Origin of the sequence: Iodobacter sp. BJB302, assembly GCF_002735645.1 — a bacterium.
In the GTDB taxonomy this organism is placed as follows: domain Bacteria; phylum Pseudomonadota; class Gammaproteobacteria; order Burkholderiales; family Chitinibacteraceae; genus Iodobacter.
On the sequence record NZ_PDZG01000001.1, the window covers coordinates 1 to 115343 of the forward strand.

Annotated in this window: 111 protein-coding genes (1 of these 111 running past the window's edge); 43 read left to right on the forward strand and 68 right to left on the reverse strand. The window is 49.6% G+C overall.

Going from position 1 to position 115343, the window contains the following annotated elements:
- Positions 1 to 26: 26 nt before the first annotated feature.
- On the reverse strand, positions 27 to 326 hold the full coding sequence (locus CSQ88_RS00005) for a hypothetical protein (protein WP_099396074.1): 300 nt from the start codon (positions 324 to 326) through the stop codon (positions 27 to 29).
- Positions 327 to 910: 584 nt separating this feature from the next.
- On the opposite strand from CSQ88_RS00005, the gene CSQ88_RS23125 reads away from it, so the two are divergent.
- Together CSQ88_RS23125 and CSQ88_RS00015 are read left to right on the forward strand one after the other, a co-directional pair.
- Positions 911 to 1069: a hypothetical protein gene (locus tag CSQ88_RS23125; protein WP_218962960.1), complete on the forward strand. Its 159-nt coding sequence runs from the start codon at positions 911 to 913 to the stop codon at positions 1067 to 1069.
- Positions 1070 to 1175: 106 nt separating this feature from the next.
- On the forward strand, positions 1176 to 1892 hold the full coding sequence (locus CSQ88_RS00015; RefSeq protein ID WP_099396075.1) for an MgtC/SapB family protein: 717 nt from the start codon (positions 1176 to 1178) through the stop codon (positions 1890 to 1892).
- Between the two features lie 47 nt (positions 1893 to 1939).
- Here the strand turns inward: CSQ88_RS00015 and adhE are convergent, their stop codons facing one another.
- Positions 1940 to 4567: a bifunctional acetaldehyde-CoA/alcohol dehydrogenase gene (gene adhE, locus CSQ88_RS00020; protein ID WP_099396076.1), complete on the reverse strand. Its 2628-nt coding sequence runs from the start codon at positions 4565 to 4567 to the stop codon at positions 1940 to 1942.
- 650 nt (positions 4568 to 5217) lie between these two features.
- On the opposite strand from adhE, the gene CSQ88_RS00025 reads away from it, so the two are divergent.
- A complete protein-coding gene (locus CSQ88_RS00025; protein WP_046350134.1) occupies positions 5218 to 5502 on the forward strand; it encodes a hypothetical protein in 285 nt (94 codons plus the stop codon).
- Between the two features lie 62 nt (positions 5503 to 5564).
- Here the strand turns inward: CSQ88_RS00025 and CSQ88_RS00030 are convergent, their stop codons facing one another.
- Entirely contained in the window at positions 5565 to 6131 is a 567-nt protein-coding gene (locus CSQ88_RS00030) for a phasin family protein (protein WP_099396077.1), read from the reverse strand.
- 119 nt (positions 6132 to 6250) lie between these two features.
- Positions 6251 to 6424 carry a putative motility protein gene (locus CSQ88_RS23610; protein WP_099396078.1) on the reverse strand — a complete coding sequence of 58 codons (174 nt, stop codon included), beginning with the start codon at positions 6422 to 6424 and terminating at the stop codon, positions 6251 to 6253.
- Positions 6425 to 6547: 123 nt separating this feature from the next.
- Between CSQ88_RS23610 and dnaE the strand changes: the two genes are divergently transcribed.
- The 4 genes from dnaE (at position 6548) to CSQ88_RS00055 (ending at position 13849) form a co-directional block, all read left to right on the forward strand.
- On the forward strand, positions 6548 to 9985 hold the full coding sequence (dnaE, locus tag CSQ88_RS00040) for a DNA polymerase III subunit alpha (protein WP_099396079.1): 3438 nt from the start codon (positions 6548 to 6550) through the stop codon (positions 9983 to 9985).
- Positions 9986 to 10083: 98 nt separating this feature from the next.
- Positions 10084 to 12354, forward strand: coding sequence for an NADP-dependent malic enzyme (locus CSQ88_RS00045; protein WP_099396080.1), 2271 nt, complete (start codon positions 10084 to 10086; stop codon positions 12352 to 12354).
- Positions 12355 to 12443: 89 nt separating this feature from the next.
- Entirely contained in the window at positions 12444 to 12689 is a 246-nt protein-coding gene (locus CSQ88_RS00050) for a PhaM family polyhydroxyalkanoate granule multifunctional regulatory protein (protein ID WP_099396081.1), read from the forward strand.
- Positions 12686 to 13849, forward strand: coding sequence for a murein transglycosylase A (locus CSQ88_RS00055; protein ID WP_099396082.1), 1164 nt, complete (start codon positions 12686 to 12688; stop codon positions 13847 to 13849). The genes CSQ88_RS00050 and CSQ88_RS00055 overlap by 4 nt, the downstream gene beginning before the upstream one ends.
- A 123-nt stretch (positions 13850 to 13972) precedes the next feature.
- Here the strand turns inward: CSQ88_RS00055 and CSQ88_RS00060 are convergent, their stop codons facing one another.
- The 3 genes from CSQ88_RS00060 to acnB form a co-directional block, all read right to left on the reverse strand.
- Complete coding sequence (locus CSQ88_RS00060) at positions 13973 to 14572, reverse strand: porin family protein (RefSeq protein WP_180273468.1); 600 nt, start codon at positions 14570 to 14572, stop codon at positions 13973 to 13975.
- Positions 14573 to 14625: 53 nt separating this feature from the next.
- On the reverse strand, positions 14626 to 15735 hold the full coding sequence (locus CSQ88_RS00065; RefSeq protein WP_099396084.1) for an aromatic ring-hydroxylating dioxygenase subunit alpha: 1110 nt from the start codon (positions 15733 to 15735) through the stop codon (positions 14626 to 14628).
- Positions 15736 to 15968: 233 nt separating this feature from the next.
- Entirely contained in the window at positions 15969 to 18542 is a 2574-nt protein-coding gene (acnB, locus tag CSQ88_RS00070) for a bifunctional aconitate hydratase 2/2-methylisocitrate dehydratase (protein ID WP_099396085.1), read from the reverse strand.
- Between the two features lie 389 nt (positions 18543 to 18931).
- Between acnB and CSQ88_RS00075 the strand changes: the two genes are divergently transcribed.
- The 4 genes from CSQ88_RS00075 (at position 18932) to CSQ88_RS00090 (ending at position 24234) form a co-directional block, all read left to right on the forward strand.
- A complete protein-coding gene (locus tag CSQ88_RS00075) occupies positions 18932 to 20461 on the forward strand; it encodes a DEAD/DEAH box helicase (RefSeq protein ID WP_099396086.1) in 1530 nt (509 codons plus the stop codon).
- A gap of 114 nt (positions 20462 to 20575) precedes the next feature.
- Positions 20576 to 21091, forward strand: coding sequence for a GNAT family N-acetyltransferase (locus CSQ88_RS00080; protein WP_143449366.1), 516 nt, complete (start codon positions 20576 to 20578; stop codon positions 21089 to 21091).
- 53 nt (positions 21092 to 21144) lie between these two features.
- Positions 21145 to 22320 (forward strand): DUF2863 family protein, encoded by a 1176-nt coding sequence (locus tag CSQ88_RS00085; protein WP_099396088.1) that lies wholly within the window; start codon positions 21145 to 21147, stop codon positions 22318 to 22320.
- A 102-nt stretch (positions 22321 to 22422) separates the two neighbouring features.
- Positions 22423 to 24234, forward strand: a complete 1812-nt coding sequence (locus CSQ88_RS00090; protein ID WP_099396089.1) for a GGDEF domain-containing protein — start codon at positions 22423 to 22425, stop codon at positions 24232 to 24234.
- 50 nt (positions 24235 to 24284) lie between these two features.
- On the opposite strand, the gene rfaE1 is transcribed toward CSQ88_RS00090, so the two are convergent.
- From rfaE1 to CSQ88_RS00180, 19 genes are all read right to left on the reverse strand, one after another.
- A complete protein-coding gene (rfaE1, locus tag CSQ88_RS00095; protein ID WP_180273469.1) occupies positions 24285 to 25232 on the reverse strand; it encodes a D-glycero-beta-D-manno-heptose-7-phosphate kinase in 948 nt (315 codons plus the stop codon).
- 2 nt (positions 25233 to 25234) lie between these two features.
- Positions 25235 to 25930 (reverse strand): orotidine-5'-phosphate decarboxylase, encoded by a 696-nt coding sequence (pyrF, locus tag CSQ88_RS00100; protein WP_099396090.1) that lies wholly within the window; start codon positions 25928 to 25930, stop codon positions 25235 to 25237.
- 67 nt (positions 25931 to 25997) lie between these two features.
- Complete coding sequence (gene lapB / locus CSQ88_RS00105; protein WP_099396091.1) at positions 25998 to 27167, reverse strand: lipopolysaccharide assembly protein LapB; 1170 nt, start codon at positions 27165 to 27167, stop codon at positions 25998 to 26000.
- Between the two features lie 8 nt (positions 27168 to 27175).
- Positions 27176 to 27418 (reverse strand): LapA family protein, encoded by a 243-nt coding sequence (locus CSQ88_RS00110; RefSeq protein ID WP_257212342.1) that lies wholly within the window; start codon positions 27416 to 27418, stop codon positions 27176 to 27178.
- A gap of 212 nt (positions 27419 to 27630) precedes the next feature.
- The gene (locus tag CSQ88_RS00115; protein WP_099396217.1) at positions 27631 to 27915 is read right to left on the reverse strand and encodes an integration host factor subunit beta; all 285 of its coding nucleotides are present in this window, start codon (positions 27913 to 27915) and stop codon (positions 27631 to 27633) included.
- A gap of 16 nt (positions 27916 to 27931) precedes the next feature.
- On the reverse strand, positions 27932 to 29608 hold the full coding sequence (rpsA, locus tag CSQ88_RS00120; RefSeq protein WP_082752899.1) for a 30S ribosomal protein S1: 1677 nt from the start codon (positions 29606 to 29608) through the stop codon (positions 27932 to 27934).
- A gap of 248 nt (positions 29609 to 29856) precedes the next feature.
- Entirely contained in the window at positions 29857 to 30522 is a 666-nt protein-coding gene (gene cmk, locus CSQ88_RS00125) for a (d)CMP kinase (protein WP_099396218.1), read from the reverse strand.
- Between the two features lie 30 nt (positions 30523 to 30552).
- On the reverse strand, positions 30553 to 31539 hold the full coding sequence (locus CSQ88_RS00130; RefSeq protein ID WP_099396093.1) for an aldo/keto reductase: 987 nt from the start codon (positions 31537 to 31539) through the stop codon (positions 30553 to 30555).
- 68 nt (positions 31540 to 31607) lie between these two features.
- Entirely contained in the window at positions 31608 to 32483 is an 876-nt protein-coding gene (locus CSQ88_RS00135; protein ID WP_099396094.1) for a prephenate dehydrogenase/arogenate dehydrogenase family protein, read from the reverse strand.
- A complete protein-coding gene (locus CSQ88_RS00140) occupies positions 32483 to 33133 on the reverse strand; it encodes an META and DUF4377 domain-containing protein (RefSeq protein ID WP_180273470.1) in 651 nt (216 codons plus the stop codon). Before CSQ88_RS00140 ends, CSQ88_RS00135 begins: the two co-directional genes overlap by 1 nt.
- 24 nt (positions 33134 to 33157) lie before the next feature.
- Positions 33158 to 34168, reverse strand: coding sequence for a 3-deoxy-7-phosphoheptulonate synthase (aroF, locus tag CSQ88_RS00145; RefSeq protein WP_099396219.1), 1011 nt, complete (start codon positions 34166 to 34168; stop codon positions 33158 to 33160).
- An 89-nt stretch (positions 34169 to 34257) separates the two neighbouring features.
- On the reverse strand, positions 34258 to 34827 hold the full coding sequence (gene pgsA / locus CSQ88_RS00150; protein ID WP_099396096.1) for a CDP-diacylglycerol--glycerol-3-phosphate 3-phosphatidyltransferase: 570 nt from the start codon (positions 34825 to 34827) through the stop codon (positions 34258 to 34260).
- A 151-nt stretch (positions 34828 to 34978) separates the two neighbouring features.
- Positions 34979 to 36841, reverse strand: a complete 1863-nt coding sequence (gene uvrC, locus CSQ88_RS00155) for an excinuclease ABC subunit UvrC (RefSeq protein ID WP_099396097.1) — start codon at positions 36839 to 36841, stop codon at positions 34979 to 34981.
- Between the two features lie 246 nt (positions 36842 to 37087).
- Entirely contained in the window at positions 37088 to 37249 is a 162-nt protein-coding gene (locus CSQ88_RS22870; protein WP_180273471.1) for a hypothetical protein, read from the reverse strand.
- A 185-nt stretch (positions 37250 to 37434) separates the two neighbouring features.
- Positions 37435 to 38430, reverse strand: coding sequence for an ADP-glyceromanno-heptose 6-epimerase (gene rfaD / locus CSQ88_RS00160; protein ID WP_099396098.1), 996 nt, complete (start codon positions 38428 to 38430; stop codon positions 37435 to 37437).
- Positions 38431 to 38490: 60 nt separating this feature from the next.
- Positions 38491 to 40185, reverse strand: coding sequence for a glycoside hydrolase family 9 protein (locus CSQ88_RS00165; protein ID WP_099396099.1), 1695 nt, complete (start codon positions 40183 to 40185; stop codon positions 38491 to 38493).
- Positions 40186 to 41070, reverse strand: coding sequence for an ROK family protein (locus CSQ88_RS00170; RefSeq protein ID WP_099396100.1), 885 nt, complete (start codon positions 41068 to 41070; stop codon positions 40186 to 40188). It abuts the gene before it with no gap.
- A 78-nt stretch (positions 41071 to 41148) separates the two neighbouring features.
- Positions 41149 to 41823, reverse strand: a complete 675-nt coding sequence (locus CSQ88_RS00175) for a uracil-DNA glycosylase (protein WP_099396101.1) — start codon at positions 41821 to 41823, stop codon at positions 41149 to 41151.
- A complete protein-coding gene (locus tag CSQ88_RS00180) occupies positions 41820 to 42326 on the reverse strand; it encodes a PilZ domain-containing protein (protein WP_099396102.1) in 507 nt (168 codons plus the stop codon). Before CSQ88_RS00180 ends, CSQ88_RS00175 begins: the two co-directional genes overlap by 4 nt.
- A 113-nt stretch (positions 42327 to 42439) precedes the next feature.
- Here CSQ88_RS00180 and CSQ88_RS00185 point away from each other — a divergent pair, with 113 nt between their 5' ends.
- A complete protein-coding gene (locus tag CSQ88_RS00185; protein ID WP_099396103.1) occupies positions 42440 to 43441 on the forward strand; it encodes a carbonic anhydrase in 1002 nt (333 codons plus the stop codon).
- 14 nt (positions 43442 to 43455) lie between these two features.
- On the opposite strand, the gene CSQ88_RS00190 is transcribed toward CSQ88_RS00185, so the two are convergent.
- From CSQ88_RS00190 to rpsB, 20 genes are all read right to left on the reverse strand, one after another.
- On the reverse strand, positions 43456 to 44235 hold the full coding sequence (locus CSQ88_RS00190) for an RNA methyltransferase (protein ID WP_099396104.1): 780 nt from the start codon (positions 44233 to 44235) through the stop codon (positions 43456 to 43458).
- 16 nt (positions 44236 to 44251) lie between these two features.
- Complete coding sequence (locus CSQ88_RS00195) at positions 44252 to 45664, reverse strand: HDOD domain-containing protein (RefSeq protein WP_099396105.1); 1413 nt, start codon at positions 45662 to 45664, stop codon at positions 44252 to 44254.
- Positions 45652 to 46371 carry a bifunctional 2-polyprenyl-6-hydroxyphenol methylase/3-demethylubiquinol 3-O-methyltransferase UbiG gene (locus CSQ88_RS00200; RefSeq protein WP_099396106.1) on the reverse strand — a complete coding sequence of 240 codons (720 nt, stop codon included), beginning with the start codon at positions 46369 to 46371 and terminating at the stop codon, positions 45652 to 45654. Before CSQ88_RS00200 ends, CSQ88_RS00195 begins: the two co-directional genes overlap by 13 nt.
- Positions 46368 to 47267: a flagellar motor protein MotB gene (gene motB, locus CSQ88_RS00205; RefSeq protein ID WP_099396107.1), complete on the reverse strand. Its 900-nt coding sequence runs from the start codon at positions 47265 to 47267 to the stop codon at positions 46368 to 46370. The genes CSQ88_RS00200 and motB overlap by 4 nt, the downstream gene beginning before the upstream one ends.
- Before the next feature lie 28 nt (positions 47268 to 47295).
- Positions 47296 to 48156 carry a flagellar motor stator protein MotA gene (motA, locus tag CSQ88_RS00210; protein ID WP_099396108.1) on the reverse strand — a complete coding sequence of 287 codons (861 nt, stop codon included), beginning with the start codon at positions 48154 to 48156 and terminating at the stop codon, positions 47296 to 47298.
- Between the two features lie 123 nt (positions 48157 to 48279).
- Positions 48280 to 48861, reverse strand: coding sequence for a ribonuclease HII (rnhB, locus tag CSQ88_RS00215; protein WP_099396109.1), 582 nt, complete (start codon positions 48859 to 48861; stop codon positions 48280 to 48282).
- On the reverse strand, positions 48858 to 50030 hold the full coding sequence (gene lpxB / locus CSQ88_RS00220; protein WP_099396110.1) for a lipid-A-disaccharide synthase: 1173 nt from the start codon (positions 50028 to 50030) through the stop codon (positions 48858 to 48860). Before lpxB ends, rnhB begins: the two co-directional genes overlap by 4 nt.
- Position 50031: 1 nt before the next feature.
- On the reverse strand, positions 50032 to 50808 hold the full coding sequence (lpxA, locus tag CSQ88_RS00225; protein WP_099396111.1) for an acyl-ACP--UDP-N-acetylglucosamine O-acyltransferase: 777 nt from the start codon (positions 50806 to 50808) through the stop codon (positions 50032 to 50034).
- Between the two features lie 17 nt (positions 50809 to 50825).
- Positions 50826 to 51278, reverse strand: a complete 453-nt coding sequence (gene fabZ, locus CSQ88_RS00230; protein ID WP_205836288.1) for a 3-hydroxyacyl-ACP dehydratase FabZ — start codon at positions 51276 to 51278, stop codon at positions 50826 to 50828.
- Positions 51279 to 51368: 90 nt separating this feature from the next.
- Complete coding sequence (lpxD, locus tag CSQ88_RS00235; RefSeq protein ID WP_099396113.1) at positions 51369 to 52406, reverse strand: UDP-3-O-(3-hydroxymyristoyl)glucosamine N-acyltransferase; 1038 nt, start codon at positions 52404 to 52406, stop codon at positions 51369 to 51371.
- Between the two features lie 4 nt (positions 52407 to 52410).
- Positions 52411 to 52905, reverse strand: a complete 495-nt coding sequence (locus CSQ88_RS00240; RefSeq protein WP_099396114.1) for an OmpH family outer membrane protein — start codon at positions 52903 to 52905, stop codon at positions 52411 to 52413.
- A 19-nt stretch (positions 52906 to 52924) separates the two neighbouring features.
- A complete protein-coding gene (gene bamA, locus CSQ88_RS00245; RefSeq protein ID WP_257212343.1) occupies positions 52925 to 55189 on the reverse strand; it encodes an outer membrane protein assembly factor BamA in 2265 nt (754 codons plus the stop codon).
- A gap of 152 nt (positions 55190 to 55341) precedes the next feature.
- On the reverse strand, positions 55342 to 56691 hold the full coding sequence (gene rseP, locus CSQ88_RS00250; RefSeq protein ID WP_099396115.1) for an RIP metalloprotease RseP: 1350 nt from the start codon (positions 56689 to 56691) through the stop codon (positions 55342 to 55344).
- The gene (ispC, locus tag CSQ88_RS00255; RefSeq protein ID WP_099396221.1) at positions 56685 to 57899 is read right to left on the reverse strand and encodes a 1-deoxy-D-xylulose-5-phosphate reductoisomerase; all 1215 of its coding nucleotides are present in this window, start codon (positions 57897 to 57899) and stop codon (positions 56685 to 56687) included. Before ispC ends, rseP begins: the two co-directional genes overlap by 7 nt.
- 178 nt (positions 57900 to 58077) lie before the next feature.
- Positions 58078 to 58905, reverse strand: a complete 828-nt coding sequence (locus CSQ88_RS00260) for a phosphatidate cytidylyltransferase (RefSeq protein ID WP_099396116.1) — start codon at positions 58903 to 58905, stop codon at positions 58078 to 58080.
- Positions 58899 to 59627, reverse strand: coding sequence for a polyprenyl diphosphate synthase (uppS, locus tag CSQ88_RS00265; protein WP_218962969.1), 729 nt, complete (start codon positions 59625 to 59627; stop codon positions 58899 to 58901). Before uppS ends, CSQ88_RS00260 begins: the two co-directional genes overlap by 7 nt.
- 82 nt (positions 59628 to 59709) lie before the next feature.
- Positions 59710 to 60267 (reverse strand): ribosome recycling factor, encoded by a 558-nt coding sequence (gene frr / locus CSQ88_RS00270; protein WP_099396118.1) that lies wholly within the window; start codon positions 60265 to 60267, stop codon positions 59710 to 59712.
- A gap of 104 nt (positions 60268 to 60371) precedes the next feature.
- Complete coding sequence (pyrH, locus tag CSQ88_RS00275; RefSeq protein WP_099396119.1) at positions 60372 to 61091, reverse strand: UMP kinase; 720 nt, start codon at positions 61089 to 61091, stop codon at positions 60372 to 60374.
- A gap of 133 nt (positions 61092 to 61224) precedes the next feature.
- Entirely contained in the window at positions 61225 to 62100 is an 876-nt protein-coding gene (tsf, locus tag CSQ88_RS00280; RefSeq protein WP_099396120.1) for a translation elongation factor Ts, read from the reverse strand.
- A 147-nt stretch (positions 62101 to 62247) separates the two neighbouring features.
- On the reverse strand, positions 62248 to 62970 hold the full coding sequence (gene rpsB, locus CSQ88_RS00285; RefSeq protein WP_099396121.1) for a 30S ribosomal protein S2: 723 nt from the start codon (positions 62968 to 62970) through the stop codon (positions 62248 to 62250).
- Positions 62971 to 63912: 942 nt separating this feature from the next.
- Between rpsB and trxB the strand changes: the two genes are divergently transcribed.
- From trxB to CSQ88_RS00365, 16 genes are all read left to right on the forward strand, one after another.
- A complete protein-coding gene (gene trxB / locus CSQ88_RS00290; RefSeq protein WP_099396122.1) occupies positions 63913 to 64866 on the forward strand; it encodes a thioredoxin-disulfide reductase in 954 nt (317 codons plus the stop codon).
- Between the two features lie 56 nt (positions 64867 to 64922).
- Entirely contained in the window at positions 64923 to 65258 is a 336-nt protein-coding gene (locus CSQ88_RS00295; protein WP_099396123.1) for a hypothetical protein, read from the forward strand.
- Between the two features lie 21 nt (positions 65259 to 65279).
- Positions 65280 to 65534, forward strand: a complete 255-nt coding sequence (locus CSQ88_RS00300) for a Smr/MutS family protein (RefSeq protein WP_180273474.1) — start codon at positions 65280 to 65282, stop codon at positions 65532 to 65534.
- Between the two features lie 90 nt (positions 65535 to 65624).
- Complete coding sequence (locus CSQ88_RS00305) at positions 65625 to 67262, forward strand: phospholipid carrier-dependent glycosyltransferase (RefSeq protein WP_099396125.1); 1638 nt, start codon at positions 65625 to 65627, stop codon at positions 67260 to 67262.
- Positions 67259 to 67630 carry an SMR family transporter gene (locus CSQ88_RS00310; protein ID WP_099396126.1) on the forward strand — a complete coding sequence of 124 codons (372 nt, stop codon included), beginning with the start codon at positions 67259 to 67261 and terminating at the stop codon, positions 67628 to 67630. Before CSQ88_RS00305 ends, CSQ88_RS00310 begins: the two co-directional genes overlap by 4 nt.
- The gene (locus tag CSQ88_RS00315; protein ID WP_099396127.1) at positions 67630 to 67992 is read left to right on the forward strand and encodes a VanZ family protein; all 363 of its coding nucleotides are present in this window, start codon (positions 67630 to 67632) and stop codon (positions 67990 to 67992) included. Before CSQ88_RS00310 ends, CSQ88_RS00315 begins: the two co-directional genes overlap by 1 nt.
- Positions 67989 to 69116 (forward strand): DegT/DnrJ/EryC1/StrS aminotransferase family protein, encoded by a 1128-nt coding sequence (locus tag CSQ88_RS00320; protein WP_099396128.1) that lies wholly within the window; start codon positions 67989 to 67991, stop codon positions 69114 to 69116. The genes CSQ88_RS00315 and CSQ88_RS00320 overlap by 4 nt, the downstream gene beginning before the upstream one ends.
- 61 nt (positions 69117 to 69177) lie before the next feature.
- A complete protein-coding gene (locus CSQ88_RS00325; RefSeq protein ID WP_099396129.1) occupies positions 69178 to 70137 on the forward strand; it encodes a glycosyltransferase in 960 nt (319 codons plus the stop codon).
- A complete protein-coding gene (locus CSQ88_RS00330; protein WP_099396130.1) occupies positions 70134 to 71066 on the forward strand; it encodes a formyltransferase in 933 nt (310 codons plus the stop codon). Before CSQ88_RS00325 ends, CSQ88_RS00330 begins: the two co-directional genes overlap by 4 nt.
- Before the next feature lie 22 nt (positions 71067 to 71088).
- Entirely contained in the window at positions 71089 to 72132 is a 1044-nt protein-coding gene (locus CSQ88_RS00335; RefSeq protein WP_099396131.1) for a bifunctional UDP-4-keto-pentose/UDP-xylose synthase, read from the forward strand.
- 195 nt (positions 72133 to 72327) lie between these two features.
- A complete protein-coding gene (locus CSQ88_RS00340) occupies positions 72328 to 73068 on the forward strand; it encodes an MFS transporter (RefSeq protein ID WP_099396132.1) in 741 nt (246 codons plus the stop codon).
- A complete protein-coding gene (locus tag CSQ88_RS00345; RefSeq protein ID WP_099396133.1) occupies positions 73053 to 73601 on the forward strand; it encodes a hypothetical protein in 549 nt (182 codons plus the stop codon). The genes CSQ88_RS00340 and CSQ88_RS00345 overlap by 16 nt, the downstream gene beginning before the upstream one ends.
- 77 nt (positions 73602 to 73678) lie before the next feature.
- Complete coding sequence (locus CSQ88_RS00350; protein ID WP_099396134.1) at positions 73679 to 74974, forward strand: MFS transporter; 1296 nt, start codon at positions 73679 to 73681, stop codon at positions 74972 to 74974.
- A 181-nt stretch (positions 74975 to 75155) separates the two neighbouring features.
- Positions 75156 to 78020 carry a DNA translocase FtsK gene (locus CSQ88_RS00355; protein ID WP_218962961.1) on the forward strand — a complete coding sequence of 955 codons (2865 nt, stop codon included), beginning with the start codon at positions 75156 to 75158 and terminating at the stop codon, positions 78018 to 78020.
- Positions 78021 to 78045: 25 nt separating this feature from the next.
- The gene (gene arfB / locus CSQ88_RS00360) at positions 78046 to 78453 is read left to right on the forward strand and encodes an alternative ribosome rescue aminoacyl-tRNA hydrolase ArfB (protein ID WP_099396136.1); all 408 of its coding nucleotides are present in this window, start codon (positions 78046 to 78048) and stop codon (positions 78451 to 78453) included.
- 32 nt (positions 78454 to 78485) lie between these two features.
- Positions 78486 to 78932 (forward strand): GNAT family N-acetyltransferase, encoded by a 447-nt coding sequence (locus tag CSQ88_RS00365; RefSeq protein WP_180273475.1) that lies wholly within the window; start codon positions 78486 to 78488, stop codon positions 78930 to 78932.
- Here the strand turns inward: CSQ88_RS00365 and CSQ88_RS00370 are convergent.
- The 3 genes from CSQ88_RS00370 to phaR form a co-directional block, all read right to left on the reverse strand.
- Positions 78924 to 79775, reverse strand: a complete 852-nt coding sequence (locus tag CSQ88_RS00370; protein WP_099396137.1) for a carcinine hydrolase/isopenicillin-N N-acyltransferase family protein — start codon at positions 79773 to 79775, stop codon at positions 78924 to 78926. The genes CSQ88_RS00365 and CSQ88_RS00370 overlap by 9 nt on opposite strands.
- A 34-nt stretch (positions 79776 to 79809) precedes the next feature.
- Positions 79810 to 80622, reverse strand: coding sequence for a tRNA cyclic N6-threonylcarbamoyladenosine(37) synthase TcdA (gene tcdA, locus CSQ88_RS00375; protein WP_257212363.1), 813 nt, complete (start codon positions 80620 to 80622; stop codon positions 79810 to 79812).
- Between the two features lie 112 nt (positions 80623 to 80734).
- Positions 80735 to 81415, reverse strand: a complete 681-nt coding sequence (gene phaR, locus CSQ88_RS00380) for a polyhydroxyalkanoate synthesis repressor PhaR (RefSeq protein WP_099396139.1) — start codon at positions 81413 to 81415, stop codon at positions 80735 to 80737.
- A gap of 212 nt (positions 81416 to 81627) precedes the next feature.
- Between phaR and CSQ88_RS00385 the strand changes: the two genes are divergently transcribed.
- Entirely contained in the window at positions 81628 to 82197 is a 570-nt protein-coding gene (locus CSQ88_RS00385; RefSeq protein ID WP_099396140.1) for a phasin family protein, read from the forward strand.
- A 717-nt stretch (positions 82198 to 82914) separates the two neighbouring features.
- Complete coding sequence (locus tag CSQ88_RS00390; RefSeq protein ID WP_132038637.1) at positions 82915 to 83199, forward strand: hypothetical protein; 285 nt, start codon at positions 82915 to 82917, stop codon at positions 83197 to 83199.
- 16 nt (positions 83200 to 83215) lie between these two features.
- On the opposite strand, the gene CSQ88_RS00395 is transcribed toward CSQ88_RS00390, so the two are convergent.
- Both CSQ88_RS00395 and apaG read right to left on the reverse strand, forming a co-directional pair.
- The gene (locus CSQ88_RS00395) at positions 83216 to 84979 is read right to left on the reverse strand and encodes an ABC transporter ATP-binding protein/permease (protein WP_099396223.1); all 1764 of its coding nucleotides are present in this window, start codon (positions 84977 to 84979) and stop codon (positions 83216 to 83218) included.
- A gap of 76 nt (positions 84980 to 85055) precedes the next feature.
- The gene (gene apaG / locus CSQ88_RS00400) at positions 85056 to 85439 is read right to left on the reverse strand and encodes a Co2+/Mg2+ efflux protein ApaG (RefSeq protein ID WP_099396142.1); all 384 of its coding nucleotides are present in this window, start codon (positions 85437 to 85439) and stop codon (positions 85056 to 85058) included.
- 108 nt (positions 85440 to 85547) lie between these two features.
- Between apaG and rpe the strand changes: the two genes are divergently transcribed.
- The 3 genes from rpe to CSQ88_RS00415 are packed head-to-tail and all read left to right on the forward strand — an operon-like array spanning position 85548 to position 87243.
- The gene (rpe, locus tag CSQ88_RS00405; RefSeq protein WP_099396143.1) at positions 85548 to 86231 is read left to right on the forward strand and encodes a ribulose-phosphate 3-epimerase; all 684 of its coding nucleotides are present in this window, start codon (positions 85548 to 85550) and stop codon (positions 86229 to 86231) included.
- The gene (gene arsC / locus CSQ88_RS00410) at positions 86228 to 86578 is read left to right on the forward strand and encodes an arsenate reductase (glutaredoxin) (RefSeq protein ID WP_099396144.1); all 351 of its coding nucleotides are present in this window, start codon (positions 86228 to 86230) and stop codon (positions 86576 to 86578) included. The genes rpe and arsC overlap by 4 nt, the downstream gene beginning before the upstream one ends.
- The gene (locus tag CSQ88_RS00415) at positions 86575 to 87243 is read left to right on the forward strand and encodes a phosphoglycolate phosphatase (protein WP_099396145.1); all 669 of its coding nucleotides are present in this window, start codon (positions 86575 to 86577) and stop codon (positions 87241 to 87243) included. Before arsC ends, CSQ88_RS00415 begins: the two co-directional genes overlap by 4 nt.
- Positions 87244 to 87308: 65 nt before the next feature.
- Here the strand turns inward: CSQ88_RS00415 and CSQ88_RS00420 are convergent, their stop codons facing one another.
- The 8 genes from CSQ88_RS00420 to CSQ88_RS00455 form a co-directional block, all read right to left on the reverse strand.
- A complete protein-coding gene (locus tag CSQ88_RS00420; protein WP_099396146.1) occupies positions 87309 to 87794 on the reverse strand; it encodes a dihydrofolate reductase in 486 nt (161 codons plus the stop codon).
- Positions 87795 to 87805: 11 nt separating this feature from the next.
- Complete coding sequence (locus tag CSQ88_RS00425) at positions 87806 to 88627, reverse strand: thymidylate synthase (RefSeq protein WP_099396147.1); 822 nt, start codon at positions 88625 to 88627, stop codon at positions 87806 to 87808.
- 45 nt (positions 88628 to 88672) lie between these two features.
- The gene (locus CSQ88_RS00430; RefSeq protein WP_099396148.1) at positions 88673 to 90727 is read right to left on the reverse strand and encodes an ATP-binding protein; all 2055 of its coding nucleotides are present in this window, start codon (positions 90725 to 90727) and stop codon (positions 88673 to 88675) included.
- Positions 90728 to 90783: 56 nt separating this feature from the next.
- Positions 90784 to 91356 (reverse strand): transcription elongation factor GreB, encoded by a 573-nt coding sequence (gene greB / locus CSQ88_RS00435; RefSeq protein ID WP_099396149.1) that lies wholly within the window; start codon positions 91354 to 91356, stop codon positions 90784 to 90786.
- Between the two features lie 10 nt (positions 91357 to 91366).
- Entirely contained in the window at positions 91367 to 92719 is a 1353-nt protein-coding gene (rluB, locus tag CSQ88_RS00440; RefSeq protein WP_099396150.1) for a 23S rRNA pseudouridine(2605) synthase RluB, read from the reverse strand.
- A gap of 215 nt (positions 92720 to 92934) precedes the next feature.
- Positions 92935 to 93354 carry a hypothetical protein gene (locus CSQ88_RS00445; RefSeq protein WP_143449367.1) on the reverse strand — a complete coding sequence of 140 codons (420 nt, stop codon included), beginning with the start codon at positions 93352 to 93354 and terminating at the stop codon, positions 92935 to 92937.
- A gap of 310 nt (positions 93355 to 93664) precedes the next feature.
- Positions 93665 to 96229 carry a DNA mismatch repair protein MutS gene (gene mutS / locus CSQ88_RS00450; protein WP_099396224.1) on the reverse strand — a complete coding sequence of 855 codons (2565 nt, stop codon included), beginning with the start codon at positions 96227 to 96229 and terminating at the stop codon, positions 93665 to 93667.
- A 177-nt stretch (positions 96230 to 96406) separates the two neighbouring features.
- Complete coding sequence (locus CSQ88_RS00455) at positions 96407 to 97189, reverse strand: inositol monophosphatase family protein (protein WP_046350063.1); 783 nt, start codon at positions 97187 to 97189, stop codon at positions 96407 to 96409.
- 189 nt (positions 97190 to 97378) lie between these two features.
- Here CSQ88_RS00455 and CSQ88_RS00460 point away from each other — a divergent pair, with 189 nt between their 5' ends.
- Positions 97379 to 98149: an RNA methyltransferase gene (locus tag CSQ88_RS00460; RefSeq protein ID WP_099396152.1), complete on the forward strand. Its 771-nt coding sequence runs from the start codon at positions 97379 to 97381 to the stop codon at positions 98147 to 98149.
- Positions 98150 to 98213: 64 nt separating this feature from the next.
- Here CSQ88_RS00460 and CSQ88_RS00465 read toward each other — a convergent pair whose 3' ends face one another.
- The 3 genes from CSQ88_RS00465 to dcd form a co-directional block, all read right to left on the reverse strand.
- Positions 98214 to 98567: a carboxymuconolactone decarboxylase family protein gene (locus CSQ88_RS00465; RefSeq protein WP_099396225.1), complete on the reverse strand. Its 354-nt coding sequence runs from the start codon at positions 98565 to 98567 to the stop codon at positions 98214 to 98216.
- A gap of 113 nt (positions 98568 to 98680) precedes the next feature.
- On the reverse strand, positions 98681 to 99517 hold the full coding sequence (locus CSQ88_RS00470) for a sulfurtransferase (RefSeq protein WP_099396153.1): 837 nt from the start codon (positions 99515 to 99517) through the stop codon (positions 98681 to 98683).
- A gap of 73 nt (positions 99518 to 99590) precedes the next feature.
- Positions 99591 to 100166, reverse strand: coding sequence for a dCTP deaminase (dcd, locus tag CSQ88_RS00475; protein WP_099396154.1), 576 nt, complete (start codon positions 100164 to 100166; stop codon positions 99591 to 99593).
- Positions 100167 to 100259: 93 nt separating this feature from the next.
- On the opposite strand from dcd, the gene CSQ88_RS00480 reads away from it, so the two are divergent.
- Together CSQ88_RS00480 and CSQ88_RS00485 are read left to right on the forward strand one after the other, a co-directional pair.
- The gene (locus CSQ88_RS00480) at positions 100260 to 100715 is read left to right on the forward strand and encodes a peroxiredoxin (protein ID WP_180273476.1); all 456 of its coding nucleotides are present in this window, start codon (positions 100260 to 100262) and stop codon (positions 100713 to 100715) included.
- A gap of 83 nt (positions 100716 to 100798) precedes the next feature.
- Complete coding sequence (locus CSQ88_RS00485; protein ID WP_099396156.1) at positions 100799 to 102208, forward strand: PhoH family protein; 1410 nt, start codon at positions 100799 to 100801, stop codon at positions 102206 to 102208.
- A 553-nt stretch (positions 102209 to 102761) separates the two neighbouring features.
- Here the strand turns inward: CSQ88_RS00485 and CSQ88_RS00495 are convergent.
- Both CSQ88_RS00495 and pta read right to left on the reverse strand, forming a co-directional pair.
- Entirely contained in the window at positions 102762 to 104267 is a 1506-nt protein-coding gene (locus tag CSQ88_RS00495) for an AMP nucleosidase (protein ID WP_257212354.1), read from the reverse strand.
- A gap of 326 nt (positions 104268 to 104593) precedes the next feature.
- Complete coding sequence (pta, locus tag CSQ88_RS00500) at positions 104594 to 106639, reverse strand: phosphate acetyltransferase (protein ID WP_099396159.1); 2046 nt, start codon at positions 106637 to 106639, stop codon at positions 104594 to 104596.
- 439 nt (positions 106640 to 107078) lie between these two features.
- On the opposite strand from pta, the gene CSQ88_RS00505 reads away from it, so the two are divergent.
- The gene (locus CSQ88_RS00505) at positions 107079 to 107864 is read left to right on the forward strand and encodes a ParA family protein (RefSeq protein WP_099396160.1); all 786 of its coding nucleotides are present in this window, start codon (positions 107079 to 107081) and stop codon (positions 107862 to 107864) included.
- A 191-nt stretch (positions 107865 to 108055) separates the two neighbouring features.
- Here the strand turns inward: CSQ88_RS00505 and CSQ88_RS00510 are convergent, their stop codons facing one another.
- A complete protein-coding gene (locus CSQ88_RS00510) occupies positions 108056 to 108688 on the reverse strand; it encodes a DNA-3-methyladenine glycosylase (RefSeq protein WP_099396226.1) in 633 nt (210 codons plus the stop codon).
- Positions 108689 to 108800: 112 nt separating this feature from the next.
- Positions 108801 to 110132: a metalloprotease PmbA gene (gene pmbA, locus CSQ88_RS00515; RefSeq protein ID WP_099396161.1), complete on the reverse strand. Its 1332-nt coding sequence runs from the start codon at positions 110130 to 110132 to the stop codon at positions 108801 to 108803.
- Between the two features lie 198 nt (positions 110133 to 110330).
- Here pmbA and yjgA point away from each other — a divergent pair, with 198 nt between their 5' ends.
- The 6 genes from yjgA (at position 110331) to CSQ88_RS00545 (ending at position 114546) form a co-directional block, all read left to right on the forward strand.
- Positions 110331 to 110891 (forward strand): ribosome biogenesis factor YjgA, encoded by a 561-nt coding sequence (gene yjgA, locus CSQ88_RS00520; protein WP_099396162.1) that lies wholly within the window; start codon positions 110331 to 110333, stop codon positions 110889 to 110891.
- Positions 110892 to 111548, forward strand: coding sequence for an HAD-IA family hydrolase (locus CSQ88_RS00525; RefSeq protein WP_099396163.1), 657 nt, complete (start codon positions 110892 to 110894; stop codon positions 111546 to 111548). It begins immediately after the preceding gene.
- Entirely contained in the window at positions 111545 to 112126 is a 582-nt protein-coding gene (mog, locus tag CSQ88_RS00530; protein ID WP_099396164.1) for a molybdopterin adenylyltransferase, read from the forward strand. Before CSQ88_RS00525 ends, mog begins: the two co-directional genes overlap by 4 nt.
- A gap of 79 nt (positions 112127 to 112205) precedes the next feature.
- Positions 112206 to 112877, forward strand: coding sequence for an alpha/beta hydrolase (locus tag CSQ88_RS00535; protein WP_099396165.1), 672 nt, complete (start codon positions 112206 to 112208; stop codon positions 112875 to 112877).
- Between the two features lie 184 nt (positions 112878 to 113061).
- The gene (locus tag CSQ88_RS00540; protein ID WP_099396166.1) at positions 113062 to 113814 is read left to right on the forward strand and encodes a 5'-methylthioadenosine/adenosylhomocysteine nucleosidase; all 753 of its coding nucleotides are present in this window, start codon (positions 113062 to 113064) and stop codon (positions 113812 to 113814) included.
- Between the two features lie 387 nt (positions 113815 to 114201).
- The gene (locus CSQ88_RS00545; protein ID WP_099396167.1) at positions 114202 to 114546 is read left to right on the forward strand and encodes a hypothetical protein; all 345 of its coding nucleotides are present in this window, start codon (positions 114202 to 114204) and stop codon (positions 114544 to 114546) included.
- 51 nt (positions 114547 to 114597) lie between these two features.
- On the opposite strand, the gene CSQ88_RS00550 is transcribed toward CSQ88_RS00545, so the two are convergent.
- Together CSQ88_RS00550 and thiL are read right to left on the reverse strand one after the other, a co-directional pair.
- Entirely contained in the window at positions 114598 to 115107 is a 510-nt protein-coding gene (locus tag CSQ88_RS00550; RefSeq protein ID WP_099396168.1) for a phosphatidylglycerophosphatase A, read from the reverse strand.
- Positions 115097 to 115343, reverse strand: partial view of a thiamine-phosphate kinase gene (gene thiL / locus CSQ88_RS00555; RefSeq protein ID WP_099396227.1) — the end only. It continues 713 nt past the right edge of the window; the window shows 247 of its 960 coding nt (coding positions 714–960); the start codon falls outside the window, past its right edge — the gene reads right to left on this strand; its stop codon occupies positions 115097 to 115099. The genes CSQ88_RS00550 and thiL overlap by 11 nt, the downstream gene beginning before the upstream one ends.

Genomic DNA, 115343 nt, shown 5'->3' on the forward strand with positions numbered 1-115343 from the left:
CAAGAGCAAAGAGGCAGGAAGCTGCATTAGGCCAGCCCTCTGATCAGCTGTGCCAGCCATTCTGGGGCGATATTGGCGGGTAGCTCTAGTCGACAATGAGAGTGGGTAAGCACCATCACGGGGCTTTTAGGCCATTGTGCGGCGACCAGCGTCAGCGGTTGTTCTTGAGCCGTGCTGGTAGATTTATTGCTGCGCGCAATCCAATAGCTAAGCGTCGCCAGTTTGAGGTGGTGCAATCGACAAAAAGCACTTTGCGACAAGCCGCTCTCCCGCCACTGAGCCACGCGCAGTAGCCACTCCCCGCGCCGCGTCTGCAAATCCCCCATAAATCCTCCTGCTTGATAAAAACCTCAGCATGACGAAAAAAGGAAAGGGCGTTTAGATGGGAGGGCTAGGCGCTTACACCATATGCGCCTGGCAGGTTTTTCGTTGTATTGCTTACTGAGATGATTTGTAAAATTTGCACATTACCTCCCCGTGCGGACGTTTTTTCTCTGAAGGCGTATGGTTCACCCGTCAATATTATATGGAGGCCCCTCGTGGACAGTTAAGTCGTCGATCTTCTATCGATCGCTAGCGGCAAGGTTGCATTCTGCCGTTATCTTGCCGCATTGACGGTAACGATGACTGTTAAGCATCCGGATCAGGATTGCTTGCCTACGCCATCCCCATTTTTTGGCACTTAGCGCGGAGTGATTTTTGATGGCGTGAAACCATCATCAATAGCGTGTCTCAACGTCGCCATTTTGCCGTGACGAAGGTATGCATATGCGCCTGATTAACAATCGTTTATTGAATTTCTAATTTGCACAGTCATTATTTTAATCGGGCTGGTTTATTGAATGCATATTGTCTCAAACACTGGCGGTGAACTTATTACGCACACGTAAATTGCCATTTATTCAAAGCCGTGCCGCATGGCCTTGCTGGCCGTGACTGCACTAATTATGGCGATTGGTATTTTGTTGCCTATGCCCCTTGGGCGCATTACTTCAAGCTGCAGGCATTGCCTTTGGCCTATTTTCCTTGCCTGATTGCTATTTTGCTGGGCTATATCACGCTCACGTAAATCATGAAGGGTATTTACGCAAGGCGTTATGGCTGGCAGTAATTCTTAAATGAACCAGGGGCAAGATTCATTCTTGCCCTTATTGATTCGCTAAAAGGAGCTGCGCATGCATTTTTCGCAGAGTTTTGATCTAAACCTGTTGTTTAATTCTTTTTTAAATTTGAGTACCGCTTTTATTCTGGGCTCAATCATCGGTTATGAGCGGCAGTACCGGCAGCGCACTGCCGGTTTGCGCACCAATACTCTGGTATCGCTGGCTGCTGCCGTGTTTGTGGGGCTGGCTTACCGTTTAAACGGGCCAAGCAGTGCCGCACATGTTGCCGCCTACGTGGTTTCTGGCGTAGGGTTTTTGGGTGCAGGTACCATTATGAAAGAGGGGCTGAATGTGCGCGGGCTGAATACCGCCGCCACATTGTGGGGCTCTGCGGCTGTTGGCGCCTGCGCAGGGGCTGGCATGATTGCAGACGCGCTGATGGCTGCGGTATTTGTGCTGGCGGCCAATACTTTATTACGCCCCGTAGTGAACGCCATTAACCGCACGCCGGTTAACGATCAGACAGGCGAGGTGAGTTACCAGATCTGTATGATTGTGGATGGCGACAGGCAAAAACATGCTTTAAGTGCGCTGGAGTCCCTGCTGGAACAAGCTCAGTACCCCCTTGGGGATCTGGATGTGGAGCCTTTTGGCGATGATGACGTCGAAATCACGGCCACGTTGCTTTCTACTTCGGTGGATTCGGGCAAGCTGGATGCCCTGATCGCACAAATGACCAAGCGCCCGTATATCAAGCAAGTCTTCTGGAATTTGTCTGCGGCAGAATAAAGCGCAAAAAAAACCCGCATTGGCGGGGTTTTCTATCAGCTCGGTGCTTATTTAGCAGCTTGCTCTTCACGCAGATGGTTTTCTACAAAAGCGTTACCGTAGTAGCTGTCCAGCAAGAGTTGTTTCAGCTCTGAAATCAATGGGTAACGCGGGTTAGCACCGGTACATTGATCGTCAAACGCTTCTTCAGCCAGTTGATCCACTTTAGAGAGGAACAGCGCTTCAGGTACACCCGCTTCTTTAATCGAAGCAGGTATTTGAATCGTTGTTTTCAGCTCTTCAACCCAGGCAATCAGGTTTGCTACTTTTTGCTCATCATTCTTGCCGCCAAGGCCAAGGTGTTCAGCAATATCAGCATAACGGCAACGCGCTTGCGGGCGATCGTACTGGCTGAATGCAGTTTGCTTGGTTGGAATGTCTGCCGAATTGAAACGAATTACGTTAGAAATCAGCAGGGCATTGGCCAGACCGTGTGCCAGATGGAACTCTGCACCCAGCTTATGCGCCATGGAGTGACAAACCCCCAGGAATGCATTGGCAAACGCAATACCGGCGATGGTTGAAGCATTGTGTACCAGCTCGCGTGCTTTTGGATCTTTTGCACCATTAATATAAGACGATGGTAAGTTTTCTTTCAGCAGTTTCAGTGACTGCAGTGCCTGCGGATCAGAGTACTCATTTGCCAATACGGATACATAAGCTTCTAAAGCGTGTGTTACCGCATCAATCCCACCAAAGGCAGTCAGGCTTTTTGGCATATTCATCACTAAATCGGCATCAATAATCGCCATGTTTGGTGTGAGCTCGTAATCGGCAATCGGGTATTTCATGCCGGTTTTTTCATCTGTAACCACCGCAAACGGGGTCACTTCTGAGCCAGTACCTGATGTGGTTGGAATCGCAACCAGTTCAGCTTTGATGCCCATTTTAGGGAACTTGTAAATACGCTTAGTGATATCCATAAAGCGCAGGGCAAGGTCTTCAAAGTGAACTTCAGGATGCTCGTACATCACCCACATAATTTTTGCCGCATCCATTGGCGAGCCGCCACCTAGCGCAATAATTACGTCAGGTTTAAACATGTTCAACGAATGCACGCCTTTACGAACCACTTCTAATGTCGGATCGGCTTCAACTTCGTGGAATACTTCGACTTCCATGCCCATTTGCTTCAGCACTTTGATGGTTTCATCGCAGTAGCCATTGGCAAACAGGTAAGGTCCGGTCACAACAGTTGCACGTTTTTTGCCAGTCAGATCAGCAAGGGCAAATGGCAGACAACCACGACGGAAGTAGATGTTTTTAGGAAGTTTGTGCCACAACATGTTTTCGGCCCGTTTAGCGACAGTTTTGGTGTTGATCAGGTGTTTTGGACCCACGTTCTCAGAGATCGAATTACCCCCCCATGAACCACAACCCAGCGTTAACGACGGAGCCAGCTTAAAGTTGTACAAGTCGCCAATCCCGCCTTGCGAAGCAGGGGAGTTAATCAGAATACGGGCAGTTTTCATTTTGTCGCCAAAATAAGCAATGCGTTCGTGCTGCTGATCCTGATCGGTATAAAGCGCGGAGGTATGGCCAATCCCACCCAGAGCAACCAATGCTTCAGCCTTGGATACGGCCTCGTAAAAGTCTTTAGCGCGGTACATGGCTAAAGTCGGGGATAGTTTTTCGTGAGCAAAAGCTTCTTCTTCGCCGGTTGATGTGACTTCAGCAATCAGAATCTTTGTGTAACTAGGCACTTTAATACCGGCCATTTCTGCAATCTTAACTGCAGCCTGACCCACAACACCTGCATTCAGATTGCCCTCAATCAGAATAACTTTACGCACAGCTTCAGCTTCTTTCTTGCTTAAGATATGGCCACCACTTTGCGCAAAACGGGCTTTCATTGCTTCATAAACACTGTCAACCACGATGACAGATTGCTCAGAGGCACACACAACGCCGTTATCGAAGGTTTTGGACATTAGAATAGAAGCAACAGCGCGTTTGATGTCAGCGGTTTCATCGATCACAACCGGTGTATTGCCAGCCCCCACACCAATGGCTGGCTTGCCGGATGAGTAGGCTGCACGAACCATGCCCGGGCCGCCTGTGGCCAAAATAAGGTTGATGTCTTTGTGTTTCATCAGCTGGTTAGACAGCTCAACAGTTGGCTGATCAATCCAGCCGATAATATCGCGTGGCGCGCCAGCCGCTACAGCTGCATCCAGCACAATACGTGCTGCTTCACAGGTTGAGCCTTTTGCACGCGGGTGTGGGCTGAAAACAATACCATTACGGGTTTTAAGTGCAATCAGCGCTTTAAAAATGGCGGTAGAAGTAGGGTTGGTTGTTGGCACGATCCCGCAAATGATCCCGATAGGCTCTGCGATAGTGATAATGCCGTACGCGTCATCCTGAGACAAAATGCCGCAGGTTTTTTCATCTTTGTACGCGTTATAAATATATTCAGAAGCAAAGTGATTTTTAATTACTTTATCTTCAAGTACGCCCATGCCAGTTTCTGCAACGGCAAGCTTGGCCAGTGGCAAGCGCGCATCTGCGGCAGCCAGTGCAGCGGCACGGAAAATCTTGTCAACTTGTTCTTGTGAGTATGTAGCAAAAAGCTGCTGCGCTTTTTTAACCCGCGCCATCAGTGCATCGAGTTCTTGAATGTTAGAAACAGTCATTTTTCATCTCCAGAGAAACTGTATAAACGGCTTTAAAATCACTAATCAATTGGGACCTGCGAACTTGCTGCTGGTTCACATGGGTAAAGCGAACATCTACAGAATATACCGGGCAGCCTAAGGCCACTTGATAAATATCAAACTGCATTTGATCATTTTATATTTGTTCGCATAATGTATATTATGTAAAGTTAAATACATCGGATCTTAGCGGCAATGTTATTCTTATCAACCCTTCATCAACGCTATGCTGCCGTACTGAAATAATAAGATCCTTCGTTGATTTAAAGGATGATTTTGAAGGCCAGTAAAAAACCCTAGCGCTTCAGGTGCTAAAAAGCCATGAGTGTTAAGCTGTCTATAACGCTCTGCAGTATGAATGTTGAAATTTTAATTCCTTGAATCAGGATTTGTATGCTGATTTTTTCTATGCTTAAGTGAAGTTCAGTATTTATTCCTAATGTTTTATTGAGACCTTTCCAGGGGCAAAGTAAATATTCATCAGGCCTGAAATGCTTGCCATGCCTTTGTTCTATTGGTGTTTGTAGTTGTCAATCCATTGGCTGGGGTAAAAGCTACACATTCAAAACGTGACAACTGACACATTCAGTCACTAAAATGGCGTCCGCCTTAAATGATCACAAAGTAATATGCGTCAGATCGAAGATACTAAAACTGCTGAATTACCCGGCATGCCGACGGCTAAGAGACGTGGGCGCCCTCCTCTTGGGGAGCGCGCCATGACGGCTGCTGAGCGCCAGAGAGCCAGCAGAAAAGCCCGTTTTCAGGCGGGTTTAAAAAATATGAGTTTAACAACACCCGTGCAATTTAATGCAATGGTGGATATTGCTACGCGTGAAAAACTAAAGCGCGTTGCTGCAGAACAGGGTTTAACGATGGGGCAATTGCTTGATCGTCTGATTGAACAACTATGATCAATCTTTTAGCCATAAAAAAAGACACCTTGCGGTGTCTTTTTTTATTTAAAACGAATGGCTTATGCCGATGCTTTTGTAGCAACGACTTTTGCGCCCGCTTCAGCTGCATTTACAGTTGCGCTGACTAATTCGGATGCGATTTTTTGACCTGTTTTAGAAACAGCGTCATAGGTATTGCTGGCCGTTTCAACAACGTTACGCAGTGCATTAACTGCCACACCTGAACCCGCTGGAGCGTTTTCAGTGGCTTTATCTAAAGTAGCCAGCAAGTTTTTGTTGAATTCTAAAACTTGCTCTTCGATCAGGCTGTTTAATTCTTGTTGTGTTGCGCTTGCAGCGTCAAATACATTGCGTGCCACTGCTAGGCTTTTTTCAACTGAAGGCTGCGCAAGCTGGCGCTGGAAAGCCACCAAACCTTGAACATCTTTTACGGCAGACAATGTTTTGGTTGTTTCTGCATTTTCAGCGATTAAATCGCGGGTAATGCCAATTTGCAGGTTAACTAAACGTTCTACACTGCTCAGTGCGATATTTGTAAGGCGCAGGGATTTTTCCAAATTAGCCTGGCCAAAATCAGCAAATTGCTTAGGATTGAATTGTGGGGTTTTAAACAGGTCTTTAAACATGGTGGTTTCTCCGGTTGTGCAGTGCAACAATGCAATTCATTATGGAGGCATTACCCACCCGGAGTCAAACCATTTTGTGCAGTGCAACAAAATATTCAGGCCGCCCTGAAAAAAACACACTAAGCCCTTGTATCTACAAGACTTCCAAGCCCGGAAGGATTGTTGCATTTTGGCGCTTCAGGTACAGCGCTGAGTAAACTTAAGGCAGATTGTGCCTGTATATCCATCGATTTTTTAGCCATCATCAGTGCCGCTGTATTTTGCACTGTGGCGCTGCTTGCAGAAACTTCCATAAAACACCTCACAGCAAGGATTTAGTGGCCTTATTCTAGCACTCAGAGGGGCGATATGCTGTGTGAAATGATCTGTGCGATGTTTCCTGTGGCTCAAAGCGCGATGAGTGATAAAATGCCGCGATGAATTCGCCCTCCTTTATCCATTTACGCCTCCATTCCGAGTTTTCAGTCACCGACGGCATCGTGCGCCTGGATGATGCGGTTAAAGCCGCAAAATCTGGCGGCATGCCCGCGCTTGGTGTTTCTGATTTAATGAATCTCTTTGGAATGGTGAAGCATTACAAAGCCTGCCGTGAAGCGGGGATTAAACCCATTGTTGGTATTGATGCATGGGTTGAAAACCCGGAAGACCGGGACGTCCCCTTCCGTATTCTGCTTATTTGCAAAAGCCGCGCAGGATACGGGCGGCTTTGCGACTTATTATCGAATGCATTTCGGAACAACCAGTATCGTGGCCGGGCCGAGCTGAAAAAAGAATGGCTCACTGAAGGGGATAACAGCGAGCTGATTTGCCTCTCTGGCGCAAGCCTGGGGGAAATTGGCCAGCTTCTGATCGGCGGGCAGTACGATGCAGCCCTCGCGGCCACCCGCTGGTGGGCAGACACTTTTCCTGATCGTTTTTATCTGGAGTTGCAACGCAGGGGGTTTCCTACCTGCGAGCCCAGTGTGCAAGGCCATCTGGATTTAGCCTCTGATCTCGATCTGCCCGTTGTCGCCACTCATCCCGTGCAATTTATGGACAGGGATGACTTTAAAGCGCACGAAGCACGTGTCTGTATTGCAGAAGGCAATATGGTGTCGGATAAACGCCGCCCCCGCCTGTTTACTGAAGAGCAATATTTCAAATCGGCCAGCGAAATGGCCGAATTATTTGCAGACGTGCCTGAAGCACTTGCCAATAGTGTTGCCATTGCCGAGCGCTGTAATTTATCAGTGACGCTTGGCAAAAACTATTTGCCAGATTTCCCTACACCTGATGGCATGACGCTGGATGATTTTCTGGTATTTGAAGCAAAGCGGGGTCTTGAAACCCGTCTGCAGCTGCTATATCCGGATGAAGCCAAACGGGATGCCGAGCGCCCGCGTTATTTAGACCGGCTGAAATTTGAAACAGATACCATTGTGCAAATGGGCTTCCCCGGCTACTTCCTGATCGTTGCCGACTTTATTATCTGGGCCAAACACAATGGCTGCCCTGTGGGGCCGGGCCGTGGTTCGGGTGCGGGATCTTTGGTGGCGTACAGCCTTGGCATTACCGACATTGACCCTACTGCTTACGCCCTGCTCTTCGAGCGCTTTCTGAACCCGGAACGCGTCTCCATGCCCGACTTCGATATCGACTTTTGTCAGGAAAACCGCTGGCGCGTGATCGAGTATGTGCGTGAAAAATATGGCGTAGAAGCGGTCAGCCAGATTGCTACCTTCGGTACCATGGCCGCCAAAGCCGTAGTACGGGATGTGGGCCGCGTGCTTGATTTGCCTTATATGTTTTGTGATGGCTTATCCAAGCTGATTCCTGCTGCGCCGGGCAAGCAGTACAGTCTTGATGATGCGCTGGAAATGGAGCCCATTTTAAAGCAGCGGGTTGAAACAGAAGACGAAGTTAAAGAGCTTTGGGTGCTGGCCAAAAAGCTGGAAGGTCTGACGCGTAATATTGGTATGCATGCCGGGGGCGTTTTGATTGCGCCGGGCAAAATTACTGACTTCTGCCCTATTTATCTGGCCTCTGGCGCGGATTCTTCGCCTGTTTCCATGCTGGATAAAGACGACGTTGAAAAAATCGGTCTGGTGAAGTTCGACTTTTTGGGTTTACGCAACTTAACCATTATCGAGCTGGCACTCAGCTATATCCGTGATATGGAAGGCAGTGCGCCTGATTTAATGCTGCTGGGCTTTGAAGACCAGGCCGCTTATAAGATTTTCCGCGACGCCAATACCACGGCCGTGTTTCAGGTGGAATCGGACGGGATGAAGCGCTTGCTGGCCAAGCTGAAGCCAGACCGCTTTGAAGATATTATTGCGGTATTGGCGCTTTACCGCCCTGGCCCATTGGGCTCCGGGATGGTAGACACCTTTATTAATCGTAAAAATAAACTGGAAGAAGTGGATTACTTCCACCCAGACCTGACGGCTTGTCTCGACCCGACCTATGGCGTGATCGTGTATCAAGAGCAGGTGATGCAGATCTCCCAGATTATCGGTGGCTATACTCTGGGTGGCGCGGATATGCTACGCCGGGCTATGGGTAAGAAAAAACCGGAAGAAATGGCCGAGCACCGGGAAAAAATAGCCCAGGGCGCTGCGCTCAAAGGGTACGACCCGAAGCTTGCCGAGCAGCTGTTTGACTTGATGGCGAAGTTTGCCGAATACGGTTTTAATAAATCGCATACGGCCGCCTATGCCGTGGTTTCCTATCATACGGCATGGCTGAAAGCGCACCACTGTGCCGCTTTTATGGCCGCCACGATGAGCTCGGAGCTGGATAACACCGATCAGCTAAAAGTGTTCTACGACGACAGTGTTGAAACGAACAAACTCATTTTATTGCCGCCCGATGTCAATCAAAGTTTTCACAAGTTTGTGCCGGTTTCCCGCAAGGAAATCCGCTATGCATTGGGGGCCATTAAAGGTGTGGGCGAATCTGCCGTACAAATGATTGTTCGTGAACGGGAAGCCAACGGCCCCTTTACTGATTTATACGATTTTTGCCGCCGCACCGAAAAGCGCGAGGTGAATAAGCGCACCCTCGAAGCTTTAATTCGTGCGGGGGCATTTGATCAGCTGGACCCGCACCGTGCGCGGCTTCTGGCCAATGTAGAGCAGGCGATGGCGCTGGCGGAGAGCGAAGCGGCCAATAAAAATCAATCCAGCCTGTTTGATATGCTTGAGGCTGTTGATGTACCCCAGGTTGCCTTAATTGAAGTGCCGGAGTGGGATGAGCGCATTAAGCTGGCCGAAGAGAAAAATGCCGTCGGGTTTTATATTTCTGGCCACCCCTTTGATGCCCATGCCAAAGGGATTCGTCAGTTTATTAAATCATCACTTGAGCGGCTGGAGCCAAGCCGTACACCGCAAATGATTACCGGCATTGTGAGTGGCTTACGCATTAAAAACGGTGACCGGGGCCGGATGGCTTTTGTCACGCTGGATGATGGCAAATCTCGCCGGGATGTCACCGTTTATTCAGAAGTATTTGAAGCCAACCGGAACAAAATCAAGGAAGACACGCTCTTAGTGATAGAGGGTAAGGTTTCTGAGGATAGGTTTTCAGGGGGCTTACGTATTATTGCTGATACTATTTATGATATTGCAGAGGCGCGCAGTCGTTTTGCGCGCAGTATGACTTTGGGCATGCGCCAGGGGATGGATGCTCAAAGGCTAAAAAGCTTGCTTTCACTTCATCGCGGCGGCGAGTGCCCTGTTGAGGTGGATTATCAAAATGCCGAAGCCGCATGCACTCTTTCTCTTGGTGAAAGCTGGAGAGTTACATTGCATGATGAACTACTGGCAGAATTAAAAAGTTGGTTAGGAAATGAAAGTGTTTCAGTGAAGTATTAGTAAAATATTTAACAACTACTGAAACACCTGATTACAAGCGCTTTAAAGAAAGCACAGCATCTATATAAGCTCATCAGCTTTTGACAAGGGATACAAATATGGACGAAGAAATTCGCAAGAAAGCCCTCGAATATCACCGCTTTCCAAAGCCGGGTAAGATTCAGGTCTCGCCTACCAAGGCTTTATCCAGCCAGCGCGATTTAGCACTGGCCTACTCTCCTGGCGTTGCGGCTGCATGCGATGCCATCGTTGAAGATCCTAACGAAGCGCGAAATCTTACAGCGCGTGGCAATTTAGTCGCGGTCATCACCAATGGCACTGCAGTACTCGGTTTGGGCGATATTGGCCCGTTGGCGAGCAAGCCAGTCATGGAAGGCAAAGGCGTACTCTTTAAAAAGTTTGCCGGTATTGATGTATTCGATATCGAAATCGAAGAAAAAGACCCGGAAAAACTCGTTGAAATTATTGCTTCGCTGGAGCCTACTTTCGGCGGTATTAACTTAGAAGACATCAAAGCGCCAGAATGCTTCTACGTTGAAAAAATGCTGCGTGAGCGGATGAAAATCCCGGTTTTCCATGATGACCAGCACGGCACGGCGATTATTGTTGGTGCGGCGGTAATCAATGGCTTACGCCTGATCGGTAAAAAAATTAATGAAGTAAAACTGGTTGCATCAGGAGCAGGTGCGGCTGCTATTGCATGCCTTGATTTGCTTGTTTCTTTGGGCGTAAAGCGTGAAAACGTAACCGTTTGCGATTCCAAAGGCGTTATTTATACGGGCCGTGGCCCGCTGGATGAAACCAAGCAACGCTATGCGCAAAATACTGAATCCCGTACGCTGAAAGATGCGCTTGTGGGTGCAGATATTTTCTTGGGCTTATCTGGCGCAGGATTGGTAACAGGCGACATGATTCAGCTGATGTCGGCTACCCCGCTGATTCTGGCGCTGGCTAATCCGGATCCGGAAATCACGCCACCGGATGCGCGTGCTGCACGCAGCGATGCCATTGTTTGCACTGGCCGTTCAGATTATCCAAACCAAGTAAACAACGTTCTTTGCTTCCCCTTTATTTTCCGCGGAGCGCTGGATGTTGGCGCAACCACGATTAATGAAGCCATGAAGCATGCGGCAGTTAACGCCATTGCAGAGCTGGCGCATGCCGAGCAATCTGATGTGGTGGCTGATGCCTACAGCGGCCAGAACTTAAGCTTTGGCCCTGATTACCTGATTCCAAAACCATTTGATCCGCGTCTGATCATTAAAATTGCGCCTGCAGTTGCACGCGCAGCAATGGAATCTGGCGTAGCAACCCGCCCGATTGAAGATTGGGGCGTGTATATCGAAGAGCTGACGCAATTCGTTTACAAATCCAATTTATTCATGCGCCCGGTATTTACAGCAGCGAAAAAAGCCAATAAACGGGTTATTTTCTGCGAAGGTGAAGATGAGCGCGTCCTGCATGCAGTGCAGGAAGTCGTGGATATGGGTGTTTGCCAGCCTATTATCATTGGCCGCCCTGCTATTATCGAAAAGCGCATCGAAAAGCTGGGCTTACGCATCAAAGCGGGCGTTGATTTTCAGTTATGCAACCAGGAAGACGATCCGCGCTATCGCGAATACTGGATGGAATACCACGACATTATGAAGCGTCGTGGTGTGGCAGAAGAGCTGGCTAAAGCAGAAGTTCGCCGCAAAACCACTCTGATCGGTGCTTTGATGCTGAAGCGTGGCGAAGCCGATGCCATGATTTGTGGCACTTATGGTCAGTACCAGCGCCATCACTGGTATGTAAGCAATGTATTGGGCTTACGTAAAGACGCCAAAGTAACGGCGGCGATGAATGCACTGCTCTTGCCTACAGGTAATGTATTTATCACTGATACTTACGTTAACCAGGATCCAAACCCGGAAGAGCTGGCTGAAATCACCATAATGGCGGCAGACACCGTACGCAAGTTTGGTATTCAGCCTAAAGTGGCTCTGCTCAGCCATTCTAATTTTGGCAGTATGGATACGCCTTCTGCACGTAAAATGCGCGCTACTCTGGCCATTTTGCGTGAGCGGGCACCTGATCTTGAAGTCGATGGTGAAATGCATGGCGACGCGGCTTTATCTGCAGCCGTGCGTCAGCAGGTATTCCCAACATCCACGCTGAAAGGTGAAGCCAATCTGTTGATTATGCCGAACCTAGATTCCGCAAATATTTCTTTCAATTTATTGAAAATGACTTGCGGTGACGGGGTAACCATTGGCCCGATGTTAATGGGCTTAGCAGCACCTGTACATATTCTGACGCCTACAGCATCGGTACGCCGTATTGTGAATATGGCGGCATTAGCCGCTGTTGAAGCAGCAGCACGCGACTAAGCAGCGATATAAGCCCTGCCCCCTGATTCATGATTATTTGACTAAATCAGGGGCTTGGGCTTTTTTTATTTTTCAGCAAGGGGAACAATATGAGTGAATATAATCCTAATGATCCATTCGGCTTATTTTCCCAATTTTTCAAGCCAGCAGCGGGCAATCCCTTTACACCGCCCATGACGATTGAAGAAATAGACCGAAAAATTGCAGAATGCCGCACTGTTGAACAGTGGCTTTCTATGCAGGTTGGTATGCTGCAAATGACCATTAAAACCCTTGAAATGCAAAAAGCAGGGATTACTGCCTTTAAGCAAGGACTTGATCCAAAGGAACCATGATTTATATTCGCTCAGCCCGTTCCCTCAGCCTCGCCGCCATCGCAGCGGGGCTTTTTACTGCCTGTGCTACTGCACCAGTCCCCTTGCCTGCCAAGCCATCCACACCATCGGTCACAGAACCCCAAACGGCTTTACCTTATCAGCAGAGCACCTGGCAAAACCTGCCCAACTGGCCCGGGGACGATCTGGCCTCAAGCTTTGCTACATGGAAAAAATCCTGCGCCAAGCTGCGCCAGGAGCCCTGGCTGGCGCTATGTAAAAAAGCCAGCAACATTAGTGCGCAAGATGCACGTCAGTTTATTGAATCTAACTTTACCCCCTATCATCTGACCAATCCTGATGGCAGCCAGACAGGACTCATTACCGGTTACTACGAACCTGTGTATCCGGGAAGCACTCAAAAAACCAATCGCGCAATTTATCCTGTCTATGCGCCGCCTAAAGATATGATTACCGTAGAGCTGGCAGAGCTTTATCCTGAGCTAAAAGGAAAGCGCGTGCGCGGACGTCTGGCCGGCAATAAATTACTACCCTACTTCAGCCGCAGCGATATTGTTAAGAAAAACATTGATGCGCCTGTGCTGGCATGGCTGGAAAGCCCGATGGATGTACAGTTTTTGCAAATTCAAGGATCCGGGCGTGTTCGTCTGAATGAGGGTAACGAGCTTCGTCTGGGATACGCCGACCAAAATGGTCACCCCTATAAACCAGTAGGACGCTGGCTGGTGGAGCAAGGCGAGCTGAAAGCGGCAGATGTTTCGATGCAGTCTATCAGAAGCTGGGCAGATGCACACCCCGATCGCATTGAAAACCTGCTGGACAGCAACCCAAGCTATGTCTTTTTTCGTACCCTGCCCCCTTCTAATGAGGGGCCGGTTGGCGCACAAAATATCCCCCTGACTGCTGGCTTCAGCATTGCCGTGGATAAAAACGTGATCCCACTGGGTAGTATGAGTTTTATTGCCACGGATCGGCCGGACAATGGCGGAGGCATTCACAGGCTGGTAGCAGCGCAAGATACCGGCGGGGCTATACGCGGCACAATAAGGGCTGATTTCTTTTGGGGAACGGGCGATGCGGCAGGTGAGCTGGCTGGGAAAATGAAGCAAAGCGGCCAGCTGTGGCTGATTTGGCCTAAAAATCTGGCCTTGCCTGATTAACAATTAAATTGGCTACTGCGTTACAGTAGCCAATAAAAATAATTTCTTCTGTTTAGAACAATTCAATATCAATTCAATATAAAAACAAGCGCTATAAAAAACATCCAATGAATCAGACTGACTTTAAAAGTGATAACCAACGCCTAAAAGCCATGTTGTTACTTTCGCTTTATTATAATACTGACCTTCAAACTTCATAGACCAACTTTGCCCCAGCCTCATTCGGGTACCAGCGCCAAAATTAGTATCTGTCTCCGAGTAATCGGCATATTTTTTTTGGCTGCTGGAAAACAGGGTCCGCCCCACGCCCAACTTTGCATATAAATCAAAGCGCTCATTCAAAGGCAAATTGCCGACAAGAGAAATACCGTAATAACTCTCAGGGGTATATTTCACTTTTTCCTCAAACCAACCAGCGAATATTGGCGTTACCAAACCTAAACCGACAAACTGTCCTTCAATCGCTAAATTAGCATTAATCTGATAAGCCAGTTGAGCAGAAAACGCAACGTCAAGATCAGATTCAGCAGAATATTGAGACCTTCCGGCAGAGAGATCAGCCATAAAACCCGGCCGAATTTCTGCATTGGCAGAAGAGACCATTAATATATAACCAAGCGCAACAAGTAAACGCATAAACACCCCTGTTAACTTTATTTCTATTGTTTTTGAAGGAGGGGTGATTATGCCATTTAAATATCGCAAATACAGCAATGCTTTCAATAAAATTTCAAACCCCAACAAAAACAGTAATTGACTTTATTGGGGGATTAATTTCAGCGTAAAGCAGATCCTAATTCCCGTCTTAAAAAAGCATGGAAATGGCGCATTCCATCTTCCATCGGGCTTTGGTACGGGCCAACTTCATTGCGCCCTGCGGCATACAGCGCACTTCGCCCCGCTTCCATTCTGCGAATAATATCCTGATCTTCTACTGCCGTTTCAGCATATGCCGCTTGCTCAGCCGCTAATAATTCAGGCTCAAACCACGCAATATCTTCAGGGTAATAAAATTCCACTACATTTTTATAGCTGCGGGTCCCTGTTGGGATAATGGTTGAAATGACTAAAGTATGGGGATACCACTCCACCATAATATTGGGATAATAAGTCAGCCAAATTGCCCCGTGTTTTGGGGCTTTCCCCTGGCCATAGCGCATGAGTTCGGCATGCCAGTCTGCATAGACTTTAGAGCCGGGTTTAGCTAATGCATTATGAACGCCAACCGTCTGCACCGAATACCAATCGCCAAATTCCCATGCCAGATCAGCGCACTCAACAAAGCGGCCTAAACCCGGATGGTATGGATCTACATGATAATCTTCTAAATAAACTTCAATAAAGGTTTTCCAATTGCCTTCATATTCATCCACCACTACGCTATGAAAAACGTATTTAGAAAAATCTAAATCTTTTGCAACGCCTAAATTTTTTAAATCGCCTTCAATATCGCGGCCGGATTCAAACAATAAGCCATTCCATGCTTGCAATGGTGTATTGGGCAAATGCAGGCAAGGATTTTTTTTAAAATGAGGCGCGCCAAGCAGCTCGCCTTTAGCGTCGTATGTCCAGCGATGGATCGGGCAGACGGTGTGCGTCTGATTGCCACGCCCTTCCAGCATCAGCGCCTGGCGGTGGCGGCAAATATTAGAAAGAAGGCTTACACCATCCTGATTACGCTTTAAATATCGTGCGGCGTTATCTGCTTCTAAAACATGATAATCGCCCACTTCGGGCACCATCAGCTCATGGCCGATATAGCGCGGGCCTTTCGCAAATAAAAGGGCTTGTTCTACTTGATAAAGCTGCTCATCAAAATAAGCGCTTACTGGTAATTGTGAATCGATTGTGTCTTGCACAACGGCAATGTTTGCCAGATTAGACATATCCCACACCCCCGAAAAGAGAAGGTTGGTCTTGCCACTGCCGCTGTATCCACAGCGAACATCAGATGGGTGGGCAAGCCATCAATAAAAAAGCCGGGCATGGCGCCCGACTCGCAAAGGATCGTGATTTTCGCCGAAACAAGCTACTTTAGGCAAGTTATCTTGCGAAATCATCTAAAAAGCCACCACTTCATATGGCAAGTGGCGGCTTCGTTTTTATTACATCACTACGATTACTTCACTTCTGCTGCAATATCGCTATAGCTTTTGATTTGATCAAAATTTAAGTAGCGGTACACTTCAGACGATTTTTGCTCAAGAATGCCAATGTTTGCTAGGTATTCTGCATGCGTTGGAATCTTGCCCAGCATCGCGCAAACCGAAGCCAGCTCGGCAGACCCCAGATAAACACGGGTATCAATCCCCAGGCGGTTCGGGAAGTTACGTGTTGAGGTGGAAAACGCAGTCGAGCCCTTACGCACTTGTGCTTGGTTACCCATGCACAATGAGCAGCCCGGCATTTCCATACGCGCGCCGGTGCGGCCTAATACGCCGTAATGACCTTCTTCGGTCAGCTGCTGTGCATCCATTTTGGTCGGTGGAGCAATCCATAAACGAACCGGGATATCGCTCTTGCCTTCAAGTAACTTGGAAGCAGCACGGAAGTGACCGATATTGGTCATGCAAGAGCCGATAAACACTTCATCAATGGTGTCGCCAGCCACTTCAGACAAGAACTTCACATCATCTGGGTCGTTCGGGCAAGCGACGATAGGCTCTTTGATATCCGCCAGATCAATTTCGATAATCGTCGCGTATTCCGCATCTGCATCGGGTTGCATCAGTACCGGATTGGTCAGCCATTCTTCCATCGCGGCAATACGGCGTGCCAGAGTGCGGGCATCTGCATAGCCTTCAGCAATCATCCACTTCATCAGTGTGATGTTTGATGTGAGGTATTCAGCGATCGGTTCTTTATCCAGCTGTACCGAACAACCCGCGGCCGAGCGCTCAGCGGAAGCATCGGACAATTCAAAGGCTTGCTCAACTTTCAGCTTAGGCAGGCCTTCGATTTCCAGAATGCGGCCAGAGAAAATATTTTTCTTACCTTTTTTCTCTACCGTGAGCATGCCTTGCTTGATGGCGTACAGCGGGATGGCATTGACTAAGTCACGCAGGGTAATGCCTGGCTGCATTTCACCCTTAAAGCGCACCAGCACCGATTCAGGCATATCCAGTGGCATCACACCAGTTGCTGCAGCAAAAGCCACTAAGCCAGAGCCGGCCGGGAAGGAAATACCAATCGGGAAGCGGGTGTGGCTGTCGCCACCTGTGCCGACGGTATCTGGTAACAGCAAGCGGTTTAGCCATGAGTGAATCACGCCATCACCCGGACGCAGCGATACACCGCCACGGGTCGAGATGAATTCTGGCAATTCGTGGTGCATTTTGACATCCACTGGCTTTGGGTAAGCCGCGGTATGGCAGAACGATTGCATCACCAGATCAGCAGAGAAGCCAAGGCAGGCCAAGTCTTTCAGCTCATCACGGGTCATCGGGCCAGTAGTGTCTTGCGAACCCACCGAAGTCATGCGTGGCTCACAATAGGTACCAGGACGAACGCCGGTCACACCACAGGCTTTACCGACCATCTTCTGCGCCAGGCTAAAGCCTTTACCAGAATCAACCGGGGCAACCGGGCGTTTGAATACGGCAGATGGCACTAGGCCCAGGGCTTCGCGTGCTTTATCAGTTAAACCACGACCAATAATCAATGGAATACGGCCACCAGCGCGCACTTCATCCAGCAGCACGTCGGTTTTCAGGCTAAAGGTTGAAACAACCGCGCCGTTTTTCTCGATTTTGCCTTCCAGTGGGTAAACATCGATCACATCACCGGTTTCAAGCGTAGAAACATCCACTTCAATCGGCAAGGCACCTGCGTCTTCCATGGTATTAAAGAAGATAGGGGCAATCTTTGTACCTAAGCAGAAACCACCAAAGCGCTTGTTTGGCACATAAGGAATATCGTCGCCGGTAAACCACAGCACTGAATTGGTTGCCGATTTACGTGAAGAACCTGTCCCAACCACATCGCCAACATAAGCAATTTTGTGGCCTTTGGCTTTTAGCGCATCCAGTTGTTTAATCGGGCCAACGCTGCCTGGCTGATCAGCTTCAATACCCGGGCGTGGGTTTTTGAGCATGGCAAGCGCGTGCAATGGGATATCCGGGCGTGACCAAGCATCCGGGGCTGGCGACAAATCATCGGTATTGGTTTCGCCAGACACTTTAAATACAGTCAGTGTTACTTTTTCTGGCACAGCCGGTCGGCTGGTAAACCATTCCGCATCGGCCCATGATTGTAAAACTTGCTTAGCAAAAGCGTTGCCTGCATCGGCTTTGGTTTTAACATCATGGAATGCATCAAACATCAATAATGTTTTAGATAAAGCAGCTGCGGCAATCGCGGCAACGGCTTCGTCATCCAATAAATCAACCAGCGGAGCAATATTAAAGCCGCCTAACATCGTGCCCAATAGTTCAGTCGCCTGAGCACGGCTGATTAAACTGCAGACTTCCGTGCCGTGCGCAACTGCAGCTAAATAGGATGCCTTCACTTTTGCTGCGTTATCTACACCGGCAGGAACGCGGTAAGTAATCAGGTCGACAAGAAAGGCCTCTTCCCCTTTTGGTGGGTTTTTCAACAACTCGATGAGATCGGTTGTTTGCGACACATTCAGTGGAAGCGCTGGGATACCCTGTGCTGCGCGCTCTGCAACATGCTGACGATAGACTTCTAGCACGGTTGGACCTTTCAAGTGATGATGGGAGAATGTCTGTTAAAACTCAGACTAGTGACATTTTACCTGTCTGGCTTTTAGATGTGAATCAAAGTGTAACTACTTTTACCACACTACAATGTAATAAGGAGCGGCGAAGCGCCGCCATTTAACGGGTCATGCTGCGGGCTGCTTCGATTTAGCTTGCAATTTTGTTTGTCTATCGGTATGATCCGCAACCTTCTTTGTGCTTTAGCACAAATCCCCATCGTACCCTGACCTTCCCCCGCCTGTGCTGTATGAGATGCGGATTGACCGGTTAGCGTCGATGTAACGCTGACGGCCGATTTCCGTATTTAATTCCGGAATGCGCCCGTCTTCCCGCTCGCCGGGATATATTCAAAGGAATATTCATGCCACATCGCGAAACTCATTCTGAAACCGCTGTTAACGCTTTTGCCGAAATGGGCCTTGCCACCGAACTGGTGCAAGAATTAGCTAAACTCGGTATCACTACTCCAACCCCAGTGCAAGCCGCTGCTATTCCACAACTGATGGCTGGCCATGATGTGATGGCTTCTGCACAAACGGGTACAGGTAAGACTGCAGCATTCTTGCTGCCAGCGCTGCATAAATTATTTAAACCAGCCAAGCACAATGCACGCGGCCCACGCGTTCTTGTTCTTACTCCAACTCGTGAACTTGCTGAGCAAGTTGCTAAAGTTGCGACAGACTACTGCAAACTGATCCCACGTTGCAAGGTTGCTTGCGTAGTGGGTGGTGTTCCTTACCCAGTTCAAAACCGTATGCTGGCACAACCTTACGAAGTATTGGTTGCAACACCTGGCCGTTTATCAGACCTGATGCGCGGTGGCCGTATTGATTTCGGCCGTCTGGACATGCTGGTACTGGACGAAGCTGACCGCATGCTGGACATGGGTTTTATTGACGAAGTTGAAGCCATTGTTTCTGCAATGCCTAAAGACCGCCAGACCGCCCTGTTCTCTGCCACCTTATCAGAAACTGTTCAGCGCTTTGCCGGCCCAATGCTGCGTGACCCGCGTCTGGTTGAAATGGAAGTTACCGTTAATGCTCAGCCACAAATCGAGCAAGCCGTTCATTACGCTGATGGTTACGAACACAAACAAAAACTGGTTGCTGCCCTGCTGAAAGATGCGAGCGAAACACAATCGATCGTATTTACCGCAACAAAAGCAGATGCCGATGGCCTTGCCGAATGGCTGAAGCTGGAAGGCTTCCGTGCTGCAGCAATGCACGGAGACTTAGCTCAGCGCGATCGCCGCCGCACGTTAGATCGTTTACGCCGCGCAGAGATCGACATTCTGGTTGCAACTGACGTTGCCGCTCGTGGTATTGACGTTGCCGGTATTGGCCTGGTTCTGAATTTCGACCTGCCACGTTTTGCTGAAGATTATATTCACCGCGTAGGTCGCACTGGTCGTGCCGGTCGTACAGGTAAAGCCATCTCCCTCGTGACCAAAAACGATTTCATGTTGCTGACACGCATTCGTCGTCGTTACAACATCGATTTCGGCACAGTATCTTTACCAGGCCTTGAAGCACGCTTCAAGCCAGGTCAGGGTGGTAATGGTGGCGGTGGTTACGGCGATCGCAAACCATCCGGCGGCTATAAAGGCAAGCGTCCTCATGGTGGCGGCGGTGGTTACGCAGGTGCCAGCACTGGTGGCTACGCGGGCAATGGCGGTGGCTACGGCGACAAGCGTCGTAACGACTCCCGTGGCGCAGATACACGCGGTGCAGGCAGCGAATCCCGTGAATCCCGCGGCAGCTTCGGCGGCGGCGCACACAACCCAAACAGCAATCCGGGCAGCTTCCGCAGCGGCAGCCGTGATGGCGGCGCTCCACGCGCTGAACGTCCGGCCGGCAATGGCGAAACACGTCAACGCCGCGCCAGCTGGTAATTGAGTAATCTGATTATCTTCTGGCCCGTTTACAGAGGCATCTAAGCCAGTGCTTTTAGATTAAATCAACAGCCCATTCCTTACAGATGGGCTGTTTTTACTTTTGAGCCCGCCTTGAAAATTAAGCAAAGCGTACAAATCCGCCCTCTTAGCCCTTCAGATATCCAGGCGATAATGGCCATTCAAAGTGCCTGCTACCCAAGCGCACTTCTGGAAGATGCTGCACATTTAGTCTGCAAACAACAACAATCCCCTTCCAGCTGCTGGGTTGCCACAAAAGAGCGTAAAGTGGTCGCTTATTTATTCAGCCACCCTTGGTGCGGCGATACCCCGCCCGATTTAAATTCCGCACTACCACCCGCAAATACCCACCAACCCATCTATTATCTTCATGATCTTGCTGTACATCCACAAGCACGGGGACTGGGACTGGCTCAGCAGCTGATAGACACCGCTTTCTCTTGGGCAAAACAATACGCCTTTACACAAATCAGGCTGATTGCCATCGCGGGTACTGCGCCATTCTGGCTAAAGCAAGGATTTAAGCCTGTTTTTCCGCTTAACGAGCAAATACTAAATAAGCTTTCCGATTACGGACCAGACACGCACTATCTTGAAGTGATGATCTGACTGATCTGCGCCCTGCATAATAAAATGATCAACTCATAAAATAAGACGAGACAATGATTAAACGCCCCCGCACCGTTCGCCGCAGCCGTGGTGCTGCTGAAGCAGATGAATTAATCCATATCGCAAGCAGCCTTTCGATATCTTGCACCTTGGTGGAAGATCGTTTCTGGCAAGACAAACTGACGCAACTGGTTGAAGAAATTCTGGTCGATGAAGACGAGGACACATTAAACAGCGCCCTTGATACGCTTTCAAAAACAGATCCGCAGGCCTGGAATGAGCTGGCAGATATTGTTGAGGCGTGCACAGAAACACATCATGTGATGATTGATCAGCAAGATGGCCAGAGTGTCATGTTTGCCATCCCCCTTTTGGCGTGGTCTCGTTTCAGCATCCCTTCAGGGCCGCTTGGTGCAGAAAGAATAGAAAGCTTGCGCAAGCATTTAGCAGAGCAGGTGTTTGCCAGGGGCACGCTTTTTTCCCTGGCAGATTTTTTATTCAGCCCGGATCAACTACCCCAGGGTTATTGCAATACTGCAAAACTGAGCAAAATGCTGGCAACGCTCAGTACAGAAAACGGCACACTGGCCTGCGAGCAGGCAAGCAGCGCCGAACCCGCCACTTTTTTAACTGATACCCGCTACCTGCTGGGCGCCGTAACCGCCCCGGTTGGCCATGCTTTATTTCGCTGGCAGGAAGAAGATGGCGTGCGCAAAGACATCCTCAGCCAATGGCAGAAGCAAGGCGTTCAATCCCTGCAATCTTTATTTGCCGGTTGCGCTATGGAATCACTCACACCGCTTTCTTATTTTGCAGCCTGGCGCGAATCAGACCGCGCATCAAGAGGCTATTCATTAAAGGCGACCATTTCATTTTTGCAGCTGCCACTCAATATTGAAGCACGCCAGCTCACCTGCGTAATTGCGGCATGCCACGGACGCCGCCTGGAAGAATACAGAATTGGCTTTATCCGCCGCAATGAAGAACCAATGCTGCACGGCGTAGTCTGGCCACTACTGGATGGCGAAGACGAACACACAGACTGCATTGCTGATATAGAATCCATTCTGCGTGAGGCAGGCATCAATGATATTGTGATTCATGAGCACACCTTTCCAATGGATCAGTGCGATGACTGTGGAAATCCGCTATTCCCTGATTTAGACGGCGATTTGTTGCATATAGAAACACCCGAAAGCAGCGATACGCCATCACCGCACCTGCATTAACCCCACGGCAGTGGCGGACACACTGGCCGCCACTGCAACGCAAGCCACATGACTGATTTCAATCGACTATAATCACCACGCCTCCAACTGAAATGACCTGCCATGCGAAAGCTCAGTAATCCCACCGATATTGCTCGTGAAACACTTAAGCAGCTGACTATGCGCAGGGTTCCCCCGACGCCTGATCATTACGAGTCAATTTATCATGAGATTGCGGGCACGTCAGACAACGACAAACTTCACCCTGTGATTAAAGACTTGATTGTCAGCATGGGAAGCTTCCCAAGGCAAACACCGGAACTACAGCGCAATATTGAGCAGCTTTATAAGCAGGCTGGCCAGTCCAACTGGGCCAATATGCCCGCACTCATTATCCGCAGCATAGAGACCCAGGGCGGGCAAACGGAGCTAAGCCGAAGCTGGGCTGATTTAATTCGTGATTTAATCCGCCAGTGGGAATTACGTAATCCTGTTTACACCCCCAGCCGCAAGCAAGAATCCCTGGAAAAAGTACTGATTAATTTTGGCAGCGACGCCAATTCACTCAATGAAAAACTAGGCGCTTTGATCAAAGCATGGGCCGGGGCCAGTGTAGAAAATGGTGAAAGCCCAGAAGTATTATCAGACCCCGGCGACTTAAACACCCTGGGTAATAGCTCAACGATTAGCACATCAGAACAAGATAATGGCGACTGGCGCGATTGGCGTGACGCTCTGATATCCGCACTGAGCGTAGGGATTGAAGGAAGGCTGTCACATAATACGGATCTGCAGGCGGAAGCGGCCAGCCTCGCCGTTGAAGTGGCCTCAGTAAGCAATAATGCAGGCACGCAAAAGCTGATGCCAAGGCTGAGAAAATTCTGGCTGCGTTTAGAATTGCAAAATGATCAGGAAATTCGGCTCTGTGATGGCTTAATGGGACTGCTGCGCCTGCTCACGGATAATATGGCGGAAGTCGTTATTGAAGATGAATGGGTCAGAGGCCAGGTGGCTGTGGTACAGGCCATCATGGCGCAGCCCTTGGATATGAGGGTGATCTATGACGCGGAAGCAGGGCTCAAGGAAGTCCTGTTTAAGCAAGGACAGATCAAGCACAGCCTTGTAGAAACTCAGACTGTTCTTAAGAATATGATTGCTACCTTTATTGATCGTCTGAGCGTTATGTCGGACAGCACAGATCAATACCACAGTAAAATCAGCGATTACACCGAGCAAATCCAGCAGGCCAATGATTTAAACAGCATTAAAGACGTTTTAGAGTCTTTGCTTGGCGATACCCGCAGCATGCAATTGGATGTACGCCGTTCACGTGATGATTTAATCGAAGCCCGTGCGCAGGCCGATGATGCTCAGCGCCGCATAATCGAACTGGAAAAAGAGCTGACCCATGTCAGCCAGAAAGTCCGCACCGATCAGCTCACCGGTGCACTTAACCGCAGAGGGCTGGAAGAAATCTTTGATGTTGAGCTTGCCAGAGCATTACGCAGCGAAAGCCCTCTGAGTATTGGCCTGCTGGATATTGATAATTTTAAAAAATTAAACGACAGCCAGGGCCATGCCGCAGGTGATGCAGCGCTGGTGCATCTGGTCTCAGTGGTAAAAGATTTATTACGCCCAAGCGATTCTGTTGCACGATATGGCGGTGAAGAGTTTGTTCTCGTTTTGCCTGAAACAGATATCAATGAAGCCGTAAGCGTTGTGCAACGCTTACAACGAGAGCTGACTAAGCGGTTCTTTTTAAACAATAACGAAAAACTGCTGATCACTTTCAGTGCAGGCGTAGCACTTGTCCTGCCCGGCGAAGCCAGGGACCAGGTAATTGAACGGGCAGATCAGGCGATGTATCAGGCAAAAAAACTAGGGAAAAATCGCGTAGAAATAGCCGAAACCCCATCGGGTGTCGCTTTAAGATAATAAAAAACACCGCTGAATTACAGCGGCGTTTTTTTGAAGCCCAAAGATATTCAGGCGAATAACTCATCCGGGTGCACCACGGCAGTCCCTAGTTTTGCAACCACCACGCCTGCGGCACGATTAGACCAATCCATCGCCTCAGGCATTTCCAGCCCAGCTGCTAGCATAAGACCCAAAGTGGCAATAACGGTGTCACCCGCACCAGAAACATCAAAAACCTCATGGGCATGAGTGGGCTTATGAACTACGCCCTGCTTACGAAACAGTGTCATCCCCTCTTCGCTGCGCGTCACCAGAAGCGCATCTAAATCCAGCGAAGCACGCAAAGACTCGGCTTTTTCTGCAAGCTCGCGGTCGTTCGTCCACTTCCCCGCAACCTGCTTAAACTCACTGCGATTTGGAGTAAGTAATGTCGCCCCACGATAGCGCTCATACTCGTCACCCTTAGGATCAACCAGCACCGTTTTACCCGCTTCACGGGCAATTTCAATCATCATCTGCACATGGCGCAAGCCACCCTTACCATAATCAGACAAGATAACTACATCTACATTGGGCAAAAGTGCCCTGAAGTCATCCAGCTTGGCGGCCAGCACCTCATGGCTTGGCTCACTTTCAAAATCAATACGCAGTAGTTGCTGCTGTCTGGCTAAAACACGCAGCTTTACCGTGGTATCAATATTTGAATCACGATGAAAATAAATATTTACCTTATCCGCCAGCAGCAAGCCTTCTAAACTACGCCCTGCCTCGTCGTCACCCACAACCGCCAGCAAATACGCTTGGCCGCCCAAAGCTGCAATATTTCTGGCCACATTGGCCGCGCCACCTGCACGCTCTTCGGTACGGCGAATTCGCGCTACTGGCACAGGCGCTTCGGGAGAAATACGCTCTACATCGCCAAACCAGTAGCGATCCAGCATCACATCACCCACAACCATAACCCGTGCTTTGGCAACGGCGCGTTGCAGCATTTTTTTACCTTCAGGAGACAACATACCTACCCCGCTAAACTGGCGTTAATCTCAGCCAGCGTGGCCGCAGGATCATCGCTTTGGGTAATTGGCCGCCCGATCACTAGGTAATCAGCACCCGCATCAATGGCCGCTACCGGCGTCATAATACGTGACTGATCATTTGCGGCACTATTGGCAGGGCGAATACCTGGTGTAACCAGCTTAAACTCAGGGCTGCTTAAAGCTCGCACCAAACCTGCCTCATGCGCAGAGCAAACCACACCATCAAGACCACTGCCATAGGTTAAACGAGCCAGCATTTCAACCTGCTTGGCAGGCTCCGGCAACATCAGCTCTGCAAGATCTTCCGCATTCATGCTGGTCAGTACCGTAACAGCGATCAGCAAAGGACGCTGCGGCAGTGCCTCTAAAGCATTGCGTGTGGTCTCCATCATGCGGCGCCCCCCGCTTGCATGGACATTGACCATCCAGACACCCAGCTCGGCCGCCGCTTTACAAGCTTGCGCTACTGTATTAGGAATATCGTGAAATTTCAGATCCAGAAAAACATCAAAGCCCCGGGCAGCCAGCTGATCCACTAATTGAGGGCCACAGCGGGTGAATAATTCTTTTCCGACTTTCAGACGGCAAAGCGCCGGATTAACCCGGCTGGCAAACGCCAGAGCCTCGGCCGCATTGGTATAGTCAAGGGCAACGATCACTTTGGATAAAGAAGACATACAAGATCCTGTATCTATATTTTTTAAGTTATTTTTATGTTTAATGAGCAAGGCAAAGGCACACAGATCAAGCGTTTTTTTGCGCCCCACGCACCGGAGGAAAAGTTTCCCATTCAGTACATGCAGGGCAATGCCAGAAATATTGTTTTGCTTTAAAGCCACAATGAGTACAGCGATACATTGTTTGCTCACGCGTTGCGTCGTGGATAAGCTTCACAATGACTTCAAGCTCTACCTTCTGATCATCGGGCGCAACTAAGAGATGCGCTTCAAGCACCTTGCGCAAACTTGGCATGGTTGGATGGGCTTTAAGCCGCTCGCGGACAAACTCGTGCGTAGCAAGCAAACCCTGCTCGGTTAATAAACGCTCATAAGCTAAATCAAGCACATCCAATTCCGGATACTGACGCAATAAGCCAAGCAGTAACTGTGTACCTTCCTCTGTACGCCCCTGAGCGTCATAAGCCGCCAGCAAACCCCTTGCGGCCAGTGCAATATAGAGCGGCTCCTGCGATTCAATTCGAAGCCACGCCTCAATGGCTGCATCAATATTGCCAGTAGTCATTTCCAGCTCGGCCAGAATGATATTTGCGCGTGCACACTTGCGGTGCTCGGCAAGTGCTTTTTGCAAATAAACCCTTGCTGCCGCAGGCTCGGAGCGTAAAGCGCCCTGAGATGCCAGTTCGCAATAAAACTGAGCAATTTCATGCTGATAAGTATGGCGCTCATCCCGCAATTGCTGCGCGGTTTCAATTGCTTTGGCCCATGCTTTTTCCTGCTGATACACACCCAGTAATTCAATTCGGGCCTGGCGCGCATAATCTGTATCGGCCAGCTCTGTTAACAGGCTTTCTGCACGATCAAATAAACCGGCCTGCATAAAATCAAGCGCAAGCTCAAATTGCGCTGTTTGTTTTTGCGTAATCGTTAATTCACGGCGCACCAAAAGCTTTTGATGCATACGAATAGCCCGCTCTAATTCACCTCTGCGGCGAAACAAATGGCCAAGCGTAAATTGCAATTCAATCGTTTCAGCGTGGTGGCGTGCAATATCAACATAAACATCAACTGCACGATTAGTCTCACCGTTTAAGAGGTAATTCAGGCCTTTAAAATACGCCACAGGTAAAGAGCGGGTTTCAGATAAGACATGTTTAATATCTACACGCGCAGCCAGCCAGCCCAGCGCAAAAAAAACCGGCAGGGCAATGAGCCACCAATATTCAATTTCAAGCATAAAGGGATTTACAACGCATCACGAGGTTGTTCAACAAGAAGATCAGGCGGGAAGTCTGCTACGGCTTGCCGGGCACGCAATTCTTTTTTCAGCCCGACCACTTCACGACGCAAACGAATAATCTTAGAAAATGCAGCCAGTAAGCCAAAAACAGCGCCAACTACAAAAAACACTAATAATAATAAGGCCAGAGGAGCGTGCCAGAAATAGCCTAAAAAGAATTTAAGCACCACAGGTTCAGCATTATGCATGGCAAAGCCAAACAAAATGACAAATAGAAAAAATTTGATAAGCCAGAACAAATAGCGCATTGATCTAAACCATAGAAATAAGCTAGCTCACATTGTAACCGATTAAACCCAATCTACACGATTAGGAATCATCTGGTATTAAGTAAGAATTAAGAATAGGCCATTTTTATGCAAAAAGGCGACACCCGAAGGTGTCGCCTGAAAGCAGAACATCAAATCAGGGCATCAACCCTTTCTCTTAGTTCTTTGCCCGCTTTAAAGTGGGGAACAAATTTTTCCGGAACCGATACTTTTGTACCAGATTTCGGATTACGCCCCACTCGCGGCGGACGATAATTCAGATTAAAACTGCCAAATCCACGAATCTCGATACGCTGGCCCTGAGACAAGCTCTTGGCCATTGCATCTAAGATGGTTTTCACAGCCAGCTCTGCATCCTTCGCAACCAGCTGCGGATAACGCTGGGCGAGCTTTGCAATAAGCTCGGACTTGGTCATCCCACCTTGATCCATATTACTCAGCGCCGGACATCTTAGCTTTCAGCAGTGCGCCAAGGCTAGTTGTACCCGCAGTACCTGTGCTTTCGGTAGACAGTTTGCTCATTACTTCTGTTTCATCAGCGGAATCTTTCGCTTTGATCGACAGATTGATCGAACGGTTCTTACGATCAACGTTGATGATCATGGCTTCAACTTCGTCGCCTTCTTTCAGCACAGTACGGATATCTTCAACGCGGTCGCGTGAAACTTCTGTAGAGCGCAGGTAGCCTTCGATTTCTTCAGACAGAGCAATGATCGCGCCCTTAGCGTCCAGAGATTTTACAGTACCCTTAACAAGGGAACCTTTATCGAATGTAGAAACGTAGTTGTTGAAAGGATCGCCTTCCATTTGCTTGATACCAAGGCTGATGCGTTCTTTTTCTGTGTCGATAGACAGAACCATCGCTTCAACTTCGTCGCCTTTCTTGTAGTTGCGAACAGCTTCTTCGCCAGCCACATTCCAAGAAAGATCAGACAAGTGAACCAGACCGTCGATACCGCCAGCCAGACCAACGAACACACCGAAGTCAGTAATAGACTTGATGGCGCCCTTGATCTTGTCACCCTTCTTGAAGTTTTCTGCGAAATCATCCCATGGGTTAGCCATGCACTGTTTCATACCCAGTGAGATACGACGTTTTTCTTCGTCGATATCCAGAATCATTACTTCTACTTCATCGCCAAGCTGAACAACCTTGGATGGATGAACGTTCTTGTTAGTCCAATCCATTTCTGAAACGTGAACCAGACCTTCGATGCCTTGTTCGATTTCAACGAATGCGCCGTAGTCTGTAAGGTTAGTAACCTTACCGAACATACGTGTACCCGATGGGTAACGACGTGACAAACCTACCCAAGGATCTTCGCCCAATTGCTTCAGACCCAGAGATACACGGTTCTTCTCTTGATCGAACTTCAGCACCTTAGCTTCAACTTCATCGCCAACAGCCAGAACTTCGGATGGGTGTTTCACACGACGCCAAGCCAAGTCAGTGATGTGCAACAGACCGTCAATACCACCCAGATCAACGAACGCGCCGTAGTCTGTGATGTTTTTAACGATACCCTTGATGATTGCGCCTTCCTTGAGTGTTTCAAGGAGTTTTTGACGCTCTTCGCCCAAGGACTCTTCAAGCACAGCACGGCGTGAAACAACAACGTTGTTACGCTTACGGTCAAGCTTGATCACCTTGAATTCGATTTGCTTGCCTTCGAATGGAGTGGTGTCTTTAACCGGACGAATATCAACCAAAGAACCTGGCAAGAATGCGCGCAGACCGTTAACCATAACAGTCAGACCACCCTTAACCTTACCGGAAATAACACCGGTCATTACCATGGCTTTTTCGAGGCAGTCTTCAAGCTCAATCCACGCAGCCAAACGTTTAGCTTTTTCGCGGGAGAGTTTAGTTTCGCCGTAGCCGTTTTCAAGGCTGTCAATCGCAACAGGAACGAAATCGCCAACCTTAACATCAAGGTCACCGTTGTCGTTTTTGAATTCTTCGAGCGGGATGAGCGACTCGGACTTCAGGCCGGCGTTCACAGTCACGAAGTTATGGTCGATAGCAACCACTTCAGCAGTGATCACTTCACCAGCGCGCATTTCCTGACGCGTTAGGCTTTCTTCGAACAGAGCGGCAAAGCTTTCCATGGAGCCGGACAGAGTAGCAGTAGTCATATAAATGGAAATTTCCAAGCATTTCTGGCGGAATGCCAAAAATAAGTTAGTTGAACAAATGTGACAGCGCTTTGCGCCCTGCCAACACGACAAACGCCCCATAAGGGCAAAAGCCATGACCAATGGCCACGGCTTAGTGGGGCGATTGTAAAGATTTCTCTGTTATAGTTCAAGCACTTGGAGACAAAAGGTGTGATTTATAACAAGAAAAACCACATTTATTACGTTTCTGTGCGTATTTTCCACCAGGATAAAACACATTCAACCACCTGATCCAGGCTTAATTGAGACGTTTCAAGTAATAAAGCATCATCCCACTGCCGCAGTGGCGCTTCTTTTCTAGCGGCATCACGCTCATCTCTTGACTTTAAATCGCGTGTAATGGCGGCCAGATCAGCAGACTCCCCGCGCGCAATTAATTGCTGATAACGGCGCTCTGCCCGCACTTCTGCCGTTGCAGTCAGGAAAATTTTTAACTGCGCACTAGGAAAAACCACCGACCCCATATCTCGCCCATCTGCAACCAGGCCGGGCGCCACCGCGAAATCTCTCTGCCTTGCCAATAATGCTTGTCTGACGTCAGCAAACGCGGCCACTTGCGAAGCACCCACCCCAATATTTTCACTGCGAATCAAGGCACTCACATCCTGCCCCGCCAATAAAGTGAGGCCTTTTTCAAAACGCACATCCAAAGATTGAGCAATTAGCGCAACGCTTTGCCTGTCACCCCAATCCACACCGGCCTGCTGAGCAGCCAATGCGGTCAGGCGGTATAAGGCGCCTGAATCTAAATAAGCAAAGCCCAGCGCTTCTGCAACCCTCTGCGCCACTGAACCCTTACCCGAAGCAGATGGCCCGTCAATGGCCAAAATAGCAATACCCGACATATTTTCCTTTCTGGCGGCCAACATTCACCGCTATTTTTTCAAAATTAATTCAATCGCCTGCAGCTCGGCCACATCGAAGACCAGGTTTTGCACTGCTAATATATTTTCCTGAATTTGTGCGACCTGGCTGGCACCAATGATCACCGATGTCACTCTGAGCAGCGCCCAGGCCAAAGCCATTTGTGCCAGCGTTTGCCCGCGCGATAATGCAATCAGATTCAAAGCTTTAATCTGAGCAATACGCAAATCCACCTTATCTGCAGTCAGAAAAGGGTTGTCTGCTGCCGCTGCACGCGAACCTGCAGGAATACCATTTAAATAACGCGAGGTCAGCAAGCCTTGTGCCAAAGGGCAAAAAGCAATCGAGCCAATCCCCTCTTCGGCCAATACATCACACAAGCCATTTTCAATCCAGCGATCAAACATCGAAAAGGATGGCTGGTGAATCAGGCAAGGCGTTCCCAGCTCTTTCAGGATACGGCTCGCTTCCTTTGTTTGCTCTGCAGAATAAGATGAAATCCCCACATACAGTACTTTACCCTGACGCACCATCGCATCCAGTGCTGACATAGTTTCTTCAAGCGGGGTATCTGGATCCGGGCGGTGTGAATAGAAAATATCAACATAATCCAAGCCCATGCGCTGCAAGCTTTGATCGAGACTCGCCATTAAATATTTACGACTACCCCATTCACCATAGGGGCCAGGCCACATTTCCCAGCCCGCCTTACTGGAGATAATCATTTCATCCCGATAAGACTTGAGATCTTTAGCCAAAATACGGCCAAAAGTAGATTCAGCCGCGCCCGGTGGCGGGCCATAATTATTGGCTAAATCAAAATGAGTAATACCTGCATCAAAAGCAGAGAGAACCATATCGCGACTGGTTTCATAAGCGCGGTTTTCGCCGAAGTTATGCCACAAGCCCAAGGAAATGGCGGGCAACTTTAAACCACTGCGACCCACACGGCGGTAAGGCATATTCTGATAACGCGTTTCACTGGCTAAATAATTCATTTCTATCCCTTTAGTGCTGAGGCAATAAATATGCGGAAGGAAACTCACTTATAAATCAACTGACCCGATCACGACCGGGACTGACGTCCCCATTGACTGCGTGCCGTACTTGCACGAACAATCCGTTCATTCAAACCCGAAGCATCGTGGTTTTCAATGCAGTCTATCAATGCCAGCAATTGTGCTGCATTGGCTTTTAAATCCAGCAAAATGGCGTCTTTATTGGCCAGCGTAATATCCCGCCACATTTCAGGGTGAGACGCGGCAATACGAGTAAAATCCCGGAATCCTGTTGCCGCAAAATCAAAGCAAAGCGATGCATTATGGCGATCAAGTACCGCATTCATATAGCTGAACGCCAGCAAGTGCGGCACATGGCTCACCGCCGAAAAAACACCATCGTGCTCTGCCGCACTCATTTCAAAGACCTGTGCGCCGCAGGCTTGCCATAAGGCCCGCAAGAATTCGACTGATTCCGCCGCACTTTCGGCCAGCGGTGTCAACACCACCCGCCTCCCCTCATACAAACCATATTGTGCAGCGGCGGCACCCGACAATTCAGAGCCCGCAATGGGGTGACCCGGTACGCAACGGCTTAAATGATGAGGCAGGTATTTTTGATAGAGTGCGCACACATCCTGCTTGGTAGAGCCTGCATCACTCACAATACAATGGGCTGGCAGGTGCGGTGCAATTTGCTGCAAAAGCGCCGCCATCTGACCAACAGGCGCACTCAGCAAGACCAAATCAGCGTCTGTTACCGCGGAAACCGCATCCTGACTGGCTTCATCAATCACCTTCAGCTCAAGCGCGCGCGACAGATTATCCGAATTGCGGCCCACGCCCACCACATACTCAACACACCCGGCCCGTTTGAGCGCCAAAGAAAACGAGCCTCCAATCAGGCCCGTTCCCAGCAAAACCAGCTTTTTAAGCTTGCGCATTAGTCACCCAAAACTTCGAGTAATACATATTTAAACGCGGAAGCATCCGCAGGCGGGTTAGCCACTTTTTCACGACGAACTTTAATCTTGTAGCTTTTGCCCGCCACAAAATCAAAACCCTCAATGTGATTATAAAAAAGCGACCATTCGGCAGAAGGTGTTTCACGCGTTTGCAGGCAATTCATTTGGGCCACGCCTGCAGAGCAGGGCTTTGTTTCCGGCGCAATGTAGAGCACCTGCTCAATAGCATCGGGCTGGCGGACAAAAGTCAACCGCTCGCCCTTCGCGCCGCTGAACTCCAGAAGATCAGGCCGTTTTAATTTAAAGCGCTTTGCGCCCTCGAACACAGCCAGCACAGCAGATTCGTTGCGTTGTGCTTCATCACCCGAGCATGCCATGCGGGTTGTGGCAAGCGGCCCGACTTTAAGTTTAGGCAGCGTATTGATTGAACCGGAGTAACGATTACACCCGGCAAACCCGCTTATACGATCACCCTGAATCGTCAGGGTTGGTGCTTTCTCGCCCGGGCGAAATGACGCCCCTGCGTGTCGCCATTCATTCAGAACATAACCCCCATCCAGCAAAGACTGCGCCCCTGCAAACACAGGCAAAGAAAGCAATGCGGCCAGTAGTGCCATTTTTTTCAGCATATTCATTACCTCTGTACAAGCTCATTACAAAGAACGCCCAAGCGCTGCAGCAAGCGGTTGAAGCCCCGCAATTAATTGCGCCAAATCCAGCGGAGCCAGCGCCTGATCGGCGGCGTAAAGGGCTTCGGCCGGATTGGGGTGCACATCCAGCAACACCCCGTCGGCACCGGCAGCAATCGCAGCTTTTGTTAAAGCGGGCACCATCCATGATTTACCGCAGGCATCACTTGGATCAACCATCACCGGCAAATGGGTTTCTTGCTTTAATACTGCAATTGCACTGACATCCAGCACATTGCGGTAAGCATTTTCAAAAGTACGAATACCGTGTTCGCAAAAAATAATATTATGGTTGCCGCCAGCGGCAATCGATTCTGCCGCCATCAGCCATTCAACTATCGTTGCGGATACGCCGCGCTTTAGAATAATCGGCTTGTTAATCCGCCCCACTTCCCTGAGTAAATCCAGATTTTGCATATTGCGTTCACCAATCTGAATCATTTCAATATCGTATTCCATAAAGGCATCGAGCATACGCACATCGGGCAATTCGGCCATCACAGGTAATTGATGTCGGGCGGCGGCGTCCTTCAGCCAGGCCAGCGCCTCGCGCTCTTTTCGTGGAGCGGTATAGGGCTGAGCATGAAAAGCCCCACAACGCATCAGGCGACAGGATGCTGCGGCCAGCGCGTCGGCCGTTAAATTCATTTGCTCCACGGATTCAGCGGCATAAGGCCCGGCGATGATTTGAATTTGCGCCCCACCAAATTCAATGCCGCGCACTTTAATCGTTGTGCCCTGAGGGTGTGTACTACGGGAAACAATTTTATATTGTTTGGCAACGCGATTTACCCGATCAACCCCTGGTAAAATCGCAAAACGGGAAGGATCCAGCCGCTCTTCATCACCAATAACCCCAATGATTGTGAGCTCTGCGCCGCGGGACAAATGCTCTTTCAGCCCGGACTGATGAATTTTATGCACGACTGCTTCGATCTGCGCCTCATCAGCGCCATATTTCATCACAATAATCATACAGTTGCCTTTTATATACAGGCCCATAAAAAACCTGCAGGTTTTAATTGCTGCAGGTTTTTTATGGAAAGATCACAGCATCAATTCCATCATGCTTCTTTAAATTGCTTTGCAGCCAGTTTCAAATAATAAAACATGGAAATAATCGTTAAGATACCCGCAACATACAACGCCAGCTCACCTACAAACCGAGTAGAAACGCTAGGTATTAAAGGGCCAGACCACAGCAATAATAAAATGGCGACCATTTGCGCGCCGGTTTTTAATTTACCGATATAAGCCACTGCCGTGTTTTTGGATTTACCCAGCTGAGCCATCCATTCGCGCAGTGCAGAAATGGTAATTTCCCGGCCAATAATAATCACCGCCAGCCATGCAGGTGCGCGTGCCAGCTCGACCAATAAAATAAGCGCCGCAGCAACCATCAATTTATCGGCAACAGGATCTAAAAACGCACCAAAGCTGGAAGTCTGATTCCAGCGGCGGGCTAAATAACCATCAAACCAATCGGTAATGGCCGCCAAAAAAAACAAAGAACCCCCTACCATATTTTGCATTGTCACCGGCATTACGGTGGTTGGCAGGTAAAAAACACCCACAAAAATAGGGATCAGCGCCACGCGCAACCAAGTCAGAAAAATCGGCAAATTAAAAGGCATGCGAATACGGAACCCAATGGCAAATATTGCAAGAAAACCGCATTCTACCAGTATGCGCCAGCATATTAGCTGTCAATGGTATTTTATTGCGATCATTCGTAAAGAATCTGCAACAGGCATAAATAACCACAAAAAACAGAAAACTCTAAAATCAGGCATGTAAAACGGCATAGATTTTTTCCGCCAGTGCCGCATTAATCCCTTCTACTTGCTTTAACTCATCCAATGTCGCTGCTTTTACGCCCTGCAAACCACCGAAACTGGCTAATAATTTCTGACGGCGCTTAGGCCCAATACCCTCCACGTCCTCTAATGAAGAAGTCACCCTCGCCTTTGCCCGCCGCGCGCGGTGGCCGGTAATGGCAAAGCGATGCGCCTCATCACGAATTTGCTGGATCAAATGCAAGGCGGGATGATCGCGCTTAAGCAGAATGAGGGCAGGCCTGTCATTTAAAATCAATTGCTCCAAGCCAGCTTTGCGTGTTTCACCTTTGGCAACGCCCAGCAATATAGGGCTACTCATCCCAACTTCTGCCATCGCTTCGGTTGCCATCGAGAGTTGCCCCTTGCCACCGTCAATTAAAACCACATCAGGCACAACGCCCTCGCCTGCAGCAATTTTACCGTAGCGGCGAATCAAAGCCTGGCGCATCGCCGCATAATCGTCACCTGGCGTAATGCCTTCAATATTGTAACGGCGGTACTCTTTGGGCTGCATATCAAAGCGATCGTACACCACACATGAGGCAACGGTTGCCTCACCCATGGTGTGCGAGATATCAAAACACTCGATCCGCGCGACGGTATCGGGCCAATTCATGACTTCTATCAAAGAGCCCAGACGAGCATGTTGCGTGGCGGTTTGGCTGCTGCGTTGCAAAATAGCCAATTCGGCATTTTTAATCGCCATCTCCAGCCAAACCCGCCGTTCGCCATTGGGATTGCTATTCAGTACAACTTTATGTTCAGCCTGCTGGCTGAGTAAATCGGCCAGTACTGCCGCATTCTCCGGCTCTGGCTGGCAAAAAATAACTGATGGCGCATTGCGGTCTAAATAATGCTGAGCCAAAAACGCTTCCAGGGCGGCAGGCGCATCATAGCCATCCGCATGAGATGGAAATAAATTCTTATCCCCCACATGCCGGCCACCACGCACCATGGCCAGATTCACACAAATCATGCCACTGCTAATCACGCAAACCACAATATCGGCATCCACTTCGCTGCTGTTGCTTGATACAAATTGCTTATCCTGAATCCGCGACAACGCACTGATCTGATCGCGAAGTGCGGCAGCCTCTTCAAACAGCCAGGCGTCCGATGCAGTTTGCATACGCGTTTCTAATTCGCCCAATACTTCGCTGGCTTTACCGTTTAAAAAGCGCACTGCGTTATTTACGTCATTGCGATAATCATCAGCAGTAATCAAATCCACACAAGGGGCGGAGCAGCGCTTGATTTGGTGCAATAAGCAGGGGCGGGAGCGATTGGCAAATACGGTGTCTTCACAGGTACGTAATTTGAATACCTTTTGCAGCAGCTGAATACTTTCTTTAACCACATAGCCATTTGGGAAAGGGCCGAAATACTGATGGCGCTTATCTAAAGCACCACGGTAATAAGCCAGCCGGGGGGAGGCATGGCCGGTAATCACCACATAGGGATAGCTTTTATCATCACGAAATAAAATGTTATAGCGCGGGCTTAATGCCTTAATCAGATTATTTTCTAATACCAGCGCCTCGCCTTCAGAGCGGACCACGGTTGTTTCTAAGCTGACCACTTGCGCCAGCATTAGACGAATGCGCGGGCTGTGATCATTTTTCTGAAAATAAGAACCAACACGTTTCTTAAGGCTAATGGCCTTGCCCACATACAGCACCGTGCCATCTGCCGCGATAAAACGATAGACCCCCGGCTGATTTGGCAAGCTCTTAACGTGTGCCAATAAGGCCTCCTGCGGATTCAGGGGGGCTGATGCAACAGGTGTTGCGGGCAAAAATTGTTCAGGCATGGCTCAGATAAAGGTCAGCAAAGAGAATACAATTCTACCCCGAAGCCATGCCGGATTACGGCAAATATAACGCCAATCAACATCAACTGATTTATTTCCTGCTTGCCAGCACAGTTAAACCTGCATTAATGCATGCCAAAGTCATTCAGGCAAAAGCATGGCATTGAGACTGGCTGATAATCACATTCAACAAATATATTTTTTATGGGCGCCATTTGTGATGGTTTATTCACTCCACCCACAGCCTTAAGCTAATCGCCCATTATTTTGGAATGATTCTGCAGGCACGATCTGAGAGACCTGTGCATCTTTGATGCTGTCTTCATGGGCATTCACAATAATGAGATACAGCGTGATATGCACAAAAGCCACAAAGAAAAGAACCAGTAAGTGAGAAGTGGTTTTCATGATGGAGACTCCATTCAGTGCGATTGATAAGTTCACTGTAATGGGTCAAATGACAGGCTGACAGGTGTAAGCGATAGACTGCTAAAAGTGATGCCTGGGCTGCAAAAAATGCCAGCTGACCTGCTATAAAGAAAGGGATGCGTAAAAAAAGCCGGGCTGTGAACTGCACACCCGGCTTTTATTTTTTACTTACTCAGCAATGCCTGAATATAACGGCGAACGCCCTCTTCAACAGTCAGGAAATCTTCGTCATATCCTGATTCACGCAGCAAAGTGGTATCAGCCTCGGTAAAACTTTGATACTTGCCCTTGAGCGAATCAGGGAAATCAATATATTCCAAAACACCCTGAGCAATCATCTCATCCAAAGTCAGTGCAGCTTTGCCTTCATGCTCACGGCAGGTATTCACCACAGCCAGCGCCACATCATTAAATGGCTGTGATTTTCCTGTACCCAGATTATAAATCCCACATACATCAGGATTATCCAGAAACCATAAATTGGCTTTGACTACGTCTTCAACCGAAATAAAATCGCGCGTATGGCCGCCATTACCGTAACCGCCATATTCGCCAAATAATTTTACTTTGCCGTGTTCACGGTATTGATTGAAATGATGGAAAGCCACCGAAGCCATGCGGCCTTTATGCTGCTCACGCGGGCCATAAACATTGAAGTACCGGAAACCCACAACCTGAGCAGTAATTTCATTCATGCGCTGGCGCAGCACCTGATCGAATAAAAGCTTGGAATAGCCATATACATTTAGTGGCGCTTCACAATCCGGGCTTTCAATAAAGCCATTATCGCCATTGCCATAAGTTGCCGCGCTGGATGCATATAAAAACTGCACTTCTTCGGCCTGGCACCAATCAAACAGCGCCAGCGTATATTGATAGTTGTTATCCATCATATATTTGCCGTTATGCTCCATCGTATCGGAACACGCACCTTCGTGGAAAATGGCGGTAATTTCACCGTCATAATGCCCTGCACTTAAATCAGCAATAAAGTCTTCTTTATCTGCGTAATGGCTAATCTGGCAATCGACTAAATTTTTAAACTGATCTGGCAGGGCCAAATCATCCACCGCAATAATATCGGTTTCGCCGCGAGCATTCAGGCCCTTGATAATATTTGAGCCAATAAAGCCGGCTGCTCCGGTCACTACTATTGCCATTTTATATTCCTTTAAAATTCTTGCTATTTACGTGCGGGCAGGCGCTCTGCCCACCCTATATTAATTTTTACCAATTCTGGTGCTCAGCGCCAGGAAGAGCCAAGCACCATGCGGCATCCATTGCTCTGTCCAGCGCCAGCTATTGGCCATTGTGGCTATTTCAGACTTTTTAAAATCGATATCGTTCTCGTCATTTAAGCCGCTGGTAATACCATTGCACACCCCACCCGGTGCATTATAAAAACCAAGCTCATAACGCGGGTTGTTGCGCCCCCAGCCTTGCAGCATGCAGGCATCAAATGGGTTTGCGCCCAGCAACCAATCAAGTGCGGCCTGCTCGTACCTGGTTAATTGTGTGACTAGGGGCAAATCCCCTGAAAATAGCGTCTGAGCGCGTGAGCTGGCTGCGGCAATCGAGCCTAAACGAGCATTTTCGCCCTGCCACCAGTAGCCCGTACCATTGTCGTGAGGAATAAAGAATTGCTCGCGCCCGGCTTCGCCTGCTTGTTTTACAAACTGGCGCGGATAGCCAAAAGGGTTATTTACGCTGGCAAAAGTGATTTTAAATTCGTATTCAAAAGCACTGCGCAGCACTTCACGGATCCGCCCAACCAAAGGCGAGCCGGGCACAACTTCGATAAAGCGCATCAGTGCGATATAAGGCAGGCCTGCGTCGCTTGCATGAAAAAAGCTGCGCTCGCCCGCGGCATCGGCCTTAAACCAGCCATCTGCCGTTTGTCGCCCCAATAAATTTAAAACACGCCGTGCAGCGACATCTGCGTAAATTCCTTCGCCGCTGACTGCCAGTAATTCGCAAGCCGCCAGCAAGGCGCAGTAATCATCGATAATGTTTTCAACGCCATTATCCAGGTATTCCAGATTGTGTTGCTCAAGATGAGCAAAGCCACGCTGCGCTGCCTGCAAATATTGAGCGCGGCTGAATTCGCCATCACGCTGCAATGCCGATGCACGCGCTAAAGCGGCTATTGCTATACCCCCACCCTGGCGGTAGCCTGCCTGGTAAGTGGCAAATTTCTCGCCTTTTTGCGTTTCATAAGCGCAGATATCACGGCGGGTTTCGTCTTTAGACCACTGATCAAATACGGTGATATAGAAGTAGCCTGCCGGATCCTGCATACGCAACAGATAATCTGCTCCGTGCAAGGCTTCGTCGACGATTCTTTCATTAAACCATTTGGATTGCGCTGGCAATTGCGCCAGGCCGTCGAGCAAATTCCACACCACTTGCGGTGTTTGCTGCGGGTTCATAAAGTTGGCAAACGATAAATGACTCAGATACTTAGAGCAATCCCCCGAAGCATCGTACCAACCACCATGCACATCGCGGCGCTCTTCACTGCCCCATTTAGGGCGGCTGCGATCTGCCTGATCGTACAGGCCGGTACAACGCTGGCCTTTAATGTAGTGCACGATATCTGACAGTATTTGCTCAGAAAATAGTTTTTTCGCAATATTGAAAGTATGCGAGGCTAAGGGTGGATTGATACCATCCACGACCAGAAAATACTCACCCTCAGCATCCAGCGCAGAGAAATCAGCCGTCCAGTAATGCCACTGACCTGCGCCCCAATGATCTACGCCGCCGCTTTGTTTGATCTCGCCCGCAAAAGCCAGCTCGCGGCTCTCTGCGTGATACACACTAAAACGACGCGCTGCAAAATCAGCAGGTGCATCGATAATGGCAATTTTTTGCCCTGCCAGTTCAAAACCAAGGTGATTCAGTAATATTTTCATTTATGCGCCCCTGTGTGTGATCAGCCAGTTACGTACAGCCCCCAGCATGCCGGCATGATTGCCTGCGCTTGCGAGGACCAGTTCGGTCATTATTTTAAAATCAGGTAAAAGTTGTTGCCCGACGGCTTGTCGAATGGCATTTAAAAAGACCTCGCCCCGCCCGGCAATACCGCCGCCCAGTACGATTTTTTCGGGATTAAAGGCATAAATTAAATTTGCGATGCCTGTGGCAAGCAATTCCAGCCACTCCGCAACCACTTTTTGCATTTGGGCGTCACCTGCATCAACGCGGGCAAAAATCACTTTGCCATTTAATCCGGCGTCTCCCGTCGCGGCCTCAGCTCTGCGTACCAAGCCCGACATCGAAGCTTGCGACTCCCATATCTGCCCGCCAATATTCATATAGCCCCATTCACCTGCTGCGGCGCGATGGCCACGATGTAAACGCCCGCCCAAAACAATGCCGCCGCCGATGCCTGTTCCGATTGCAATGGCCAGATAATCGGCCACACCCTTGGCGGCACCTGTCCATCCTTCGGCCAACGCCACGCAGTTCACGTCATTTTCTGCAGTGACGGGCAAGCCAAATTCATTTTCAAAGGCAGGGATCAGCGCAATACCGGGGTAATCAGGCACGGCTTCGGCAGCGCCAAGTATTGTGCCGCGAACAGGTTCGATCAGGCCAAGGCTGCTGATCGCAATGCCTGCAGGCTGATATTGGGTAATGAAGGGGTGAGCTAAAACCAGTAATTTATTCAATAAAGCGGGCCCGCCATCTGCCGCACAGGTGTTTTGTACTTCGGCATGCAGCACTTCACCTTCATCACTAACGATGCCGTATTTAATTTGCGTACCACCAATATCAAAAGCTAAGAGCTCACTCACACACGGACTCCACGATTAATAAATGCAAAGAGCGTAATCACACGCAAGCTCCGCAATAAACAATGACTAATAGAGCGCTCACTCGCTGATTTCCCAACGAATGGCCTCTTTACCCTGGCCAAGCAAATAACGGTTTGCCGCAGAAAAATGCCCATTACCAATAAAACCGCGATAAACCGAAAGTGGCGAAGGATGAGCCGAGCACAAAATACAATGCCGGCCGGGATCAATCAAAGCTTGCTTCTTTTGTGCATAAGCGCCCCAAAGCATAAATACGATATGGCTTTGCTGCTCTGCCAGCGATTTAATCAACGCATCGGTCAGCACTTCCCAGCCCTGCCTCGCGTGCGATGCAGCTTTATCGGCTTCAACCGTTAAAACACAATTAAGTAGCAGAACACCCTGCTCAGCCCAGGATTGAAGATTGCCATGCTGTGGCGGTGTATGACCCAGATCCCGAGCAACTTCTTTAAAGATATTCACCAAAGAAGGCGGCGGTTTAACACCAAAAGGCACAGAAAAACTAAGTCCGTGCGCCTGCCCCGCGCCATGATAAGGATCCTGGCCAAGCACCACCACTTTAACCTGCTCTGGTTTCATATATTCGAGCGCAGCAAACCATTGCGATGGCTGGGGAAAGATGGGTTTTCCCGCAGCAAGCTCAGCCTCTAAAAATACATTAAGTTGCTGCCATTTTGCACTTTGTAAAACATCGTTTACTAATGGCTGCCATGCCGCAGGCAGTGTCATCATGCTTGCGCCCCGCGTTCAGCATGCACAAGGCGGCGGTGATTTCTAAAAACGGTGCGTTCAAACCAGTCACGCAAGGCTTCTTCCTGCAATAATAAGCGTGCTGTGAGCACATACCCTTGTTCTGATACGGCGCATGAAATAATTTCAGCAGGCAATTGCAAGGAAAAAGGCAGTATGTGTGAAAGGCTAAGCGCCAGCGCACCATGTGCACCCAAGGGCAATGCTGCGGAATCACGCCAGACAATGGTTTCCAAACCAATGATGACTTCTTTAGCGGCAGGCAAGGTGTGGCTGGCATTTTTTGCTGTCCATAACAGCATTAAATCCAGCTTGGCATGCAAAGCATCCTGCGCATGGCTGCGCTCATCACTAATTGATTCAAACTCTGCCAGCACGGCAAGGTAACGCGTCGCTTCAAAAGCGCTCTGTTGCAGCACACCATGCCATGCAAGTGGCAAATGGGCAGAGAAATGCACGCCATCAGGAACTGGAAGTGTATTCATCGGTTTGAACCTTGGTTGTTTTATAAATTATAACGCGGCAACGTTGTCTTTTTGCTGATCACAGCTAAGCTTTCAAAAAGACAAGCAGAACTTACCTAAACGGAATACATACTATGCGCTACTCCGCACTAATGATGTGCCTGACTGTTGCTTTTACTTTTGCAGCCGAATCCAGCCATAAAGCAGCCACCCCGGAGCCTGCCCATAAGACCGAAAAACCAGCCGCAGAAGCTGCACCGGCCAGCCATGATGCACCGCCTGAAACGATACCCGTGCCTCATTCAGCCCCAATTGGCAAATACGGCATACCAAGCCCCGGGCCAGTCCACCGCAGCAGCAGCTCTCATGCCGCAGCAAAAAAACACAGTGCACCCTCGGCTCGCGCGCCGGCTGCAGCACACGGCGGCGGGCATGGCGCACCCCACGCAGGGGGTCACTGGGGCTACGAAGAAGGAAGTACCGGCCCCAATAGCTGGGGCAGCATGAGCCCGTCATTTGCGCTTTGCGCCGAAGGAAAAGAGCAATCCCCCATCAACATCACCACCAGTTATGCGCAAGAAATGGAGAAAATCAAATTCAGTTACGGCATGACCCGAATTATTGCAGTCAATAACGGGCACACCATTCAGCTTAATATCGACCCTGGCAGCTATATTGAGGCCTTAGGCAGCAAGTATCAGCTTTTGCAGTTTCACTTTCATACACCAAGCGAAGAAGCCATCGGCGGAGTTCGCTACCCGATGGTGGCGCATTTAGTTCATAAAAGTGAAGAAGGTAAACTTGCGGTAGTGGCCGCGCTGATTCAACAAGGCTCACAGGATAATCCGCTGATAGAAGCACTCTGGGACAAAATGCCTGATGAGCATAATGAATCGAGAACCTTTGATAAGCTAACCTACAGTCCCGCAGCCCTGCTTCCGCTTGATCAGTCCTTTTATACCTTTATGGGCTCACTCACCACCCCCCCCTGCTCTGAAGGCGTGCGCTGGTTAGTAATGAAAAACCCACTGAGTATTTCAGCCAGGCAAATTACACGATTTCGTAAGCTATTCCCCATGAATGCCCGGCCTATTCAACCCATTAATGCAAGAAATGTAATGGAAGGGATGTTGTAGCCAGATCACATTGACTAGCTAAGTGCGCTGACTTGCCTTTGCCGCTCATAACAAAGAATTGCGGCAGCAGCGGCCACATTTAAAGACTCTACCTGCCCTTGCATAGGGATAGTCAGCCGAAGGCTGGCTAAATCCTGCATCGCCTGCGAAACACCTGAACCTTCAGAGCCCAGCACTAAAGCCAGATCGTGCGCTAAATTTGCCGCATAGGGTGGCACCGCCTGCTCAAGCACCGTAACAGCAACTGCACCGGAGAACTGGCTGGCAAAAACAGGTAAATCGATATGCTCCAGCATATCCAAGACAAAATGTGCCCCCATACCTGCCCGCAGCACTTTGGGCGACCAGACATCTGCACACTCATCTGCAAGCAATACCTGATCCACACCAAACGCCGCGGCGGAGCGCAAAATCGTGCCCACATTACCCGGATCCTGCACGCCATCCAGCAACAGGCAAAACCCACGCTCACGCGCTGGCGCAGCAGGCGGAATGGCGTAGAGCCCCATAATGCCCGTGGTGCTGGGTAAATCGCTGAGCTCGGCAAATAAAGCTTCATCCAGGATGATTTGAGCCGCAGTGAAACGTTGCAGAAGCGCTTGCACCTCTATGTTTTCAAGCGCTGCCGGTGTTAAAACAATTTTCTCCAGAGCGCCACCGGCATCCGCCAGCGCCAGCAGCAGATGCGTGCCATCGAGCAGGGTTTGCCCGGCTTTGCGCCGCTCGCGGCGGCTGCCTGAAAGTTTTAATAAGGATTTAAAAAACGGATTCTGACGGGAAGAAATAACAAGCATAAAGAACCTAAAACAATCAGCGATGCTGAGCGGGATGATGAGATAAAGCACGGCTGGTCAGTAAGCCTATCTGCTTAAAGTGCTGATAATGCGTATCGGCAAGGTGATCTCCTCCCTGCCGGTCGGCATAAATAATGCCGACCGCCTTGTCACCAACAAAAATAGACATGGCACAAAATTCTTCTTTACCCACCTGATCACGAAACCCCGCTGGCAGCATGGGCTCCAGGCTTTCGGCATTGCCAGAATTTAACCAGATGCTTTGCTGCTTGAGCATCAGCCGTGTCAGCAAATGGGGCTCATCCAGCTTAATATGCAGTTGACGGGCAGGGTCTGACGGCTCTATTCCATGGGCAAAACGCGCTTTAACCGCATTTTCACCCGCAACCAGCAGGGCAAAAAGAATACGCCGCATACCCAGCCCTTCTGCCAGTGCGCGTACCGCCAGAGTCATAATCTGATTAGCTGGCGCGCCCTGCGTGCCAGCCAGATGCAGCGCCTGCATTCTTTCGGCAAGAATATCTTTTGTGATCAAAACAGGAGCAGGCACAGCGGCCTGTGCAGCAGGTGCAGGAGCAGGTGGCACGGGCCATTCACCTGGCAACATAGGCAACCAGCGTGCGGCAGGCCAGCCTTGCTTCTGAGGCTCGTTACGTGCGTATTGCAGCATTAAACGGTTGGTTCGCTGCCAGACATCATCCACAGAGGTATTTAAGATTTCAGCCATGGCGTGCAATGCCTCAGCCACACCGGGTTGCCACCAGCCACGATCCAGCAAATGAGCAAGCTGTAAGGTAGCGTACTGCAAGGACTGCCTTGGCAGCATACTTTCTGTTTCTTGAGACAATAATGCGCTTAATGACTGCGGCAAAGACCAGGCCGCCAGCAAGGCATGAGCCTGATCTCTGCCATGAGGTGCGGTGGGGTCACTGTCATGCGCCAGTAGCTCCAGTATTTCTGGCATCCGGCTGAGCAAGGCAGAAATAAAAATCTCGTCCAGGTGCGCATCATAGCGCTCGCCCGCGAACTCCCTTGCCATCTTGGCGGTAAAGCGCGTGTCGGCAATACACTTATGAATACGGGCAATCGTTCTGGGGTGCCCTTGCAAAACGTCTTCCAAAACAGGCAGGCGGGTAAAATGCTCAATAAAAGGAGCAACCCCCATCAGCATCACAATGCCATTGATGGTTGTAATATCGGCAGCCAAGCTGCTTTTTTGCCGCTGATTAATATAACGCAGCGCCTGTGCCGTCAGCAGCGGGTCTTTTAAAACAATATCGGCCAAATCAGAGGGGCTGACGCGATCAGCACGGCGCAAAGCCAAAAGCAACTGCTCACGACTGGATTGCAAAACAGGCAGGCCGCGCCGTGCCCAGTAGGCAAGCCAAGCAACATTACTCGTGGCGGCGGGGTGAGCTAGATTGTCCATACTAAAAGTCTGCTGCCTTTCCAGTCTCCAATATCACAGATGCGGGCAGGAGGCGCATTGGGAATATCAAAGCTATTGCTAATTAATAAGCTGCCGGGGCGCATTTCTTTTTGCGCTTTTTCCCAGAGCAAGCTCATTGGCTCGGGTGATAAATAAGCGTAAACCACATCATAAGCAGCCAAATCAGCGGCGAATGCATCACCGTGATGCCAGCCTGCATTGCTTCGGGCTAAGCGTAAGCGGCCAAACAACCAGGGAAGCCAGGAAAACTCGATGCCATCGGCCTGCACATCCGGCCGGTGGCGTACAAACCATGCCAGTACCGTGCCCGTGCCTGCACCCAGATCAAGTAAACGCGCCCCTGAAGGCACTTGCTTTGCAAGCTGTTCTAAGGCCTGAGCATTACTTAAATATAAAGGCACTCTATTTCGTAATACGCCGCCAAACACCATCCAGCTGATCAGCAGCGCCGCCAGATACCAGAGGGGATCAACAGGACTCAGGAGCGCCAGCAAAACAGCAAATGGAAAAACCAGGTGGATATAACGCCACCACAGGCCATCATGCCAACGCAAAGCAGCTGAAAAAGAAAGGCCTGCACTAAGCGAGGCCCAGATGATTGCTGGCCATGCCATCAGGCCCACAACGAGCGCCGCAACAGCCATGGCACACAACTGAATCAGCACGAAGCGCAGGGCTTGCGTCATTTATCCGTCTTTTTGACAGCCGCAGCAGCTGCAGGCGTCGCTTCATCCTGGCTTTTTCCTGCCTGCTGGCGAATATTGTCTTCTGCCTCATGATTCAACACCACGATACTGATCCGGCGGTTTACCGGGTTATAAATATTGCCCGTATCCAGGGGGATAACATCACCAAAGCCATTAACTCGTAATATTTTTTTATCGGATAAGCCACCCGCAACCAGCTCGCGGCGGGATGCATTAGCACGGTCAGCCGACAGCTCCCAATTGCTGTAACCCTCATCACCACCCGCAAATCGGGATGAATCGGTATGGCCGGATAATGAAACCGCATTAGGGACTTCATTTAAAAATTCAGCAATTTCACGCAGCATATCCCGGCTGAAAGATTCAAGATCTGAGCTACCCGATTTAAACATGGGGCGATTTTGCTCATCCACAATCTGAATTCTTAAACCTTCCGCCACCATATCTAATTTAAGCTGGTTTTTAAATTGCGCTAATTTAGAGTTTTCTTTGATTTTATTATCCATCAAAGCTTCAAATTTTTGTTTCAGCTCTGAAAGACGTTTTTTATCTTTGGCAGCAACCGAAACAACATCGCCATTTTTAACCTGCCCTGCCTGCTTGGTTAAATCGTTTCCGCCGCCCTTAATTAAAGAGGTCGCATCACCTGCGCCATCCCCACCGGACATAGACACCTTCAGCGGATTAGCAAAATAGCTGGTAATCCCTTTCATGGTTCCTTTTGATACCGACCCCAGCAACCACATCAGCAAGAAGAAAGCCATCATCGCGGTAACGAAGTCGGCATAGGCAATTTTCCATGCCCCGCCGTGATGCCCATGGCCGCCTTTCTTAATTCGTTTTACAACTATGGGGCGTTGTGAATCATCGCTCATTTTGCGCTACCTTAAAAACTATGTGGTTTTACTTACCCTTAGCACTCTTCACATGATCTTCTAACTCTTTAAAGCTTGGGCGATCACTGCCGCTCAATGCTTTGCGGCCAAATTCAACCGCAACTTGCGGTGCGTAGCCATTCAGGCTGGCCAGTAAAGTGACTTTTACAGCCTGGAACGCAATACTGGTTGCCGCGCCCTGCTTCTCCAGCACCGTTGCCAATGGCCCCACAAAACCATATGCCAGCCAAATCCCCATAAAAGTACCTACCAGCGCCGCACCAATCAGCTCACCCAGTGCGGGTGGCGGCAGATGCAAGGAACCCATCACGTGAACCACGCCCATAACTGCCGCCACAATACCAAAAGCGGGCAGACCGTCGGCCAATTTGGTAATCGCATCGACCGCAACGTGGGCATCTGCATGGTGCGCTTCTAATTCCACATCCATCAGATTTTCAATTTCCATTGAATTTAAATTACCCCCCACCATCAGGCGCAGGTAATCACAAAGGAATTCAGTTAAATGATGATCGTGAGCAACGGAGGCATATTTGGAAATAATCGGGCTGGAATGCGGGTCTTCAATATCTGTTTCAATCGACATCAAACCTTCTTTCCGTACTTTGGAAAGAATTTCAAACATCATGGCAAATAAATCCATGAAAAAAGGTTTGTTGTAGGGGGTACTTTTAAACATAAGAGGAAGAGCCGCAACCGTTTGCTTCATCCCTTTCGCGCCTTGGGCTGCGATCATCCCACCAATCGCCCCACCGAAAATAATAACGAGTTCAGATGGCTGCCAGAACACAGCTAAATGCCCGCCGTGTACAGCGTAAGCGCCCAGAATACAAACGCACATAAAAACATAGCCAATAATGACGAACATGCGTCAGCTTCCCTGTAATGACTTAATAAAATAACTTACTTAGGCTGCATATTAGAAGATTGAATACAGCACGACAACCAATCAAGGAGAATTAAAGCGAAATGAATTGCGCTTTGAGATGTATTACCAGAGAGACGCCTGCGCATTTGCTCTTATAACAGGGCCAAAACTTTTTCTGTGGACAGGGCAAGGGCCAAGCCGCTTTAATGCTTCCAAATGCTGCGCCGTTGGGTAGCCCTTATGCTGTGTAAAACCATAGCCAGGATAAAGCGCCTCAAAGCCGTCAACTTCCCGATCACGGCTGACCTTGGCCAGAATGGAGGCTGCAGAAATACAGCTTTCAAGCGCATCGCCACCCACAATCGCCCTGGCCGGAACAATTAAACCTTTTGGAATCCGGTTGCCATCAATTAATGCTTCGGCGGGCTGCACATCAAGGCCCGCAACGGCACGCTGCATGGCCAGCATCGTGGCATGCAGGATATTCAGTTCGTCAATTTCCTCAATAGAAGCCGAAGCAACCGACCATGACACCGCGCAGGATTTTATTAAATCAAATAAAACATCACGGCGGCGGGCTGTTAATTTTTTTGAATCATTTAAACCAGGTAAATCATAGCGTGCAGGCAAAATAACCGCAGCGGCAAACACCGCCCCGGCCAATGGGCCTCTGCCCGCCTCGTCAACACCACAAATTAAACTCACACCTTGACCCCCAGCACCGAGCACACCGCATCTGCTGCGCGCTCGGCCGCACCGCAGCGCAGGCTAAGGTGCAGATCCGCAAAGCGCTGACTCAGCGCTGTAGCAAGGCGCTTGTCATCGTATAAATTACTGATGGCCTGAAGCAAATTATCCGAGGTTGCATCGTCCTGCAAAAGCTCTGGCACCACAAATTTGCCAGCAAGTACATTGGGCAGGCTGACATAAGGCAGTCTGAGCTTTCTTTTAACCATGCGGTAAGTCAGCGAAGACAAACGGTAAGTCACCACCATGGGCTGGCGCGACATCATTGCTTCTAAGGTTGCCGTGCCTGACGCCAGTAAAATCACATCAGCAGCCTGCATCGCTTCGTGTGCATGGCCAAACATCAGACGAAACGGCAGCTCCTGAGCGCCCTGCTTCCAGATTTCCTGCTCAAACAATAAGCGTGTTTCACGCGTTACAAAGGGCACCAGAAACAAGGCACTTGGATATCGGTCCAGTAGTTTTCTGGCGGTTTCAACAAACAAAGCCGCCAACATTTCAACTTCGCTTTGGCGACTGCCAGGCAGCAGGGTAAACACGGCTCTTTGCGGCGGGATTTCCAGCACTTCACGCACAGCAAGCTGATCTGGTACTTCAGGAAAAATCTCAGCTAAAGGGTGACCAACATAACTGGCAGGAATATTTGCATCCCGATATATTTTTTCTTCAAAAGGAAACAGCAGCAGCATATGCGACACGCACTGGCCAATTTTTTTAAGCCGCTCCGAGCGCCACGCCCAAACAGAAGGACCAACATAATGAATGGTTGGCACACCCGCTTGTTTAAGTGCTTTTTCTAAGCCGAAATTAAAATCAGGTGCATCAATGCCAATAAATAAATCTGGCTTATCTGCCAGTAACTGCCGTTTTAACTGACGGCGGATACGCAGTAATTCGGGTAAATGACGAATCACTTCCAGATAACCACGCACAGCCAGTTTTTCCATAGGCACAACAGTCGTGCAGCCTGCGGCCTGCATTTTAGGGCCTGCAATACCAAAAAAATCAGCATGTGGCAGGCGTTTTTTCAGAGCCAGAATAAGCTGGCTTCCCAATAAATCGCCCGAAGATTCACCGGCCACCACAGCAATACGCAGGCGGCCTTGAGTATTTAATATGCGCTGCATATCAGCGGATAATCCCACGAGTGGATTGTGCAAAGAAATCAAGAAAGGCCTGAAGCTCCGGCTGTTCAGTGACCTGGGCTTCTATAGCCGCTTTAGCCTCTGCAAAAGGCAAGCCCTGGCGGTAAAGCATTTTATATGCACGCTTAATATGGGTAATTTGCTCGCTGCTAAAACCCCGACGCTTTAAGCCTTCGCTGTTAATTCCGTTTGGCACAGCCCGATTACCCGCGGCCATAACAAAAGGCGGCACATCCTGAGCTACCGCAGCAGTAAACGCGGTCATGGCATGCGGAGCAATTTTGCAGAACTGGTGTACGGTGGTAAAGCCACCCAAAATCACCCAGTCACCAATATGCACGTGGCCTGCTAGGGTTGTGTTATTGGCAAAAATAGTATGGCTGCCAATTTTGCAATCATGGGCAATATGCACATAGGCCATAATCCAGTTGTCGTCCCCTATCATGGTGACGCCATCGTCCTGCGCCGTGCCGGTAGAAATCGTGACATTCTGGAAAATAGTATTGCCATCGCCAATCACAAGGCGTGTTGGCTCGCCCGCATATTTTTTATCCTGAGGCGCACAGCCTATGCTGGAAAAAGAATAAATACGGTTTTTTTTGCCAATTTGCGTATGCCCGTCTACGACCACATGGGCCTCAAGACGGGTGCCGGAGCCGATACTGACATGCTCACCGATCACACAAAAAGGGCCGATCTCTACGTCAGGGGCAAGCTCGGCTCCGTCATGAATAATGGCTGAAGCGTGAATTTTCGACATATTTTACTCTGACTGAATTAGCGTTGAACTTCGCGTTGCGCACACATTAAATCAGCTTCAGCAGCTAATTCTGTACCGACAAAAGCCTGTGCTTTGTATTTCCAGATACCACGTTTATTGGCTGTAATCTGCACGCATAAAGTCAGCTGATCGCCTGGTACAACCTGGCGTTTAAACCTTGCGTTATCAATACCTGCAAAGAAATATAAAGAATCTTCCGAAGGCGCAACTTCAAGGCTTTTATACGACAATACACCCGCAGCCTGGGCAAGCGCTTCCATAATCAACACACCTGGCATGACCGGATAGGTTGGAAAATGGCCTTGAAAAAAAGGCTCATTAATGGTGACATTTTTAATTGCTTTAATTGAAACGCCAGGTTCAATTTCTAAAACGCGATCAATTAATAAAAAAGGATAGCGATGTGGCAAGCATTTTGTAATTTCTAAAACATCCATGGTCTGACTCATTACTCTTATTCTCCAACCGGCGACTGACAGCCGTGATCTCTTGCTTAAAGTGACTTAAAGCCTGTTAATTAAAATGAATTTCGTTGACTTCTATTCAGCAGGCAACGTCAATACAGCAATTTCTTTTTCAAGCTGCCTGATGCGCTTGGCCAATTCATCCAGATGCCGCAAGTGAGCGGCATTATGCCGCCAGTCATCATAAGTTTGCATCGGATATGAGCCTGAATACACACCGGCTTCACGAATCGTTTTCGCCACCAGTGTGCCGCCCATGACCGTTACACCATCACAGATTTCCAGATGGCCTGAAATCATTACCGCGCCACCAATCTGGCAGCGCGCGCCAATTTTTGTAGAGCCAGCAATTCCCACACAGGCAGCCATGGCCGTATGTTCACCGATTTCCACGTTATGGGCGACCTGAATCAGGTTATCGATCCTTGCACCGTTACCAATAATAGTGTCGTTTAATGCACCCCGGTCTACCGTGGTGCAAGAACCAATTTCAACATCATTGCCAATCAGAACACGCCCAAGCTGAGGGATTTTCTCCCAATGATCTGTGGCCCATGCATTGCCAAAACCATCGCCTGCAATCACCGCATTGCTGTGTAAAATCACCCGGTCACCGATAAATGCACCTCTGTGTACACTGGTATTGGGGTGAATAAGGCAATCATCACCAATTTCGACACGCTCACCAAGATATGCATTGGCTTTCACGATTGTGCGCTCACCCACTACCGCACCCGCCTCAATCACTACACCGGGGCCAATTTGAGCACTGGCTGCAACTTTTGCAAGCGGGTCAACGATAGCGCGGGGGTGAATACCCGCCACCGCCACCGGACGCGGGTGCAGCAGCTGCGCAACTTGAGCAAAATACAGTTGCGGATCACGCGTTACGATATGCGGATGCTTTAAGCTGGCACTTTCAGCGGGGCGGACAATAAAGGCCGCAGCATGGCTGGTTTGCAATTGCGCGCGCAGGCGGGGGTTTGCTAAAAATGCCAGCTCGCCCTCCCCTGCTTTTTCTAAAGAAGAAACCCCGGTAATCAGCACATCATCGCCATGACGCTCACCACCGAGTAATTCAACAAGTCCCGATAATCTGAAGGAAAGCAACATGCGTTTATTTGTCCATTAAAAGCTTTAATACTTTGTCTGTAATATCAATACGAGGGCTGCGCCATGCAACTTCCTGCAAAATTAAATCGTATTTTTCGCTGGTCGCTATTTGCGCAATAGCGGTATTTACCCGCTCCTGCAGACCGGATAATTCCTCATTGCGGCGCACATTCATATCTTCATTGAATTCACGCTGCATACGCTGAAAATCCTGATTCATTTTAACGAGCTCGCGCTCTTTAATTCTGCGATCCGTTTCTGCAAGTGTCCCTCTGTCCAGCAGCTGCTGCAAAGCCTTACCCTGAGCCGAAATCTTTTGCAAATCGGCTTTGCGGGCATCGAATTCACGCTCTATTTTTTTGGCCGCCCTCACTGCCGGGGATGCCTCACGCAAGATTCGCTCGGTATCCACAAAACCAATCCGCATATCTGCCGCAAATGCACTGGAAGTCAATACAACACCCATTGCCAGTAATACAGCACGTGGCCATTTCAACATAGATAGTGGCTCCTTAAAATCAGAATACTTGACCCAACTGGAACTGGAGTCCGCGTTCAACACGGTCATTTGGCTGAGCATTAAATGGCGCAGCCCAGCTTAATTTAATTGGCCCTACTGGTGAAACCCAGGTAAACGCCACACCCGCTGAATAACGCAGTTCGCTAAAGTTTGGCTTATCGCCTGCACCCCAAACCGCGCCGGAATCCGCGAACACGCTTAAACGCGTAGAGCGGTCATTTTTCAAACCTGGAATCGGGAAGAAGAATTCAAAGTTATTGATCAGTCGTTTATCCCCTCCCATACCATCACCACGACTGTCAACAGGCCCAACCGATCCAGATCTGAAACCACGAATTGAACCTACACCACCGGCATAGAAGTTTTTATAGAAAGGATAAATATTATCGCCATAAGCATGGCCATAACCGCCTTCCACATTCCACATCAGGCTCATTTCTTTACCGAATGGAATAAAGTACTGGCTGCGGGTTGATAGCTTGTAGTAATCAATATCTGAGAAGGGTGCTGTCACCTCACCATTCAGGCTGAGTAACCAGCCAGATGTAGGGTAAGAACCACTATTACGTGTATCGCGTCCCCAGTTTACAGAAACGGGGAATGTTTTATTTCTGGAGCCCTGGGTGTTTACAAAATCCAATACATGCTTAGGCGCAGAAGCATCGGCCTGAATAGCAAGGCTTTCATAGCCTAAGCCAAAACCAATCCGGTTTGTTTCAGTTAAAGGCAGACTGAAATTTGAGTTAAACCCATAGGACGAAGTCGTATATTGGCCCAAATCAACGCGTGATGGATCTGTATCGCGGCGATAGATATTCCAACCCACCGAAACACCATCTGGTGTTGCATACGGGTTAGTCACCCCAAGGGAATACACTTTATTGGATGAGCTTGAATTTACTTCAACCGCAAATTGCTTACCACTGCCCAAAAAGTTATTCTGAGAAAGTGACAAGACTAAAACAACGCCTTCACTTTGCCCATAACCAGCACCAATATTAAAGTTGCCTGATTTCTTTTCAGTCACGGTGACATTCATATCCACCTGATCGGCAGTATCTGGCACCAGCGGCGTATCAACGACAATTTCACCGAAGTAATCGAGCTGCTCCAGGCGCTGCTTGGACCGTTTAATTTTAGCGCCATCATAGGCCGCTGATTCTAACTGACGTAATTCACGGCGAATAACCACATCGCGGGTTTGGGAATTACCGTTTACATTAATCCGTCTTACATAGGTTTTTTTGCCCGGATCAACATAAAGAGTAAATGCCACTTTATTATTTTTCTGATCGATTTCCGGCACAGCATTTACATTGGCAAAAGCATAGCCCACTTCACCCAAAGCTTCAGTAATTGCGGCTGTTGATCTGTTCAGGCTTTCTCGCGAAAACACTTCGCCCGTATTTAAAGTAATCAGTTTCTTTAAAATGACAGGGTCAATAATGGTGTCGCCCAGCAATTTGATATCGCTCACTTCAAACTGCTTGCCTTCTGAAATATTCAAGGTAAGGAAAATACCTTCACGATCTTCAGAAATAGCAACCTGAGTGGATTCAACATTAAATTCGATATAACCACGATCCATATACCAAGAGCGCAGTTTTTCCAGATCAGCAGATAGTTTTTGCTTGGAGTATTGGTCGGCTTTGGTGTACCAAGTGAGCCAGCCACCCGTAGTTTGACTCAGCATATCAAGCAAATCATCTTCGGAAAACGCTTTGTTTCCAATAATATTAATCTGCTGAATGCGGGCCACTTCACCCTCAGAAATATCCAATTGAACGCCAACACGGTTGCGCTCTAATTTAGTGACTTCTGACTTCACCACAACGGAATAACGGCCACGTGAATAATATTGCTGTTTGATTTCCTGAACAGCAGCATCCAGCACGCTTTGATCAAAAATACGCCCTTCAGCAAAGCTCTGGCTTTTCAGGGCGCTTTTAATCTGATCCTTTTCCAGCATTTTAGAGCCATTAACATTGATTTGCGCAATGGTAGGACGCTCATCCACCGTAACAATCAGCACCTGCCCGTTGGATTCAACCCGCACATCATTGAAAAACCCAGTTGCAAACAAGGCCTTGATCGCCTCTTGTGCGCGATCATCATCAAAGCGATCACCCACTTTTACCGGCAAATAATTAAAAATCGTTCCGGCGTCAGTTCGTTGCAGCCCCTCAACACGAATATCGCGGATCACAAATGGCTCAACCGCCCAAGTAGGAAAAGCAATACTGCTCAGGGCAGCTGCTAACAACAAGTTTATCGATTTTAATTTCATTATTATGAAGAGTCACTAATGAGTTAGCAGGCATAAAGTGCCCACACTGCGTTAAAAAACGGCCGAAAACCCTTAATTGCTGCTGTAAACCCTGGCCTTGAAATATGCGGCTAAACAAGCAAAGTGGTTTAACCAAGAAAAAGCCGATGGATGTCGTTGTAAAGCGCAAGAGACATCAAGCCTAACAACAACACAATACCAATGCGCTGACCAAATGCTTCAGCCTCAAGCGGCAGACGCCGCCCAGTCAAAAATTCTACCGTATGATACATCAAATGCCCGCCATCCAGCACCGGCAAGGGTAGCAGGTTTAAAACCCCCAAACTAATACTAATTACACAAAGATACTCAAGAAAAGCATTTAAGCCCATGCGGGCACTTTCCCCTGCGAATGTTGCAATCGTAATCGGGCCGCTGACCTGCTTCACGGACACCTGTCCTGTGAGCATTTTCCAAAACATCACCAGAGTCAGCCTGCTGCCCTGCCAAGTTTTATTCAGCGCATATTGCAAGCCCTCAACCGGGCCAAAATCCCGGGTAAACCGCTGCTTCTGCCAGGCAGTCGCATCCACTTCAGGAGCAAGACCAAGCTTGCCTGTTTTCTGCCCGTTTTCTACAACCGTATCAGGAATAACTGTGCGTTCAATGACTTGCCCATTGTGCTTCCAGCTTATAAGCAGTGGCTGAGCAGCAGAGGACGCCACAGCAGCCTGCACATCGCGCCAGCCATGCAATGGGGCACCATTGATCATCACCAGCTGATCGCCCGCTTTGATGCCGGCCTTTGCCGCGGCACTTTGAGGTGCAAGCTGAGCAACACGTAAGCTGAGAGGGACAGGAGACATCCCAAGACGGGAGAGAAGCTGCTGATCGATTTCATCCCGGGTGAGATGACTGAGATCCAGCATCACAGAGCGCTCTGAACCAGTATTTGACCGAAGCTGCAAGGGTACTGTTACCGAGCCGCCACTCTGCTCCAGCAGGCCAAACTGCAGCTCATCCCAGCTGGAAACCGGCATTCCTGACACAGAAAGCACTTCATCCCCCTGACGAAGCCCCGCTTTTTCTGCGGCAGAGCCTGCGCTGATAAATGAAACCACCGGCCTCAGCGCTTCAACACCAGACAATGACAAGCCCCAGTACAGCAAAATTGCGAGCAAAAAATTAGCCAGCGGCCCTGCTGCAACAATGGCCATTTTAGCCAGAGGGGGACGACGATTAAAAGCCCGTGGCAAATCGGCAGCCGCAATTGGCTCGCCTTCACGCTCATCAAGCATGCTGACATAGCCGCCAAGCGGAATCGCACCAATTTGCCAAAGGGTTTCACCCCTACGCCACTGCCAGAGCGGTTTACCAAAACCAATGGAGAAAACCAGCACCTTTACCCCGCAGCGCTTTGCCACGTAGTAATGCCCGTACTCGTGAATGGAAACAAGCAGGCCAATGGCAACAATAAACGCCAGCAGTGACGTCAGCATAAGGGGTGACTCTGCAGCCACTGACGCGCAGCAGCACGCGCCATCTCATCCACACTAAGCAAGGCTTCTAATGATTCAGCCGATGCCCGATGCGTACACTGCCCCAATACCGCCTCGATAAGCCGGGGGATGTCTGTAAAGCGTAAAGCCTTATTTAAAAAGCCTTCAACGGCCACTTCATTGGCCGCATTTAAAATGGCAGGGGCGGCACTGCCAGCAGCAAGGGCATCAAAAGCCAGTTGCAGACAAGGAAAGCGCTGTAAATCTGGCGCTTCAAAATCCAGACGGCCCACGCTAAAGAAATCAAGCGATTTCACGCCCGCGTCAATTCGCTCCGGGTAAGCCATGCCGTAGGCAATGGGGGTGCGCATATCAGGGTTGCCCAGCTGAGCCAGCACCGAGCCATCCATATACTCCACCATGGAATGCACGACGCTTTGCGGATGCACAACAACTGAAATATCGTTTTTTTCCGGCGCATTGAATAACCAGCGCGCCTCAATGACTTCCAGCCCCTTATTCATTAATGAGGCCGAATCCACCGAAATCTTGCGACCCATAGACCAGTTAGGGTGCTTACAGGCTTGCTCTGGCGAAACATGATGCAATGCTTCATGCGCCATGGTGCGAAATGGCCCGCCCGATGCCGTCAGCAAAATGCGCTTAACGCCTGCATCCTGCAAGCAAGCCGCATAAGGATTTTCACGATAAGCGCCAGGCAGCACCTGAAAAATAGCGTTATGTTCGCTGTCAATCGGCAACAGCGCAGCACCGGATTCGCGCACCGCATCCATAAATAAAGAACCGGCCAGCACCAGCGTTTCTTTATTTGCCAGCAAAATGCGTTTGCCCGCACGCGCGGCATCCAGGGTGGGTTGCATCCCTGCGGCCCCTACAATTGCCGCCATCACGGCATCGACGTCTGCGGCCGTTGCCACATCACTCAATGCAGACACGCCCCACAGCACTTCAGTAGCAGAGCCCTGCTCTTTTAATAGTGCGGCTAATGTCTGAGCCGAAACAGCATCCAAAACAACAGCAAAACGAGGCTTAAACTGCACACATTGCTGAGCCAGTTTTTCCAGCTGACTGGCTCCTGTGAGTGCAAACACTTGATATCGCTCTGGATATCGGGCAATCACATCAAGTGTATTAACGCCAATACTGCCAGTTGAACCCAAAATGGTGATTTTTTGCATAGAGGACATGATGATATGGCCTTGCGCTTTAATCTGCCCGAAAAAGACCTGTGCCATATATTAAAACAGCAATAAAACCAATACGTTTTTTCTTTGGAAAAAACATCTGCTGTATTGGTTTTATTGCCAGTGTTTTAATTTCAGCAATAAGATCTTGTGACAAGCACATGATTTACGCAGTTTGAATTTAGAATAATAAGAAGCTGAGGTAAATTGCACAGGCTACCGGCAGGATGGCTAATAAGCTATCAACCCTGTCGAGCACTCCGCCGTGCCCCGGTAATAAATTACTGCTGTCTTTCATTCCGATCTGACGCTTAAAGAGGGATTCTAATAAGTCCCCCATTACACTAACCGCCGTTAAGATCACTGCAATAGCCAGCCATGCCGCAAGCGACAATAGCTCGCCATGAAAAAACAAATGTTTAGGCAAAAAGAAAGTATAAATCAATACGCCCAGTAAACCGCCAGCAGCACCTTCCCAGCTTTTGCCAGGACTAATCAATGGTGCAAGCTTGTGTTTACCAAAAGCTTTACCAAAGAAATAGGCGGCCGAATCGGCAACCCAGGCAATCGCCAATACAGCCAGTAAAGCCCATGGCCCCGCTGTGCGCAGCACAATTAATGCCAGCCCTGCAGGCAGCAGCAAAGCCCAGCCTAATAAAATATTTAAATTTGCGGCATTTGCCAGCTTCCATTTTTTAGAAAGCCAGCATGGCGTGACAAATAACCAAAACACGCTCGCCCCAAGCATCAGCCCCAATAACATTGAAGGCGTATAAATAAGCTGACTGAGTAAAGCAAATACAACTGCGGTTAATAAAGGATAAACTTTAGCAATAAAGCCTTGCATGCCGGATAAGCGCTGCCACTCCCAGGATGCGGCAACCATAATCAATCCACAAAATGAAATCCATGCAAGAGAGCCGGTTGTCCCCATTTGAGGTAAATAAAAGATTGCCGCAAGCAGCAGCGGCAGTAAGAAGAGGGCCGTTAGAACACGAGTTTTTAGCATGGGGTCTGAAGTTGCTCACTAATACGGCCAAAACGTCGTTCACGGCTGTGATACCAGTCAATCGCAGTTTCCAGTGCCTGACGGTCAAAATCAGGCCAAAGCATATCGCTGAAATAAAGCTCGGTATAGGCAAGCTGCCATAGCAGGAAATTGCTGATGCGCTGCTCTCCTCCTGTTCTGATAAACAAATCAGGCTCTGGCGCATAGGCCATCGCAAGGTAGGGAGATAAATCATCTTCTGTAAAAGTGGTGCTTAATTCCGGGTGATCTGCCAGCATTTCATGCGTGGCATTAATGACATCCCAACGGCCGCCGTAATCTGCAGCAATAGACAGCGTTAAACCTGTGTTGTCCGCCGTTTTTTCTTCGGCAGCATCAATCAACGCCACCAGTTCAGGACCAAAATGCTCGCGATTGCCAACAATTTTTAAACGAATATTTTTGTCGTGCATGCGGTTAATTTCACCACTCAGCACTTTCAGAAAGAGGCCCATTAAAAATGAGACTTCATCCTGCGGGCGACGCCAGTTTTCATTACTAAAAGCAAAAACAGTTAAATAACCCACGCCAAGTGCATCACAAGCGCGCACCGTATCACGTAAAGCCTCTACACCACGCTTATGGCCAAATATACGTGGCATCATGCGTTTTTTTGCCCAACGGCCATTGCCATCCATAATCACGGCAATGTGACGGGGAACAGCTGCAATGTCCTGCGGCATTTCTTTAGTTGAGCTACTGAATATGGCCACACCAAACCCCTTACGTTTACTGGCCGGTACAATTGCACCGGCCAGTAAATGATTACATTGTCATTAATTCTTTTTCTTTTTCTGCCAACAACTTATCAATTTCAATTACATATTTATCTGTCAGCTTCTGAACATCATCTGCTGCACGACGCTCATCATCTTCAGAAATATCTTTATCTTTAACTAAGCGTTTTAATTGCTCATTGGCATCGCGGCGAATATTACGCACGGCTACCTTAGCATCATCTGCCTCGTTGCGAACAACCTTTGTTAAATCTTTACGGCGCTCTTCGGTCAGTGCCGGCATAGGCACACGAATCACATCACCATTAGTTGATGGATTCAAGCCCAGATCGCCATCACGAATTGCTTTTTCAATCTTGGAAATCATTGTTTTTTCCCAAGCCTGAACACCAATTGTGCGTGAATCAATCAAAGTTACATTAGCAACCTGATTAATTGCTGTTGGTGCACCGTAATAATCCACATTGATATGATCCAACAAACCAACGTGCGCGCGACCAGTACGTACTTTGGCTAAATTAACGCGCAAAGCTTCAACTGATTTTTGCATTTTTGTAACGGTATTGCTTTTAATTTCTGCAATCATAATGCATTCCCTTATTTACTCGTTTCTAATGAGTAATCGTTCATTTGTACTATGGCCCACTAACAGTGCACGGAGTTAATAATCCGCGCCTCTGTTCAGAAAGTTTAGCAGTGTACCAGCGTCCCTTCATCTTCCCCAAGAACTACGCGCTTTAATGCGCCTGCTTTGAAGATACTAAAGACACTTAAATTCATATTTTGATCACGACAGAGCGCGAATGCAGTGGCATCCATCACTTTCAGATTACGGCCAATGGCCTCATCGAAAGTCAGGGTTTGATAACGTACAGCATCTGGATTGTTCTTTGGATCATCGGTGTAAACACCATCAACTTTGGTGGCTTTAAGAACAATATCGGCGCCCATTTCCATGCCGCGCAAAGCAGCAGCGGTATCTGTTGTAAAGAAAGGGTTACCCGTTCCTGCACCAAAAATCACTACCTTATTTTCTTCAAGGTAACGGATTGCTTTGCCACGCACATAGGGCTCAGCCACTTGCTGAATCGTCAGCGCAGATTGAACACGGCTTACAATACCTGCGCGTTTCATCGCATCCTGCAAGGCCAGCGCATTCATTACCGTTGCCAGCATGCCCATATAATCTGCAGTTGCGCGATCCATCCCCGCAGCGGCAGGTGCTACGCCCCGAAAAATATTACCACCACCGATTACAACACCAACTTGTACGCCAAGATCTAATACAGCCTTGATTTCACCAACAATACGGTCAATTGTGACACGATTGATGCCATAGCTATCCTCACCCATGAGGGCTTCGCCGGAGAGTTTCAGCAAAATGCGTTTATATTTGGGTGCTTGGCTCATTTGAAGCTTCCTTATCCATGGAGGGGCAAATTGTGGAAACGCCGCACGTTACCGTGCGGCGCATAAAGCAAATATCCAGTGCTCAGCCTGCCTAAAGACTACTCTTCCGGCGGGCTAAGTTTAATGCAAACAATTAAATCTTTGCAGCAGCAGCCACTTCAGCAGCGTAATCAACCACTGCTTTTTCAATGCCTTCACCAACAACAAACAGGTTGAATGCATTAACAGTTGCAGAGTTGGTTTTCAGCAATTGCTCAATTGTTACTTTGTCATCCATTACAAATGGCTGGCTCAGCAATACAACATCTTTCAGGTACTTTTGTACTGTACCTTCAACGATTTTTTCCAGCATTGCTTCTGGCTTGCCTGCTTCTTTAGCACGCTCAGTAGCAACACGACGCTCAGTTTCGATCAGGTCAGCAGGTACACCGCTTGCATCAAGAGACTTAGGCTTAGTTGCCGCAATGTGCATTGCAATTTGCTTAGCCAGTTGCTCGTCACCGCCCACGATATCCAGCAGAACGCCCAGCTTGTTGCCGTGCAGGTAAGCTGCAACCTGGCCAGCTGTTTCAAAGCGCGCAAAGCGGCGCAGAGTCACGTTTTCACCCAGTTTGGCAACAGCTTCTTTACGGATTTCTTCAACTGTTTTGCCATCAACAACAACTTGCGCCAGCGCTTCAACATCAGCCGGATTTGCATCAGCAACAGCCTGAGCTGCCAGCTTGGCAAACGCGATAAAGCCTTCGTCTTTTGCTAAGAAGTCTGTTTCACAGTTCACTTCCAGTACAGCGCCGATCTTTTTATCTTCAGAGATAAATGCAGCGATAATCCCTTCAGCAGCAGTACGGCCAGCCAGCTTGGACGCTTTGTTGCCTGATTTGATTCGCATTACTTCTTCAGCTTTTTTGATATCGCCATCGGCTTCAACCAAAGCTTTTTTACATTCCATCATGCCAAGGCCAGTCAGCTCGCGCAGCTGGGCAACCATTTTCGCGGTAATTTCCGCCATGATTATTTCTCCTGAAACTGGGTAAGGAGTAGAGCATCGCTTATCCGGATTATTTAATAATAAAAACCGGAAAGATGCAGAGCTACTTATCTGTTATTTACAAAAAAGGGGCGAAACGCCCCTTTTTCGCATATTAACTTTACGATATTACTGTGCAGCGGCTACAGCAACTGCTTCGACAAGTTCTTGTGCTGATTGGTTTTTACCTTCAAGCACGGCGTCAGCCATACCTTGAGCGTACAAACGAATTGCGCGGCTTGAATCATCGTTACCAGGGATAACGAAATCAATACCTTCAGGGTTGTTGTTGGTATCAACTACGCCGATAACCGGGATACCCAGTTTCTTAGCTTCAACCAAAGTACCCTTTTGGTAACCAGTGTCGATCACGAAAATCGCGTCTGGCAGACCCTTCATATCCTTGATACCGCCCAGGCTACGATTGAGTTTTTCAACTTCACGATTCATGTCCAGCAATTCTTTCTTACCGTAGCCGCTGTTTTCATTAGCAACGATAACTTGTAACTCTTCCAGACGTTTGATCGACTGCTTAACTGTTTTGTAGTTAGTCAGCATACCGCCTAACCAGCGGTGATCAACGAAAGGCATGCCGCAACGCGCTGCTTCTTCAGCAACGATTTCACGAGCTTGGCGCTTAGTACCTACGAACAGAACAGTACCTTTGTTTGCAGCAATACGACGAGCGTATTTAACAGCTTCTTCAAACAATGGCAGAGTTTTTTCGAGGTTGATAATATGAATCTTGTTACGTGCGCCAAAAATATATTGACCCATTTTTGGGTGCCAGTAACGAGTTTGGTGACCGAAGTGGACACCGGCTTCAAGCATATCGCGCATGCTAACGGACATAGTAAAACTCCAAGCTAAGGGTTACATCCAGCACTCACACGACACCCAAAATCACAGACTTTGAGCACCCTTAACGGGGTGAGCACCAAAATTATCTGCAGGCACCATGCCCACAGAGCACAGGATTATAGACCTTTACGCCAAGCCCAGTCCAGCTTAATCAGGCAATCATTGACAGCATCTATTACCATTGAAGGCCAAAACACACATCACCCCGCCCTCACGTGTACCGCCAGTTACTAAGCCTGATGACTCAGCCTTTGATGCACTATTCGATTAATGCGGATTCATACCTCACCCCACTTACTAATTCGCTGAGGCATACCACTGAGCAACATAAAATGACAAGGCATCTTCCGCTACGCACGCACTGGGTTGGGTTGGGTTGGGTTGGCGATTTTTATCTTTTTCAAACCAGCCAGTGCATTAATACCTGAATAGGAAAATCCATTTCTGAGGGGGCATGCGACGGCAACGATTTAATCAGACATGACAGACTGGCTGGCGCTTTATCAACCCAACGATTTTTCGTTAGCCACAGTCAACAACGTATACATGCCCCCCAATGGAATTTAATTCGTGACATACAGCCCAAACCACCGAAAGACCGTAAGGTATTTTCTTAATTAACCCATTGAAAACATGATTAAAAATGAAAAGGGAAAGGCTGTATCAAAGGATACATAAATCTATACCTTAAAATTCAGCATTGAATGCCCAACAAGGATTACTCAGGCAGAGGGGCGTGGTAAAACACCAAGGCTCTGCATACCATCCATTGCCCTTACTCACAAACGCAGAAAAAGAATAATTAATGAGCCCCATAGGCATTTTCGATTAGAAAGCCAGGCTTGAAAGACGTAAACTGTGAGCAAATAATCAATATGCCTTTCAATAAGGCTCCGGCACACTTTCCCCTCTCTTAGAAAAGGAAGCTGATTTATGGCTACGCAACACGCTCGTTTACTTATTTTAGGCTCAGGCCCTGCTGGCTACACTGCTGCCGTTTATGCTGCCCGTGCCAACCTTAATCCGGTAATGGTAACGGGCCTTGCTCAGGGCGGGCAGCTAATGACAACAACGGATGTAGACAACTGGCCAGCCGATGCGGATGGCGTACAAGGCCCGGAGCTGATGGCCCGCTTTCAAAAGCATGCCGAGCGTTTTGGCACAGAAATGATCTTTGATCATATTCACACCACGCATTTAAATGAAAAACCAATCCGTCTGGTGGGCGATTCCGGCGAATACACTTGCGATGCCCTGATTATTGCAACGGGCGCATCGGCCCAGTATATCGGCCTGCCAAGCGAAGAAACTTTTGCCGGCCGCGGCGTATCTGCTTGTGCGACCTGCGATGGTTTTTTCTACCGCAATCAGCAGGTTGCCGTAGTGGGTGGCGGCAATACAGCCGTTGAAGAAGCGCTGTATCTGTCTAATATTGCTGCGCATGTCACTTTAATTCACCGCCGTGATACTTTCCGTTCAGAAAAAATCCTGATCAACCATTTAATGGAGAAAGTAGAAGCAGGCAAAATTACCCTCGCCATCAACAGCACGCTGGATGAAGTGCTGGGCGATGCCACAGGCGTAACGGGTGCCCGTCTTAAATCAACCGTAGATGGCAGCACACGTGATCTTGAGTTAACCGGGGTATTTATTGCCATTGGCCACAAGCCAAACACAGATATCTTTAAAGGCCAACTGGAAATGGATGCGACCGGCTATATCGTAACCAAGGGCGGCCGTGATGGTGGCGCAACCGGCACCAGTATTCCTGGTGTGTTTGCCGCAGGCGATGTGCAGGATCATATCTACCGCCAGGCAGTGACTTCCGCAGCATCGGGTTGCCAGGCCGCGCTGGATGCAGATAAATATTTGGATTCATTACGTTAATTCATAATTTAAGATGACCCAAGGGGCGCTCAGCGCCCCTTTTGCATTGGATTGACATGGATAACCCCAAGCTGCGCCAGCTTAGAAAAGCTTTACGCGCCAAGCCGCAGATTGCTGCAAAACCCAAAAGTAAACCTGTAGAAACACTGGATGATCACACCCTGTTTATGCGCTCGGTGCAGGGCGTTAAGCCGCTTAAAAACACCCAATATCAGCACCCGAAGCCAGAAGTCAGCCCCTGGCCACGCAAACAACACGCCGAGCACCTCAGCCCGCTGGATGATATGACCGATTTCTGGCCATGGGATGAGCTGGCACCGGGCGAAGAGCTGCTCTACAGCAAGCCAGGCCAGAAGCTCGACACGCTGAAGCGCCTGAGGAAAGGCCAGTGACCAACCAGCGGGCATCTGGATTTGCACGGCTTAAGTAGTGATGAAGCCAGAATCAGCGTGACGCGCTTCTTACAAAGCGCCAATGCGGCAGGCCTGCGCTGCGTACGCATTGTGCATGGCAAAGGCATAGGTTCTAAAAACGGCGAGCCAATTTTGAAGCAAAAGCTTAAAAACTGGCTTGCACAAAGAGACGAAGTACTCGCCTTTTGCCAAGCCCCGCAGCATGAAGGTGGCGGTGGCGCCGTTTTGGTTCTAATCCGGACCCGCAGAGAATAAGGTCACTTACAAATTCTATACACCGCAGCGTTTCACGCATTCATGTGGCTTAAGGTACAATGCCGCACCGCTCAATCCCAATGAAAATCCATGAATAGTCTGATTAACCGCCCCGCCGCCAAGTGGCTGGTGCTTTTCCTTTTGGCCGTCCTCTGGTTTGGCACGCTGGGTTATCGCAAGCTGATTACGCCCGATGAAGGCCGCTATGCAGAAATCGCCCGTGAAATGGTCGTCAGTGGCGATTGGAATACCCCGCGCCTGAATGGCATTAAATACTTTGAAAAACCTGCCTTGCAATACTGGGCCACAGCGGCCAGCTTTGAAGTGCTGGGCGAATCAGATTTTGCAGCAAGGCTATGGCCCGCACTGACTGGCTTTTTAGGATTGCTGGCGGTCTTCTTTACCAGCCGCAAACTCTGGGGCGAAGCCACCGCATGGCTTGCGAGCGGCATTTTAGCAAGCAGCGCTTGGTGGATAGGCAATGGCCACTTTCTCACGCTAGATATGGGCGTCAGCGCATTTCTGACATTCAGTCTGTGCGGCTTCTTGCTGGCGCAAAGAGACGGCGCCAGCGCCAAAGAAAACCGCAATGGCATGCTTGTGGCCTGGGGTGCAATTGGTCTGGCCGTTTTATCCAAAGGCCTGATCGGTCTGGTGCTGCCGGGCATTGCGATTGTGGCCTATTCAATTATTTGCCGGGATCTTAAGCTTTGGACTAGGCTGCATTTATTCAAAGGCTTGGCGCTGGCCCTACTGATTACCGTGCCTTGGTTTTTAACCGTATCTAAAGCCAATCCTGAATTCGCACAGTTTTTCTTTATTCACGAGCACTTTGAGCGTTTTCTAAGCACCGAGCATCGCCGTGAAGGCCCGCTCTGGTATTTCTTCCCGATTCTTGCCGTCGGCCTGTTGCCTTGGACCAGCCTGCTGCCGCAAGCTTTAAAGAAAAGCTGGCAAAGCAATGAGCAATTTAAAACCAACCGTTTTCTGTTGATCTGGTCGGTATTTATTTTTGCGTTCTTCTCTAAATCCGGCTCTAAATTACCGTCTTATATTTTGCCGATTTTCCCTGCGCTGGCCATGCTGATGGCGCAAACGCTGATGGATATCAGTGGCAAAGCCCTGCGCTGGCATTTTGCGTGGATTGCCATTCCTGGCCTTGTGCTGGTTGGCGCTTATCCCTATGTCAGCACCATGGCAAGCGAGCACACGCCACAAATTTATAACGCAGCCTACGCAGCCTGGCTGGTGGCAGCAGGCCTGGTATTAGTAGGCGGAGCCATCACCAGCTTTATCCTGGCTGGCAAAGGCAAAAAAGAAGCAGCGATCGCCACGATGGCGCTGGCAGGATTAGTGGGCGGGCAATTGCCCATGATTGGGCACGAGTCTTACGCTTATACGAACTCCAGCTACCATTTGGTTGAAGCCATCAAGCCGCAGCTCACGCCGCAAAGCACACTTTATGCAGTACGTTATTACGATCAGTCTCTGCCATTTTATTTAAAACGAACCCTGCAATTTGTTGAATATATTGATGAATTTGAAATGGGCCAGAAATCAGAACCCGATAAACGCATTTCACTGGATGATTTTATCGCCCGCTGGAATAGCGATGCACAGCCTGTCGCCATTTTGCAAACTGATACTTTTAATGAATTACAAACACGCGGCCTGAAAATGAAAACCATCGCCAAAGATGCACGCAGATTAGTGATTGCCAAACCATGAAAGCACTTGAATTTGGATTGATTTTATTTGGCGTATTGCTCAATGCTGGTGCTCAGCTTTTATTAAAAGCGGGCACCCGCACTATTGGGCAATTCGATTTCTCCATGGCTAACGCATGGCCAATCGGGCTGAAAGTCGCCAGCAATCCGCATATTATTGGCGGGCTTTCCTGCTATGTCATCAGCGTGGTGGTATGGATTCTGGCGTTATCCCGCGTAGAAGTCAGCATTGCCTACCCTATGCTATCCATTGGCTATGTGGTGAATGCGGGCTTAGCCTGGTGGTTATTTGGTGAAGCAGTTACACCGATGCGTCTCGTGGGGATCGCCATCATTATGCTGGGCGTCTTACTGGTAGCAAAGAGCTGATGGCAAGGATTGCCTTTGAAAGGCTGGCATGGGTCTATGTAGCTTTTATATGGGTGATGTCTTTGATTCCGCTCACCATGCCAGCCATGCCAAACAGCGATAAGATTGGTCATTTTCTGGCCTATGGCTTGCTTGCACTTTGGTTTGGCCTTGCCCGCCAGAGAAAGCTGCCCCTTATCTGGCTGTTGGCCAGCTTAATGGGCGTTGCAATTGAGTTTGCACAGGCGCTTACGCCTTACCGCAGTTTTGACACGCACGACATGCTGGCAAATGCTGCTGGTGCACTGATTGGCACCGGCATCGCCGCAATCTTGCTTCAATTCTTGCCACATCCTTTAAAAATACAAACGGATCATTCATGAGCGATTTTCTCCCCTTTACCCGCCCAAGCATTGACGAAGAAACCATTAATGATGTGGCCAATGTATTGCGCTCGGGCTGGATTACCAGTGGCCCAAAAGTAAAAGCCTTTGAAGCCGCACTGTCTGCCTATTTTGGCGGCCGCCCTGTGCGAGTAGTCAATTCAGCAACCGGCGGGCAAGAAATCGCACTGCGACTAATTGATCTGCAGCCCGGCGATGAAGTCATCACCACGCCTATGACCTGGGTATCAACCACCAATGTGATTTTAAATACCGGCGGCAAGCTGGTATTGGTGGATGTTGATCCTGTCACCCGTAATATTGATTTAGATTTAGTCGAAGCCGCAATTACGCCGCGCACCAAAGCGATTATCCCGATTGATCTGGCGGGCCTGCCGGTCGATCGTGATCGCCTCTATGCCATTGCCAATAAACACGGCCTGCGCGTGATTGAAGACGCAGCACAGGCACAGGGCGCAACTTGGAACGGCAAAAAAGTCGGCAGTTTTGGCGATTTGTGCTCGATTTCATTTCACGCCAATAAAAACATGACCACCACCGAAGGCGGCGCCCTGGTGATGAATAATGAAGCCGAAGCGGCCCTGTTTGAAAAATGGCGACTGCAAGGCGTCACCCGCTTCCCCGATGGCAGCATGGATGTGGATTTACCCGGTGGTAAATTCAATATGACCGATGTGGCTGCGGCCATTGGACTTGGACAGCTTAAGCAGCTCGATGGCTTTAACAGCAAGCGAAAAGCGCTTGCCCAGGCTTATTTTGATTTGCTGGATGCCGATTTAGGCTTAGAATTGCCGCCCGCTGATTTTACAAACAGCAACTGGCATATGTTTCAGCCGCTCTTACCACTGGAAAAAATGAAAATCAGCCGCGGCGAGTTTATTGCGCAGATGAAAGAAAAAGGCATTGGGGTTGGTGTTCACTACCCCGCGCTGCATTTATTTAGCTACTACCGCAATCTGGGCTACACCGAAGGCATGTACCCGCACGCAGAGCATATTGGCGCAAGCACCATTACTCTGCCGCTGTTCCCTGCCATGGAAGTGGCAGATGTACAGCGTGTTTGCACCGCTTTAAGTGAAGTGCTGTCCGCCAGCCTTAAATAATGAGAAGGGGCTGGCCCCCTTCTTGCAGCACTTATGTATCAGGTTTTAAAAAGAGATATCAATGAAGCCCATCGTTTCTGTTGTCGTACCGGTTTACAACGAAGAAGACGGCCTGCAGGCCCTGTTTGACCGTCTTTATCCTGCGCTTGACGCTCTGAATACGCCGTATGAAATTTTATTTATCAATGACGGCAGCCGTGATCGCTCGGCAGGCTTGTTAAGCGCCCAGTACGAAAAGCGCCCGGATGTCACGCGGGTGATTTTATTCAACGGCAACTTTGGTCAGCACCGCGCCATTCTGGCGGGATTTGAGCACTCCAAAGGCTCACGCATTGTGACGCTTGATGCCGATCTGCAAAACCCGCCGGAAGACATCGGCACATTGCTGGCCGAAATGGATAAGGGCCACGATTATGTGGGCTCGATCCGTCGTCAGCGCAATGACAGCTGGTGGCGGCATGTGGCCAGCCGCAGCATGAATAATCTGCGCGAAAAGCTCACCAAGATCAAAATGACCGATCAGGGCTGCATGCTGCGCGCCTACAGCCGCCGCATTATCGATACCATTAATCAGTGCCAGGAAATGCACACCTTTATCCCTGCACTGGCTTATTCTTTCTCGCAAAATCCGACTGAAGTGGTGGTTGGCCATGAAGAGCGTTTTGCCGGTGAATCAAAGTATTCGATCTACAGCCTGATTCGCCTTAATTTCGATTTAATGACCGGTTTTTCGATTTTGCCTTTGCAATTATTTTCTATGCTGGGGATTTTTGTTTCCTTAGGATCAGGCGCTCTATTCTTATTACTGGTCCTGCGCCGGATCTTTATGGGGCCGGAAGTTGGCGGGCTGTTTACCTTATTTGCCATCGTCTTCTTCCTGATTGGTATTGCGCTGTTTGGGATTGGCCTCTTAGGCGAATATATCGGCCGTATTTATCATGAAGTACGCCAGCGCCCGCGTTATTTAATTGCCAGTATTTTACAGGCAGACCCGGATCAACATAAAAAGGATGGCGCGTGAAATCAGCCGTTGTTTTTGCCTACCATAATGTAGGCGTGCGCTGTATTAAAGCGCTGATGGCCGCGGGCATTGAGATCAGGCTGATTGTGACGCACGAAGACAATCCAAATGAGAACATCTGGTTTGGCTCGGTTGCCCAATTAGCAGCTGATTACGAAATCCCGTTTATTACGCCAGAAAACCCAAATACACCTGAAATTGAAGCGCAAATTGCTGCGCTGAATGTGGATTTTTTATTCTCGTTTTATTATCGCAATATGCTGAAAGCGCCTTTATTAAGTGCGCCCAGGCAGGGTGCGTTTAATATGCATGGCTCCCTGCTGCCGCAATACCGTGGCCGCGTGCCGATTAACTGGGCCATTATTAATGGCGAAACCGAAACCGGCGCCACCTTGCATGTCATGAATATCAAGCCGGACAATGGCCCGATTGTGGCTCAGCAAGCCGTGCCTGTTTTTCCTGATGACACCGCGCAGGAAGTGTTTGAAAAAGTCACCGTAGCGGCAGAGCTTTGCTTAAGTGCGGCATTACCGCGATTAATTGCAGGAAAAACTGATTTTACGCAGCAAGACTTAAGCCAGGGCGCTTATTATGGCGGCCGTACAGCCAAAGATGGGCAGATAAACTGGCAAAAAAGCGCTAAAAACATCCATAATTTGGTACGCGCTGTAACCGTGCCTTTTCCGGGCGCATTTAGTGACATCAATGGCAAGCGCCTGATTATCTGGCGCACACGGCAAATATTCACAGCAGATACAACAGCCATCGAACCCATTACCCCGCTGATGTATGCTGACGGCAATAGAATTATTTTACTTTGCAGTGATGGTGCAGCACTTTTAGTACTGCATGCAGAATTGGACGGGGAGACACTGAATGGTAGTGATTTTATTCGCCATTTTGGCGCATCCTCAATAGATTTACATTAATTAGTACCTTCGGGAAAACACAATGAAAAAAGTCCTCATCCTTGGCGTTAATGGTTTTATTGGCCATCACCTGTCTAAATACATCCTCGAAAATACCGACTGGGAAATTTTCGGTATGGATATGTATAGCGATAAAGTTTCTGAATTTATGGATAACAAACGCTTTCACTTCTTTGAAGGCGATATCACCATTAACCAGGAATGGATTGAATATCACGTTAAGAAATGCGATGTGGTATTGCCATTAGTTGCTATCGCAACACCAGCCACTTATGTACAAGCACCGTTACGCGTATTCGAGCTTGATTTTGAAGCGAATCTGCCCATTATCAAATGGTGTGTTAAATACAAAAAGCGCGTGATTTTCCCTTCTACATCCGAAGTTTATGGCATGTGTGAAGACGAAGCCTTTGATCCTGAAAACTCCAATATGGTTTACGGCCCGATCAGCAAACCACGCTGGATCTACGCCTGCTCCAAGCAACTGATGGATCGCGTGATTGCCGCTTACGGCCAGCAGGAAGGCCTGGATTACACCCTGTTCCGTCCGTTTAACTGGATTGGTGCGGGCCTGGATAATATCCACACACCTAAAGAAGGCTCCAGCCGTGTGATTACCCAGTTCCTGGGCCATATCGTTCGTGGCGAGCCAATCAAGCTGGTGGATGGCGGCGCGCAAAAACGTGCGTTCACTTACATCACCGACGGTATCGAAGCACTGGTTAAGATTATCGATAATAAAGACGGCAAAGCCACACGCCAGATTTATAACATTGGTAATCCAGTGAACAACTACTCGGTGCGTGAGCTTTCCACCATGATGCTGGATCTGGCTAAAACCTATCCTGAATACGCAGAAATGGCAGCCAAAGTAACCGTTCTGGAAACCACTTCCGGCGAATACTATGGCAAGGGTTACCAGGACGTGCAAAACCGCGTGCCAAAAATCGACAACACCAAGGCCGATCTGAACTGGGCACCAAGCACCACGATGGAAGACTCACTGCGCGGTATCTTTGATGCTTATAAAGATCAGGTTGCTGCAGCGCGCGAACTGGTTGATTAATTAAACCAGGCCGCAAAGCTTCACAAAAAAACCACGCCATGCGTGGTTTTTTTGCATCAGGGCAAGGTCATTATCCGTGGCAAACCCGCATGTGGCTGTCAGTAAAAATAAATAGTTTAAACTGGCCAGGCAATCCCTCAGTCATAAACAGGTAAGCTGATAAAATCGTCCCTCGCCCCCTGATCAGCCACTGCCATGCCCTCTTCTTTTCGCAACAAATGGCAAGGCTTAGGCCACGCTTTTCCTTTTCTGCTTTTATGCGATTTTCTGGCTGTACTCTCACTGACAACCGGCAGTGTGGCGATTAGCTGGTGGATCGTTACCCACGGCGGTGCAGCCGATTTATCTATATTTGGCATCACGGCAGCACTGACTATGCTGATTGCTTTGCCGCTGCTTTCCGCGCAGGGCGATCGTCTTGCTAAATCCAGAGTCATGGCATGGGGGCTGCTTACCGCGGTGATTACCGCGCTGGGGCTGGCCCTGATGGCCAGTTTTGGCTTTTATCATATCGGGCTCATTATTCTGATCTACGCCTTCGATGTGATTGCTTTTTCTATGGTCTTGCCCGCTGTATCCAGCATTGCGGCAGATCTGGTCAGCCCAAATCGCCTTGCCGATGCACTGAGCCTGCAAAAAAGTGCGCAATCTCTTGGAAGGCTTGCCGGGCCGGTTGCAGGCGGGGCAATAATTGCAATAAGCAACATTCCTGCAGCTTTATGGGTGTACACCGTGATTCTGCTGATTGCCGCATTCTCTGCCTTTGCCATCCCCGTTATCCGCCCCGCCCCGGCATTAAATAAAAGCCACTGGCTCGCCGAAGTGCGTGCAGGTTTACATGCAAAGTGGAATATCCCCATCGATCGGAACTGGACCCTGTTCAGCTTTTTTATCATGATTTTTTTACCCCGGCGATCGGCATGTTGCTGCCGCTGAAAATCCATTTTTTAAACCTGGGCGCCCAGTGGCTGGGGGCCACCGAAGCCGCACTGGGCATGGGCATGTTAACCGGTGCTTTATGGGGAGCGGCCAGGGTGATTCACTGGCAGGGGCGATTTAGTGCAACCCGCAGCGCAACGCTCACCCTAGCGCTGGGCATCTGCGCGACGGCCTTTAGCGACAGGGGCTGGATGCTGGTAATCAGCTTTGGCCTGACCGGATTTGCCCTGTCGGTCAGTCAGCTTGTTGGCCAGACCCACCGCCAGCTGGCTGTGCCCGACCATTTTCGTGCCCGGTTTTCTTCGGTAAATTTTATGGCCATGACTTTATCCGGCATTTTAGGCCCCGCCCTGGCAGGCATAGCTCTTGGAATATTGGATATCAATACGGTTTATGCGGCATTTGGCTCTGGCCTTTTTCTGGTGGCGATGACCTTTTCCCGCATTCTGGACATTCGTACTTTTTTAGCCTTAGATCACCATGAAGTAAAAAACTGGTATGCCACACAACGCCCCAAGCTCTTTTTATAAAAAACATAAGCAAAGGCGCACCGGCATAAGCAGGTAAATGCACCTTACAGCCCATACACCGCTTACACGAGATCACGATGTCCGCACCTTTTACTCATAAATGGCAGGGTCTGGGTTCTGCATTTCCTTTCTTACTTTTACACGATGTGCTGGCCGTGCTGTCCCTCAGCGCTGGCAGCGTTGCCATCAGCTGGTGGATTGCCACACACGGGGGCGCGGCCGATTTATCCATTTTTGGGATTTCGTCCGCCGCAACCATGCTGATTGCCCTGCCTTTACTTTCTGCGCTGGGCGATCGCCACCCCAAATCCCGTTTAATGGCATGGGGCCTGCTTGCTGCAGTGGCAACAGCGCTGGGCCTGGCAACCATGGCCAGCCTTGGCATCTACAATATTTGGCTCATCGTGCTTATCTATATTGTTGAAGTCATTGCTTTTGCAATCGTGCGCCCGGCCGCCTCAAGTATTGCCGCTGATTTAGTACCGCCAGAGCGTCTTGCAGATGCGCTGAGCTTACAAAAAAGCGCTCAGTCTGTGGGCCAGTTAGCCGGGCCGGTTGCTGGCGGAGCCATCGTTGCCCTGAGCAGTATCCCCATTGCACTCTGGATTTACACTGCCGTACTGATGATTGCCGCCCTGTCCGCATTTGCCATTCCCCCCGTCAAACCTGCCAGCCGGGCACGGGATGGGTGGCTTACTGAGGTGCGGGCGGGCTTACGCGCAAAGTGGAATATCCCGATAGATCGCAGCTGGACGCTGTACGCCTTTTTTTGCATGATGTTTTTCTCACCCGCTGTAGGGATGTTGCTGCCTTTAAAAATTCATTCGCTCAGGCTGAATGCCAGCTGGCTGGGTGCAACCGAAGCCGCCTTAGGCATGGGGATGCTGATTGGCGCTCTTTGGGGTGCAAAAAAAGTAATTCATGCTTTTGGGCGTTTTAAAGCCTGCACGGGTGCATTGATGGTTTCGGCAGTGACGATTATTGGTGTGGCGCTGAGTGCGCAAGGCTGGCTGCTGGTCCTTGGGTTTGCCATTGCCGGGTTTTCGATGTCAGTCAGCCAGCTGGTCGGCCAGACACACCGCCAGCTGGCGGTTCCCGATCACTTTCGCGGCCGTTTTTCCTCGGTCAATATGATGGTGATGCAGGTTTCCGGCATATTAGGGCCCGCCGTAGCAGGGCTGACCCTTGGATTTCTGGATATCAGTGCCGTGTATGCCTGCTTTGGCCTTTGTCTGCTGCTGATCACCATGCTTTTTCCTCTTGTTCCTGGCATTCGGCATTTTCTGGCGCTGGATCACACTGAAGTAAAAGGCTGGTATGGCAAGCAGCATCCGGAATTATTCAGTCAGCAAAGTAAGCCGCTTTCCGCTTAATAAGTACGAAAAACGCCGCAATAACAGAGGCCAATGCCTGCCTGCACAGTGTAAAGATGCGGTTTGCCACGCATCTCTGTACATATTGAACATGCACTAGCCTTTTTGCTGATTGGCGTTCTCCCTGAGGAAGCGGATAATGCGGGTCTGCCTATTTCTGCTGTCCTGGATTTGTAAAAACATGTCAATTCGATTCATTTCCCGAATCAATCACTTATTGCAAACGGCCCGTTTAGCCTGGCTTTGTCCTGCATTTATTTTGATCGTGCTGTTAGGTTTTAACCGGCATGTGGCTCTGGCTGCCTGGCTTTGTGCTTTTTTTGCATTAGAGCGGGTATGGAAGCAGCAGAAACTTTCCGCTCTTGAATATCTGGGCTTTGTTATTTCGCTTTGCACGCTGGCTGCAGGGCAAAGTTTACTGAGCTATTCGGTCATTTTATCTGCCCTGTTATTCTCTGTTGGGCTGGGTATTGGGGTTCCGCTCTGGCGTAACAAACCATGGAGCCTGATCCTGGAAGAAACAGGCATCGCCATAGAAACAGGTATCGCAGCCATCAGCGACAGCATTAAAGCGCAATTTGATCCCAGCCATACCGACGAGGCTGAGGAGACCGAAGAAGAATATGAAGAAGAAATCATAGAAGAGAGCGAGCCTGCTCCGATAGCGGCAGCAACTGCAGCCCCCACACTACGCCAGCGCATCTATCAGCCCCCTGCGCCGGTATCCGGCACACCGGTGGCTCCCCATTCTGAAGCGGCCCGCCCTGCAGTCAGCCTGGTAAAGGCTGCGGATAAGCCAGAGCCTGCCAAAGCCATTCAGAGAGATGAATTATTCCAGCAGCTGAAACAACGAAGTGCAGCACCAGCGCCTTCGGCCAGCACTTTGCCGCTGATTGATCTTTCTCAGATCAGGCAGCACTTACAAAATGATCACAGGGTAAAGCGCCATGCTGAGCGCCCGCGCCCGGCAGCACCCGCTGAATTGCCACTGATTGCCAGCGAAGAAATTCATCAGCGCTTGTCACGTATTCATGGCAAAGCACCAGAGCCTGCGCCCATTCCAGCCCGCAGCCCTAAGGCACCGGGCACACCCAGCGCGCCGATCAAATCCAGCCCCCGCTTATTTCAGCTGGAGCCCAAACCACATCCTGCGCCGCGTATCGAGCCGACTTTAAGCGCCGCAGATCTCCCCATCATCAGTACGCCCCCGGCAGAAACACCACCTGCTGTAAGTGCAGCAAACATTGTGATTCCTGACTGGGTGCCCTGCGAGACCATTACGCTGGAAGCGGTCAAAGACATTCCTGAGCCTGCAGCAGAGCCCTTGCCGCCCTTGCCCGAGCCCCGCCTTGAGCTTCCTCCGGCCACCATTGCGTCTTATCTGAGCGAGCCGCCACCTGCCGCCATCAGCAGCCCCGCTGTGCCTGTTCAGCCTGAGCCAGTCATCCCGGCAGCGCCAGCGTATCAGGAAGAACCCGCCCCACCTGAAGCACCGGTGCTGACCTGGTCTAAACCACCAGCTCCTGCGCCACTGCCGCCTGCTGAGCCTGCGCACTACAGCGCCGACTTTATGCCATCACTCGGCCTGCTGCACCCGCCAGACCCGGAAATCGAAACAATCAGCCAGGATGATTTATTAGACCGCGGTATTTTGATTGAAGAAAAACTGGCCGAGTTTAGGGTAAAAGCATCCGTACTGGATGCCTACGCCGGCCCCGTGATTACCCGCTATGAAATCGAACCTGCAATCGGCGTGCGCGGCGCGCAAATTGTAAATCTGATGAAAGATTTAGCCCGTGCTCTGGGCCTGGTATCGATTCGTGTTGTAGAAACCATTCCGGGCAAAACCTGCATGGGGCTGGAATTACCTAATCCCACACGCCAGATGATTCGCCTCTCTGAGATTTTGTCCTCAGATGTTTACCAGCAAAACCAGAGCAAGCTGACCATTGCGCTGGGCAAAGATATTACCGGCGCGCCCATCGTAACCGATCTGGCTAAAGCGCCGCATATGCTGGTAGCCGGTACCACCGGCTCGGGTAAATCAGTCGGCGTGAACGCGATGATTTTATCGCTGCTGTATAAAGCCACGCCCGAAGAAGTGCGCTTTATTATGGTGGACCCGAAGATGCTGGAATTGTCTGTCTATGACGGTATCCCGCACCTGCTGGCACCGGTTGTGACCGATATGAAGCTGGCCGCCAATGCCTTGAACTGGTGCGTTGCGGAGATGGAAAAACGCTACCGCCTGATGAGCACCTTTGGCGTGCGTAATTTAGCCGGGTTTAACCAGAAAGTGCGTGAAGCCGAGCAACGCGGCGAGCGGCTGACCAACCCGTTCACGCTGACGCCGGATGATCCGGAAGCGCTGGAACATCTGCCCTTTATTGTGGTGGTGGTCGACGAATTTGCCGACCTGATGATGGTGGCAGGCAAGAAAATTGAAGAGCTGATCGCCCGTCTGGCCCAAAAAGCCCGCGCGGCGGGGATTCACCTGATTCTGGCCACCCAGCGCCCATCGGTGGATGTGATTACCGGCCTGATTAAAGCCAATATCCCAACGCGCCTTGCCTTCCAGGTTTCCAGCAAGATCGACAGCCGTACCATTCTTGACCAGATGGGGGCCGAAGCCCTGCTTGGGCAAGGCGATATGCTGTTCCTGCCGCCAGGCACCGGCTATCCGCAGCGTATTCATGGTGCGTTTGTTGACGATAATGAAGTGCACCGGGTGGTGGAGCACCTCAAGCAATTTGGCGAGCCACGCTATATTGATGGCGTATTAAATGGTGGGTTTGATGCCGAAGCCAGCGCATCCAATATCAATAACAATAATGAAGGCAGCGAGAGCGATCCGCTCTATGACGAAGCCGTGGCCTTGGTCCTAAAAAGCCGCCGCGCATCTATCTCCGCCGTGCAGCGACAACTGAGAATCGGCTATAACCGCGCCGCCCGGTTAATCGATCAAATGGAAAACGCCGGCATCGTCAGCCAAATGGAAAGTAATGGCAACCGCACCGTATTAGCCCCGCCTGCGATGGAATCGTGATGCGCCATCTTTCGAGCAGCCCCATATGCTGACTATCCGTTTTAATATCCCCGAAACCGAAATGGAATTCTCCGCCATTCGTGCCCAGGGCTCGGGCGGACAGAATGTCAACAAGGTATCCAGTGCGGTGCATTTACGCTTTGATATCGCCGCTTCTTCCCTGCCTCTGCCACTCAAAGAGCGGCTATTGGCGCTGGGGGACCAGCGAATTAACAAAGAAGGCGTGGTGGTAATTAAGGCGCAGCAGTATCGCAGCCAGGAGCAAAACCGCGCCGATGGTATTTTACGTTTATTTGAACTGGTAGAAAGCGTCGCCACCGTCGCCGCGCCGCGCAAAGCCACCCGCCCTACCAAGGGCTCACAAACGAGACGACTGGATAGTAAAAATAAGCGGGGAAGTATTAAGGCCTTGCGGGGCAAGGTAAGCGATTAAACTTAATTTAAATAAACAGCCCGAAGAACCCTGTGAAAATTGAAACCATCCACGCCGATGACAGCAAGGCCCTTTTCTTTTTGATGACTTCAACCATCGGGACATTAGGTTTTTCGCCTGAGATGCAGCAAGAGCTCATTGAAAATACGGCAGACAATTTGCACTGGTGGTACACCAACCCGGATCAGGGCTGCCACTTAAAGTGCACCCTTGATGGCCGCATTGTTGGCGTCATTCTGGTCAAAAAATTCTGGAATCTATGCAGCCTGTTTGTCGCCCCCAGGTATCAGGGCCAGGGCTTGGGCCGGGCATTAATGCTGGCGGCTATCGATCAATGCATAGGTAAAAGTGAAAAGCAGGCGATCTGGCTTAATGCGGCCCCGAATGCAATTCCCTTTTATCAGGCGATGGGCTGCATCAGCCGCAGCAGCAAGCAAGCACTACCTAGTGGATTCAGTGCAATGCAATTTTTACTCTGAAGACTCGGGCAACAAAACCCGGGCAGGGCCTTGCCAAAAAGTGTTATCCAGCAGCCATTGCTTCTGCACGATTGCCTGCTCAGGGTTTGCCATGCGAACAGACAATTGTGCCGGGCCAGCCACTGGCGTGGCTATTTGCCAGCTGGACAATGTATGTTCTTTGCCACTGCGCCACAAACTGAGATCCGGCCCGGCCTGTTGATCCTGGCTATATACGGCAAAATCACTCAGGCTGTATGGGCCACCCGCCAGCAGGGTTCGGATTCTGTCCAGCCTTGCCAGGCTACTTTTCCCAACTTTTTGATTGCAAGCGGCTAATTCATCACTCAGATAGTGATTGGTATGCGCCAGCACGCCCTCTTTTTGCTTTTGCAGCGTATAGCGGCCATCCTTGCCAATTTCCACCTCTAAAAGCTGCTGATGATCACTAATCAGCAAAAACATGGGGGAGCTGTGACTAAAGCGTTGCGCGGCTTTGGCCACAACATCGTCAATGCTGTGATCCTCGCGCAGAATCAGCAACATTGGGCCATGCACGTCTGGCGAATCCCAATACTGCCTTGCCAAACTGCTTGCCGATGCGCTCACCACCGATAAGCCATATTCATTCACCCCAGCCTTTAAGCCTGGCGCAGAGCCGTTATCTGCGAAGAGCCCCACATAAGAGGCTCCCCGCTTTGGGTGAATCAGGCGGATTGATTGCACATGATCTGGCCGCCAGTCACGGTTTTTGGCCAGCAACGTGCCTCCGCCAGCAGCCATGCCTGCTGCACCCCATAGTGTGCAGGCTCCGGCAGGCAAGCTCAGCATCAAGGAAAACAAAGCAATCAAGCGTATACGCATCACCCACCTCAAAAATTTAATTGATTTAAACCGATCACTCCGCGCTGGAAGCAGAGGGCGCTGCAGCAGGCTTGGCCAAGTGCTTTAACACCTGCGCCGCCGCCACAAAACCAAAGCAGCCCGTTACCGCCACAGAAGCACCAAAACCCCCTTCACACCCTAGGCCCGGCGCTGCTTCACCGCTATCGGGCTTTTGACCACACACGCTGCCATCAGGCTGGGGATAGACCAGCTGCTCGGTGGAATAAACACACTCCACACCCATTTTTTTTCCCTGCTGAGCAAAGCCATATTCGCGGCGCAAGATGGATCGCACTTTAGACGCCAAGGGATCATTAATGGTTTTAGATAAATCAACCACGGCAATTTGCGTCGGATCAGTCTGCCCGCCTGCGCCACCCGTTGTTACAAGGCGAATTTTACGGCGCTTACACCAGGCAATCATAGCCGCCTTGGTTTTAACCGAATCAATCGCATCGATAATTGCGTCGTAACCCCGCCCCAGTGTTTCTTCAAAATTATCAATACTCACAAAATCTTCAACAACATCAACCACACACTCAGGATTGATCGCCTTAATGCGCTCTGCCAGAGCCACTACTTTCATTTTCCCGTAGTTTCCTTCTAAAGCAGGCAATTGGCGATTTGTATTTGAGACACAAATATCATCCAAATCAATCAGCGTAATATGGCCAACAGCAGAGCGGGCAAGTGCTTCAGCCGCCCATGAGCCCACTCCTCCCACACCAACCACACAAACATGAGCCTGCCGAAAGCGCGCTAATGCAGGCATGCCATATAAACGGGCAATGCCACCAAAACGACGTTCAAAAGATGTTTCCAAAATTCAGCCTTTAACAAATATTCTGCTTTTTACAAATCGACGGCCATTTTACCTTAGCCCAATGCAAAAACGCCCTGAAGGGCGCTTTATACCTAACTTATCCGCTAAAAAAATATCAGCTTTTAGCTGCCCGGCGACGTGGGGCAGGTTTAGCTGGCTCAGCCACAGGTTCTGCAGCTACGGGATCATCTGCTGCTTTGGATGCTGGCGGAGTGGTGGGTTTTAATTCATCCTCTGATAAAATCGCCCCATCTTTTCCGTAGCCTGGCATCCCCATTCCGGTAAATAAATGCCGGGCACGATCTTGCAACTGTTGCTGCATATCCACAAACATTGAGGTACTGCTTTCAAGATAATTATTCATCATGCTTTGCATGCCTGGCCCCTGGAACTTCATAAAATCGCCCCAAAGATTGGCATTAGAAAGCATCGGGTTTTCCCCCGTGATCACAGATTTAGCCTGTGTCTGTAAGCGACCTTGCATTTCCGCAAAGAGTTGCATGTTTTTTTCCAGGTAATTCCCCATCACACCTTGCATGGCATTCCCATAGAACCGAATGATTTGCGTCAGCACATCATAAGAAAACATAGGCATTCCGCCAGCTTCTTCTTCCATGATCACTTGTAGCAGCACGCTGCGGGTGATGTCTTCCCCCCCTTTAGCATCCACAATCTGGATATCAATATTATCCAAGACCAACTGTTTTACATCGACCAGAGTAATATAACAGCTGGTCGCCGTGTCATACAGGCGGCGATTTGGATACTTCTTGATCACGCGTTTTTCCACGCTCATAGCTGCTGCCTCGTGTGTGTATATATTGTTGTGAGATGAGGATAGTCCTGACTATCTTTTCATGCAACATGTTGCGGCGCACAATTTATTTGACAAGTACTTCATCCTCTTCCAGAATAAGTCCTGATTGTGCACTGCATCATGATTAAAGCGGCGTACAACTCGCAAGTCAAAACTCTAATTCACTGACCAAATAGAAAGGATCCTTGAAAATGACTACTGCACAACAACAATTCTCCGCGTTCGCTACCGAGCAAGTTGAAGTGGCATTGCGTTTCGCACGCATTTCCATTGATTCTGCCGAACGGATCATCAAGCTGCAAGTTGAAGTTGCAAAAAACAATTTAGAAACCAGCGCTAAAAATGCAAATGCACTGGTTGCAGTAAAAGATGCACAAGAAGCACTGACATTACGCCAGAAACTAACTGAATCATCCATTGAACAAGCTACTAATTATTCACGCAGCCTGTACGAAATCGCTTCACAAGCACAAGCTGAAGTATCGCAATTGGTTGAAGAACGTACGACTGCTTTCAACAAACACGTTGTATCTGGTTTAGACCAATTCGTTAAATCAGCACCTGCAGGTACTGATGTTGCAGTTGCTGCAGTTAAATCAACATTGCAAGCCACTGCAGCTGCAGTAGACAGCCTGACAAAAGCAGCTAAGCAAGTTGCTGATTTTGCAGACGCTTCAGTTAAAGCAGCTGGCACAGCAACAGCTGATGCAGTAAAAACAGCAACTAAGAAAACAAACGGCGCAAGTGCTGCAGCTGTTTAATTAATGAGAGGTTAAGCATTTAAATGCTGACCTGAAGCCACGACGCTGTCGTGGCTTTTTTGTATTCATCGCCAGCCCATAATGGACGATCAGCACAAGTCATTAAAAGATATTTTGCCCTTTCTATATCTGCCCGGCAAAGCTGGTATTCCCCTACTTCTGATTCTTAGACGATAAATTACAAAAAGCTTTCTAAGTATTTTTTTTGATTACAAAATAATTACCAACAAGAAAGTGGATATTCTGTTTCAGTCAAGCCCTGCAACTGATGTATTTTTGGTTTTTTTACCAGGAATGCCACAGAGTTGATGCAGTAAATGAAAGAGCCTTATACAATCTCGCCTGATTCAGTAATGGCAGCTCAGTTTTAGAATCTGCTGTTCAAACCAGAACAATATGCCCATACTGAGTCAGATCAAAAGCCCCCGATGAAGCTTAAGTTTCACACGCAAAGCTTAATCAGCATTTTGATCAATTCTTGTTAAAAAAAAATTCCAAAATGAGCACTTAGCGCTTATATATAAATGAATCACACGCAGCGCCTCAGAGACTCGCTGAGTAATCAGCCCGCGCATTACGCTATTTGCCAGCTGCAATATTTTTAATTCGCCACTGCAAGAAACCCTAAGATCAAAAAGCTGTTTTAAATACGATCTTTTGCCCGAAGCTTCTAAAGCCGGTCTTCTCGTTATGGCATTATCAAAGGCACTATGTAATTTGAAAGACTTAAATCAAAAGAAAGTTCTTCCTCACCCATCTGTACTTTTTTACAGCCCTGATGAAGTACGCCCTGAACCTGAAGCCTGGCATGTTATGCGCCAGACGGATGAAACCACACTGGCCAAAAAATTGGCCCGACAGCAGCTCAGGCGCGAAGTATGGGAAAAAATCAGAAGCCGGGCCGTACAGCTCTCGCTTGATGCAGATGATTTATATGAGTGGGTAGTAGAACAAGCGGCACTTAAAGCACAAACCAAGCAATTTCCATGGAATGCATTTTAAGCGCCACATTATTTAATTATTTATTTTCTTCATCGCCCTGCTGTAGTTGCCACATATGTGCATAATGCGCGCCCAGATCCAAAAGATCACGGTGCCGCCCCCGCTCGATGATGACGCCTTGCTCCATCACAAGGATTTCATCTGCATCGGCCACAGTAGATAATCGATGCGCCACAATTAAAGTTGTACGATTGGCTGATATTTCTTTTAATTCAGCCTGTATTGCTTTTTCTGTGCGTGAATCCAGCGCTGAAGTCGCTTCATCAAAAATTAAAATGGGTGGATTTTTTAAAATCGTGCGCGCAATAGCAACACGCTGCTTTTCTCCGCCCGATAATTTAAGACCTCGCTCCCCAACCAAGGTATCAAAACCTTCAGGCAGGGATAAAATAAAATCATAAATATGCGCTGACTTTGCCGCCTGAATTACCTCGTCACGGCTGGCACTAGGCTGCCCATAGGCAATATTGTAATAAATACTATCGTTAAACAATACCGTGTCTTGCGGCACAATCCCGATATGTGCACGTAAACTCACTTGATTCAATTGGCGTAAATCGACACCATTAATACTAATGCTTCCCTGGCTCACATCATAAAAACGATACAGCAAGCGGGATAATGTCGATTTACCTGCTCCGGAGCTGCCCACTACGGCAACCATTTTGCCTGCCGGAATATCAAAACTGACGGCATGCAATATCTTTCGGTTTGCTTCGTATGAAAAATCAACCTGATCAAAACGAATAGCCGCGGATGTGGTTGCCAGCAATTGTGCATCTTTAATATCAGTTACTTCCGCATTCTGCCCCATCAAAGTAAACATTTTCTCCATATCAGCTAAAGAATGTTTTATTTCACGATAAACAAAACCCAGAAAATTCAGTGGTGCATAAAGCTGTAATAAGAATGCATTAACTAAAACCAAATCTCCCAATGTCATTGTGCCTTTCACAACGCCATCCGCAGCCAGCCCGACCAATAAAGTAACGCCAAAAGCAATAATAATGGCCTGGCCTGCATTTAAAAATGAAAGGGATACCTGATTTTTAACTGCGGCCGTTTCCCATATTTTAAGGCTGGTATCATAACGCTCTGCTTCCCAGCGCTCATTATTAAAATATTTAACCGTTTCATAATTTAAAAGGCTGTCCACCGCACGGGTATTGGCTTTTGAATCCATATCATTCATGGTGCGACGAAAGCTCATTCGCCATTCTGTAATACCCAGCGTAAAAGCAATATATAAAACAATGGTGCCGAAAGTAATCACCGAAAACCAAATATCGTACTTTTTCAGCAAGATACCAGCTACCAATAAAATCTCGACCAGAGTAGGCAAAATATTAAACAGGGTGAAATTCAGTAAAAATGAAATCCCCTTTGTGCCACGGTCAATATCCCGGCTCATGCCCCCGGTTTGCCGCTCCAGATGAAAACGCAAACTCAGGCGGTGCAAATGCTCAAAGACCTGCATCGCCACTTTACGAATCGCCCCCTGCGTAACCTTGGCAAACACGGCATCGCGCATTTCACCAAAAACCGAGGCACAGAGGCGCAGCGCGCCATAGCCCAGCACAAGGCTCAGCGGCAGCACTAAAGGCCCGTGTCTGGGATCCAGCCCATCAACAATGCTCTTTAACACGAGCGGCACCGATACATTGGCAAACTTAGCCAGAATAAGCAGTGACAGGGCCAGAATCACGCGATTTTTATACTGCCAGAGATAAGGCAGCAAGGTCGATAAAGTCTGCCAGTCATTGCGGCGGGTTTGGCTCATAAAAATCCAGAATAAATTGAACAAAAAAAGGGCGTTAATCAACGCCCTGCTTTACGCTTACAGCAAACTCAGACTATCAGTGCAAGATACGCGGCATTGCTAAAACAAACGAGGGAATTTCTGCATCAAACTGGCTGCCGTCAGCAGCTTGCATCCGGTAATTTCCTTGCATCGAGCCAACGGGCGTTGCAATGCTGGCACTACTCATATATTCAAAATGCTGACCAGGCTCTAACACAGGCTGCTCGCCAACAACACCATCACCTTGTACTTCCTGTACACGATCTTCCATATCCCGGATGACCCAGTGCCGGCTCAAAAGCTGAGCCGCTGCCGTGCCGGTATTGGTGATGGTGATGCGGTAAGCAAACGCATAGCGATCGGCTACTTCATCCGATTGCTCTGGCAGATAAAAAGCTTCAGCGTGAACGAGCACGCTATAAACAGGGGAGTCACTCATTCTTTGCGGTTCTTTTGGTCATTGATGGAGACAATATTACCAAGCCAGAGGCTATAGAGGTAAGGTATCCGTTAAAATGAGTCATAAACCCTGACCCCGGAGGCTGTTGTGTCAAATTTTCGTATTGCACCAAGCATTCTTGCCGCTGACTTTGCCCGTTTGGGCGAAGAAGTTAAAAACGTCATTGCCGCTGGCGCAGACATAATTCACTTTGATGTGATGGATAACCATTACGTCCCTAACCTCACCATGGGCCCGATGTTTTGTGAGGCCATCCGCCCTTACACCACCGCACCAATTGATGTGCATTTAATGGTCAAGCCAGTTGATCGCATCATTCCCGATTTTGCAAAGGCCGGTGCCAACATCATCACCTTTCACCCTGAAGCATCCGAGCATATTGACCGCTCCCTCGGGCTGATTAAAGAACATGGCTGTAAGGCTGGCCTCGTATTTAATCCTGCCACACCTCTACATTATTTAGATTATGTCATGGATAAAATCGACATGATTTTGCTAATGTCGGTAAACCCGGGCTACGGCGGGCAAAGTTTTATTCCCGGCGTATTAGCAAAAGCCAAAGAGGCACGTACCCGTATTGATGCTTATACCGCGCGTACAGGTCGTGAAATCTGGCTGGAAATTGATGGTGGCGTCAACGCGGGCAATATCGCTGAAATTGCTGCGGCCGGTGTAGACACCTTTGTGGCGGGCTCAGCCATTTTTGGCAAACCAGACTACAAAACAGTAATTGATCAGATGCGCCTTGAGCTGGCCAGGGTTAAGGCATGAAGCTGCTGCATAACCCACGCTGCTCCAAAAGCCGCGAAGCCCTTGCTGCACTCACAGCCAGGGGCCTGTCGCCAGAAATCATTGATTACCTTACTCAACCACTTAATGAAGCGGCCATTCGCACCCTGATCGCTCAGCTGGGCATTGCTCCCCTTGCACTCGTGCGCACTAAAGAAGCGCTATGGCAGGAACAATTTGCCCAGGCCGCTTTAGACGACGATGCCATCATTACCGCATTAGCAGCGCATCCTAGACTGATTGAGCGTCCGATTTTAATTCACCAGAATCGCGCTGCCATTGGCAGGCCGCTTGAAAATATTTTCACCTTACTGGACACACCCGCATGAGTATCAAAGCCTTTGCTTTTGATTTAGACGGCACCCTTGCCGATTCGATCCCCGATTTAGCCCATGCAGCCAATGCTGCCCGCCGTGATGCAGGCCTTGCCCAGCTTGAAGAAGCGCTGATTGAAAGCTTTGTTGGCGATGGCACAGAAAGCTTGGTCGCCCGCGCAATGGCCGCTGATATGGCCGCCAGCTTTACTGGCACAGCGGCGCAAACAGAAGCGCTTGGCCGCTTTGATCAGCATTACCTTGAAGGCCTTACGCTTAAAACCAAGCTTTATCATGGCGTCGCCAATACGCTGAATGAATTGCATGATTGCGGCTATCGCCTGGCTATCGTCACCAATAAGCCAGAACGCTTTACCCTGCCGCTATTAAAAGAGCTGGGTATTGGCAATGTATTTGATGTGATTGTCAGTGGCGATACACTGCCTAGCCGCAAACCTAATGCTGAGCCATTGCAATATGTCATGGAAAAGCTGGCAGTAAGCGCAGATGAGTTACTGATGGTGGGCGATTCAAAGAACGATATTCTTGCGGCCCGCGCAGCAGGCTGTAAAGTGGCCCATGTAAGCTATGGCTACGGTGCGGCAGAAAGCATCCCAGAAGCAGATGTCACACTGGCACGTTTTGAAGAGCTGATGAACTGGCTGGAAGCACAGGATTAAGCCTTTTCGCAGCCAATAAAAAACCCGCAACTTTTTAAGCAGCGGGTTTTTTATTGTGCAGAAAATCAGATCCGCCGATATTCAACATAAGCGAATTCAATCCCGCTGGCGCTTAGCTGCGGCGCTCTTGCCACCTCTTGCCATTCAGCACGATCGAATGCGGGGAAGTAGGCATCACCCTCTGGGCTTAAACCTACTTCCGTTAGATACAGCGTATTCACTAAAGGGAGCGAGCGGGTGTAGATTTCGCCACCACCGATAATAAATAACGTCTCAAGGCCCGCCTTAGCCGCAGCATCTAAGGCCGCTTCTACACTTAAAAACGCTGTTGCACCTGCTGCTTGCCAGTCAGCATTGCGCGTAATCACCCAATGCGGGCGGCCCGGCAATAAACCCGGTAAGGATTCAAAAGTTTTGCGCCCCATCAGCATGGGCGAGCCCATGGTGAGGGCTTTAAAATTTTTTAAATCTTCAGGCAAAGACCAAGGCAAGCGGTTTTCTATGCCGATCACGCCGTTTTGCCCGACAGCCGCAATAATTGCAATATCCATTTTGTATCCCGTTAAACCGCAATCGGCGCTTTAATCCCCGGATAAGGGTCGTACGCTTCCAGGGTAAAGTCTTCATACTCAAAATCAAAAATATCTTTTTTAAGCGGATTAAGCTTTAGCACCGGCAGAGCGCGTGGCGTGCGGGATAATTGCTCGTGCACCTGATCGAGGTGATTGCTGTAAATGTGGCAATCACCCCCTGTCCAGACAAAATCGCCCAATTGCAAATCGCAAACCTGAGCCAGCATCATCACCAGCATGGCGTAAGACGCAATATTAAAAGGCACACCCAGGAAGATATCCGCGCTGCGCTGATAAAGCTGGCAGGAAAGCTTGCCACGCTGATCAACATCGCCAGCTGCTGCCGGAGCTACATAAAACTGAAAGAACGCATGGCAAGGCGGCAGTGCCATATTTTCGATCTCGCCCACATTCCATGCTGAAACAATAATGCGCCGGGAATCAGGATTGTTTTTTAACTGCTGAACCACCTGGCTGATCTGATCAATATGGCGGCCATCCTTCGTTGGCCAGCTGCGCCATTGCGAGCCATAGACAGGGCCCAGCTCGCCATCAGCAGCTGCCCACTCGTTCCAGATTTTAACCCCCCGCTCCTGCAGCCACTTCACATTGGTTTCGCCACGCAAAAACCACAGCAGCTCGTAAGCAATCGATTTCAGATGTGTTTTCTTAGTAGTGACCAAAGGAAAACCATCGGCCAGATTAAAACGCATCTGATGCCCGAACACGCTGAGCGTGCCCGTGCCAGTACGGTCTTCTTTCCTGACTCCGTGGTCTAAAACATGCTGAAGAAGATCAAGATATTGACGCATAAGAGGGAACCAGAATGATTTTAAACAGGGGCGAAGTTTATCAGATCAGCGTGCCAAAGGCAGTTCCACAACAAAGGTTGCCCCGCTGCCAAACTGGCTTTGGCAATAAACACGACCATGCATCACTTCCACCAGGCGCTTTACAATCGACAAACCAAGGCCGGTTGTGTGCTCCCCTCCGGTTGGAAGCGCAGAAAGCCGGCTGAATTTCAAAAACAATTTTGGAATTTCATGTGGCGCAACGCCAGGGCCCTGATCGGCCACAAGCACACGAACAAACTGACCATCAAGCTGGCTGCTTAAATGAATGGTACTTCCCTGCGGCGCATATTTAGAGGCATTAGAAAGCAAATTATCCAGCACCTGCCATAAAGCCTGCCGGTCTGCCAGCACAGGATATTCCCCCAAACCCAGAACGCAATTTTGCTGTTTGATTACCAGCCGCTCTTCCCAGCTTGACAATAATTCGGTTAATAACTGGCGTAAACAAAGCGGCTCGATATTTACTTGCACCGAGCCACTTTCCAAAGCTTCATGATCAAGCAGATTACTTAAAATACATTGGGTGCGATCAGCCAGTAAACCAATACCGGATAATCTGTCGAGGATTTTTTCTTTGGGCCATTCATTTAAGCGCAAAGCAATCAGCTGAGCCATACCCTGAATACTGGCCACAGGGTTTTTTAAATCATGGGCGGCAATAGCGAGTAATTCATTTTTTTCTGTATTTAAATGAGTTAATGAATCATTCAGCACTTCTAATTGCTGATTCCGCGTTGCAAGCTCAGCCGTTCTTTCTTCAACCAGTGTTTCCAAATGCTGCCTGTGCAGGCTGACGGTTTGCGACATTTCTGCAAAATTGCGGGCCAGATCACCCAATTCATCATCACGCTCTAAATCCAGACCCTCGCTTGATTTTCCTGCTGCAGCGGCATGAATTGCGTTTTTTAAACGTTTTAAAGGCTGCGCAACATCTTTCTTTAATACCCATGCCATTAAAGCCAGCTCAAGCAAAAGAGCCAGCATACCCAAAAAAAGAACCACACTCGTGGTTTTTGCTGCTTTGTCCTGCAATAGCTTTTTAGGGTAAACAGTCACAAACAGCCAGTTTGCGCCCTCAATCGGCGCCACGCCCAGCCAGTTCAGGCCATCCGGTGTTTCTACAAAACGCTCTCCCTGCCTGGCACTGAGCGTAGCCTCAAAAATGCCTTTTAATACGGGATCCTGCTGAACATTATAACGACCTTTACTGGCATGGATTTTATCCATCATATCGGGATGGGCTATTAATAAACCCTGGCGGGTCATCGTAATATTATATGTACCCGGAATATTTATTTTATTATTACGATCAATTAACTGATCCAATAAAACATCCTGGCCTATTCCGCCAATATATCGCCCCAGATAATCAAGCGGCGTAACCACGGACACCATCCAGCGCAGGGCCTGCCGATCAAAATAAATACCCGTCCAGAAGGTTTTTCTTTCAGGATTGATTGCGGGTGTAGCACCCAGCTCTGTATCAAGATCAATTGAGAAATCAGCGACTGATCCATTACGGGCGTAATTTAAATCCGGCAGATACATTAAACTGCCATTAGAAACATTTAAGTCAATAAAGGTATCGTAATAGCGATTTCTAAATGCGGGCCCATATTGCGATAAAACATCATAAGCCAATAAAACTTGCTGCATAAAAGCAGGGGTTTGCCTGGCATCAGGCAAGATGGCGATCGTGGCTTTGCGCTCAAAATCGTCTTTTTGTACTTTAACCCTCCACATTCCATCCTTATCCTGAGCAATCAGCGAATAAAAAGCCGGGCGGGGATCTTCACTGCCCAGCAACACATAGCGGCGCAAAAACTCATCCCGAACAATTTTCGTGTTCGCTTCGGCCTGAATAAAGAGTTCGCTTTCAAGCTGGCTGCGGGCAGTGATGTACTGGGAAAGATTGGAGAGGGCTTCTTCCTGGAAATTGACGTAACTCCAGTAATAGCTCAATGCAGAAAGCAGCACGCCAGCGATTGCAATACGCATGACCATATTGCGAAAAACGCGGCGAAAAAGGCTATCACGGGATTGACGTAAGGTATCCATAGTAAACAAGATACCGTAAGCAGATGAATGTGCAAAGTACCAATTCAGCGACTTACTTAAAAGCTGGATTGCTCGGTTTCTAAAGCCTGATAAACAACGTCAGTAATTTCAAGCTCTTCTATACCGGCAGGAGTACGCAAGACCACCACATCCCCTTCTCTGGCCTTAATCAGCGCCCGGGCCACAGGCGATGTCCAGCTGATGTAATGGCGTTTCATATCGGTTTCATCGACGCCCACAATAGATACAGTTTCGCTGCGGTTATCTTCACGTAAGTAAGTCACTGTTGCACTAAAGAAAATTTGATCAGTGGCTTCGCGCAATTCCGGATCAATCACTTCAGCTAATTCAAGGCGTTTAGTCAAAAAACGAATGCGCCGGTCGATCTCGCGCAAACGTCTTTTGCCATAAATATAATCACCATTTTCTGAGCGATCCCCATTGGAGGCCGCCCAGTTAATGAGTTGCGTCAGTTCGGGGCGCTCTTTTTGCACCAGTTGGGCAAATTCCGCCTTCATTTTCCGCCAGCCGCCCGGAGTCATATAATTTTTACTTCCTGCCGGAACACGCAGCTCAGCAGGAATTTCATCATCATCGGCTTCAGATTCCCGAACAAACGCTTTACTCATCACTTACAACCTATTCGTCCGCCTGACGGCCATTAATTTTCAGCCCTGCCCAACGCATAATGCCCAGAATTTCCAGCTCGGTCAGCTCGTGGAACTGGCCACGGCGCAAGCGGCCCGGCAGTGTCATCGAACCAAAACGAACGCGGATCAGACGGCTGACAATCAGACCAAAATGCTCAAACATCCGGCGCACTTCACGATTACGGCCTTCTTTCAGCACAACGTGGTACCAGTGGTTAAAGCCCTCGCCGCCGCGTCTTTCAAGACGGGCAAAGTGTGCCGTACCGTCTTCCAGCTCAATGCCTTTAAGCATTTCGTTGATTTGTTCCTGAGTCAGCTCGCCGAATACACGCACCGCATATTCACGCTCAACTTCAAAACTTGGGTGCATCATGCGATTGGCCAGCTCGCCCGATGTAGTGAACAGCAGCAAGCCACTGGTGTTGTAATCCAAGCGTCCTACCGCCACCCATTTACTGGACTTCAGGCGTGGCAAGCGATCAAACACAGTCACGCGGCCTTCCGGGTCATCACGACTAACCAGCTCGCCCTCTTGTTTGTGATACATCACAATACGCGGCAGACGGTCCGGCCATTTCAGCACTACTTTTTTGCCATCAAAACGAACTTCGTCACCCAAGCTGACCTTGCTGCCTAATGCCGCAATTTTGCCGTTAACCGATACCTTACCTGCGGCAATCGCGTCTTCCATTGCACGGCGTGAGCCATACCCTGTAAAGGCAAGGGCTTTTTGCAAGCGCTCGGCAGGGATTTCCGTGGTTGCAACGCGGCGCTCACGCAATTCTTTCTGCATTTGCAATTCGCGTACCGAGCCCTGGCGCAGTTGCATACGACGCGCACGGCTTACGGTTTTATATTTGGTTTTACGTACTTCGCCTTCAGGCGCCATGCCGGCACTTGCAGCAGCAACCGCTTTATACGCCTCAAATGTCGGGCGCTCTGCCTTACCACCCTGAGGATTTGGCCTGGAGCGTGGTGCGCGGGGCATGCGCGATTCCGGTGCTGCCGGGCTTGGTGCGCCCCGGCCACTGCGACCACCACGGCTTTGCTCTGGCATTGCTTCAGCAAAACCACTTGCCGCATTGCGGCCACGGGGTTTTGCACCTGTTACAGCAGACTTGCCATATGCAGGATTGCGCCCTGCTTCACCGGCAGGTTTACCACCGCGAGTATTTGCACCTGCCGCAGCAGGTTTGGCATAAGCAGGATTACGGGTAGAGAATTCTTCACCAGTGGCTTTGCCACCCGTACGTTTGCCTGCACCAGCAGCCTGCGCGCTGCGCTCGCTCGCCTTACGTTCTGCTATAGCGGGCTGGGGGCGACGTGATCGGGTGGTTTTCATGTGCGTTTCTTTCCAAAAAAACAGAGGATTATAACCTGAATACGCGCCTTACACTGCATTCATACCTCACAATAGCAAACCGCCGATAAAATTATCGGCGGCCGCTGACTCAACTTCATCGTTCTGGCACAAAAAATATAAGATTTAACAACAAGCAACCAGCTGATTTTAAAATGCTTTACTCAAAAAAAACTGCCCGGCTTCCTGATTACAACCTACAGCACTGAAAAAAACGCAACGCAACCCAAACTGGTTAAACCTAAATTAAACACCTGCCCTTCCAGTGTTTGCCCGTGGTCTAATTCTGTGCTTCGCAAGATTTCATGCATCACTTCAACTTCTTTATACCACTTCAAAAGACGCGTGTTATTGTTCAGAAAGTTTTCAATTTCCGCTTTTAAAGCATGTTCTCCGATCACATAAACTGCGCCCTTATTATCCCCCTGCAGTTGCAAGGCAGGAGGAACCGTCACCCCAATCAGTGCAAGGTGAGACTGTAAATCATCACCAAAACGCTTAAGCTCGGAAGCTGCTTTCGCGTTTAATTCTGTTAAAGAGAACCCCTCTTCTGGCGAACCATCAGATAATAACGAAGCAATCTCAAGCAAAGTACTGCCTTGTTGATCACTACTCACTGCAGCAGACTCCGACACCGTATTCACAGCTACTCCCTATTGGAAAAGCATTTATGCTTAGCAATTAATATTAGCAAACAGCATCACATTCTAGCCGGTAAAATTTACATTCTTACTATGTTTTTGGATCATGCTTAGTTAAGAAACATAAAACGCTAATAAATTTCCGGAAACTCATTAGCTCACACCCAGAATACAGTCCATATAATAAGGTAAATTAATTATAGGAACCCATAGCAAAAAACAAAGTTTTTTTGCATCTCGTTCTCATTTCAACATCAAATGCTACGAAATGCCTTCTCGAGCAATTCTAAAGCAACGCACACAGGCGATAGAGCAGATCATGCGCCTCGCGTGCGGTCAGCTCATCCGGATCAATTCCAGCAAGGGCATCCTGAAGCGGATGTGGCTCAGGCTCAATTTGCATAATGCTGGCCGTGGCAAATAAATCACCCTGCATGCCGCCTTGAACACTGTTCGATTCCAGCTCAAGCAATTTTTTCCTAGCTTGACGCACAACATCTTTTGGAACCCCTGCCAGCTGAGCCACTGCCACACCATAGCTTTGCGAAGCGGGGCCTTCCTGCACTGCATGCAAAAACACAATACGATCTTTATGCTCTACTGCATCCAGATGCACATTGGCGACAACGGGATAATCCTGCGCTAAACGAGTCAGCTCAAAATAATGAGTTGCAAACAAAGTATAAGCACGGTTTTTTTCAATCAATGCTTTCGCAATCGACCAGGCCAGCGCCAAACCATCAAAAGTAGACGTTCCGCGCCCTACTTCATCCATCAGGACCAAAGAATTTTCTGAAGCATTATTCAAAATATTGGCCGTTTCGGTCATTTCCACCATAAAGGTAGATCGCCCGCCCGCCAGATCATCCGATGCCCCGATACGGGTAAAGATGCGGTCGAGCTTACCGATGGTGGCACTCTGCGCAGGCACAAAACTCCCCACATGCGCCAGCAGCACAATCAGGGCCACCTGCCGCATATAGGTCGATTTACCGCCCATATTGGGCCCTGTAATCAAGAGCAGCTTGCGCGCCACCGAGAAATCCACACTATTGGGGATAAAGTCATCGATCTGCGCCTCGACGACCGGATGACGCCCGGCCTCGATATGCAATAGCTGGCCTTCCACAAATTGTGGCGCAATATAATTACCACGCTCAGCACGATCCGCAAGGCTGGCCAGTACATCGGCCGTTGCTAAAGCTTGCGCCGCCAGACGTAAAGCCCCCAGGTAGGGCTGCAAACGCTGCAGCAAATCATCATAAAGCGCTTTTTCCAAGACCAAGGAACGCTCTTTTGCGCTTAACGCCTTGTCTTCAAACAGTTTTAGCTCGGGCGTTATATAGCGCTCGGCATTTTTCATGGTCTGGCGACGGCGATAGTCGTCCGGCACGGCCCCTGCGTAGGAGTTGGTAATCTCAATAAAATAGCCTGCCACGCGGTTGTACTCGACCCGCAGTGTAGGAATACCCGTGCGCTCACGCTCGCGCGCTTCCAGCTCCAGCAAGAATTCACCACCATGAGTTTGGATGGTACGCAGCTCATCCAGCTCGCTGCTATAGCCATCGGCAATCACACCACCTTCGCGCAGCACCACAGACGGCTCGGTCTGAATAGCGGCACTCAGCAAGCTCAGGATCTGCGCATCAGGGGATAAGGCTTTACCCAGAGATGCAAAGAAATCATCCTGCGGCAATACCGCAATTAAAGCGGGCAACGCCTTGAGGCTATCTCTTAAACTGGATAAATCACGCGGCCTGGCGCTGGATAAAGCAATACGCGCCGTAATCCGCTCCACATCCGCCACACTTTCTAGGGCCGAATGAATGGGCTCAAACGATGCCGTTGCCAGCAGTGCCGCAATCGCATTTTGCCGCTGCATGATTTTGCTGCTGGATCTGAGCGGATGATGCAGCCAATGCCGCAGCAAGCGCGAACCCATGCCCGTGGCGCATTGATCGAGCAAAGAAAACAAAGTCGGCGAGCTTTCACCACGAATCGTTTCGGTAATTTCCAGATTTCGGCGCGTTGCTGCATCCAGCTCGATATACTGGCTTTGCGATTCACAACGCAGCCCGGCCAACACCGGTAACGCGCCGCCTTGCGTGCTGCGAACATACTCCAGCAAAGCCCCTGCCGGGCCAAGTGCCAGCATGCCTTCACTCACACCAAAACCTGCTAAATCGTGCGTTTCAAAATGGCGGGATAAATTGCGCACCGCAGCGGCGGCTTCAAACTGCCAGGGCGGCAATTTACGCACTACGGCGGTGGCCTGCTCAAACAAAGCCAGGCCTGCATCGTCAGCCACCAGGATTTCAGCCGGGCGCAGGCGCTCTAACTCAGAAGCCAGCTTATCTGCCGTCGTGTCCATCAGGGCAAAATCACCCGAGGCAAGCGACAGCCAAGCCATCCCCATCTTGCCGCGCGAGAAACTCAGCGCCAGCAGGCGGTTTTCGGTTTTAACATCGAGCAAAGCCGTATCAGTCAGGGTACCCGGCGTGACCACACGCATCACTTTGCGCTCTACCGGCCCCTTGCCGGTGACTTCGCCAACCTGCTCACAAATCGCCACCGATTCGCCCATTTTGACGAGGCGTGCCAGATATTGCTCGGCGGCATGATAAGGCACACCGGCCATACGAATCGGCTCACCTGCCGTCTGGCCACGGGTGGTCAGTGTGATATCGAGCAATTTGGCTGCACGAACCGCATCGTCAAAAAACAATTCGTAGAAATCCCCCATGCGATAAAACAATAATTTATCGGGATGATCACTTTTTAAACGCAGGTATTGCTGCATAAATGGCGTGTGCGTTGGTTTGGCGCTAGCGCTTGGTTTTTTTTCCGCCATTTTTGTATTCCCTTGCTGAAATATCAATTCAAAAAAAACATTTCTATATATGGCCGCCATTATCCAATCAGGGCAGCGGCAAGTCCACGAACGGTGAACGGCAAAATGCCCGTTAACCATAAAAAAAGCGTCACCTGAGATGACGCTTTTTTAAAAACGCTAAGAAATACGCGTTAATTATTTATTGTGCTGACGAATTACCGACAACATCTGACCGAATACACGCGGTGTACCACACAGAATATCGCCAGATTGCAAGAAGCCTTCTTCGCCATTTAAATCAGTTACCAAACCACCCGCCTCTTGCACCAGCAAGGAGCCCGCAGCGATATCGACTGTTTTAAGATCAAATTCAAAGAAACCATCGTAACGGCCGCAAGCCACATAGGCCAGATCCAGGGCGGCAGCGCCCGGACGACGCAAGCCAGCCGACTTTTGTGTCATATCGCGGAAAATATTGATGTAGTTTTCAAGATTATCAAAGCGGGTGTAGGGAAAACCAGTGGCAATCAAACCATCGGTTAATTCACGCACTTTAGAAACGCGGATACGGCGATCATTCAGGTAAGCACCTACACCACGCGTTGCGGTAAACAAATCATTGCGGCAAGGATCATAAACAACGGCCTGGGTAATCACGCCTTTATGTTCCAGCGCAATCGATACTGCGTACTGAGGAACGCCATGCAAGAAATTGGTGGTGCCATCCAATGGATCAATAATCCATGTGTATTCTGACTGACCGCGGTTGCCCGACTCTTCGGCCATAATAGCGTGCGTTGGATACGCTTCGAGGATGGTATCAATAATCGCTTGTTCGGCGGCACGGTCTACTTCGGAAACAAAGTCGTTATGACCTTTTTTCTCAACGGCTAAATGATCCAGATTACTGGAAGCACGTTGAATGATAGAAGCAGCGCGGCGCGCGGCGCGCACAGCGGTATTGAGCATTGGATGCATGGCTATTCCTGATTAAAAGTAAAAGATCGACCAACGGGGCAGCGCAGCTTAAAAAACGCGACACAGCATGAATCACAGTATATATTCGTGCGGATCAAAATCGCATTCCAACCCATTTCGGGCTACCCGATATAAGATTGGCCGCTATTCTACCTGTGCTCTCAAAATGAATAAACAAGTGTTCTTAAAATGACTCAAGAAACCATCAGTAATTCCTCTGCCGAATGCCTCTCCCGCATCCGGGTTGTGCTCTCCCACACCTCCCACCCCGGCAATATTGGCTCCACCGCCCGTGCCATGAAAACTATGGGAATCAACAAGCTTTACCTGATCAACCCCAAGGAATTTCCATCGGACACGGCCACCGCCCTGGCCAGCAATGCGGATGATGTGCTTAATACCGCTGTCGTTGTCAGCAGCATGGAAGAAGCCCTGGCAGGCACTACTTTGCAAATTGCCCTGACCGCACGCCGCAGAGAACTCGCTCACCCGCTGCAAACGCCAAGACAGCTTGCGCCAGAAATTATTCAAACCATCCAGGCGGGCCAGGATATTGCGCTGGTGTTTGGCACGGAAATGTCTGGCCTGACGATTGATGAAGTGCTGCTTTGCAACCGCATGGCCACCATCCCTACCAATCCGGATTACTCCAGCCTGAATCTGGCGCAAGCTGTGCAAGTATTCGCTTACGAAATCTTTGCAACCCTTGCTGACGATGTATCCTATCTTGCCGAAAGCCGTGACAGCGCCACGCACGATGCAATGGAGCATTTCTTTACCCATCTGGAAGAAACGCTTAGCACGATTGGTTTTCTTAAACCCGACGCCCCAAAGCGCCTGATGCCCAGAATGCGCCGCATGTTTACCCGCGCCAATCTGGAGCGAGAAGAAGTTGATATTTTGCGTGGCTGGCTACGCGCTACCACAACGACTGAAAGATGGCCCAAACCACCCAAATAAACCGGGCATAAAAAACGGCTTTGAGTTCATTCAAAGCCGTTTTTTCTGGATGATACTTCAGCACTTAAGCCGCTTTTTCCCCGCCAAACTCCTCATAAGCCTGCAAAGCCTCCGCCCCCGTCATCACACTGGGGCCACCGCCCATATAGATGGCGACTTGCAGCATTTCCATAAACTCCGCACGGCTCACGCCCATACTGACACACGCTTTAGCATGAAAACCTAAACAACCCTGGCAACGGGCGGCAATACCAATGGCCATTGCGATCAATTCTTTGGTTTTTTTATCCAGCGCACCATCGCTGTGAGTGGCTTTGGCCATTTGACCAAATCCCGCCATGGTTGCCGGAATCGCTTTATTCATTTGGGCAAGCTGAGCACTGATATCACTCACGACTTCTTTATAGCTGTGACTCATTTTTTCTTCCCTTTTAAAATACTTAAATACATAATATAATTTTATATATAAAAAAGCAAGAAAAAACCCGCTGGTTTTTCTACCAAGCGGGCTGTTTACCAACTTACCTTGCGTCAAAGATTACGCAAGGTTCTAACAACAGGCCTTGCCGCATCCGCGCACCATTCACTCCATGAGCCCGCATAAAGCCTTGCGCCACTCAAGCCCGCCACTTCCAGTGCCAGCAGATTATGGCAGGCAGTTACGCCCGAGCCGCATTGTTGCACGGTATGAGCGGCATCCAGACCGGCCAGCAACTGCTGCCACTCGGCCTTCAGCACGTCCGCAGGCTTAAAGCGGCCATCTTGCTGTAAATTATTTTGAAAAAAACGATTAATTGCCCCGGGGATATGCCCGCCCACCGGATCCATTGTTTCGCCCTCACCCATAAAGCGGGAAGGAGAACGAGCGTCCACCACGGTAAAAACGGCACTATGGATATTTTCCAGCACCTCTTTTACATCCACCTTTAATTCAGGGCGCAGTTCCGCAACAAATTTGGCAGCGACTGGCACGGGTAAGTCTTTAACCACCCCGCCCTGCCAGGCCGGCATCCCACCGTCCAAAACCTGCACCTGATCGTGCCCCAGCCAGCGCAGCAGCCACCACAATCTGGCCGCGTACATTCCACCCTGCGCGTCGTAAGCCACCACATGGCAATTGCTGCTTACCCCAAGACTTGCCAGCTTATCCGCCAAAACTTGCGGATCAGGCAAAGGATGGCGGCCATTCGTTCCTGTTTTACGCCCGGAAAGATCATCGTCCAGATGCAGGAAATGCGCGCCCGGCAAATGGCCTTCTGCATAAGCCAATCGCCCCGCCTGCGGATTAGCCAGATCATGACGGCAATCAATCAGCAGTACGTCGGCCAGTTGTTCTTGTAATTGCGAAGCGGAAATCAGCGGGGTCATCGGCAATCCTTGCGGTATTGATCAAAAAACAGGCCCGTACGGATACGGGCCTGCAGGGAAAAAAATGTAAAGCTCAGGTCTTAGGCAGCGTTACGCCACTCTGGCCCTGATACTTACCACCGCGATCGCGGTAAGAGGTTTCACAAACATCGTCCTCATCGGCTTCAAAGAACAAGACTTGCGCTACGCCTTCGTTGGCGTAAATCTTGGCGGGCAGCGGCGTGGTGTTAGAGAACTCCAGCGTTACATAGCCTTCCCACTCTGGCTCAAACGGGGTGACATTCACAATAATGCCGCAACGCGCGTAAGTGGACTTACCCAGGCACACCGTCAAGGCATTACGCGGAATACGGAAATATTCCACAGTGCGTGCCAGCGCGAAAGAATTTGGCGGGATAATGCAATAACCCTTACCAGAAACATTCACAAAGCTGCCTTCGTCAAAGTTTTTTGGATCGACAATGGTCGAGTTAATATTGGTAAAAACTTTAAACTCATCGGCACAGCGAATATCGTAGCCGTAGCTGGAAGTACCATAAGAAACAATACGTTCGCCGTTTACTTCCTTCACCTGGCCTGGCACAAACGGCTCGATCATGCCGTGCTCGCTGGCCATACGACGAATCCACTTATCTGATTTGATACTCATTACTGTCACATCCCCATCACATATTTGCGGCTATTGTAGCTGCGGAGCATCTGCCACGCATCTATAATCATCACAACTAAGGAGATTCTCTTGATGCCCAACAAGCTTTGTCCAGAATTAAAACTCGCCACCACATCCAATCTGCACTTCGATACCACCGCACTGAAAGGCCAGGCCTTTGTGCTCTATTTTTACCCCAAGGACAGCACCCCAGGCTGCACCACCGAAGGCGGTGATTTTCGCGATCATCATGCCGAATTTCTCGCCGCCCAATGCCTTGTTTTTGGCATTTCCAGAGACAGCCTGAAAAGCCACGAAAACTTCAAAGCCAAACAAGAATATCCTTTCGAGCTAGTTTCTGACCCGGATGAGACAGCTTGCCTGGCTTTTGATGTCATGAAGCAAAAGAAGATGTATGGTAAGGATGTAAGGGGAATTGAGCGCAGCACCTTTGTGATCAATAAGGAAGGAGAAATCGCTAAAGAATGGCGTGGCGTGAAAGTGCCGGGTCATGTAACAGAAGTACTGGAGTTTGTAAAAACGCTTTAAGTTGCATTGCAGGGTGAGGCCGCACAAGGCTCAGGTTTTGTCCACTCACCCCAGCCCACCTTTTTCCGTTCCAGGAGTTCATCATGGCAACCCGCAAGCGCAAAGCACCGAGTGTCACCAAGCTCTTCGTTCTGGATACCAATGTTTTAATGCACGACCCCACCTCGCTCTTCCGCTTTGAGGAGCACGATCTCTTTCTGCCGATGATGACTTTAGAAGAGCTCGACAACAACAAAAAAGGCACCTCCGAAGTCGCACGTAATGCCCGGCAAGCCAGCCGTTTTCTGGAAGAGCTGATTTCCGGCAAAGAATCTGACCTGCATAACGGCGTACTGCTTGATACCGCCAGCAAGGGCCAGGCGCTGGGCCGGCTGTTTATGCAAACCGAAGCCATTACCAGCGTACTGCCCGCCCAGCTCCCTATGGGCAAAGCCGACAACCAGATTCTGGGCGTGGTACACCATCTGCAGCAAATGCACACCCAGCGCCAGGTGATTCTGGTTTCCAAAGACATCAATATGCGCATCAAAGCGCGGGCGATGGGTTTGGCGGCAGAAGATTACTTTAACGACAAGGTTTTAGAAGATACTGACCTGCTTTACACCGGTATGCGCGAAATCAACCAAAAGTTTTGGGAGCGCAACGGCAAAGATCTGCAAAGCTGGCAGGAAGGCGGCCGCAGCTACTGGAAAATAAAAGGCCCGGACTGTGCCGAGCTGTACGTTAACCAGCTGCTTTATCAGGCAGGCGACACGCCTTTATCTGCTCGCGTCATCAACGTGGAAGGCAAAACGGCGCTGATTGAAAGCCTGAAAGACTACAGTCATAACAAAAATGCCATATGGGGCATTGTCGCCCGCAATCGCGAGCAAAATTTCGCCCTTAATCTGCTGATGAATCCTGATGTTGATTTTGTCTCGCTACTTGGGCAAGCAGGCACAGGTAAAACCCTGCTCACGCTTGCAGCGAGCCTTGCGCAAACGCTGGAATCCAAGATTTACAGCGAAATCATCATGACCCGCGTCACGGTGCCGGTTGGGGAAGACATCGGCTTTCTACCCGGCACCGAAGAAGAAAAAATGATGCCGTGGATGGGGGCGCTGGAAGACAATCTGGATGTACTCAACCAATCAGATGCAGAAGCAGGCGACTGGGGACGCGCCGCCACGCGCGATTTAATCCGCTCACGCATTAAAGTGAAATCGCTCAACTTTATGCGCGGCCGCACCTTTCTCAAGAAATTTCTGATCATCGACGAGGCGCAAAACTTAACGCCCAAGCAAATGAAAACCCTCATCACCCGCGCCGGCCCCGGCACCAAGGTAGTGTGCCTGGGTAATATCAGCCAGATCGACACCCCCTACCTGACGGAGGGCAGCTCAGGGCTGACTTATGTAGTCGATCGCTTTAAAACATGGGAGCACTCTGGCCACATCACCCTGACACGGGGCGAGAGATCCAGGCTGGCGGATTACGCTGCTGAGGCTCTGTAGTTCTTAGGTTTTTGTAAGGATAAGGGTCTGCGTTGGCAGACCCTTAATTTCTGGCTATAAAACCAAGCGTTCTTTTCAAACCGACTTTACCTATCGGCTGCGCACTACGCTATGCTTTGATGGCGTCCTACAAGTACATTGACATGAAGACAACAACCGATTTGAGACTGGAATACGTGACTCTATCTTGGAACTACAACTTTCCGTCAGAGATAGAAACCGCCATCGAAGATGACTATGTAGTAAATCCACATTTGTACGATGAGGAATCACTAGAGAGGGTAAAGCTCTTGCTGTTATTAGACTCACATACCCCCCCAGAGCTAGCACTCGAGGTGGCAAAATTTAAACACCCCAAAAAGCCATGAGGCAGGAGGCATAGCAAAGTTAAATCTACTTGCAACTGTGCCATAAAAAAACCAGTGATAGCTTCAATCATTCACCATGATATAAAAAGTGATACCAAGCCGGCACGGGATAAACCGTGCACCAGCATGGTATCTCAGCAGCACACTACGCTGCCCTTTGAGCGCGCCCTACGGAGCATTGAAGCTTACTGAAACGCCACCTCAGCAAAACTCCTTAACTTACGGCTATGCAGCTGGCCTTCGCCCTGATCACGCAGCAGCTCCATGGCCCGAATACCAATTCGCAAGTGCTGATCAACCCGCTCGCGGTAGAAGTGATTGGCCATACCGGGGAGTTTGATTTCGCCGTGCAGTGGCTTATCGCTTACGCACAGCAAGGTGCCGTAAGGCACTCGGAATCTGAAACCGTTGGCGGCGATGGTGGCGCTTTCCATATCCAGGGCAATGGCGCGGCTTTGGCTAAAGCGGCGCTGCGGGCGGTTGTCGGGGAGTAATTCCCAGTTGCGGTTATCGGTGCTGGCCACGGTGCCGGTACGCATAATGCTTTTTAGCTCGGCGCCTTTCATTTCGGTGATTTGTGAAACAGCCGCTTCTAAGGCCAGCTGAATTTCAGCCAGGGCAGGCACCGGCACCCAAAGTGGCAAATCTTCATCCAGCACATGATCTTCACGCACATAGCCGTGCGCCAGCACGTAATCGCCCATTTGCTGCGAATTACGAAGGCCCGCGCAATGGCCCAGCATAATCCACGCATGGGGGCGCAATACGGCAATATGGTCGGTGATGGTTTTAGCATTGGCGGGGCCAACGCCGATATTCACCATACTGATACCGGTATTGTCTGCACGAATCAAATGGTAAGCGGGCATTTGCGGCAGGCGCGGTGGTGCTGCGCCCAGCGCATCAATCGCTTCGGCATCAAGGCCAATGCGGCGGGTAATCACATTGCCCGGCTCTACAAAGGCAATGTATTCGCTATCCGGATCTTGCATGCATTCATGCCCAAGCCGCACGAACTCATCAATGTAAAACTGGTAATTGGTAAATAAAACAAAATTCTGAAAATGCTCGGGCACCGTGCCCGTGTAATGGCGCAAGCGGTGCAGGGAGTAATCAACCCGCGCTGCGGTAAACAAAGACAGCGGCTCCGGCTCGCCCGGCTTAGGCTCGTAAGTGCCATTGGCAATGCCATCATCCATGGCGGATAAGTCAGGCAGATCAAACATATCGCGCATCAGCTGGCGGCGCTCTGCTGTGAGCGTGCCTTCAATATGATCGTGCTCGGCAAAAGAGAAATGCACCGGCATGGGCTGGGTGCTTACGCCGACTTCCAGCTCATTCTGATGGCTTTGCAAGAGCAGCGTAAATTGCTCAAGATAATATTTATCGTAAAGATCAGGGCGGGTTAAGGTGGTTTCAAAGCTGCCCGGCCCCGCCACAAAGCCATAGCTTAAATGCGCACTCTCATTGGTGAGCCTTGCAACGGTATCGGTTTGAATTCTTACAAAAGGATAATAAGCCCGAACATGACCTGGCAAAGCTTCGCCAGCCACAAAACGCTGCATGGCATCACGCAAATGCGCCACACTGCTTTCATAAATCAAACGCACCTGCGCAAGGGCATCAAGCGGATCTGTATGGCGGGTTGGTGCAATAAACTCGGGCAAATAAGGCATACGTCGACGGCTCATTGGGGCGTCTCCATTTTTTTCATTGGAATTACACAGAACAAATCTTTCTACCGGACCCATTCTACTTTTAAACAGATTACGATTATCTTATTTTATTGAAATTCCGAATCAGACTTAAGCCAGTGCAAGCGGTTCAAGTGAATCGTGATAAATATGTGTGCAACTTTTTACAATATAAACACGGGCAATAGCTAAAACTATCCAGTCAGACAGCCACTCTAAAAGCAATATTCACCCAGCAAAAAAACAGCAGTACGCCCGGCAACAGCAGGTTCAGGCATAAAAAAACCGGGCACACGGCCCGGTTTTTGTCTCTGGCAAATTGATTACGCCGCCAGGTTTTGCGCCTGAATGGCAGTCAGGGCAATGGTAAACACAATGTCATCGACCAAAGCGCCGCGTGACAAATCATTTACCGGCTTACGCAAGCCTTGCAGCATTGGGCCAACACTCACCACATGGGCGCTGCGTTGTACGGCCTTGTACGTGGTATTACCTGTATTCAGATCAGGGAATACAAACACGGTTGCCTTACCTGCCACAGCGCTGCTCGGCGCTTTTTGTGCCGCCACTTCAGATACCGATGCTGCGTCGTACTGCAGCGGGCCATCCAGCACCAGATCAGGGTAGCTGCTGCGGGCCAGCTCGGTGGCTTCGCGCACTTTATCCACATCGGCACCTGCACCAGATTTACCGGTACTGTAGCTGATCATGGCTACTTTAGGATCCACACCAAATGCGCGGGCACTATCCGCACTTTGCTTCGCGATCTCGGCCAATTGCACTGCATTCGGGTTAGGATTAATCGCGCAATCGCCATAAACCAGCACCTGCTCCGGCATCAGCATAAAGAAGACCGAAGAAACAATCGACGAGCCAGGCGCAGTTTTGATCAGCTGCAACGCAGGGCGCACCGTACTTGCTGTGGTGTGGATCGCGCCAGACACCAGGCCATCTACCTTGTTCACAGCCAGCATCATGGTGCCCAGCACAACGGTGTCTTCAAGCTGTTGCAATGCCTGGCCTGGGGTAAGGCCCTTGCTCTTACGCAGCTCAACCATCGGATCTACATACTCAGCGCGGATCACATCCGGATCCAGAATCTCAAGGCTTTCTGGCAGCATCACACCCTGCGCAGCGGCAATGGCTTCGATGGTGGCGCGTTTACCCAGCAAGACGCAGTGGGCAATGCCTTTTTCTTCACAAATAATGGCGGCACGAATAGTGCGTGGCTCTTCGCCCTCAGGCAAGACCACGGTTTTACGCACTGAGCGCGCTTTCTGGATAAGCTGGTAGCGGAAAGCCGGTGGCGACATCCGTGACGACGGCGGCACTTGCACCGCATTCATCAGCATGGCCATATCGATTTGCTCGGATACGGCATCCAGCACCAGATTCATGCGTTCGCTGTCGTCGGTGGCTACCGCCGGTGGCAATTGGGTAATACGAATCGCGGTATTAAAGCTGTCGCTGTCTGTACGCATCACCGGAATGCCGCTGGTTAAGGCCTGGCGTGATAACTCCAGAATACGGCTGTCCGGCTGGCTGGAATGCGTCAGCAGCAGCCCGGCCAGTTGCACACCCTGGCTGGCGGCCAGAGCAGTTGCCAGCATCACATCATCCCTGTCCCCGGCGCTTACCACTAAAGCACCTGCTTTCAGGCGTTCGATTACTTCAGGAACAGAGCGGGCTGCCACCACGGTTTCCAGCACGCGGCGGTTTGCAATATCCCCTTCAATCAGGATTTCTGCATTCAAATGACGGGCAATATCTAAAGTGCGCGGCGCAAGCAAAGCCGGATCAAACTTAATAAAGCCCCACAATGGAATACCATCCAGCTCGTATTGCACAGAAGCTGCGTCAAACTGCGCGGTGGCTTTATTGAAAATCACACCGGCCACTTTGCAGCCTTCATTTTTCAGCTGGCTGGCCGCAAGGCGGGATTCTGCCACCGCCCCTGTTGCACGCGCATTGGCCACTAAAATCACTTCTGCCTGCAAGCTGCGGGCCACTTCATTATTCAATCTGGCGGTAAATGCATTGCTTGGATCCAAATGCATGCCTTCAACCACTAATACATCCACGCCATGCGCCGCGCCCATACACAGGCTGACAATATCTTCCAACAATTCATCATTCTGCCCTGCAGATACGCGGGCAATAACCTGCGCAATCGATAAAGACTGCGGACATTCAATCTGGCAAATTTGTGAGGCAAAATGCGTAGAGCGCTCAATCCCCTGCGGCTCTTGAGAAACCGGCTTTACAAATCCCACTTTCAGGCCCTGGTGTTGTAAAGCGCGAACCACACCTAAAGAAACCGAAGTAAGGCCGACATTTTGTCGGGTTGGAGCCACAAAAAAGGTTTGCATATATCATCCTCAGCACGTAACAAACTTTGCTACTAAAAAAACACATCAAATAAGGGGTGTAAGGCTGGCGGGCATGCATCTAAAAAAATAGGATGCCCGCGAAGGCCGTCAATGTAGAACAAAGCGCCGCGTTTAGGTCGGCAACTTTCACACCTTGAGCACGATCTTTGTTCCATGTCATAAAAAAATGCTGCAACGCACACTAAATCGGCTAAATTCAAACCCGGCGCGGGTGTTTTAATGAGTTTAGCAGCCTTGCCTGCAAAAAAAGGGCCGTTTGCCCGCCGGCTTCCAAGCGCCAGAAACCTTAGTATTTGCTTAAGTAGTCCTGTCACCCTGCTTTAAAACAGCGTTTCGAGTTAGAATCGCACAGCAACATTAAGCAGGCACTGCACAGATAGGCTTGCCCACCACTCCATTCATCACCGCGGTGAGATTTATGACGGTTATTGTCGTTTTCAATCAAAAAGGTGGCGTAGGTAAAACCACCGTCAGCGCCAACCTGGCCGCCGCCATCGCCAAAAATGGCGTAGAGCCGCTGGTGATTGATTTAGACCCGCAAGCACACCTCACCTCGCTATACGGTATTAAACCTAAAAGCAGCCAAAGCATTTATCGCTTCTTTCAGGGGGCAAGCACACTATCTGATTTAATTATTACAAGAGATGACGGCATTAACTTTGTGCCATCTCATTTAGAGCTGGGAAAAGTAGACGCGCAGCTTACCCGCCACAAAGATCATGTATGGCGGCTGAAGCTGGCACTGACAGCAGAAATGCTTTCGGGCTTTGGCCTGCCCATCATTATTGACTGCACGCCCACACTGGGTGTGTTGTCGTTTTCGGCCATGTTTGCCGCCGACATCATTCTGGCCCCCGTTGCCGCCGAATACCTGGCCCTGAACGGCGCGGTACAGCTGGCGCAAACACTGAAAGGACTTGAGAAGTTTCAGGCCAGAAAACCAAGGCGTTTTTTGATCAACCGCTACACGCCGGGGCAAATCACATCAGAAACCGTGGCAGGCCAACTGATCAAACACTTCCCCGGAGAAGTGCTTAAAACCCGCATCAGAGAGCAAGAAGCGCTATCAGCGGCGGTAGGCAGCGGTGCAAACATCTTCGACTTCGCCCCTACTTCTGGCGCAGCAGCAGATTTCACTTTCTTACTGGATGAGCTGATCGAATCAAACCTCATCTCGCTATCGCTGGATTTGCCGTTTGAGTGAGGCTTTTTGATAAAGGCAGAAAGATCTGTAGACACAGAGAACCATCAAAAACCCAAATCTTGAACCACAGAGAACACGGAGGACACAGAGTCCCACAGAGAAAATCAATCACTGGGTTTCTCTGTGGGCTCTGTGTTCTCACCACTCTCTGTGCCTACAGACTCTTTTGACCTTACTCCCCACGATCGCCACTAATACTCCACCGGCACCGGATCAAGGCTGCGCCAAAGATACCAGGTAGCGACGGTGCGCCAGGGTTGCCATTTTTGCGCCAAGTCACAAATATCGCCTCGCGGGAGTCGCTCATTGTTGTGGTAAAGCAGCGCAATCGCCTTGAGCAGGCCGATATCGTCCAGTGGCAGCACATTGGGGCGCAGCAGGTAAAAGATTAAAAACATTTCGGCGGTCCAGCGGCCTATGCCGCGGATATCGACCAGCTTGCCAATCACAGCCTCATCGTCCAGATCATGCCAAAGCGCCACATTCAGGAGCCCCGCCTGCTGATGCCTGGCTAAATCATATAGATATTCCACTTTGCGGGCGGATAAGCCGCAGGCGCGCAATTCCTCCACACTACTTTCCAGTACGCGCGCAGCTTCAATTTTTTGCACATGAGCCGCAAACCGCGCCCAGACCGAATCCGCCGCCTTAACAGAAATTTGCTGGCCGACAATGGCACGGGCCAGGGTATGAAACACTTCGCCGCGCCCTTCCAGACTGATATCGGGATAGCGGGCAATCAGCTCCGCCATCACAGGGTCAACTGCAGCCAGTGCCGCAGTGGCCTCGTCCCAATAGGCAGGCTTGCCGTAAATTGCGCTCATTTGATCCCCCTGCAGCCGTGGCGTTGCAAAGCTAAAACCCGTCTGACGGGCAAAAAAATGGCGGAACAAGGGGTGAAGCTTGCCCCCCCCTTTTCCGCCTTATTCCAGCAAATTACTCGCCCGCAACCGTCATTTTACTTACTAAAATCGAACCGACCTTACGACTAGACCAAGGCTGGCTATCGTCACCAATACCAACGATATTTTTAAAGATGTCACGCAAATTACCGGCGATGGTGATTTCCTCTACCGCGTATTGAATCACGCCGTTTTCCACCCAAAAGCCTGCAGCACCACGGGAATAATCACCCGTCACCATATTAGTGCCGTGGCCAAGCAATTCAGTGACAAATAAGCCGGTACCCAACTCTGCCAGCAATTGCGCAAAGGTATGCGTTGGCGCAACGATCAAATTGTGCGAGCCGCCCGCATTACCGGTGGTGCTCATGCCTAATTTGCGTGCGGAATAGCTGGATAAGAAATAGCCATTTAACACACCTTGGCTCACCACATCGCGCGCGACGGTAGCCACGCCTTCGGCATCAAATGCGCCGCTGCTCATGCCTTTTTTCAGGAAGGGGTCTTCTTTAATGCTGACACAAGGCGCAAAAATGGTTTGCCCTAAGCTATCAGGCAGAAAGCTTGATTTACGGTAAAGGCTGCTGCCGCTTACAGCCTGCACAAAGGTGCCAATCAAGCCGGAAGCCACCGGCGCTTCAAACAGCACCGGATATTCGCCCGTTTTTACGCGGCGGGCACCAAGGCGGCGTAAAGAGCGCTCGCCTGCCCGCTTTCCCACAGCAACAGCCGAATCCAGGTCTTCAGGTGATCTGGCCGAGCTGTACCAGTAATCGCGCTGCATCCCCGATTCATCTTCGGCAATCACCGCGGCAGAAAGGCTGTAGCGCGAGCTGCGCTCCGTCCCCATAAAACCTAAGGAATTGGCATATACAAAACGGCTTGCCCCGGTGGAAACCGACGCACCTTCCGAATTACTGATGCGCGCATCCACACCACGAGCCGCGTCTTCACACTCGGTTGCCAGCGCAATGGCGCCTTCTACCGATAAATCCCATGGATGGTATAAATCAAAATCCGGAAAAGACGTTGCCAGCCGGTCTGCATCCGGCAGGCCGGCAAATGAATCAGCGGCGGTAAAGCGGGCAATGGCCAGCGCCGCCCGGACTGTTTCTTTAATGGCATCAGCTGAGAAATCACTGCTGCTGGCATGGCCTTTTTGCTGACCCAGATAAACGGTAACGCCTACCCCTTTATCGCGGTTGTATTCGATGGTTTCTACTTCACCCAGGCGCACCGATACATTTTGCCCATAGCCCTCAGACACATCCACATCGCAGGCTGTTGCGCCTTGATTTTTCGCCTGCTCGAGCACCATGGAGGCTAAATCACATAATTCTTGCTGATCAAAACTAAATTCGGACACAGTTCATTTCCTGTTTAGCGGTTCGTTGTTATTAAACACTTTTGCGATATATAAGGCGCTTTGCCTGCCGGAACAAACGGTCAAAGCGCTCATTTTTGATCAAAACCCTGAGCCTCTGTTCTTTTTTCTATGCACTCTATGGCAGAGAAAGAGGCAGTCTTTGGTATCATACCGGTTTTGCAAGCAAGTAACCCTATCATGGCAACACCAAAACACGACCTTCCTGACGACGATATCGAGTACGTCAGCAAAACAGAAATGAAGCGCGAGATGACTGCGCTGCAACAACTCGGCGAAAAACTGATCCCGCTGGATAAAAAACAACTGGCTACGCTAAAGCTGCCGGAACGGCTGTTTGACGCCATTTTAGCGGCAAAAAAAATCACCGCTAACGGCGCAACAGCAAGGCAAAAGCAGTTTATTGGCAAACTGATGCGCGATGTGGATCCGGAGCCGATTAATGAGCTGCTGAATAAGCTGGCCGGTTTGTCCGATCGCCACAGTGCATGGCTACACCGCCTGGAACGCCTGCGTGAAGGCATGCTGGCCGACCCGAAAGTGGTTGAAAATTTCGTCAGTGAGCACCCGACTGTAGAAATTCAGCAGCTGCGCCAGCTGGTTCGTAATGCTTTAAAAGAGCGCGAGCTGCAAAAACCGGCCAAAGCGTTCCGCGAATTATTTAAATTAATCAAACAGTACATTCCGGAGCCAGCTTTACCCGGCCTTGAAGTATCTGCCCCTGAAGAAGACGAAGAATAAATGACCTGGCAAATCGAATGTGCTGCACTGCTGTTCGATATGGACGGCACCTTAGTCGATTCAACTCCTTGTATTGAAGGATTGTGGCGGCGATGGGCTGTTCGCCAGCGTTTAGATCCGGATTTTGTCATGCAGCATGTGCACGGACGGCGCGGCATCGAAACCATTGCCCTTGTTGCACCGCATCTTGATGCCGCAGCCGAAGTGGCTGTTTTATTGCAAGAAGAAGCGCGTACCTTAGATGGCACCGTGGCCATTGACGGTGCGGCGGATTTCCTGGCACAGCTTCGCCCGGATCAATGGGCTGTTGTGACCTCCGCCCCGCGCAACATTGCCTTAGCTAAATTAGCGCATGCGGGCCTGCCTGCACCAGCAAGGCTGATTTCGGCAGACGATGTTACACATGGCAAACCGCATCCCGAAGCCTTTTTAAAAGGCGCTGCACTATTTGGCTTAGATCCGCAGCAATGCGTGGCCTTTGAAGACGCGCTGAGCGGCGTGCAATCGGCACAAGCGGCGGGCATCCCGGTGATTGCACTCACCTCATCGCACACTACCCGGGAACTCAGCCACGCCGAACACATCATTACTAATTACCACTCGCTAACCCTTACTACTGGGGATCGAATGGTAATTTCAGGACTTAGCCCGCAATGAACACGCTAAAAATTGGCCTTGTTTCTATTTCTGATCGCGCCTCAAGCGGCGTGTACCAGGATCTTGGCATCCCCGCCTTAGAAGAATGGCTGGGGTGTGCGCTCAGCAGCCCGCATCACACCATTAGCCGTTTAATTGCCGACGAACAAGACCTGATCGAAGCCACGCTAAAAGACTTGGTGGATGCAGAAGGCTGCCACCTTGTATTAACCACCGGCGGAACCGGCCCTGCGCTGCGCGATGTGACGCCTGACGCTACGCTGGCGATTGCAGATCGCGTCATGCCCGGCTTTGGCGAGCAAATGCGCCAAATCAGCCTGCATTATGTGCCCACGGCCATCCTTAGCCGTCAAGTGGGCGTGATTCGCAAACAGTGTTTGATTTTAAATCTGCCCGGCCAGCCTAAATCAATCAAAGAAACGCTGGAAGGCGTGAAAGATGAAAACGGCAAAGTCTTAGTCAACGGCATCTTTGCCGCCGTGCCCTACTGCATTCAGCTGTTAGATGGCCCCTATATCGAAACCCACGCAGCCATCGTTGCCAGTTTCAGACCCAAATCCGCCATTAAAGCCCAATAAACAGCTGTTCAAATTTTAAAGCGCAGCCGGATAGCCATCGCGCGCTGATCATCTGCGGGATAACAAAAAGGAATCAAGCATGAGTACTGCTGAATTACTGCAATGTGTAGAAATTGAAACCGCCAGCCAGCCCACCGCCAGCGTGATCTGGCTGCATGGCCTTGGCGCGGACGGCAATGATTTTGCGGGCATTGTGCCTGATTTACAGCTGCCGGCTGATTTAGCCGTACGATTTGTGTTTCCGCACGCCCCCTATATGCCGATCAGCTGCAACAACGGCTATGTGATGCGGGCCTGGTACGATATTTTGCATTTTGATCAAATCAGCCGTCAGGCCGATGTGACAGGCGTTAATGCCTCAGTAGAAATGATCCGCGCCCTGATTGCGCGTGAAAACCAGCGCGGCGTGCCGAGCAATCGCATTATTCTGGCGGGTTTTTCACAAGGCGGCGCGATTGCCTATACGGCAGGCACACTACACCCGGAAAAGCTGGCCGGTATTGTGGCGCTATCCACATACCTGCCTGCGCCTGAGCTGATCCAGGCCGGGCTGAGCAACCAGGACACCCCTATCTTTGCCGCACACGGCAGCGCCGACCCTGTGGTTGGCCTCGCTCTTGGCGTGGCCGCTAAAGACACGCTCAGCGGGCTGGGCTTTACCATCAGCTGGCAAACATGGCCGATGCAGCATTCAGTCTGCATGCCGGAAATCCAGGCAATCGGGCAGTTTATTCGTCAGCGCTTAGCCTGATCCATAAGAGCAGAAAACAGTTTTAAAATTGTTTTCTGCTTTGTCATTCCCCGGCACACCGCCACGCCATCGGCAGCAAACTTTACTTTTAGCTGAAAAGTGATTATTTCATTTGGCATAAGCCTTGGTCTGAGGCATTATCCGCCACCTTGCCGCGCGCGTTTTTTGTAAGTCAGAAAATAAAATGAAGATTGGAATTATTGGTGCAATGGAGCCCGAAGTGGCCCATCTTATTGCTTCGCTGGAAAACAGCAGCAAAGAAACTGTAGCCGGGATCGATTTTTACAGCGGCACGCTGGCAGATCATCAAGTGATCGTCACCCGCTCTGGCATTGGCAAAGTCGCCGCCAGCATCGCCACCACGCTGTTGATCGCCAAATATCAGCCTGAGGCCATTATTAACACCGGCTCTGCGGGTGGCTTTGTGGATCATTTATCGATTGGCGATATCGTCATCTCATCCGAAGTACGTCACCACGATGTGGATGTCACGGCATTTGGTTATGAAATCGGCCAAATGGCTCAGCAGCCTGCCGCCTTTACGCCGGATGCAGATTTAGTTGCCGCAGCGCACCGTGCCGTAGCCAGCCTTGGTCAGGTGCAGGCGATTGATGGCTTGATTTGTACAGGCGACAGTTTTATTTGCGACAGCACCCGCACAGCGCAAATGCTCAAAAATTTCCCAACCATGGCCGCATGCGAAATGGAAGCGGCAGCAATTGCTCAGGTTTGCTATCAGCACGAAGTGCCTTTTGTGATTATCAGATCGCTGTCTGATAACGCCAATAACGATTCACCTGTCGATTTTGACCAATACATCATCAAAGCGGGCCACCATTCCGCACTGATGGTGATTGCGCTTTTAGAAGAGCTGGATGCAATGGGCGGATCGTTCCAACCCATGCATAAAAAACAAAATACACAGTCTCTGCACTAAGCGTATCTCTCAATGCGTTACAGGCCACGCGCCTGTAACACCCTCCCGCCTTTCAATTTCAATATCCCCGCAGTGAATCGATTCACCCTCTTTTATTTTCATTCAATACCAGTTCAGACAATTCCCTCGCACGCAAACATGACAAAGCAATATAAAAACAGCCATACAGCTCAATTTCTGGCAATAAAACAACGATTCGTAACCAGCGGCCGCAACAAAAAAGCTATTTTTTGCTATTACGCTCCATCCCAAACCCATACGCATAATTGCCGCAATTCACCTTAATACCAAATAAATTAAGGGGAAAATAATTGAATTGATCACTCATTTAATCAGGGCGGAAAATCATCACTCATCAGGCAGGCATTACTGCTTCAGGAGTGAGAAATGAAGTACTTATGGGCAGGAATATATATTGCATTCAGCGTGCAAATCACCAGCCACTCTCATGCAAGCGTACTTGAAATAAAGCCAGACACCGAATTAAATACAATGAGTGAAGTGAATCACTTTATTGAATCGCCAGCAAAAAAATCAAATGACATAAACAAAGTAATTCCGGAATGGAAGCAATTAAGAATTGCCGATATGGCCAGGCATTCCACCTCACCGGCGCAAAACAATGCCATGATGGCAGCGCCACATAAAACGATTCCAGAGCCAGAAACGTATTTACTGATCAGCCTTGGCGTTATCGCCTTAATCAGCAAGGGGCGCCATAGGAACAGATAAGCAAAAAGAGTTTAAGCAAGGCTTAAACTCTTTTTCTGAAGTGTCGTTCCTTTACGCCAAAGAATAAAAATGCTGGATCAGCAGCAAAGCCAAAACGGCGTAAGCACCAGCAAGAATATCATCGATCATTACCCCAATCCCACCGGGCACCCGCAGATCAAACCAGCAAATAGGCCAGGGTTTTAAAATATCAAACACCCTGAACAAGGCAAATGCCAGCGCCCAGCCTAATACCGTTACTGGTACAAAAAGCAGCACCAGCCACATGGCGACAATTTCATCAATCACAATGCCGCCATAATCATGCACCCCCAGCGTTTTACCCGTCACCTCGCTCGCCCAACAGCCAATCACAAACACCGGCAGGCAAAACCACGCAATCGCCTGCGGAGAAAGCCATTGCATTAAAAGAGCAAATAAGGGCAAAGCAGCGATCGTGCCAAAAGTACCGGGTGCTTTTTTCGCCAGGCCACTGCCAAAACCAAAAGCAATAAAATGGGCGGGGTGAACAAACAGAAAGCGCCATGTCGGGCGCACCAGGGGGGCTTGTTTATGACTCATAGGCGAAGTGATCAAATCCATGAAAGATAATCGGCAGGGGCTGGCGGGAGGCATCAAGAAGATGCACAGTGTTGCCCTGAGTAATTTTACCCACAAGAGTAAGCCCCAATTTAAGCTCATCGGCTAGGGCAATAATAGCCTTATGCTGATCGGGTGCAGCCGTAAAACACAGCTCATAATCATCCCCGCCGGCCAAAAAAGCCTCCTGCCGTAAAAGCTCAGGTAAGGCATGCAGG

Coding starts and splice junctions, on each gene's coding strand:
- CSQ88_RS00005 (WP_099396074.1), bottom strand. CDS start 326: ATGGGGGATTTGCAGACGCGGCGCGGGGAGTGGCTACTGCGCGTGGCT.
- CSQ88_RS00015 (WP_099396075.1), top strand. CDS start 1,176: ATGCATTTTTCGCAGAGTTTTGATCTAAACCTGTTGTTTAATTCTTTT.
- adhE (WP_099396076.1), bottom strand. CDS start 4,567: ATGACTGTTTCTAACATTCAAGAACTCGATGCACTGATGGCGCGGGTT.
- CSQ88_RS00025 (WP_046350134.1), top strand. CDS start 5,218: ATGCGTCAGATCGAAGATACTAAAACTGCTGAATTACCCGGCATGCCG.
- CSQ88_RS00030 (WP_099396077.1), bottom strand. CDS start 6,131: ATGTTTAAAGACCTGTTTAAAACCCCACAATTCAATCCTAAGCAATTT.
- CSQ88_RS23610 (WP_099396078.1), bottom strand. CDS start 6,424: ATGGAAGTTTCTGCAAGCAGCGCCACAGTGCAAAATACAGCGGCACTG.
- dnaE (WP_099396079.1), top strand. CDS start 6,548: ATGAATTCGCCCTCCTTTATCCATTTACGCCTCCATTCCGAGTTTTCA.
- CSQ88_RS00045 (WP_099396080.1), top strand. CDS start 10,084: ATGGACGAAGAAATTCGCAAGAAAGCCCTCGAATATCACCGCTTTCCA.
- CSQ88_RS00050 (WP_099396081.1), top strand. CDS start 12,444: ATGAGTGAATATAATCCTAATGATCCATTCGGCTTATTTTCCCAATTT.
- CSQ88_RS00055 (WP_099396082.1), top strand. CDS start 12,686: ATGATTTATATTCGCTCAGCCCGTTCCCTCAGCCTCGCCGCCATCGCA.
- CSQ88_RS00065 (WP_099396084.1), bottom strand. CDS start 15,735: ATGTCTAATCTGGCAAACATTGCCGTTGTGCAAGACACAATCGATTCA.
- CSQ88_RS00075 (WP_099396086.1), top strand. CDS start 18,932: ATGCCACATCGCGAAACTCATTCTGAAACCGCTGTTAACGCTTTTGCC.
- CSQ88_RS00085 (WP_099396088.1), top strand. CDS start 21,145: ATGATTAAACGCCCCCGCACCGTTCGCCGCAGCCGTGGTGCTGCTGAA.
- CSQ88_RS00090 (WP_099396089.1), top strand. CDS start 22,423: ATGCGAAAGCTCAGTAATCCCACCGATATTGCTCGTGAAACACTTAAG.
- rfaE1 (WP_180273469.1), bottom strand. CDS start 25,232: ATGTTGTCTCCTGAAGGTAAAAAAATGCTGCAACGCGCCGTTGCCAAA.
- pyrF (WP_099396090.1), bottom strand. CDS start 25,930: ATGTCTTCTTTATCCAAAGTGATCGTTGCCCTTGACTATACCAATGCG.
- lapB (WP_099396091.1), bottom strand. CDS start 27,167: ATGCTTGAAATTGAATATTGGTGGCTCATTGCCCTGCCGGTTTTTTTT.
- CSQ88_RS00110 (WP_257212342.1), bottom strand. CDS start 27,418: ATGCATAATGCTGAACCTGTGGTGCTTAAATTCTTTTTAGGCTATTTC.
- CSQ88_RS00115 (WP_099396217.1), bottom strand. CDS start 27,915: ATGACCAAGTCCGAGCTTATTGCAAAGCTCGCCCAGCGTTATCCGCAG.
- rpsA (WP_082752899.1), bottom strand. CDS start 29,608: ATGGAAAGCTTTGCCGCTCTGTTCGAAGAAAGCCTAACGCGTCAGGAA.
- cmk (WP_099396218.1), bottom strand. CDS start 30,522: ATGTCGGGTATTGCTATTTTGGCCATTGACGGGCCATCTGCTTCGGGT.
- CSQ88_RS00130 (WP_099396093.1), bottom strand. CDS start 31,539: ATGAATTATTTAGCCAGTGAAACGCGTTATCAGAATATGCCTTACCGC.
- CSQ88_RS00135 (WP_099396094.1), bottom strand. CDS start 32,483: ATGCGCAAGCTTAAAAAGCTGGTTTTGCTGGGAACGGGCCTGATTGGA.
- CSQ88_RS00140 (WP_180273470.1), bottom strand. CDS start 33,133: ATGCTGAAAAAAATGGCACTACTGGCCGCATTGCTTTCTTTGCCTGTG.
- aroF (WP_099396219.1), bottom strand. CDS start 34,168: ATGATTATTGTGATGAAATATGGCGCTGATGAGGCGCAGATCGAAGCA.
- pgsA (WP_099396096.1), bottom strand. CDS start 34,827: ATGCCTTTTAATTTGCCGATTTTTCTGACTTGGTTGCGCGTGGCGCTG.
- uvrC (WP_099396097.1), bottom strand. CDS start 36,841: ATGCCTGAACAATTTTTGCCCGCAACACCTGTTGCATCAGCCCCCCTG.
- CSQ88_RS22870 (WP_180273471.1), bottom strand. CDS start 37,249: ATGAAAACCACTTCTCACTTACTGGTTCTTTTCTTTGTGGCTTTTGTG.
- rfaD (WP_099396098.1), bottom strand. CDS start 38,430: ATGGCAATAGTAGTGACCGGAGCAGCCGGCTTTATTGGCTCAAATATT.
- CSQ88_RS00165 (WP_099396099.1), bottom strand. CDS start 40,185: ATGAAAATATTACTGAATCACCTTGGTTTTGAACTGGCAGGGCAAAAA.
- CSQ88_RS00175 (WP_099396101.1), bottom strand. CDS start 41,823: ATGATGACACTGCCTGCGGCATGGCAGCCATTAGTAAACGATGTTTTA.
- CSQ88_RS00180 (WP_099396102.1), bottom strand. CDS start 42,326: ATGAATACACTTCCAGTTCCTGATGGCGTGCATTTCTCTGCCCATTTG.
- CSQ88_RS00185 (WP_099396103.1), top strand. CDS start 42,440: ATGCGCTACTCCGCACTAATGATGTGCCTGACTGTTGCTTTTACTTTT.
- CSQ88_RS00190 (WP_099396104.1), bottom strand. CDS start 44,235: ATGCTTGTTATTTCTTCCCGTCAGAATCCGTTTTTTAAATCCTTATTA.
- CSQ88_RS00195 (WP_099396105.1), bottom strand. CDS start 45,664: ATGGACAATCTAGCTCACCCCGCCGCCACGAGTAATGTTGCTTGGCTT.
- CSQ88_RS00200 (WP_099396106.1), bottom strand. CDS start 46,371: ATGACGCAAGCCCTGCGCTTCGTGCTGATTCAGTTGTGTGCCATGGCT.
- motB (WP_099396107.1), bottom strand. CDS start 47,267: ATGAGCGATGATTCACAACGCCCCATAGTTGTAAAACGAATTAAGAAA.
- motA (WP_099396108.1), bottom strand. CDS start 48,156: ATGTTCGTCATTATTGGCTATGTTTTTATGTGCGTTTGTATTCTGGGC.
- lpxB (WP_099396110.1), bottom strand. CDS start 50,030: ATGCAGCGCATATTAAATACTCAAGGCCGCCTGCGTATTGCTGTGGTG.
- lpxA (WP_099396111.1), bottom strand. CDS start 50,808: ATGTCGAAAATTCACGCTTCAGCCATTATTCATGACGGAGCCGAGCTT.
- fabZ (WP_205836288.1), bottom strand. CDS start 51,278: ATGAGTCAGACCATGGATGTTTTAGAAATTACAAAATGCTTGCCACAT.
- lpxD (WP_099396113.1), bottom strand. CDS start 52,406: ATGTTGCTTTCCTTCAGATTATCGGGACTTGTTGAATTACTCGGTGGT.
- CSQ88_RS00240 (WP_099396114.1), bottom strand. CDS start 52,905: ATGTTGAAATGGCCACGTGCTGTATTACTGGCAATGGGTGTTGTATTG.
- rseP (WP_099396115.1), bottom strand. CDS start 56,691: ATGCTGACGTCACTGCTGGCGTTTATTGTTGCCATTGGCCTGCTTGTT.
- ispC (WP_099396221.1), bottom strand. CDS start 57,899: ATGTCCTCTATGCAAAAAATCACCATTTTGGGTTCAACTGGCAGTATT.
- CSQ88_RS00260 (WP_099396116.1), bottom strand. CDS start 58,905: ATGCTAAAAACTCGTGTTCTAACGGCCCTCTTCTTACTGCCGCTGCTG.
- uppS (WP_218962969.1), bottom strand. CDS start 59,627: ATGCCGCAGGACATTGCAGCTGTTCCCCGTCACATTGCCGTGATTATG.
- frr (WP_099396118.1), bottom strand. CDS start 60,267: ATGATTGCAGAAATTAAAAGCAATACCGTTACAAAAATGCAAAAATCA.
- pyrH (WP_099396119.1), bottom strand. CDS start 61,091: ATGAGCCAAGCACCCAAATATAAACGCATTTTGCTGAAACTCTCCGGC.
- tsf (WP_099396120.1), bottom strand. CDS start 62,100: ATGGCGGAAATTACCGCGAAAATGGTTGCCCAGCTGCGCGAGCTGACT.
- rpsB (WP_099396121.1), bottom strand. CDS start 62,970: ATGTCCGTTAGCATGCGCGATATGCTTGAAGCCGGTGTCCACTTCGGT.
- trxB (WP_099396122.1), top strand. CDS start 63,913: ATGGCTACGCAACACGCTCGTTTACTTATTTTAGGCTCAGGCCCTGCT.
- CSQ88_RS00295 (WP_099396123.1), top strand. CDS start 64,923: ATGGATAACCCCAAGCTGCGCCAGCTTAGAAAAGCTTTACGCGCCAAG.
- CSQ88_RS00305 (WP_099396125.1), top strand. CDS start 65,625: ATGAATAGTCTGATTAACCGCCCCGCCGCCAAGTGGCTGGTGCTTTTC.
- CSQ88_RS00310 (WP_099396126.1), top strand. CDS start 67,259: ATGAAAGCACTTGAATTTGGATTGATTTTATTTGGCGTATTGCTCAAT.
- CSQ88_RS00315 (WP_099396127.1), top strand. CDS start 67,630: ATGGCAAGGATTGCCTTTGAAAGGCTGGCATGGGTCTATGTAGCTTTT.
- CSQ88_RS00320 (WP_099396128.1), top strand. CDS start 67,989: ATGAGCGATTTTCTCCCCTTTACCCGCCCAAGCATTGACGAAGAAACC.
- CSQ88_RS00325 (WP_099396129.1), top strand. CDS start 69,178: ATGAAGCCCATCGTTTCTGTTGTCGTACCGGTTTACAACGAAGAAGAC.
- CSQ88_RS00335 (WP_099396131.1), top strand. CDS start 71,089: ATGAAAAAAGTCCTCATCCTTGGCGTTAATGGTTTTATTGGCCATCAC.
- CSQ88_RS00340 (WP_099396132.1), top strand. CDS start 72,328: ATGCCCTCTTCTTTTCGCAACAAATGGCAAGGCTTAGGCCACGCTTTT.
- CSQ88_RS00345 (WP_099396133.1), top strand. CDS start 73,053: ATGTTGCTGCCGCTGAAAATCCATTTTTTAAACCTGGGCGCCCAGTGG.
- CSQ88_RS00350 (WP_099396134.1), top strand. CDS start 73,679: ATGTCCGCACCTTTTACTCATAAATGGCAGGGTCTGGGTTCTGCATTT.
- CSQ88_RS00355 (WP_218962961.1), top strand. CDS start 75,156: ATGTCAATTCGATTCATTTCCCGAATCAATCACTTATTGCAAACGGCC.
- arfB (WP_099396136.1), top strand. CDS start 78,046: ATGCTGACTATCCGTTTTAATATCCCCGAAACCGAAATGGAATTCTCC.
- CSQ88_RS00370 (WP_099396137.1), bottom strand. CDS start 79,775: ATGCGTATACGCTTGATTGCTTTGTTTTCCTTGATGCTGAGCTTGCCT.
- phaR (WP_099396139.1), bottom strand. CDS start 81,415: ATGAGCGTGGAAAAACGCGTGATCAAGAAGTATCCAAATCGCCGCCTG.
- CSQ88_RS00385 (WP_099396140.1), top strand. CDS start 81,628: ATGACTACTGCACAACAACAATTCTCCGCGTTCGCTACCGAGCAAGTT.
- CSQ88_RS00395 (WP_099396223.1), bottom strand. CDS start 84,979: ATGAGCCAAACCCGCCGCAATGACTGGCAGACTTTATCGACCTTGCTG.
- apaG (WP_099396142.1), bottom strand. CDS start 85,439: ATGAGTGACTCCCCTGTTTATAGCGTGCTCGTTCACGCTGAAGCTTTT.
- arsC (WP_099396144.1), top strand. CDS start 86,228: ATGAAGCTGCTGCATAACCCACGCTGCTCCAAAAGCCGCGAAGCCCTT.
- CSQ88_RS00415 (WP_099396145.1), top strand. CDS start 86,575: ATGAGTATCAAAGCCTTTGCTTTTGATTTAGACGGCACCCTTGCCGAT.
- CSQ88_RS00420 (WP_099396146.1), bottom strand. CDS start 87,794: ATGGATATTGCAATTATTGCGGCTGTCGGGCAAAACGGCGTGATCGGC.
- CSQ88_RS00425 (WP_099396147.1), bottom strand. CDS start 88,627: ATGCGTCAATATCTTGATCTTCTTCAGCATGTTTTAGACCACGGAGTC.
- CSQ88_RS00430 (WP_099396148.1), bottom strand. CDS start 90,727: ATGGATACCTTACGTCAATCCCGTGATAGCCTTTTTCGCCGCGTTTTT.
- greB (WP_099396149.1), bottom strand. CDS start 91,356: ATGAGTAAAGCGTTTGTTCGGGAATCTGAAGCCGATGATGATGAAATT.
- rluB (WP_099396150.1), bottom strand. CDS start 92,719: ATGAAAACCACCCGATCACGTCGCCCCCAGCCCGCTATAGCAGAACGT.
- mutS (WP_099396224.1), bottom strand. CDS start 96,229: ATGGCGGAAAAAAAACCAAGCGCTAGCGCCAAACCAACGCACACGCCA.
- CSQ88_RS00455 (WP_046350063.1), bottom strand. CDS start 97,189: ATGCATCCAATGCTCAATACCGCTGTGCGCGCCGCGCGCCGCGCTGCT.
- CSQ88_RS00460 (WP_099396152.1), top strand. CDS start 97,379: ATGACTCAAGAAACCATCAGTAATTCCTCTGCCGAATGCCTCTCCCGC.
- CSQ88_RS00465 (WP_099396225.1), bottom strand. CDS start 98,567: ATGAGTCACAGCTATAAAGAAGTCGTGAGTGATATCAGTGCTCAGCTT.
- CSQ88_RS00470 (WP_099396153.1), bottom strand. CDS start 99,517: ATGACCCCGCTGATTTCCGCTTCGCAATTACAAGAACAACTGGCCGAC.
- dcd (WP_099396154.1), bottom strand. CDS start 100,166: ATGAGTATCAAATCAGATAAGTGGATTCGTCGTATGGCCAGCGAGCAC.
- CSQ88_RS00480 (WP_180273476.1), top strand. CDS start 100,260: ATGCCCAACAAGCTTTGTCCAGAATTAAAACTCGCCACCACATCCAAT.
- CSQ88_RS00485 (WP_099396156.1), top strand. CDS start 100,799: ATGGCAACCCGCAAGCGCAAAGCACCGAGTGTCACCAAGCTCTTCGTT.
- CSQ88_RS00495 (WP_257212354.1), bottom strand. CDS start 104,267: ATGAGCCGTCGACGTATGCCTTATTTGCCCGAGTTTATTGCACCAACC.
- pta (WP_099396159.1), bottom strand. CDS start 106,639: ATGCAAACCTTTTTTGTGGCTCCAACCCGACAAAATGTCGGCCTTACT.
- CSQ88_RS00505 (WP_099396160.1), top strand. CDS start 107,079: ATGACGGTTATTGTCGTTTTCAATCAAAAAGGTGGCGTAGGTAAAACC.
- CSQ88_RS00510 (WP_099396226.1), bottom strand. CDS start 108,688: ATGAGCGCAATTTACGGCAAGCCTGCCTATTGGGACGAGGCCACTGCG.
- yjgA (WP_099396162.1), top strand. CDS start 110,331: ATGGCAACACCAAAACACGACCTTCCTGACGACGATATCGAGTACGTC.
- CSQ88_RS00525 (WP_099396163.1), top strand. CDS start 110,892: ATGACCTGGCAAATCGAATGTGCTGCACTGCTGTTCGATATGGACGGC.
- mog (WP_099396164.1), top strand. CDS start 111,545: ATGAACACGCTAAAAATTGGCCTTGTTTCTATTTCTGATCGCGCCTCA.
- CSQ88_RS00535 (WP_099396165.1), top strand. CDS start 112,206: ATGAGTACTGCTGAATTACTGCAATGTGTAGAAATTGAAACCGCCAGC.
- CSQ88_RS00540 (WP_099396166.1), top strand. CDS start 113,062: ATGAAGATTGGAATTATTGGTGCAATGGAGCCCGAAGTGGCCCATCTT.
- CSQ88_RS00545 (WP_099396167.1), top strand. CDS start 114,202: ATGAAGTACTTATGGGCAGGAATATATATTGCATTCAGCGTGCAAATC.
- CSQ88_RS00550 (WP_099396168.1), bottom strand. CDS start 115,107: ATGAGTCATAAACAAGCCCCCCTGGTGCGCCCGACATGGCGCTTTCTG.